Origin of the sequence: Streptomyces sp. TBY4, assembly GCF_024213195.1 — a bacterium.
In the GTDB taxonomy this organism is placed as follows: Bacteria; Actinomycetota; Actinomycetes; order Streptomycetales; family Streptomycetaceae; genus Streptomyces.
Map to the genome: position 1 here is coordinate 676,155 of NZ_JANAVF010000001.1, position 111,477 is coordinate 787,631.

Annotated in this window: 102 protein-coding genes and 1 riboswitch (1 of these 103 cut by a window edge); of the genes, 53 read left to right on the top strand and 49 right to left on the bottom strand. The window is 73.0% G+C overall.

The window, feature by feature from the left end; genetic code table 11:
• Positions 1-28 precede the first annotated feature (28 nt).
• Positions 29-970 (bottom strand): beta-ketoacyl-ACP synthase III, encoded by a 942-nt coding sequence (locus NLX94_RS03165; protein ID WP_254380986.1) that lies wholly within the window; start codon positions 968-970, stop codon positions 29-31.
• Between the two features lie 205 nt (positions 971-1,175).
• Between NLX94_RS03165 and fdhD the strand changes: the two genes are divergently transcribed.
• Positions 1,176-2,009 carry a formate dehydrogenase accessory sulfurtransferase FdhD gene (gene fdhD / locus NLX94_RS03170; RefSeq protein ID WP_254380987.1) on the top strand — a complete coding sequence of 278 codons (834 nt, stop codon included), beginning with the start codon at positions 1,176-1,178 and terminating at the stop codon, positions 2,007-2,009.
• A gap of 85 nt (positions 2,010-2,094) precedes the next feature.
• On the opposite strand, the gene NLX94_RS03175 is transcribed toward fdhD, so the two are convergent.
• From NLX94_RS03175 to NLX94_RS03185, 3 genes are all read right to left on the bottom strand, one after another.
• The gene (locus NLX94_RS03175; RefSeq protein WP_254380988.1) at positions 2,095-2,364 is read right to left on the bottom strand and encodes a hypothetical protein; all 270 of its coding nucleotides are present in this window, start codon (positions 2,362-2,364) and stop codon (positions 2,095-2,097) included.
• A 126-nt stretch (positions 2,365-2,490) separates the two neighbouring features.
• The gene (locus NLX94_RS03180; protein WP_254380989.1) at positions 2,491-2,922 is read right to left on the bottom strand and encodes a (2Fe-2S) ferredoxin domain-containing protein; all 432 of its coding nucleotides are present in this window, start codon (positions 2,920-2,922) and stop codon (positions 2,491-2,493) included.
• Positions 2,923-2,931: 9 nt separating this feature from the next.
• Entirely contained in the window at positions 2,932-4,023 is a 1,092-nt protein-coding gene (locus tag NLX94_RS03185) for a bile acid:sodium symporter family protein (RefSeq protein ID WP_254381222.1), read from the bottom strand.
• Positions 4,024-4,176: 153 nt separating this feature from the next.
• Between NLX94_RS03185 and NLX94_RS03190 the strand changes: the two genes are divergently transcribed.
• The 9 genes from NLX94_RS03190 to NLX94_RS03235 all read left to right on the top strand — a co-directional run bounded on the left by NLX94_RS03190 (position 4,177) and on the right by NLX94_RS03235 (position 15,086).
• Complete coding sequence (locus tag NLX94_RS03190) at positions 4,177-5,028, top strand: LysR substrate-binding domain-containing protein (protein ID WP_254380990.1); 852 nt, start codon at positions 4,177-4,179, stop codon at positions 5,026-5,028.
• Positions 5,029-5,161: 133 nt separating this feature from the next.
• A complete protein-coding gene (locus NLX94_RS03195; RefSeq protein ID WP_254380991.1) occupies positions 5,162-5,797 on the top strand; it encodes a VOC family protein in 636 nt (211 codons plus the stop codon).
• A 48-nt stretch (positions 5,798-5,845) separates the two neighbouring features.
• On the top strand, positions 5,846-6,550 hold the full coding sequence (locus tag NLX94_RS03200; protein ID WP_308402362.1) for an NAD(P)-binding domain-containing protein: 705 nt from the start codon (positions 5,846-5,848) through the stop codon (positions 6,548-6,550).
• A gap of 108 nt (positions 6,551-6,658) precedes the next feature.
• The gene (locus NLX94_RS03205) at positions 6,659-8,482 is read left to right on the top strand and encodes a long-chain fatty acid--CoA ligase (RefSeq protein ID WP_254380993.1); all 1,824 of its coding nucleotides are present in this window, start codon (positions 6,659-6,661) and stop codon (positions 8,480-8,482) included.
• A 144-nt stretch (positions 8,483-8,626) separates the two neighbouring features.
• Positions 8,627-9,889, top strand: coding sequence for an ABC transporter substrate-binding protein (locus tag NLX94_RS03210; protein ID WP_254380994.1), 1,263 nt, complete (start codon positions 8,627-8,629; stop codon positions 9,887-9,889).
• A gap of 16 nt (positions 9,890-9,905) precedes the next feature.
• Positions 9,906-12,866 (top strand): ATP-binding cassette domain-containing protein, encoded by a 2,961-nt coding sequence (locus NLX94_RS03215; RefSeq protein ID WP_302168645.1) that lies wholly within the window; start codon positions 9,906-9,908, stop codon positions 12,864-12,866.
• On the top strand, positions 12,863-13,642 hold the full coding sequence (locus tag NLX94_RS03225) for an ABC transporter ATP-binding protein (protein WP_254380995.1): 780 nt from the start codon (positions 12,863-12,865) through the stop codon (positions 13,640-13,642). The genes NLX94_RS03215 and NLX94_RS03225 overlap by 4 nt, the downstream gene beginning before the upstream one ends.
• A gap of 159 nt (positions 13,643-13,801) precedes the next feature.
• Positions 13,802-14,650: an aldo/keto reductase gene (locus tag NLX94_RS03230; protein WP_308402363.1), complete on the top strand. Its 849-nt coding sequence runs from the start codon at positions 13,802-13,804 to the stop codon at positions 14,648-14,650.
• 7 nt (positions 14,651-14,657) lie between these two features.
• Entirely contained in the window at positions 14,658-15,086 is a 429-nt protein-coding gene (locus tag NLX94_RS03235) for an RICIN domain-containing protein (RefSeq protein ID WP_254380996.1), read from the top strand.
• Between the two features lie 57 nt (positions 15,087-15,143).
• Here the strand turns inward: NLX94_RS03235 and NLX94_RS03240 are convergent, their stop codons facing one another.
• Both NLX94_RS03240 and NLX94_RS03245 read right to left on the bottom strand, forming a co-directional pair.
• The gene (locus NLX94_RS03240) at positions 15,144-15,920 is read right to left on the bottom strand and encodes a class I SAM-dependent methyltransferase (RefSeq protein WP_254380997.1); all 777 of its coding nucleotides are present in this window, start codon (positions 15,918-15,920) and stop codon (positions 15,144-15,146) included.
• The gene (locus NLX94_RS03245) at positions 15,920-16,225 is read right to left on the bottom strand and encodes a 4a-hydroxytetrahydrobiopterin dehydratase (protein ID WP_254380998.1); all 306 of its coding nucleotides are present in this window, start codon (positions 16,223-16,225) and stop codon (positions 15,920-15,922) included. The genes NLX94_RS03240 and NLX94_RS03245 overlap by 1 nt, the downstream gene beginning before the upstream one ends.
• A gap of 227 nt (positions 16,226-16,452) precedes the next feature.
• Here NLX94_RS03245 and NLX94_RS03250 point away from each other — a divergent pair, with 227 nt between their 5' ends.
• Positions 16,453-18,261, top strand: a complete 1,809-nt coding sequence (locus tag NLX94_RS03250) for an FAD-dependent oxidoreductase (RefSeq protein ID WP_254380999.1) — start codon at positions 16,453-16,455, stop codon at positions 18,259-18,261.
• Positions 18,262-18,298: 37 nt separating this feature from the next.
• On the top strand, positions 18,299-19,135 hold the full coding sequence (locus tag NLX94_RS03255) for a helix-turn-helix domain-containing protein (RefSeq protein WP_254381000.1): 837 nt from the start codon (positions 18,299-18,301) through the stop codon (positions 19,133-19,135).
• A gap of 2 nt (positions 19,136-19,137) precedes the next feature.
• Here NLX94_RS03255 and NLX94_RS03260 read toward each other — a convergent pair whose 3' ends face one another.
• Positions 19,138-19,560, bottom strand: a complete 423-nt coding sequence (locus NLX94_RS03260) for a hypothetical protein (RefSeq protein ID WP_254381001.1) — start codon at positions 19,558-19,560, stop codon at positions 19,138-19,140.
• Positions 19,561-19,848: 288 nt separating this feature from the next.
• Between NLX94_RS03260 and NLX94_RS03265 the strand changes: the two genes are divergently transcribed.
• The 4 genes from NLX94_RS03265 (at position 19,849) to NLX94_RS03280 (ending at position 24,241) form a co-directional block, all read left to right on the top strand.
• Positions 19,849-20,907 (top strand): hypothetical protein, encoded by a 1,059-nt coding sequence (locus NLX94_RS03265; protein WP_254381002.1) that lies wholly within the window; start codon positions 19,849-19,851, stop codon positions 20,905-20,907.
• The gene (locus NLX94_RS03270) at positions 20,904-21,467 is read left to right on the top strand and encodes a toxin-antitoxin system, toxin component (RefSeq protein WP_254381003.1); all 564 of its coding nucleotides are present in this window, start codon (positions 20,904-20,906) and stop codon (positions 21,465-21,467) included. The genes NLX94_RS03265 and NLX94_RS03270 overlap by 4 nt, the downstream gene beginning before the upstream one ends.
• A 105-nt stretch (positions 21,468-21,572) precedes the next feature.
• Complete coding sequence (locus tag NLX94_RS03275; RefSeq protein WP_254381004.1) at positions 21,573-23,042, top strand: NAD(P)/FAD-dependent oxidoreductase; 1,470 nt, start codon at positions 21,573-21,575, stop codon at positions 23,040-23,042.
• The gene (locus tag NLX94_RS03280) at positions 23,039-24,241 is read left to right on the top strand and encodes an MAB_1171c family putative transporter (protein ID WP_254381005.1); all 1,203 of its coding nucleotides are present in this window, start codon (positions 23,039-23,041) and stop codon (positions 24,239-24,241) included. Before NLX94_RS03275 ends, NLX94_RS03280 begins: the two co-directional genes overlap by 4 nt.
• Before the next feature lie 25 nt (positions 24,242-24,266).
• Here the strand turns inward: NLX94_RS03280 and NLX94_RS03285 are convergent, their stop codons facing one another.
• Positions 24,267-25,796 (bottom strand): peptide MFS transporter, encoded by a 1,530-nt coding sequence (locus NLX94_RS03285; RefSeq protein WP_254381006.1) that lies wholly within the window; start codon positions 25,794-25,796, stop codon positions 24,267-24,269.
• A gap of 142 nt (positions 25,797-25,938) precedes the next feature.
• Entirely contained in the window at positions 25,939-26,829 is an 891-nt protein-coding gene (locus NLX94_RS03290) for a bifunctional 5,10-methylenetetrahydrofolate dehydrogenase/5,10-methenyltetrahydrofolate cyclohydrolase (protein WP_254381007.1), read from the bottom strand.
• A 28-nt stretch (positions 26,830-26,857) separates the two neighbouring features.
• Positions 26,858-26,957, bottom strand: a riboswitch (ZMP/ZTP riboswitch).
• A 115-nt stretch (positions 26,958-27,072) separates the two neighbouring features.
• Here NLX94_RS03290 and NLX94_RS03295 point away from each other — a divergent pair.
• The gene (locus NLX94_RS03295) at positions 27,073-27,834 is read left to right on the top strand and encodes a methyltransferase domain-containing protein (protein ID WP_254381008.1); all 762 of its coding nucleotides are present in this window, start codon (positions 27,073-27,075) and stop codon (positions 27,832-27,834) included.
• A 213-nt stretch (positions 27,835-28,047) separates the two neighbouring features.
• Positions 28,048-29,622 carry an RNA polymerase sigma factor gene (locus tag NLX94_RS03300; RefSeq protein WP_308402364.1) on the top strand — a complete coding sequence of 525 codons (1,575 nt, stop codon included), beginning with the start codon at positions 28,048-28,050 and terminating at the stop codon, positions 29,620-29,622.
• A gap of 6 nt (positions 29,623-29,628) precedes the next feature.
• Here NLX94_RS03300 and NLX94_RS03305 read toward each other — a convergent pair whose 3' ends face one another.
• The 5 genes from NLX94_RS03305 to NLX94_RS03325 form a co-directional block, all read right to left on the bottom strand.
• Positions 29,629-31,440, bottom strand: a complete 1,812-nt coding sequence (locus tag NLX94_RS03305) for a hypothetical protein (protein ID WP_254381009.1) — start codon at positions 31,438-31,440, stop codon at positions 29,629-29,631.
• Positions 31,437-32,498 (bottom strand): MoxR family ATPase, encoded by a 1,062-nt coding sequence (locus NLX94_RS03310; RefSeq protein ID WP_254381010.1) that lies wholly within the window; start codon positions 32,496-32,498, stop codon positions 31,437-31,439. The genes NLX94_RS03305 and NLX94_RS03310 overlap by 4 nt, the downstream gene beginning before the upstream one ends.
• A 111-nt stretch (positions 32,499-32,609) precedes the next feature.
• Positions 32,610-33,059: an SRPBCC family protein gene (locus NLX94_RS03315; RefSeq protein WP_254381011.1), complete on the bottom strand. Its 450-nt coding sequence runs from the start codon at positions 33,057-33,059 to the stop codon at positions 32,610-32,612.
• Positions 33,060-33,136: 77 nt separating this feature from the next.
• On the bottom strand, positions 33,137-35,251 hold the full coding sequence (locus NLX94_RS03320; RefSeq protein WP_254381012.1) for an alkaline phosphatase family protein: 2,115 nt from the start codon (positions 35,249-35,251) through the stop codon (positions 33,137-33,139).
• 186 nt (positions 35,252-35,437) lie between these two features.
• The gene (locus NLX94_RS03325; RefSeq protein WP_254381013.1) at positions 35,438-35,842 is read right to left on the bottom strand and encodes a hypothetical protein; all 405 of its coding nucleotides are present in this window, start codon (positions 35,840-35,842) and stop codon (positions 35,438-35,440) included.
• Between the two features lie 135 nt (positions 35,843-35,977).
• On the opposite strand from NLX94_RS03325, the gene NLX94_RS03330 reads away from it, so the two are divergent.
• Entirely contained in the window at positions 35,978-36,760 is a 783-nt protein-coding gene (locus tag NLX94_RS03330; protein ID WP_254381014.1) for an MBL fold metallo-hydrolase, read from the top strand.
• Between the two features lie 5 nt (positions 36,761-36,765).
• Positions 36,766-37,389 carry a DedA family protein gene (locus NLX94_RS03335; protein ID WP_254381225.1) on the top strand — a complete coding sequence of 208 codons (624 nt, stop codon included), beginning with the start codon at positions 36,766-36,768 and terminating at the stop codon, positions 37,387-37,389.
• Between the two features lie 143 nt (positions 37,390-37,532).
• Here NLX94_RS03335 and NLX94_RS03340 read toward each other — a convergent pair whose 3' ends face one another.
• The 3 genes from NLX94_RS03340 to NLX94_RS03350 form a co-directional block, all read right to left on the bottom strand.
• Entirely contained in the window at positions 37,533-38,627 is a 1,095-nt protein-coding gene (locus tag NLX94_RS03340; protein WP_254381015.1) for an MBL fold metallo-hydrolase, read from the bottom strand.
• 43 nt (positions 38,628-38,670) lie between these two features.
• Complete coding sequence (locus tag NLX94_RS03345; protein ID WP_254381226.1) at positions 38,671-39,921, bottom strand: aminotransferase class I/II-fold pyridoxal phosphate-dependent enzyme; 1,251 nt, start codon at positions 39,919-39,921, stop codon at positions 38,671-38,673.
• A 134-nt stretch (positions 39,922-40,055) separates the two neighbouring features.
• Positions 40,056-40,628, bottom strand: a complete 573-nt coding sequence (locus tag NLX94_RS03350) for a TIGR03086 family metal-binding protein (RefSeq protein ID WP_254381016.1) — start codon at positions 40,626-40,628, stop codon at positions 40,056-40,058.
• Positions 40,629-40,821: 193 nt separating this feature from the next.
• On the opposite strand from NLX94_RS03350, the gene NLX94_RS03355 reads away from it, so the two are divergent.
• Positions 40,822-41,658: a class I SAM-dependent methyltransferase gene (locus tag NLX94_RS03355; RefSeq protein WP_254381017.1), complete on the top strand. Its 837-nt coding sequence runs from the start codon at positions 40,822-40,824 to the stop codon at positions 41,656-41,658.
• Between the two features lie 18 nt (positions 41,659-41,676).
• Here the strand turns inward: NLX94_RS03355 and NLX94_RS03360 are convergent, their stop codons facing one another.
• On the bottom strand, positions 41,677-42,474 hold the full coding sequence (locus tag NLX94_RS03360; RefSeq protein WP_254381018.1) for an SGNH/GDSL hydrolase family protein: 798 nt from the start codon (positions 42,472-42,474) through the stop codon (positions 41,677-41,679).
• Positions 42,461-43,030, bottom strand: coding sequence for a PadR family transcriptional regulator (locus tag NLX94_RS03365; protein ID WP_254381019.1), 570 nt, complete (start codon positions 43,028-43,030; stop codon positions 42,461-42,463). Before NLX94_RS03365 ends, NLX94_RS03360 begins: the two co-directional genes overlap by 14 nt.
• Positions 43,031-43,144: 114 nt before the next feature.
• Here NLX94_RS03365 and NLX94_RS03370 point away from each other — a divergent pair, with 114 nt between their 5' ends.
• The 3 genes from NLX94_RS03370 to NLX94_RS03380 are packed head-to-tail and all read left to right on the top strand — an operon-like array spanning position 43,145 to position 44,981.
• Positions 43,145-43,591 carry a nuclear transport factor 2 family protein gene (locus NLX94_RS03370; protein WP_254381020.1) on the top strand — a complete coding sequence of 149 codons (447 nt, stop codon included), beginning with the start codon at positions 43,145-43,147 and terminating at the stop codon, positions 43,589-43,591.
• Positions 43,592-43,623: 32 nt separating this feature from the next.
• The gene (locus NLX94_RS03375) at positions 43,624-44,421 is read left to right on the top strand and encodes a thymidylate synthase (protein ID WP_254381021.1); all 798 of its coding nucleotides are present in this window, start codon (positions 43,624-43,626) and stop codon (positions 44,419-44,421) included.
• A gap of 29 nt (positions 44,422-44,450) precedes the next feature.
• A complete protein-coding gene (locus NLX94_RS03380; RefSeq protein WP_254381227.1) occupies positions 44,451-44,981 on the top strand; it encodes a dihydrofolate reductase in 531 nt (176 codons plus the stop codon).
• A gap of 23 nt (positions 44,982-45,004) precedes the next feature.
• Here NLX94_RS03380 and NLX94_RS03385 read toward each other — a convergent pair whose 3' ends face one another.
• The gene (locus tag NLX94_RS03385; protein WP_254381022.1) at positions 45,005-47,008 is read right to left on the bottom strand and encodes a DUF5107 domain-containing protein; all 2,004 of its coding nucleotides are present in this window, start codon (positions 47,006-47,008) and stop codon (positions 45,005-45,007) included.
• A 113-nt stretch (positions 47,009-47,121) separates the two neighbouring features.
• Between NLX94_RS03385 and NLX94_RS03390 the strand changes: the two genes are divergently transcribed.
• A complete protein-coding gene (locus tag NLX94_RS03390; RefSeq protein WP_374683891.1) occupies positions 47,122-47,673 on the top strand; it encodes a DinB family protein in 552 nt (183 codons plus the stop codon).
• A gap of 59 nt (positions 47,674-47,732) precedes the next feature.
• On the opposite strand, the gene NLX94_RS03395 is transcribed toward NLX94_RS03390, so the two are convergent.
• Together NLX94_RS03395 and NLX94_RS03400 are read right to left on the bottom strand one after the other, a co-directional pair.
• Complete coding sequence (locus NLX94_RS03395; RefSeq protein ID WP_254381023.1) at positions 47,733-48,632, bottom strand: arginase family protein; 900 nt, start codon at positions 48,630-48,632, stop codon at positions 47,733-47,735.
• Between the two features lie 4 nt (positions 48,633-48,636).
• Positions 48,637-49,206: a GNAT family N-acetyltransferase gene (locus NLX94_RS03400; protein ID WP_254381024.1), complete on the bottom strand. Its 570-nt coding sequence runs from the start codon at positions 49,204-49,206 to the stop codon at positions 48,637-48,639.
• A gap of 40 nt (positions 49,207-49,246) precedes the next feature.
• On the opposite strand from NLX94_RS03400, the gene NLX94_RS03405 reads away from it, so the two are divergent.
• Positions 49,247-49,948, top strand: a complete 702-nt coding sequence (locus NLX94_RS03405; RefSeq protein WP_374683896.1) for a hypothetical protein — start codon at positions 49,247-49,249, stop codon at positions 49,946-49,948.
• Positions 49,949-49,954: 6 nt separating this feature from the next.
• On the opposite strand, the gene NLX94_RS03410 is transcribed toward NLX94_RS03405, so the two are convergent.
• The 6 genes from NLX94_RS03410 to NLX94_RS03435 all read right to left on the bottom strand — a co-directional run bounded on the left by NLX94_RS03410 (position 49,955) and on the right by NLX94_RS03435 (position 56,740).
• Complete coding sequence (locus NLX94_RS03410; protein WP_254381026.1) at positions 49,955-50,191, bottom strand: LapA family protein; 237 nt, start codon at positions 50,189-50,191, stop codon at positions 49,955-49,957.
• Positions 50,192-50,224: 33 nt separating this feature from the next.
• Positions 50,225-52,240, bottom strand: a complete 2,016-nt coding sequence (locus tag NLX94_RS03415; protein WP_254381027.1) for a prolyl oligopeptidase family serine peptidase — start codon at positions 52,238-52,240, stop codon at positions 50,225-50,227.
• Positions 52,237-53,586 (bottom strand): M20/M25/M40 family metallo-hydrolase, encoded by a 1,350-nt coding sequence (locus NLX94_RS03420; RefSeq protein ID WP_374683897.1) that lies wholly within the window; start codon positions 53,584-53,586, stop codon positions 52,237-52,239. The genes NLX94_RS03415 and NLX94_RS03420 overlap by 4 nt, the downstream gene beginning before the upstream one ends.
• 1 nt (position 53,587) lies before the next feature.
• Positions 53,588-54,421 (bottom strand): M55 family metallopeptidase, encoded by an 834-nt coding sequence (locus tag NLX94_RS03425; RefSeq protein WP_254381029.1) that lies wholly within the window; start codon positions 54,419-54,421, stop codon positions 53,588-53,590.
• Positions 54,422-54,526: 105 nt separating this feature from the next.
• On the bottom strand, positions 54,527-55,060 hold the full coding sequence (locus tag NLX94_RS03430) for a rhodanese-like domain-containing protein (protein WP_254381030.1): 534 nt from the start codon (positions 55,058-55,060) through the stop codon (positions 54,527-54,529).
• Positions 55,061-55,114: 54 nt separating this feature from the next.
• Positions 55,115-56,740, bottom strand: a complete 1,626-nt coding sequence (locus NLX94_RS03435) for an FAD-dependent oxidoreductase (RefSeq protein WP_254381031.1) — start codon at positions 56,738-56,740, stop codon at positions 55,115-55,117.
• Positions 56,741-56,945: 205 nt separating this feature from the next.
• Here NLX94_RS03435 and NLX94_RS03440 point away from each other — a divergent pair, with 205 nt between their 5' ends.
• Positions 56,946-57,215 (top strand): metal-sensitive transcriptional regulator, encoded by a 270-nt coding sequence (locus NLX94_RS03440; protein ID WP_254381032.1) that lies wholly within the window; start codon positions 56,946-56,948, stop codon positions 57,213-57,215.
• A gap of 113 nt (positions 57,216-57,328) precedes the next feature.
• Here the strand turns inward: NLX94_RS03440 and NLX94_RS03445 are convergent, their stop codons facing one another.
• A complete protein-coding gene (locus tag NLX94_RS03445) occupies positions 57,329-57,772 on the bottom strand; it encodes an SRPBCC family protein (protein WP_254381033.1) in 444 nt (147 codons plus the stop codon).
• A 97-nt stretch (positions 57,773-57,869) separates the two neighbouring features.
• Positions 57,870-58,871 (bottom strand): S41 family peptidase, encoded by a 1,002-nt coding sequence (locus tag NLX94_RS03450; RefSeq protein WP_254381034.1) that lies wholly within the window; start codon positions 58,869-58,871, stop codon positions 57,870-57,872.
• Between the two features lie 139 nt (positions 58,872-59,010).
• Between NLX94_RS03450 and NLX94_RS03455 the strand changes: the two genes are divergently transcribed.
• The 3 genes from NLX94_RS03455 (at position 59,011) to NLX94_RS03465 (ending at position 62,356) form a co-directional block, all read left to right on the top strand.
• Positions 59,011-60,045: an Rv2578c family radical SAM protein gene (locus NLX94_RS03455; protein ID WP_254381035.1), complete on the top strand. Its 1,035-nt coding sequence runs from the start codon at positions 59,011-59,013 to the stop codon at positions 60,043-60,045.
• A 123-nt stretch (positions 60,046-60,168) separates the two neighbouring features.
• A complete protein-coding gene (locus tag NLX94_RS03460; protein ID WP_254381036.1) occupies positions 60,169-61,782 on the top strand; it encodes an alpha/beta hydrolase in 1,614 nt (537 codons plus the stop codon).
• Positions 61,783-61,840: 58 nt separating this feature from the next.
• Positions 61,841-62,356: a RidA family protein gene (locus NLX94_RS03465; protein WP_254381037.1), complete on the top strand. Its 516-nt coding sequence runs from the start codon at positions 61,841-61,843 to the stop codon at positions 62,354-62,356.
• On the opposite strand, the gene NLX94_RS03470 is transcribed toward NLX94_RS03465, so the two are convergent.
• Positions 62,349-62,906, bottom strand: coding sequence for an adenylosuccinate lyase (locus NLX94_RS03470; protein WP_254381038.1), 558 nt, complete (start codon positions 62,904-62,906; stop codon positions 62,349-62,351). The genes NLX94_RS03465 and NLX94_RS03470 overlap by 8 nt on opposite strands.
• Positions 62,907-63,301: 395 nt before the next feature.
• Between NLX94_RS03470 and NLX94_RS03475 the strand changes: the two genes are divergently transcribed.
• From NLX94_RS03475 to NLX94_RS03525, 11 genes are all read left to right on the top strand, one after another.
• Entirely contained in the window at positions 63,302-65,122 is a 1,821-nt protein-coding gene (locus NLX94_RS03475; RefSeq protein ID WP_254381039.1) for a 3-hydroxyacyl-CoA dehydrogenase family protein, read from the top strand.
• A gap of 187 nt (positions 65,123-65,309) precedes the next feature.
• Positions 65,310-66,137: a TetR family transcriptional regulator gene (locus NLX94_RS03480; RefSeq protein ID WP_254381040.1), complete on the top strand. Its 828-nt coding sequence runs from the start codon at positions 65,310-65,312 to the stop codon at positions 66,135-66,137.
• 412 nt (positions 66,138-66,549) lie between these two features.
• Positions 66,550-67,887: a crotonyl-CoA carboxylase/reductase gene (gene ccrA / locus NLX94_RS03485; RefSeq protein ID WP_254381041.1), complete on the top strand. Its 1,338-nt coding sequence runs from the start codon at positions 66,550-66,552 to the stop codon at positions 67,885-67,887.
• Positions 67,888-67,919: 32 nt separating this feature from the next.
• Positions 67,920-70,016, top strand: a complete 2,097-nt coding sequence (locus NLX94_RS03490; protein WP_254381042.1) for a protein meaA — start codon at positions 67,920-67,922, stop codon at positions 70,014-70,016.
• A complete protein-coding gene (locus NLX94_RS03495) occupies positions 70,013-70,987 on the top strand; it encodes a CoA ester lyase (RefSeq protein WP_254381043.1) in 975 nt (324 codons plus the stop codon). The genes NLX94_RS03490 and NLX94_RS03495 overlap by 4 nt, the downstream gene beginning before the upstream one ends.
• Before the next feature lie 4 nt (positions 70,988-70,991).
• Positions 70,992-71,504 carry a MaoC family dehydratase gene (locus NLX94_RS03500; protein ID WP_030010163.1) on the top strand — a complete coding sequence of 171 codons (513 nt, stop codon included), beginning with the start codon at positions 70,992-70,994 and terminating at the stop codon, positions 71,502-71,504.
• A gap of 4 nt (positions 71,505-71,508) precedes the next feature.
• The gene (locus NLX94_RS03505) at positions 71,509-72,714 is read left to right on the top strand and encodes an acyl-CoA dehydrogenase family protein (protein ID WP_254381044.1); all 1,206 of its coding nucleotides are present in this window, start codon (positions 71,509-71,511) and stop codon (positions 72,712-72,714) included.
• Between the two features lie 185 nt (positions 72,715-72,899).
• A complete protein-coding gene (locus NLX94_RS03510) occupies positions 72,900-73,556 on the top strand; it encodes a phosphatidylserine decarboxylase (RefSeq protein ID WP_254381045.1) in 657 nt (218 codons plus the stop codon).
• A 67-nt stretch (positions 73,557-73,623) separates the two neighbouring features.
• Positions 73,624-74,406: a CDP-diacylglycerol--serine O-phosphatidyltransferase gene (gene pssA, locus NLX94_RS03515; RefSeq protein WP_266912559.1), complete on the top strand. Its 783-nt coding sequence runs from the start codon at positions 73,624-73,626 to the stop codon at positions 74,404-74,406.
• 316 nt (positions 74,407-74,722) lie between these two features.
• Entirely contained in the window at positions 74,723-76,216 is a 1,494-nt protein-coding gene (locus NLX94_RS03520) for an AlkA N-terminal domain-containing protein (RefSeq protein WP_254381047.1), read from the top strand.
• A gap of 61 nt (positions 76,217-76,277) precedes the next feature.
• Positions 76,278-76,781, top strand: a complete 504-nt coding sequence (locus tag NLX94_RS03525; protein WP_254381048.1) for a methylated-DNA--[protein]-cysteine S-methyltransferase — start codon at positions 76,278-76,280, stop codon at positions 76,779-76,781.
• A gap of 8 nt (positions 76,782-76,789) precedes the next feature.
• Here NLX94_RS03525 and NLX94_RS03530 read toward each other — a convergent pair whose 3' ends face one another.
• Genes NLX94_RS03530 through NLX94_RS03545 form a run of 4 tightly spaced genes read right to left on the bottom strand, consistent with a single transcriptional unit; the run spans position 76,790 to position 80,018 of the window.
• Positions 76,790-77,233, bottom strand: a complete 444-nt coding sequence (locus tag NLX94_RS03530; RefSeq protein WP_254381049.1) for a GNAT family N-acetyltransferase — start codon at positions 77,231-77,233, stop codon at positions 76,790-76,792.
• 19 nt (positions 77,234-77,252) lie between these two features.
• Complete coding sequence (locus NLX94_RS03535; protein ID WP_254381050.1) at positions 77,253-77,681, bottom strand: hypothetical protein; 429 nt, start codon at positions 77,679-77,681, stop codon at positions 77,253-77,255.
• Positions 77,682-77,733: 52 nt separating this feature from the next.
• Complete coding sequence (locus NLX94_RS03540; RefSeq protein ID WP_254381051.1) at positions 77,734-78,234, bottom strand: NUDIX hydrolase; 501 nt, start codon at positions 78,232-78,234, stop codon at positions 77,734-77,736.
• A gap of 38 nt (positions 78,235-78,272) precedes the next feature.
• Complete coding sequence (locus NLX94_RS03545) at positions 78,273-80,018, bottom strand: BCCT family transporter (protein ID WP_254381052.1); 1,746 nt, start codon at positions 80,016-80,018, stop codon at positions 78,273-78,275.
• Positions 80,019-80,162: 144 nt separating this feature from the next.
• Here NLX94_RS03545 and NLX94_RS03550 point away from each other — a divergent pair, with 144 nt between their 5' ends.
• Entirely contained in the window at positions 80,163-81,311 is a 1,149-nt protein-coding gene (locus NLX94_RS03550; RefSeq protein WP_254381053.1) for a glycerate kinase, read from the top strand.
• 303 nt (positions 81,312-81,614) lie between these two features.
• On the opposite strand, the gene NLX94_RS03555 is transcribed toward NLX94_RS03550, so the two are convergent.
• Positions 81,615-82,232: a cysteine hydrolase family protein gene (locus NLX94_RS03555; protein WP_254381054.1), complete on the bottom strand. Its 618-nt coding sequence runs from the start codon at positions 82,230-82,232 to the stop codon at positions 81,615-81,617.
• A 196-nt stretch (positions 82,233-82,428) separates the two neighbouring features.
• Between NLX94_RS03555 and NLX94_RS03560 the strand changes: the two genes are divergently transcribed.
• The gene (locus NLX94_RS03560) at positions 82,429-83,433 is read left to right on the top strand and encodes a GlxA family transcriptional regulator (RefSeq protein ID WP_254381055.1); all 1,005 of its coding nucleotides are present in this window, start codon (positions 82,429-82,431) and stop codon (positions 83,431-83,433) included.
• Positions 83,430-86,291, top strand: a complete 2,862-nt coding sequence (locus tag NLX94_RS03565) for a SpoIIE family protein phosphatase (protein ID WP_254381056.1) — start codon at positions 83,430-83,432, stop codon at positions 86,289-86,291. The genes NLX94_RS03560 and NLX94_RS03565 overlap by 4 nt, the downstream gene beginning before the upstream one ends.
• A 34-nt stretch (positions 86,292-86,325) precedes the next feature.
• Here the strand turns inward: NLX94_RS03565 and NLX94_RS03570 are convergent, their stop codons facing one another.
• The 3 genes from NLX94_RS03570 to recQ all read right to left on the bottom strand — a co-directional run bounded on the left by NLX94_RS03570 (position 86,326) and on the right by recQ (position 91,221).
• Positions 86,326-86,916, bottom strand: coding sequence for a GNAT family N-acetyltransferase (locus NLX94_RS03570; protein WP_254381057.1), 591 nt, complete (start codon positions 86,914-86,916; stop codon positions 86,326-86,328).
• Positions 86,917-86,973: 57 nt separating this feature from the next.
• On the bottom strand, positions 86,974-89,031 hold the full coding sequence (locus NLX94_RS03575) for a SpoIIE family protein phosphatase (RefSeq protein ID WP_254381058.1): 2,058 nt from the start codon (positions 89,029-89,031) through the stop codon (positions 86,974-86,976).
• A gap of 138 nt (positions 89,032-89,169) precedes the next feature.
• Positions 89,170-91,221, bottom strand: a complete 2,052-nt coding sequence (gene recQ / locus NLX94_RS03580; protein WP_254381059.1) for a DNA helicase RecQ — start codon at positions 91,219-91,221, stop codon at positions 89,170-89,172.
• 215 nt (positions 91,222-91,436) lie between these two features.
• Between recQ and NLX94_RS03585 the strand changes: the two genes are divergently transcribed.
• From NLX94_RS03585 to NLX94_RS03595, 3 genes are all read left to right on the top strand, one after another.
• A complete protein-coding gene (locus NLX94_RS03585; RefSeq protein ID WP_254381060.1) occupies positions 91,437-92,207 on the top strand; it encodes a maleate cis-trans isomerase in 771 nt (256 codons plus the stop codon).
• A 154-nt stretch (positions 92,208-92,361) separates the two neighbouring features.
• Positions 92,362-93,186: a PP2C family protein-serine/threonine phosphatase gene (locus NLX94_RS03590; protein ID WP_254381061.1), complete on the top strand. Its 825-nt coding sequence runs from the start codon at positions 92,362-92,364 to the stop codon at positions 93,184-93,186.
• 88 nt (positions 93,187-93,274) lie between these two features.
• Complete coding sequence (locus NLX94_RS03595; RefSeq protein ID WP_254381229.1) at positions 93,275-94,222, top strand: MASE1 domain-containing protein; 948 nt, start codon at positions 93,275-93,277, stop codon at positions 94,220-94,222.
• A gap of 22 nt (positions 94,223-94,244) precedes the next feature.
• On the opposite strand, the gene NLX94_RS03600 is transcribed toward NLX94_RS03595, so the two are convergent.
• Positions 94,245-95,465: an aromatic amino acid transaminase gene (locus tag NLX94_RS03600; RefSeq protein WP_254381062.1), complete on the bottom strand. Its 1,221-nt coding sequence runs from the start codon at positions 95,463-95,465 to the stop codon at positions 94,245-94,247.
• Positions 95,458-96,435 carry a DMT family transporter gene (locus NLX94_RS03605; RefSeq protein ID WP_254381063.1) on the bottom strand — a complete coding sequence of 326 codons (978 nt, stop codon included), beginning with the start codon at positions 96,433-96,435 and terminating at the stop codon, positions 95,458-95,460. The genes NLX94_RS03600 and NLX94_RS03605 overlap by 8 nt, the downstream gene beginning before the upstream one ends.
• Positions 96,436-96,578: 143 nt before the next feature.
• Here NLX94_RS03605 and NLX94_RS03610 point away from each other — a divergent pair, with 143 nt between their 5' ends.
• The gene (locus tag NLX94_RS03610; RefSeq protein ID WP_254381064.1) at positions 96,579-97,070 is read left to right on the top strand and encodes an Lrp/AsnC family transcriptional regulator; all 492 of its coding nucleotides are present in this window, start codon (positions 96,579-96,581) and stop codon (positions 97,068-97,070) included.
• On the opposite strand, the gene NLX94_RS03615 is transcribed toward NLX94_RS03610, so the two are convergent.
• The 3 genes from NLX94_RS03615 to NLX94_RS03625 form a co-directional block, all read right to left on the bottom strand.
• Entirely contained in the window at positions 97,003-98,700 is a 1,698-nt protein-coding gene (locus NLX94_RS03615; RefSeq protein ID WP_254381065.1) for an alpha/beta fold hydrolase, read from the bottom strand. The genes NLX94_RS03610 and NLX94_RS03615 overlap by 68 nt on opposite strands.
• Before the next feature lie 81 nt (positions 98,701-98,781).
• The gene (locus NLX94_RS03620) at positions 98,782-99,345 is read right to left on the bottom strand and encodes a TetR/AcrR family transcriptional regulator (protein WP_254381066.1); all 564 of its coding nucleotides are present in this window, start codon (positions 99,343-99,345) and stop codon (positions 98,782-98,784) included.
• 32 nt (positions 99,346-99,377) lie between these two features.
• Positions 99,378-100,862 carry a hypothetical protein gene (locus NLX94_RS03625; RefSeq protein WP_254381067.1) on the bottom strand — a complete coding sequence of 495 codons (1,485 nt, stop codon included), beginning with the start codon at positions 100,860-100,862 and terminating at the stop codon, positions 99,378-99,380.
• A gap of 140 nt (positions 100,863-101,002) precedes the next feature.
• Between NLX94_RS03625 and NLX94_RS03630 the strand changes: the two genes are divergently transcribed.
• Positions 101,003-101,221 carry a hypothetical protein gene (locus NLX94_RS03630; protein WP_254381068.1) on the top strand — a complete coding sequence of 73 codons (219 nt, stop codon included), beginning with the start codon at positions 101,003-101,005 and terminating at the stop codon, positions 101,219-101,221.
• Between the two features lie 26 nt (positions 101,222-101,247).
• Here NLX94_RS03630 and NLX94_RS03635 read toward each other — a convergent pair whose 3' ends face one another.
• Positions 101,248-101,886, bottom strand: a complete 639-nt coding sequence (locus tag NLX94_RS03635) for a response regulator transcription factor (protein ID WP_254381069.1) — start codon at positions 101,884-101,886, stop codon at positions 101,248-101,250.
• On the opposite strand from NLX94_RS03635, the gene NLX94_RS03640 reads away from it, so the two are divergent.
• Complete coding sequence (locus NLX94_RS03640) at positions 101,864-103,447, top strand: FtsX-like permease family protein (protein WP_254381070.1); 1,584 nt, start codon at positions 101,864-101,866, stop codon at positions 103,445-103,447. The genes NLX94_RS03635 and NLX94_RS03640 overlap by 23 nt on opposite strands.
• On the opposite strand, the gene NLX94_RS03645 is transcribed toward NLX94_RS03640, so the two are convergent.
• Positions 103,416-104,684 (bottom strand): cation:proton antiporter, encoded by a 1,269-nt coding sequence (locus tag NLX94_RS03645; protein ID WP_254381071.1) that lies wholly within the window; start codon positions 104,682-104,684, stop codon positions 103,416-103,418. The genes NLX94_RS03640 and NLX94_RS03645 overlap by 32 nt on opposite strands.
• A 40-nt stretch (positions 104,685-104,724) precedes the next feature.
• Positions 104,725-106,071: an NAD(P)/FAD-dependent oxidoreductase gene (locus NLX94_RS03650; RefSeq protein ID WP_254381072.1), complete on the bottom strand. Its 1,347-nt coding sequence runs from the start codon at positions 106,069-106,071 to the stop codon at positions 104,725-104,727.
• Positions 106,072-106,524: 453 nt separating this feature from the next.
• On the opposite strand from NLX94_RS03650, the gene NLX94_RS03655 reads away from it, so the two are divergent.
• Positions 106,525-107,652 carry a nitrous oxide reductase family maturation protein NosD gene (locus tag NLX94_RS03655; protein WP_254381073.1) on the top strand — a complete coding sequence of 376 codons (1,128 nt, stop codon included), beginning with the start codon at positions 106,525-106,527 and terminating at the stop codon, positions 107,650-107,652.
• Here the strand turns inward: NLX94_RS03655 and NLX94_RS03660 are convergent.
• Entirely contained in the window at positions 107,624-108,145 is a 522-nt protein-coding gene (locus tag NLX94_RS03660; RefSeq protein WP_254381074.1) for a MarR family winged helix-turn-helix transcriptional regulator, read from the bottom strand. The genes NLX94_RS03655 and NLX94_RS03660 overlap by 29 nt on opposite strands.
• A 10-nt stretch (positions 108,146-108,155) precedes the next feature.
• Positions 108,156-109,610, bottom strand: a complete 1,455-nt coding sequence (locus NLX94_RS03665) for an MFS transporter (protein WP_254381075.1) — start codon at positions 109,608-109,610, stop codon at positions 108,156-108,158.
• Between the two features lie 328 nt (positions 109,611-109,938).
• Here NLX94_RS03665 and NLX94_RS03670 point away from each other — a divergent pair, with 328 nt between their 5' ends.
• A complete protein-coding gene (locus NLX94_RS03670; RefSeq protein ID WP_254381076.1) occupies positions 109,939-111,123 on the top strand; it encodes an inorganic phosphate transporter in 1,185 nt (394 codons plus the stop codon).
• 36 nt (positions 111,124-111,159) lie between these two features.
• Positions 111,160-111,477 carry the 5' portion of an FUSC family protein gene (locus NLX94_RS03675; RefSeq protein ID WP_254381077.1) on the top strand. Its footprint extends 846 nt past the window's final position, so 318 of the gene's 1,164 nt are visible here — the first part of the coding sequence; it begins with the start codon at positions 111,160-111,162; its stop codon lies off the right edge, out of view.

Below are 111,477 nucleotides of genomic sequence, written 5' to 3' on the forward strand. Positions count from 1 at the left end.
TGGCGGCGCGGGCCTCCGGGCCGGGCCGTTACGGGCAGCTGATGACCTGGCCGGCGTAGGAGAGGTTGCCGCCGAAGCCGAAGAGGAGGACGGGCGCCCCGGAGGGGATCTCACCGCGCTCGACCAGCTTGGACAGGGCCATCGGGATGGAGGCGGCCGAGGTGTTGCCGGAGTCGACCACATCGCGGGCGACGACGGCGTTGACCGCGCCGATCTTCGCGGCGAGCGGCTCGATGATCCGCAGGTTCGCCTGGTGGAGGACGACTCCGGCCAGGTCCTCGGGGGTGATCCCGGCCTTCTCGCAGACCTTGCGGGCGAGCGGGGGGAGCTGGCTGGTGGTCCAGCGGTAGACGGACTGGCCCTCCTGGGCGAAGACCGGCGGCGAGCCCTCGATGCGGACCGCATTGCCCATGGCGGGCACCGAGCCCCACAGGACCGGGCCGATGCCGGGCTCCTCGCAGGCCTCCACGACGGCCGCGCCGGCGCCGTCGCCGGTCAGGACGCAGGTGGTGCGGTCGCTCCAGTCGGTGATCTCGGTCATCTTGTCCGCCCCGATGACCAGGGCCCGGGTGGCTGCGCCGGCCCGGATCGCGTGGTCGGCGGTGGCCAGGGCGTGGGTGAAGCCCGAGCAGACGACGTTGATGTCCATCACGGCGGGGCTGGAGCCCATCCCGAGCTTGGCCGCGACGCGCGCGGCCATGTTGGGGGAACGGTCGATCGCGGTGGAGGTGGCGACGAGGACGAGGTCGATGTCGTCCGGGGTCAGACCGGCATTCGCGAGGGCCTTGCCGGCGGCCTGGTAGGCCAGCTCGTCGACCGGCTCGTCGGGTCCGGCCATGTGCCGGGTCTTGATCCCGACGCGCGACCGGATCCACTCGTCGTTGGTGTCCACCATGGTGGCGAGGTCCTCATTGGTGAGCACCTTCGAGGGCTGGTAGTGCCCTAGCGCCACCACGCGTGAACCGGTCATGGGCGGGGTCCCCCCTTGTAAGGCAGTCAGGATGTACCAGCTTTGCCTGCTACCGATGGGTACAGGGGCGCGTGACCCAACAGGATTCAGTGCCCGGAATTTGGAGCTTCCCGAGGGTCTTCAAGCCGGGAAGGGGTCACGAAGCGGATCCGGGACAATGGGTGCTTCAGGGGTACGCCAAAGACAGAACAGGTGGACTGATCACATGGGACGGGTCACCGAACGCCGTCGCGTCGTCCGGGTCCGGAACGGCGTGGCGGGGGCCCGCGCGGACACCCTGGTGGCCGAGGAGCCGCTGGAGATACGGCTCAACGGCAAACCGCTGGCCATCACGATGCGCACTCCGGGCGACGATTTCGCGCTGGCCGTGGGCTTCCTGGCCAGCGAGGGCGTGCTCGGCTCGGCGTCGGACGTCCGGGCGGTGACCTACTGCGAGGGCGCCGCCGAGGACGGAACCAACACCTACAACGTGGTGAACGTACAGCTCGCCGCGGGGGTTCCGGTGCCGGACATCACGCTGGAGCGGAACGTCTACACCACCTCCTCGTGCGGTCTGTGCGGGAAGGCCAGCCTGGACGCGGTGCGCACCGCGACCCGGTTCCCGGGGCTCGCGGACGATCCCGTACGGGTGAGCGCGCGGCTCCTCGGAGAGCTGCCGGACCGGCTGCGCGAGCGGCAGAAGGTCTTCGACCGCACGGGCGCCCTGCACGGCGCCGGGCTGTTCTCCGCGGACGGCGAGCTGATCGACGTACGGGAGGACGTGGGCCGGCACAACGCGGTGGACAAGATCGTCGGGCGGGCGCTGCAGGCCGGGCGGCTGCCGCTGGCGGGCACGGTCCTGCTGGTGTCGGGGCGGGCCTCCTTCGAACTGGCGCAGAAGGCCGTGATGGCGGGCATCCCGGTGCTGGCGGCCGTCTCCGCCCCGTCCTCGCTCGCGGTGGACCTGGCGGTGGAGTCGGGGCTGACGCTGGTCGGGTTCCTGCGGGGCGGGGACATGAACATCTACGCGGGCGAGGAGCGGATCGACCTGACGGCGTGAGCCGCGGGGCGGGGGGCGCGCGGGGCGGCGGGGGCCGTCGTGCGGCCCCCGCCCCTGTCCGGCCCCCGCCCTCGCCCCGGACCGGCTACTTGTCGGCCAGGTGCCCCGCGCCGGTGTGCGCGGTGCCCGCCGGAGCCTCGATGGTCTGGCTGTACGGGTTGTCCTTGGACGCGGGCTCGATCTTCTTCGCGGCCACGTGCGGGGTGCCGGCCGGGGCCTCGACCGTGCGGCTGTGGGCGGAGCCCTGCCGGGCCGTGCCGTTGCCGTTGTCCGCGGCGTGGGCGGCCCCGCCGAGGGCGAGGGTGCCGAGCAGGGCGGCGGCGGAGACGGCGGCGATGCGCTTGTTGAGCTTCATGAGGGGCTCCCTGGTGGTTCGTGGTGCGTGGGTTCTTCGCTGACACCCAGAACCTAGAAGAACCGGACATTTCCTCGCTCTAACGCTTTCCGCCCCCGCGCCCCCTCCGCCCTTACGGCGCCCCGATCAGCGCTTGCGGCGGCCCCGCCGGGAGGCGGGCTCGGCCGGCTTGGGCTCCGGGGGGTCGATGCGGTGGAGGTCGAGGGTCGCCGGGAGCGGGGTGGCGCCGGGGCCGCCAGCTTCGGCCCAGGCGATGATCTCGTCGGTGGCGGTGTCGTCCAGGGCCCAGCCGAACCAGACCGCGCGGGCACCCCGGCGGCGGGCCTCCGTGGTGGGCTGGACCACGATGACGTTGGCCTGCGCGCAGGGGCCGAGGCAGTCGGTCGTACGGACGGCCAGGCGCCCGTCGGAGGCCTCCGCGGCCTCGCGCAGCCGGGCCAGCTGTCCCGCGTGGTCGGTACCGGGGTTCTTGCGGGGGTCACCGCAGCAGCAGCCCCGGCAGACCACCAGGGTGCAGGGGCGCGGGGCGTGGGCGGAGAGCGGGCATATCCAGGTCACTACCGCACGTTAGCGGGCCTGCGGGACCGGGTGTTGGGGGGTGTGCGAGACCTCCGCCACATGCCCGGCGGCGAGTTCGTGCTGTTCCGGGGCGTGCGCGTCCTGCGGGGCCTGCGTGTCCTCCGCGGTGTACGGGTCCCGCGCGCGGCGGCGGGCCAGGACCGCGCAGACCATCAGCTGCATCTGGTGGAAGAGCATGAGCGGCAGCACGGCGAGGCTCGCCTGGGCGCCGAACAGCACGCTGGCCATGGGCAGTCCGGCGGCCAGGCTCTTCTTCGACCCCGCGAACTGGATGGCGATCCGGTCCTCGCGGGTGAACCCGAGGCGCTTGGCCCCGTACCAGGTGACGAGCAGCATCACGGCGAGGAGCAGCGCCTCCACGGCCATCAGCCCGCCGAGGCGCGGGAGGCTGACCTGGCGCCAGATCCCGGCGACCATGCCCGCGCTGAAGGCGGTGTAGACGACGAGCAGGATCGAGCCGCGGTCGACGTAGCCGAGGACCTTCTTGTTGCGGACGAGGAAGCCGCCGATCCAGGGGCGCAGGGCCTGGCCGAGGAGGAAGGGCAGGAGCAGCTGGAGGACGATCTTGAGCAGCGAGTCGAGGGAGAAGCCGCCCGCGCTGCCGCCGAGCAGGCCGGCGGCGAGCAGCGGGGTCAGGAAGATGCCGATGAGGCTGGAGAAGGAGCCCGCGCAGATCGCGGCGGGGACGTTGCCGCGGGCGATCGAGGTGAAGGCGATGGAGGACTGGATGGTGGAGGGGACCAGGCAGAGGAAGAGCAGCCCGCTGTAGAGGGGCGGGGTGAGGACGGCCGGGACCAGGGCGTGCGCGGCGAGGCCCAGGAGGGGGAAGAGCAGGAAGGTGGAGGCGAGCACGGTGAGGTGGAGCCGCCAGTGGCGCATGCCGTCGACGGCCTCGCGGGTGGAGAGCCGGGCGCCGTAGAGGAAGAACAGCAGGGCCACCGCCGCGGTGGAGGCGGCCTCGGCCACGGAGGCGGCCGCGCCGCGGGCGGGCAGCAGGGCGGCGAGGCCGACGGTGGCGAGCAGACCCATGATGAAGGGGTCCACGGGGAGCCGGGCGGGAAGGTGCGGGCGGCGGCGCATGCGGATGCTCACTTGCTGAGGTCGGCGGGAGGGCGGGCGGGCATGGACGGGCAATGGCCCCTCCATCTTCGGCGGCGCGACGGTCATCGGGAAACCCGTACACCGCTCTCACTGTCATCACGGAACATGATGAGCGGGGGTAGGGTGGGCGGTGTGTACGACCCCGTTCAGCTGCGCACCTTCCTCACCGTCGCCCAGACCCTGAGCTTCACCCAGGCCGCCGCCCGGCTCGGCGTCCGCCAGTCCACGGTCAGCCAGCACGTGCGCCGGCTGGAGGAGGCCACGGGCCGGCCGCTCTTCCTGCGCGACACGCACAGCGTGGAACTCACCGAGGACGGCGAGGCGCTGCTCGGATTCGCCCGCTCGATCCTGGAGGCGCACGAGCGCGCGGCGGCCTTCTTCGCGGGGACGCGGATCCGCGGCCGGCTGCGCTTCGGCGCCTCGGAGGACTTCGTGCTGACCCGGCTGCCGGAGATCCTGGAGGCCTTCCGGCACGAGCACCCCGAGGTGGAGCTGGAGCTGTCGGTGGAGCTTTCGGGGACCCTGCACGAGCGGCTGGACGCCGGGCGGCTGGACCTCGTACTCGCCAAGCGGCGCGGGGACGGGGACGAGCGGGGCCGGCTGGTGTGGCGGGACCGGATGGTGTGGATCGGGGCGGAGGGGCTGCGGGTGGACCCGGAGCGGCCGGTGCCGCTGATCGTCTTCCCGCCGCCGGGGATCACGCGGGCGCGGGCGCTGGACGTTCTGCAGGCGGACGGGCGGCCGTGGCGGATCGCCTGTACGAGCGGCAGCCTGAGCGGCCTGATCGCGGCGGCCCGGGCGGGGCTGGGCGTGATGGCCCATACGCGGGGGCTGATCCCGCCGGGGCTGGTCCGGGTGGGCGGCCTGCCGGACCTCGGCACGGTGGAGTTCGCCCTGCTCCGCGGCCCCCGGAGCTCCGCCGCCGCGGAAGCCCTGGCCGCGGCGATCCTGTCGGGGGCGGACCGGCTGACCCGGGCGGCGTGACCGCGCCGGCGGAGCCGCTCCCCCCTCCGCGACTCCCTCCGGCCCGCCGGCTGGGCCGGATCCGCGGCGAACGGGGCCGGGGCGGCGGGCGTGGCGTCGGGACTTGCGCGGGTGGCCGCGTGATGATGGCGCGGTGCGACTTGATCACGTGTCCTATGCGGTGGCCCGCGACAGCTTCGTCTCGACCGTCCAGTGGATCGGATCGGCCCTCGGCGCCGGTTTCGTCGACGGCGGCGTCCACCCGCGGTTCGGGACCCGCAATTTCATCCTCCCACTGAGCGGCGGCACCTACGTCGAGGTCGTCACCACGCTCGACCACCCCGCCGCCGACCGCGCGCCCTTCGGCCAGGCGGTCGCGCGCCGCGCCGCCGAGGGCGGCGGGTGGCTCGGCTGGGTGGTCTCCGTCGACGACATCTCCCCGGTCGAGGCCCGCCTCGGGCGCACCTCGGACGAGGGCCACCGCGTCCGCCCCGACGGGTTCGACCTGAGGTGGAAGCAGATCGGCGTGCGGGAACTGATGGAGGACCCGCAGCTTCCCTACTTCCTCCAGTGGCTGGTCCCCGCCGAGGACCGCCCGAGCGCCGACCCTCGCACCTCCACCACCATCCACGGGGTCTCCCTCGCCGGCGACGCCGCCTCCATCTCCGAGTTCCTCGGCGAACCGGCCGACCACCCCCTCGACCAGATCGACGTCACCTGGGTCGAGGACGAGGAACCGGGCCTGATCTCGGTCGAGTTCGCCACCGCCCACGGCCCGGTCACGATCTGACCTCCGACGACGGCCGGTACTGGGGTTGCCGTACGCCAACCGGTCGCGGTGCGGCGGGAATTCGTACGGAACCAACGGCACGAACGGAACGGGCAGGGGGACGCGGTACTGGGGACCGGTGAGGTCGGGCAGCGGCTGGCGGGGAAGCTGGTCTCGGTGGGGCACGAGGTCGTGATGGGGTCCCGGACGGCGGACAACGCCTCTGCCGCGCGGTGGGCTTCCGAAACGGGCGGAGGCCACGGCACCTTCGCCGATGCCGCCGCGTCCGCCGAGCTCGTCGTCAACGCGACCGGCGGGCTCGTCTCGCTCGCCGCGCTGGAGGCCGCGGGGGCGGACAACCTCCGGGGGAAGACCGTCGTGGACGTCTCCAACGCGCTGGACTTCTCCGAGGGTTTCCCGCCCAGGGTGGTCACCCCGGACGGGCACAGCGTCGCCGAGCAGCTCCAGAAGGCCTTCCCCGAGGCGCGGATCGTCAAGACGCTCAACACCATGAACAACGCGGTGATGGTCGAGCCGGGCCGGGTGCCGGGCCACCACACCGTGTTCGTGAGCGGGGACGACGCCGGAGCCAAGGCCGGGACCACCGCGCTGCTGCGTTCCTTCGGCTGGGCGCCCGCGCAGATCATCGATCTCGGCGACCTGTCGAGCGCCCGCGCCACCGAGGCGCTGATGGCGCTGTGGCTGCGCCTGTACGGGGTGCTCGGCCCGGTGGACTTCAACCTCTCCGTGGTCACGGCCCCGGCCGTGTCCTAGACGGCCCGGCAGCGCCCGCTGGGGAGGTCTTGTGCAGGTCTTCCTTCCGTGATCACTGGTGGGTGGGCGTGGGATAGCGTCGCCGCGCCGTACGGAGAGGAGCGGTCCTTGCACGAGATCACCGTCCCACCGGTCGTCGCGGGCACACCCGTCGGCGGTCTGGCCGACGCCGTCTTCCTGCACGCGCGCGAGGACCCCGGCCGGATCGTGCTGGGCCGCAAGGCGGACGGGGTCTGGGGGGACGTGACCTCCGGCGAGCTAGCCGCCGAGGTGCTCGGGCTCGCCAAGGGGCTGCTGGCGCAGGGCATCCGCTTCGGGGACCGGGTGGCGATCATGTCCCGCACCCGGTACGAGTGGACGCTCTTCGACTTCGCCCTGTGGGCGATCGGCGCCCAGCCGGTGCCGGTCTATCCCTCGTCCTCCGCCGAGCAGGTGCACTGGATCCTGTACGACTCCGAGTGCACGGCCTGTGTGGTGGAGGACGAGGACCAGGCCATGACCGTGGGCTCGGTGATCGACCGGCTGCCGCGGCTGCACCGGCTGTGGCAGCTGGACGCGGGCGCCGTGGACGGGCTCGTCCGGGACGGGGCCCAGGTCGCCGAGGACGTGGTGCACCGGCACCGGGGCGCGGTGACGCCCGACGCGACGGCCACCGTCATCTACACCTCGGGGACCACCGGGCGCCCCAAGGGCTGTGTGCTGACCCACGGCAATTTCATGTTCGAGGCCGACACGATGGTGACCCGCTGGGAGTCGGTGTTCCGGGCCGGGCCCGGTGAGCAGCCGTCCACCCTGCTCTTCCTGCCGCTCGCCCACGTCTTCGGGCGGATGGTGGAGGTGGCGGCCGTGCGCGCCCGGGTGAAGCTCGGTCACCAGCCGGTGCTGGCGGCGGCCGAACTGCTCCCGGATCTCGCCGCGTTCCGGCCCAGCTTCGTGCTCGGGGTGCCGTACGTCTTCGAGAAGGTCTTCGCCGCCGCCCGCCGCAAGGCCGAGACCGAGGGCCGGACGGGGCCCTTCGACCGGGCGGTGGAGACGGCCGTACGGTACGCGGAGGCGCGCGAGCAGAAGGCGTTCGGCTCCGGGCCCGGGCCCTCGGCGAAGCTGCGCGTGGAGCACCAGCTCTTCGAGAAGCTGGTGTACGGGAAGGTCCGCGAGGCGCTGGGCGGCCGGGTGCGGTACGGGATGTCGGGCGGCTCGGCGATGTCGCGCCGGCTGGGGCTGTTCTTCGAGGGCGCCGGGGTCACGGTCTTCGAGGGCTACGGGCTGACGGAGTCCTGCGCGGCGGCCACCGCGAACCCGCCCGGGGCGGTCAAGTACGGCACCGTGGGACCGCCGATCCCCGGCGGTACGGTGCACATCGCCGGCGACGGGGAGATCTGGCTGCACGGGGCCCACGTCTTCTCCGGGTACCTCAACGACCCGCAGGGCACGGAGGCCGTCCTGCGGGACGGCTGGCTGGCGACGGGGGACCTGGGGCGGCTCGACGCGGACGGGTACCTCACGATCACGGGGCGCAAGAAGGAGATCCTGGTGACCTCCAACGGCAAGAGCGTCGCCCCGGCCGCCCTGGAGGAGCGGGTCCGTTCGCATCCGCTCGTCTCCCAGTGCGTCCTGGTGGGCAACGACCGGCCGTACGTGGCGGCCCTGATCACCCTGGACATGGAGGGGGTCGCGCACTGGATGGCGATGCGCGGCCGCCCCCGGCTGCCGGCGGCGGCCCTGGTGCTCGACCCCGATCTGACGGCGGAGGTCCGCCGGTCGGTGGTGGCGGCCAACACCCTGGTCTCCCAGGCCGAGTCGATCCGTACGTTCCGGATCCTGGGCGAGCAGTTCACCGAGGAGCGGGGGCTGCTGACGCCGTCGCTGAAGCTGAAGCGGCGGGCCATAGAGAAGGCCTACGCCCAGGAGGTGGCGGCCCTCTACCAGTCCTGACGGGCGCGGAGCGCGATCACAAGGGCAGTTGTGGCGACGATCCGAACCGTTACCTGACGGGTCGTCACTTCACTTGTCGTTGATATTGACGATGCGTCAGGTCGCGCACAGAATGCGGGGATTCCGACCGGAGGGGATCCACACATGTTGCGACCGATCCGCACCCTGGCCGCCGCGGCGGCGGCGCTCGCGCTCGTCTCCGCCTGCAACTCGGCCTCCAACAGCGCCTCCCCCGACAAGCCGGGAGCCGCCGGCACCTCACGCGGGGTGAGCGCCGACTCGATCAAGGTCGGCGGCATCGTGTCGATGACCAGCGCCAGCGGCTACAGCAAGAAGGACACCGACCTCGGGGCGAAGGCCCGCTACGCGAGAGCCAACGCCGAGGGCGGGATCAACGGCCGCAAGATCGATTACATCGGTGCCGAGGACGACGGGCAGGACCCCGCCAAGAACCTGGCCGCGGCCCGCAAACTCGTCCAGCAGGACAAGGTCTTCGCCGTCTCCCCCATGAGCTCGGTGACCTTCACGGGCGCCGACTTCCTGGAGCAGGAGAAGGTGCCCACCTTCGGCTGGGGCACGCTCCCCTCCTTCTGCGGCCCCAAGTACATCTACGGGTTCAACGGCTGCCTCGTCCCCACCCCCGGCGGCACCATCAACCAGACCTGGCCCGAGGGCATCGGCAAGGTCCTCGGCGGCGCCCAGGGCAAGTCGGTCGCGATCATCGCCAACGACAGCGACGCCGGGAAGTTCGGCGTGCGCACCTTCCAGCAGGGCTTCACCAGTGCCGGGTTCAACGTCTCCTACGCCAAGGCCTCGGTGCCCGGCACCGCCGTGCCGAGCGACTGGTCGGCGTACGTCAAGGAGATCCTCGAGAGCAACGGCGGCAAGGCCCCGGACGCGGTGGTCTCCGTCATGCAGACCCCCAACAACATCGGGCTGTTCACCTCGCTCAAGCGCAGCGGGTACAAGGGGCTGCTCTCCGACCCGACCGACTACGACCCGGGTCTGCTCGCCAAGGACGCCACCAAGCAGGCCCTCGACGGCGTGCACGTGCTGCTGCAGTTCGAGCCGTTCGAGTCGACGAACCCGAAGATGGCCCAGTTCAAGGCCGACATCAAGGCCGCCAACGGCGGGCAGGACATCCCGCTCAACATGCACATGATGACCGGCTACATGTCGGCCGACCTCTTCGTCTCCATCGCGCAGAAGGCCGGCAAGGACCTGACCGTCGAGTCCTTCCAGGCCGCCGCACAGGGCTTCTCCGACACCGGCACCCTCGTCGGCGACCGCGCCGAGCCCAAGGGCCAGAAGGACAGCTTCGGCTGCGGGGCGCTCGTCCAGCTGAAGAACGGCGCGTACGAGGTCTCCGTACCGTTCAAGTGCTACGAGCCCATCCCCTTCAAGTAGGGGTGCGGGAAACGGTATGGGAGATCTGCTCGCCTTCGTACTGAGCGGTCTGGTGTCCGGCGCCCTGTACGCACTGCTCGCCACCGGGCTGGTGCTGTCGTACTCGGCGTCCGGGCTGTTCAACTTCGCGCACGGGGCCACCGCCTACCTGTGCGCGCTCACCTTCTACGAACTGCACTCCGGGCTCGGCTGGCCGGCCGTCCCGGCGGCGCTGCTGGTGGTCCTGGTCCTGGCGCCCGGGCTCGGGTGGGCGCTGGACCGGCTGATGTTCAGGCGGCTCGCGCAGGTGGGCGAGACGGCGCAGATCGTGGCCACCATCGGCCTGCTGGTGGCCCTGCCGGCGGCCGGGCTGTGGACGGTGGAGCTCCTGCACGAGGCGGGAGCACCGCTCAAGCCGGCGGAGAACCAGTTCGGGCTGCCGGGGGTGGGGCCGAGCCCCGCGAAGTCCTGGCAGCTCACCGAGGACGTCGGCATCGACTCCGACCAGCTGATCACCTGGGTGGCTACGGCCGTGGTGGCCGTAGCCCTCTGGGTGCTGATGCGGCACACCCGGCTGGGGCTGCGGCTGCGGGCGGCCGTCGACAACCGCTCGCTCACCGAGCTGCGCGGGATCGACGCCGACCGGCTGTCCTCGGTGGCGTGGATGATCGCCTCCGGGCTGGCCGGTCTGGCGGGCGTACTTGCGACGCCGCTGCTCGGGCTGTCCGCCCACGATTTCACCCTCTTCCTGTTCGTGTCGGCCACCGCGGCCGTCATCGGGCGGTTCGCCTCCGTCCCGCTCGCCTTCGCGGGCGGGCTCGGGCTCGGAGTGCTGCAGAACCTGGTCGTCGGCTACGCGTCCTTCGCCGACTCCATCACCGGCTTCAGGACGGCCGTGCCCTTCCTGATCCTGTTCGGCGGACTGCTGGTGCTCACCCGGCGGGCCCGGGCCGCCGGGACCGCCGCCGTGGACGTGGCCTCGCCGGACCACCTGGCCGGGGCCCCCTGGGCACGGCGGTGGGGGGTCTGGACGGCGGGCGCGGTCCTGCTGTGCACGGCCTTCTACACGGTGACCACCCCCTTCTGGAGCGGGCTCCTCGCCCAGGGGCTCGCGCTGGCCCTGGTGTTCATGTCCTTCACCGTGGTCACCGGACTCGGGGCGATGGTGTCCCTGGCCCAGGGCACCTTCGTCACCGGGGCCGCGCTGGTGGCCGGACTGCTGATGAGCCGCGGGTGGCCGTTCATCGCGGCGCTGGCGGTCGGCACCTGCGTGGCCGCGCTGCTGGGGGCCCTGGTCGCCCTGCCCGCGCTCCGGCTCGGCGGACGCTCCCTCGCCCTGGCGACGCTGGCCCTGGCCTTCCTGGCGGACCAGGTCCTCTTCCAGATGCGGTGGCTGCGCAACGGGGACTCCGGGTGGTCGGTCCCGCGTCCCGTCATCGGACCGGTGGACCTCTCCGACGACCGGGCGCTCGGGGTGGCGCTGGTCCTGCTGGTCGCGGCGGTCTGCGCCGGGCTGAGCGCGCTGCGGAGCTCCCCCTCGGGCCGGGCGATGCTCGCCGTGCGGTCGGCTCCCGCGGCCGCGATGGCCTCCGGGGTGTCGGTGCTGCGCACGAAGCTGCTCCTCTTCACCCTGTCGGCGGGGCTGGCCGGCTTCGGCGGCGTCATGTACGCCTCGTACAACACCCGCATCACCGCTACGGACTTCACGGCGATGACCGGGCTGGTGTGGCTGGCGGTGGTCGTCGCGGCGGGCGTGCGCAGGCCGCAGTACGCGGTGGTGGCGGGGCTGGTCTTCGCCGTCGCTCCGCGGGTGATGGCGGACTACGTGACGGAGTCGGCGCACCTGCCGGTGATCCTGTTCGGCCTGGCGGGGTTGGCCTTGGCCAACGATCCCGATGGGTATTGCGCGGCGGTGCCGGTGCGGTTGGCCCGGCGACGGGCCGGAGCACTGGCCGGGGCCTCGTCCGGGGCCGGAGCCTTGGCTCGCGCCAAAGCCGGAGCCGGGGCCGGAGCCGGAGCCGTGCCCGCGGCTCGGGTCGGTGGCGGAGCCGGGGTGGGCCCTGCGGGGCCTTCCCCCACCCCGCCCCTTCCCGAAACCGGGCTCCGCCCGGACCCGTCGGGGGCTCCGCCCCCGGACCCCCGCGCCTCAAACGCCGGCGAGGCTGGATTTGCCGGGGCCCGGGGCGGAGCCCCGGTTTCGGGAAGGGGCGGGGTGGGGGAAAGCCCCGCAGGGCAACCGGCCGCAGCCGGGCCGGCTCCGGACCGGCCCGCCCGCAGGCAGGTCGCCCAGGCGCCACCGGCGGAGCCACCCGCGCTGGAGCTGCGCAGCGTCACCGCCGGGTACGACGGGGGGCTCGTGCTGCACGGTGTGGACCTCGCCGTGCGGCGCGGCGAGATCCTCGCCGTGCTCGGGCCCAACGGGGCCGGGAAGAGCACCGCCTGCCGGGTGGCGGCCGGAGCACTGGCCGTCGTCGGCGGAACCGTCCACGTGGGCGGCCGGGACGCCACCCGCGAAGGCGCCGTGGGCCGCTCCCGGGCGGGGGTGCTGCTCGCACCCGAGGGGCGCGGGATCTTCCCCTCGCTCAGCATCGAGGAGAACCTCGCCCTCTACCTGAGCAAGGCGGACGAACGGGACGCCGTATACGACCGGTTCCCCCGGTTGCGGGAGCGGCGCACGCTCTCCGCCGGGTCGTTGTCCGGTGGGGAACAGCAAATGCTGGCCCTCGCGCCGCTGTTGCAGCGCCCACCCGAGGTGCTCATCGCGGACGAACCCTCCCTCGGGCTCGCCCCGCGCGTGGTGGACGAGGTGTACGGACTGCTCGTGGAGCTCCGCGCCGCCGGGACCGCGCTGCTGCTGGTGGAGGAGAAGGCGGCCGAGATCCTCGGGATCGCCGACACCGTCGCCTACCTCTCGCAGGGCCGGGTCTCCTGGTGCGGCCCGCGCTCCGAGGTGGAGGCGGACCGGCTGACCGAGGCCTACCTGGGGATGGCGACATGAGCGCGGAGACGGACGGCTATGTGCTGGAAGCGCGCGGCATCAGTGTCCGCTTCGGCGGGGTCAAGGCGCTGACGGGCGTGGACCTCGGGATCCGGGCCGGCGAGGTGTGCGGGCTGATCGGGCCGAACGGGGCCGGGAAGACCACCCTGTTCGACGTCCTGTCGGGGATCCGGCGGCCCGACCAGGGCCGGATGCTGCTCGACGGGGTGGACGTCACCCGGCGCTCCCCCGTGTGGCGGGCCCGGCACGGGATGCGCCGGACCTTCCAGCGCCAGCAGTTGTTCGGGCAGCTCAGCGTGGCCGACAACGTCCTCGTGGCGCAGGAGTGGCGGGGCGGGGGCGGCGGCCTCGCCGCCGATCTGGTCGCCTCGCCCACCCGGCGCCGCCGGGAGCGGGAGCGCCGGGAGCGGGCCGCGCGGGTGCTGGCCGACTGCGGGATCGGCGCGCTCGGGGACGCGTACGCCGGCGGTCTGCCGGTGGGGCGGGCCCGGATGGTCGAGCTGGCCCGCGCCGTGGCCGATCCGCCCCGGGTGCTGCTCCTGGACGAGCCCGCGTCGGGCATGTCCGCGCCCGAACGGGAGCAGCTCGCGGCGGTCGTGCGCCGGCTCGCCGGGGAGGAGGGCTGCGCGGTGCTGCTGGTCGAGCACAACGTCGCCTTCGTGATGGACCTCTGCACCCGGGTGGTCGTCCTGGACCTGGGCACCGTGCTCGCCGAGGGCACGGCCGCGGAGGTCCGGGCCAACGCGCTGGTCCGGGAGGCGTACCTGGGGGCGTAGCCGCGCCGCACGCCCGTTCCCGCCGTACGGGTGAAATCCGTACGGCGGGAATAGGCCATGCCCGGGCCCGGTTGTCGCCGGTCGTACGGACGGCAGCGCCCGTACCCGTACCGGTACTCGCGACGAACGACGCACGACGAACCAGAGGGAACTTACGACGTGAACCAGGTCCCCGGCATCAAGCTCAACAACGGCACGCTCATGCCCCAGCTCGGCTACGGCGTCTGGCAGGTGCCGGACGCGGAGGCGGAACAGGCCGTCCGGACCGCGCTGGAGGCGGGCTACCGCAGCATCGACACGGCCGCCATCTACGGCAACGAGGAGGGCACCGGCAAGGCCATCGCCTCCGCCGGGGTGCCGCGCGAGGAGCTCTTCGTCACCACCAAGCTGTGGAACGGCAAGTCCGAGACCTGGGGCCGGGACAACGTGCTGCGCGAGTTCGACGCCTCGCTCGCCAAGCTGGGCCTCGACGAGATCGACCTGTACCTGATCCACTGGCCGCGCCCGATGCGCGACGACTTCCTCGCCATCTGGAAGACCTTCGAGGAGATCGCGGAGAGCGGCCGCGCCAAGGCCGTCGGCGTGTCCAACTTCCGCCCCGCCGACCTGGAACGGCTCGGCGCCGAGAGCTCCCTGGTCCCGGCCGTGAACCAGATCGAGCTGCACCCGCTGCTCCCCCAGGAGGAACTGCGCGCCCTGCACGCGCGCCTGGGCATCGCCACCGAGGCCTGGTCCCCGCTCGGCCAGGGCAAGGACCTGCTCACCCTGCCCGCCGTGACCGCGATCGCCGCCAAGCACGGCCGCTCGGCCGCGCAGGTGGTGCTGCGCTGGCACCTCCAGCTGGGCAACGTCGTGATCCCCAAGTCGGTGACCCCGGCGCGGATCCGGGAGAACCTCGACGTCTTCGGCTTCGTGCTGGACGCCGGTGACATCGCCGCGCTGGACGCGCTGGGTGCGGGTGGCGCGGGCCGCCGGATCGGTCCCGACCCGGCCGAGTTCGACTACTGAGCCGCGGATGACAGGCACGAGTGCGCCCGAGGGCGTGTACCGGATCCGCAATGCCGCGAGCGGGCTGCTGCTCCAGGTCGAGGGCGGCAACCGGGTCCGCGTCGGACCGGACGGCGAGCCCGCCGCGGCCCGGCAGTGGGAGATCACCGCGGTGCACAGCGGCGGCGGGATCTTCCACGTGGTCAGCGTGGACAACGGCAGGCGGCTCGACGTCGCGAACGCGTCGACCGAGAGCGGCACCCGGGTCCAGGTGTGGAGGGCCAACGCCTTCGGCGCGCAGGAGTGGGTCGTCGAGGAACACCTCGACGACCCCGGCGTGGTCTCGCTGATCGCCGCCATCAGCGGTCTGCCGCTGGAGGCGGACGCCGAGGGCGGGGCCCGGCAGTGCGAGGACACCGACTCCCCCGCGCAGTGGTGGCGCCTGGAGCCCGTCTGAGTCCGCGCCGTCCCCTCGCCCCCTCCGGATGCCCCGCCCCTTCCGGACCCCCGCCCGTCAGGCCCGTACGAAGCCGCGCAGCCGGTACGTGGGCTCCGCGCGCGGGGTGTCCGGCCCCGGCAGGGATTCCAGCCGGTCCGCGAGCTGGCGCGGGGTGATCCCGCGCGGGTGGACGCGGGAGGCGTAGCGCCCGGCGAGCAGGGCGGCGGCGGCCCCGTGCGGGGTGCGGCCCTGGCCGTGGCCGGTGAAGAGGGCTTCGCCGGCGGGGAGCAGGCCCGAGGCGGCCGCGTGGGCGGTGACGGCGTGCGCGGAGTCGGCGGGGTTGAGGGTGAGGTGTTCGGCGAGCACGGCGTCGATGTCGCTGCCTACGTCGTGGGCGGCGTCCTTGTCCACGGTGGTGACGAACATCCCGCCGGGCCGCAGGACGCGCCCGGCCTCGGCGATCACGGCGGCCACCAGCCCCGGTGAGCGCAGCAGGTGCAGCAGCCAGACCGCGCCGACCGCGTCGAGCGAGCCCGTGCGGAAGGGCAGCCGGGTCCCGGAGGCGAGGACCACCGGAACCCCCCGGGAGCGCGCCATGGCCGCCATCCCGTACGAGGTGTCCGCGCCGAGCACGCGCATCCCGGGGCGGGCGGCGGCGAGGCGGGTGGTGACGATGCCCGTGCCGCAGCCGAGGTCGAGCAGGGTGGCGGTGGCCGGCGGGAGCAGGCCGAGGACCGCCGCTGCGGCGGCCTCGGCGCGCGGGGCCCCGCCGCGGGTGGCGTCGTAGGCCTCGGCCTCGGCGTCGTAGTCGAGGAGCGGCCTCGGCGCCGGTGCGGGGGCGACCTCCGGCATCAGGCGGCGCCGTGGGCGGGGGCCAGGGATTCCACGCGTTCGGCGAGGGTGAAGTCCGCGTCGGTGACGGCGTTCCCGGCGTCGTGCGTGTTCACGGCGAGGCGGACGGTGTTGTAGCCGAGGGTGAGGTCGGAGTGGTGGTTCAACTCCTCCTGCACGGAGGCGATGTGGCTGACCAGGGCGCTCGCCGCGAAGTGGCTGCCCAGCCGGTACGTGCGGATGATCCGGTCGTCCTCGAAGGCCCAGCCGGGGAGTTCCCGCAGCCGGTCCTCGATCTCCTTCTGCGAAAGCGGCTCTCTCGACATCCGCAGGCTCCTTCCCCGTTGGCGACGGCCCGATTGACCTGACGTGGAGTCAAGGTTCCCACAGCTCAGAGCTGAGGGAAGGTTTCGCGCCATAGTGCGTGCGGGTACTTCCGTGCCTTCCGTGGCCACCGCGCCGCCCCTATGCTCCTGCGCCGGACGTGACTGTTACCGCCGGTAATGGCGCCCGTCGTGCCGGCGGGTGCAGACGACTTCCAGGGAGCATCACCGTGACGCGCACAGGCAACTCCAGGCGCACGTTCATCGCGGGGGCCGCGGCCACCGCCGGCGCGTTATCGGCGACCGGGAGCCTCGCGGCCCCGGCCGGAGCCGCCACCGGACCCGCCGCGGCGAGCGCCGCGCCCGCCGCCGGGCAGGCGGCGCGCCGCGTGGCCGTCCTCGGCGGCGGGGTCGCCGGCCTCACCGCCGCGCACGAACTCGCCGAACGCGGCTACGCCGTCACCGTGTACGAGCGCCGGGCGCTCGGCGGCAAGGCCCGCAGCATGGACGTCCCCGGCAGCGCCCGGGGCGGGCGCCGGCCGCTCCCCGCCGAGCACGGCTTCCGCTTCATCCCGGGGATCTACCACAACCTGCCGGACACGATGCGGCGCATCCCCTTCCCCGGCAACGCCAACGGGGTCTGGGACAACCTGGTCGCCCCGCCCGAGATGATGTTCGCCCGGGCGGCCGGCCGCGAGGACCTGCGCGCGCCCATCCCCTGGCCCGACCACGCCCCCGCCGAGCTGACCCCGGACGAGCTGCGCCGGGCCCTCACCGGCATCCTCCAGACGCTGGTCCGGCTCCCGCTGCACGAGACGGCGTACTTCGTCGACCGCGCGCTCGTCTTCCTCACCAGCTGCGACGAGCGGCGCGACGGGCAGTGGGAGCGCACCCCGTGGTGGGAGTTCACCCGGGCCGCGCGGATGTCGAGCGAGTACCAGCGCATCCTCGCCATCGGCGTCACCCGCAACATCGTGGCCACCAAGGCCGAGGAGGCCTCCACCCGCACCGTCGGCACGCTCGGCGAGGCCTTCGTCTTCAACCTGCTGGGCCGCGGCGCCGACGGCCCGCCGGACCGGATCCTGAACCTGCCCACCAACGAGGCCTGGATCGACCCCTGGGAGGCCCATCTGCGTTCCCTGGGAGTGGAGTTCAGGATCGGCTGGACGGTGCGCGAGGTCCGGTACGGGGACGGCCGCGTGAGCGGGGTCCTCGTCGAGGACCCGGCCGGGGCCGCGCGCACCATCACGGCCGACCACTACGTCAGCGCCCTGCCCGTCGAACACGCCCGTCGCACCTGGAGCCCCGCCCTGCGCGCGGCCGATCCGATGCTCGGCCGGTGCGACCTCCTGCGGACCGACTGGATGACCGGCATCCAGTTCTACCTCACCGAGCGCGCACCCCTCGTGCACGGCCACCTCAACTGCATCGACTCGCCCTGGTCGCTGACGGCGATCCAGCAGGCCGAGCACTGGCCCGCGCGGGACTTCCCCGCCGACTACGGGGACGGCGCGGCCGTGGACTGCCTGTCGGTGGACATCTCCGAATGGGACAAGCCCGGGATCCTCTACGGGAAGACGGCCAAGCAGTGCACCCGCGAGGAGGTCGCCCGCGAGGTGTGGGCGCAGCTGAAGGCCTCCCTCAACGACACCGGAAGCACCGTGCTGTCGGACGGGAAGCTCCACTCGTGGTTCCTGGACCCGGGGGTGGACGGGCTCGGCACCCCGCACCCGACCAACCAGGACGAGCTGCTGATCCACCCGACCGGAACCTTCCACAACCGGCCGAGCGCGGGCACCCGGATCCCCAACTTCTTCCTCAGCGGGGACTACGTGTCGGTGGACATCGACCTGGCGACGATGGAGGGGGCCAACGCCTCGGCCCGGGCGGCCGTCAACTCGCTGCTGGAACGCGACGGTTCACCGGCGGCCCGGTGCACGGTGCAGAAGCTCTACCGGGCCCCGGAGGTGGAATCCCTGAAGCGGCAGGACCGGTGGCGCTACCGCCTCGGCCTGCGCAACCTCTTCGACCTGGGATGATCCGGCGGCGGGGCCCCGGCTGGGCTAACGTCGCGGTATGACGACTGCCGCGCCCCTGACGGTGGGCGCCCTGCTGCGCACCTGGCGGGAGCGGCGCGGGCTCAGCCAGCTGGAACTGGCAGGCCGCGCCGACTCCTCCTCCCGGCACATCAGCTTCGTGGAGACGGGCCGGTCCCGGCCGAGCGAGGAGATGGTGCTGCGGCTCGCCGACCACCTGGAGATCCCGGTACGGGACCGCAACGCCCTGCTGATGGCGGCGGGTTACGCGCCCCGGTACGCCCACACCCCGCTGGGCGACCCCTCGATGGAGGTGCTGCGCGAGGGGCTGGAGCGGCTGCTGACCGGCTACGAGCCGTATCCGGCCCTCGTGGTGGACGCCGCCTACGACGTGGTGGCCGCCAACCGGGGCATCCTGATGCTGATGGAGGGACTGCCGGAGCACCTGCTGGCCGGCCCCCTCAACGCGATGCGGCTGACCCTGCACCCGGAGGGCCTCGCCCCGCGGATCCGCAATCTGCGCGAGTGGCGCGGGCACCTGCTGGCCCAGATGGAGCGGCAGATCGCGCTGGCCCGCTCGGCGCCGCTGCGCGCGCTGTACGAGGAGGTGGCGGCCTATCCGCTGCCGTCGGAGGCGGACAGGCCCGGCGGGGACCGGCCGTACGAGGACTGGCCGTCCCAGGACGGGCCGGCCGAGGCCGTCGCGTACCTCGCGCTCCCCCTGCGGATCGAGCACGACGGGCACCTGCTCTCCTTCGTGTCCTCCATCTCCACCTTCAACACGCCCATGGACGTGACGGTCGCCGAGCTGGCCATCGAGACCCTCCTGCCTGCCGACCCGGCGACGGTGAAGTATTTGAGGTCACTGGCGCCTTGAGGTCACTGGCGCCCTGAACCGGCGCGCAGCGCGAGCTGCTGGAGGAGGGCGAAGGAGGCCACGGTGAGCGCCTGCGCCGGGATCCACACCGCCCCGGCGGTGGTGGGCGTGAACCAGACGACGAGGCCGACGAGGCTGAGCGCGGCCCAGGCGTAGTTGCCTTCGATGACGAGCCTGACGGGGAAGGCCGGGGGCTGCCGGCGCGAGGCCAGCAGGCCGACGCCCGCCCCGTAGAGCACGAGGAACACCCCGAGCCCCAGCAACAGCCCCTGCCCGAGGCCGAGCAGCCGGCCGAGGGGCGCGGAGAAGGCGGCGTAGGCGAGCCCGTTGCCGGTGGTGACGACGGAGTCGAGGGCGAGGAAGCGGCGCAGCGCGGTCCGGGGGACGTCGGTGCGGGCTACAGCGGTGAACAGGGTCGCGGACATGGCGGATCAGCCTCCGTCGAGGGTCGGTCGTGCCGGTGGGGTGGGGCGTGCGGGGTACGGGAGATCCGGGCCCCGGAGCCGAGTGCGCGGCCCCGGAACCCGATGGCTCCACTGTGCCGCCGGGGCCGGCGCCGGGTCGATTACCTCCGGGGTAATGGGCGGCCTCCGGCCGGCGGGGTCCCCACCTTTTTTGAGGCGGACGGAAAGAAAGGTGGGGGGTACTCCTTTTCGGCCACTTACCGGGGGGATAGGCTTCACGCACAGCAACCACATCGAACTTTCATTCCCTTGACGGAGAAACGCCTGGTGCGAGCCACCGACCGATCCGGCCTGACCGCGGCCTGGGCCCGTGTCGTGGCGTCGGCGGAGCGACACGGCCTGGACCCGGCGGCGGTGCTCGCCGTCGAGCGGCTCAGCCACCTGTCCGGGATCGCGCCGGAGCGCGTACCCGAGGTGCTGACGGGGGCCGCCGCCGAACTGCCGCTCTGCGAGCGGGTGCACCAGCGCTTCCTGCGGCTGCGCGCCACCCGGCGCGACAAGCACGGCAGGGAATGGTCGCTCGCCGCGATAGCCGAGGACTTCGACGCCCCCGGCGCCTCCCTCGGCCCGCTCAACGCGGGCACCGGACTCCCCCGGCTCGGGCACGCGGCCGGAGTGCAGCGGTTCTTCGGGGTCTACCCCGGATTCCTGCTCGCCGACAGCAAGAGCGCGGTGGAACGGGCCCTGGCCGCCACCGGCCCCGGGGGCCGGCCCGAGGGCGCCGCCGAAGACCTCGAACGCCTCTCGTACCTCACGGGCATCACCCCGCAGGAGATCCGGCTCACGCTCGACGGCACACCGCCCCGGCTCCCGCTCAAGGAACAGGTGCGCCGCCGCTTCGAGCACCTGCGCCGCACCCGCCCGCGCGAGGACGGCCAGGCCCACTCCCTCTCCGCCATAGCCGGCTCCTTCGACGCCTCGGGCCAGTCGCTGACCCGCCTCACCCAGGGCGAGGGGCTCCCCAACCTCGCCGCTGCCGCCGGGATCCAGCGCTTCTACGGGGTCGAGAGCGGCTTCCTGCTGGCCGGTGACGCCGAGGCCCTGGCCTCCGCCCTCGCCGGGATCGAACGCGAACTGGAATCCGCGGAACGGCCCGCCGGGAACCCGATGCTCGCCGTGATGCGGGCCCACGACGTCCGCAGCATCGTGACCCGGGCGGGCCGGCTCTCCCCGGACGGCTGGAAGTCACTGGCGGACTACCTGGACGACCTGCTGGCGCGGGAGGGGCAGTTGCGCCGGCCGGCCCCGCCGCGTCCGCCGGGCGGCGCCGACGCCATCGACCGCAGTTCCGAAGGGGGAGCAGGATGAGGACCACACGGGCCATGCGGAAGCTCGGCGACGACCTGCTGGCGGCGGCCCGCCTGACCCCTCCCGTCGGGGCGGCAGAGATCATCGGGAGCCTCTGCACCGCCTACGGACGCGTCCGCGGCGGGCGCCGGGTCGAGTTCCGGTTCGCCCCCTTCCCGCCCGACACCGCCAGCGGGCTGTGGCTCGGGATGGAGGACCGCGACCTCCTCGTCGTCGAGGAGCACACCCGGCCCGCGCACCAGCTCGTCATCGCCTCCCACGAGCTGTGGCACGTGGACGAGGGCACCTGCGGCCGCCACGGTCCCGGCATGGCGGTGGCCGCCCGGCTGGCGGGCCCCCACGGCAACCTGTCCGACCTGTTGGGCACGGACCGGGGGCTGGGCTCGGTCGTCCGGCAGACGGCCGCCCGTGCCGACCGGGAGGATCCGGCGGAGATCCGCGCGGAGACCTTCGGGCTGTACCTCGGCAAGATCCTCCAGGCCTTCCTTCCGCCAACGCGGGAAGAGCAGGTCCCCGAAGCCGTCGAACGGATCAAGAGCTCGTTCGGCTGGGGACGTTGAGCGCGGTCCCGACGAGCACACCCGGCGGCCGACCACCGCCCCCGCCGACGTCCTTCCTCAGCCGATGCGCCTTCGCACGGCCCTGACAGAGAGCACAACCACACGATGACTCACTCCGCCCCGCCCTCCTCCCCGCCGCGCCACGCCGTCATCATCGGCGGCAGCCTGGCAGGTCTGCTCGCCGCCGCCGTCCTCGCCGAGCACGCGACGGTCACGATCATCGAAGCGGACACCCTGCCGGACGGTCCCGAGCCGCGCCGCGGACTCCCCCAGGCCCGCCACACCCACCTGCTGTGGTCGGGCGGCGCACGCGCCATCGAGGAGATCCTGCCGGGCATCACCGACGACTGGACGGCCGCCGGCGCCTTCCGCCGCAGCCTCCCCACCGACCTGGTCTCCAAGACCGCCCAGGGCTGGCTGCCGCGCCACGAAGAGATGCAGTTCAACATCTCCTGCAGCCGCGACCTCCTCGACTCGGTGGTCCGCTCCCGCGTCATCGGGCTGCCCGGGGTCACCACCCTGCAGCAGAGCCGGGTCCGTGCTCTGGAGGGCAGCGCGGCCCGGATCACCGGGGTCCGGGCGGACACCCCCGACGAGGAGGACCGCCTGATCACCGCCGATCTCGTGGTCGACGCGAGCGGCCGCGGCTCCCGGGCCCGCAGCTGGCTGGAGGCGCTCGGCGTGAGCGGCCTCAAGGAAGCCGGAGTGGACTCCGGGCTCGTCTACGCGACCCGCATCTTCGAAGCCCCCGAGGGAGCCCACGCCCTGGGCTTCCCCATCGTCAACGTCCAGTCCGACCCCCGGGTACCCGTACCCGGCCAGACCGCGACGATCGTCCCCATCGAGAACGGCCGCTGGCAGGCCACCCTGTCCGGCACCCGCGGCGGCCAGCCCACCGCCGACCCGGAGTCCTTCATCCCGTTCGCCAAGGGGGTCCGCGACCCCATCGTCGGCGAACTCCTCGAAGGCAAGAAGCCGCTCACCGACGTCTCCGTCACCCAGGGCACCGCCAACCGCCGGATCTTCTTCGAGAAGGCCGACCTCCCCGACGGCTTCTTCGCCGTCGGCGACTCGGTCGCCACCTTCAACCCGCTCTACGGCCAGGGCATGACGGTCGCGGCCCAGGGCCTCCTGGCCGTCCGTACGCTGCTGCGCGCCAAGGGCCTCTCCCACGCGGGCATCGGCCGCGAGGCGCAGCGTGCCATCGCCCCGCAGGTGGCCGTCGCCTGGGACCTCGCCACCTCGCAGGACATCCTGTACCCGGGTGCCACGGGCATGAAGCCGCGGGCCGGTGCGGGGCTGCTCAACGGGTACGTCGAGCGGCTGATGACCGGCGCCACCACCAGGGCCTCGCTCACCGCGGCCCTGCTCCAGGTCATCACCATGAACCGGGCGCCCACCTACTGGATCCGCCCCGCGGTGGTCTGGGAGGTGCTGCGCACATCGGCCCGGGGTGCGCTGAAGGCCGCTCCGCTGACCGCCGCCGAGCGGACGGTGGCGGGTCTGGACCAGGACGGGCCGGCCGGCACCGGCGGCCCCCTCGGACCGGTCGACCCCGCCGGCCAGGCGCGATGACCGAAGGCCTCGTCCTCTACGTTCCGGGCGCGGTGATCGCCGCGGCGCTGCTCGTCAAGGCGCCGACGTTGAGGCGGGGCTGGGAGCAGCCCCTGATGCGCGCCGTGTGCACGCTCCTCGTCGGGGGGTCGCTCGCGGTCATCCTCTCGGCGCCGCCGACGATCGTGGCCGTCAACCGGCTGACCGGCGTCGTCAACTTCTCGGCTCCGCTGGTGTACAGCCTGCTCACCGCCTTCTCGGGCGCCTGTGTCGTGGTGATCCTGCAGTGGAGCGGGACCCGGGCCGCCGTCGTGCGCCGGGCCACCCGGCTGACCGTGGCCGTGTACGGCACGGTGGTGGTGGCGATCGTGACCCTGTTCGCCCTGGGCGAGGCTCCCGTCGAGCGGCTGCGCGACATGGACACGTACTACGCCCACGCGCCGTTCCTGCGCGAGATGATCATCTGCTATCTGACGGCGCACACCGTGGGCAGCACCGCACTCACGGTGCTGTGCCGGAAGTGGCTGCGCCGGCTGTCCCCCTCGGTGCTGTCACTGCGCCCGCTGCGTACGGGGCTTGCCCTGCTGATGCTGGGAGGCGCCTTCGACCTGGCCTTCCTCGCGGCGAAGTGGACGGCGATGGCCGCACGCTGGAGCGGCGGGGACCTGGACCACCTGTCCACCACCGTGGCCCCGCCGCTGGCCGCGGCAGCGGCCCTGTTCGTCGGCGCCGGATTCCTGGTGCCGCTGGTCGGCGGTTCGGCTCCGTGGAAGGACTACTGCCGCTACCGGCGGCTGCGGCCGCTCTGGGCGGCGTTGCGCGGGTTCTCCCCGGGCGGGCTGCGGCCCGTGCCGCTGACCTGGTGGTCACCGATCGGAATCCGGCTGGTCCACCGCGAATCGGTGATCGACGACGGGATCCTGGCGCTCGGTTGCTGGTTCGACCCCGCCGTGCGCGAGGAGGCGTACGGGGCTGCGCTCGCTCAGGGCCGGTCCGAGGAGGAGGCCGCCCTCGTGTCGGACGCGGCCATGCTGGCGGCGGCCTGCCGCCGCCGTGCGGAGGCCGGGCCCGCGGCCGAGGCCCACCCCGTCTTCCCGGGCCCGTACCGGCTGGACTCCCGCCCGCTGACCGAGCTGGCCCACGCCTTCCAGACCTCCCCGGTCGTGGCCGGGGCCCGCAGCCGGGCCACGGGCTCCGGACCGCCGGCCACGCGCTCCTGACCGCGGGCCCCGGGCGCCGGCCCGGTCAGGCCGCGACCGCCACCGCTTCGCGGGCCGCCGCCGCCTCGCCCGTCAGGACCTTGAGCCGCTTGGTGAAGAAGACCATCACCGCGCCGGCCGCGATCACCATGGCGCCCTGCCACAGGAAGTTCCAGCTCTGGCCGATGACCGCGTCGAGCCGGGGCAGCTGGGCCCCGATGGCGTCTCCGGTGGCGGCGGCGAGGAACCAGACGCCCATCATCTGGTTGGTGAAGGCGCGCGGGGCGAGCTTCGTGGTGACCGAGAGGCCCACCGGGCTCAGGCACATCTCGCCCATCACCTGGATCACGTAGACGCCCACCAGCCACATCAGCGAGACCTTGACCCCGCTGGAGGCGATGGCCGCGGCGCCCGACATGACCACGAAGGAGGCGCCGGTCAGCAGCAGGGCGAGGCCGAACTTGAAGGGGGTGCTCATGTGCTTGCCCCGGCGCACCCAGAAGGCGGCGAAGACGGGGGCCAGGATGATCACGAACAGCGAGGGCAGCGACTGGGTCCAGCTGGCCGGGATGTGCCAGCCGAGGAGGGACAGGTCGGTCTTCTGGGCGGCGAACATGTTCAGCTCGTTGCCCATCTGGTCGTAGACCAGCCAGAACAGGGTGGCGGCCAGGAAGAGCCAGACGTAGGCCCGCAGCCGGGTCTTCTCGGTCCGGTCGATCTTGGGGCTGCGGTACATCGAGAGCAGCACGCCCGCCGGGACCACCACGGCGACCACCGTCAGCACGAAGGTGATGTTGTCGATGCTCAGCGCGTGCGAGGCGGCCAGCAGGGTGACCAGTACGGCGGTGAAGACCAGGCCGTACGAGGAGGACTTGCGCACCTTGGCCCGCTCGGCGGGGGTGAGCCGGACCACGGGCTCCGCGCGCAGCTGCTCGGTCAGGCGGCGGCCGCCGAGGACGTACTGGACCAGGCCGAGGGCCATGCCGACGGCGGCGGCGCCGAAGCCGAGGTGCCAGTTGACCTCCTCGCCGAGGTAGCCGACGACGAGCGGGGCGATGACGGCGCCGAGGTTGATGCCCATGTAGAAGATCGAGTAGCCGGCGTCGCGCCGCTGGTCGTCGTCGGCGGCGTACAGCCGGCCGACCAGCGCGGAGATGTTCGGCTTGAGCAGTCCGGTGCCGATGACGATGAGGACCAGGCCGGGCCAGACGAAGACCGGGTTCGGGACGGCCATGAGGACGTGGCCGGCCATGATGACCACACCGCCCCACAGGACGGCCCGGCGGGCTCCGAGGAAGCGGTCGGCGATCCAGCCGCCGGGCAGCGCCAGCAGCGAGATCATGGCCATGTAGACGCCTTCCACGGCCTCGGCGGTGCCCTCGTGGAGGCCCATGCCCCCGTGGCCGCGGGAGGCGGCGAGGAAGTGCACGAGGATGGCGACCATGCCGTAGAGGCTGAAGCGCTCCCACAGCTCGGCGAGGACGAGGGTGGCGAGCCCGCGCGGGTGGCGCTTGCGGCCCGTCGCCGGTCCGTCCGCCCGTCCCGCCGCCGCGTCCGGTCCCGGACTCTTCTGCATATCCATCGAAGGCTTCACATACTCATTGGAGCCCTGCCGCCCGGGACCCGGATCATACTTTCGACCTGTTACCGCGGGAAACGGAACGCCCCGGACCGAAGGGCCCGGGGCGTTCGTCGTACCGGAGGGAGCGGGGTGCAGGTCAGAGGTCCGCGAGCTCCAGGCCGGCCTGGGCGGCGGCGGCCTGGACGGTCTGCTCCAGCAGCACCGCGATGGTCATCGGGCCGACGCCGCCCGGGACCGGGGTGATCAGGGAGGCGCGGGCGGCGGCCGACTCGAAGTGGACGTCGCCGACGTTGCCCTCGTTGTACCCGGCGTCCAGGACCACGGCGCCCGGCTTGATGTCCTCGCCGCGGATGAACTCGGCCTTGCCGACGGCGGCGACCAGCACGTCCGCCTGGCGGACGATGGACGGCAGGTCCACGGTGCGGGAGTGGCAGTAGGTGACGGTCGCGTTCTGCTCCAGCAGCAGCATCCCGGCGGGCTTGCCCAGGATCGCGCTGCGGCCGACGACCACGGCGTGCTTGCCGGTCAGGTCCACGTCGTAGGCCTCCAGCAGCCGCATGATGCCGCCGGGGGTGCAGGAGACGAAGCCCGGCAGGCCGAAGCCCATGGCGGCGAAGGAGTGCATGGTGACCCCGTCGACGTCCTTGCCCGGGGCGATGGCCTCGAAGGCGGCGCGCTCGTCGATGTGGTGCGGGACGGGGTGCTGGAGCAGGATGCCGCTGATCTCCGGGTCCTCGGAGAGCGCGGTCAGGGTGGCGACGAGCTCCTCGGTGGTCGTCGCGGCGGGCAGCTCCACGTGGCGGGAGGTGATCCCGGCCTTGGCGCAGCGGTTCTGCTTCATCCGGACGTAGGTGACGGACGCGGGGTCCTCACCGACGAGCACGGTGGCCAGACAGGGCGCGGTACCGGTGCGCTCGGTGATCTTCGCGGCGTACTCGGCGGTCCGCTCCGAGATGCGGCGGGCGAGGGCGGTGCCGTCCATCAGCGTGGCGGTCCGTGCCTGCTGGGCGGTCGTCTGGGTGGTCATCGGGGCTCCTGAGCGTCGCTGCGGAATCGCGGTTCGCCCAGGCGCGCGGCAGTCGGCGTACGGATACGGGAGTACGCCGGGCCGCTCCCCGGTGGTGATCCACCCGAACGCCAGTCACGGCCCGCCGCAAGTGTAAGCGAACCCCCGTGAAGCCCGGTGTGCGGCCCGGTGCGGAGCCCGGCGCAGGTCCGCGCCCCCGGCAATCCGGTGGATGACCGGCGCCGGACCTGGGACGATCGAGACATGACGCGCACTTTCGACCATCTCGTCGCGGAAGCGGAATCCGTCTCCGTGGACGGCTGGGACTTCTCCTGGCTCGACGGCCGCGCCACCGAGCAGCGCCCCTCCTGGGGCTACCAGCGCCTCCTGGCGCGGCACCTCGGGCAGGCGGGCTCCGCCCTGGACATCCAGACCGGCGGCGGGGAGGTGCTCGCCGGAGCAGGCCCCCTGCCCCGGCTGACGGTGGCCACCGAGTCGTGGCCGCCGAACATCGACAAGGCGACGAGGCTGCTGCACCCGCTCGGGGCCGTGGTGGTCGCGGACTCCGACGAGCCGCCGCTGCCGTTCGGCGACGAGGCCTTCGACTTCGTCTCCAGCCGGCATCCGGTGACGATCTGGTGGGAGGAGATCGCGCGGGTGCTGCGGCCCCGCGGCACGTACCTCTCCCAGCAGGTCGGACCGGCGAGCGTTTTCGAGCTCGTGGAGTACTTCCTCGGCCCGCAGCCGGAGGAGGTCCGGCGGGCCCGGCACCCCGACGACGCGGTCGCCGGGGCCACGAAGGCGGGACTGGAGGTGGTCGACCTGCGCTCCGAGCGGCTGCGGACGGAGTTCCACGACATCGGAGCCGTGATCTACTTTCTGCGTAAGGTGATCTGGATGGTGCCCGGCTTCACGGTCGGGCAGCATCGGGACCGGTTGCGCGAGCTGCACGAACAGATCGAGCGCGAAGGCCCGTTCGTCGCACACACCGCCCGATTTCTCATCGAGGCCCGCAAAACGGGCTGACAAACCGGGCGAACGCGATCACCCCCGACCGGCTCCCCGGTCACAGCGTGGCGCAGGTCACTCAATTCAGCGCGTAACGAATCTACTCGGGCATGCGATGAACCGACAGGTGTCCTCGCGCGGCCCGGAATACAGACCCCCCTCGGGTCTGTTTCCCGAGTTCGCGCGATGATGTCCCGCCACCCCTTATCTGTTCGCAACGAGAGGCTCCTTGTGTCGCTCAGCCCGTCCCGTACGTTCCCCACGGAGATCGCCGAATCCGAGGCCCTGGTCGCGCTTGTCGAGCGCGGCCGCGAGCAGGGTCACATCAACGGTGATGACGTGCGCCAGGCCTTCGAGGCCGGCCGCATCCCGGTGGACCAGTGGAAGCGGGTCCTGCGCAGCCTGAACCAGGTCCTGGACGAGGAGGGCGTCGCGCTGCACGTCAGCGCCGCCCCCGCCACGAAGGCTCCCGTCAAGAAGGCGCGCAAGGCGGCCGCCGCTCCCGCGCGCACCGTCGCCAAGAAGGCTGCCGCCCCGCCGCGCCTCATCGGTGCGCGCAAGACGGCTGCCACCACCCCCGCCGCGGCGATATCCGACCCGTCGGCCTCCGGGACCGAGGAGGAGGTGGCGGCCGAGGCCGCCGCCGCGCCGAAGAAGCGGACGGTCAAGAAGACCGCCGTGAAGAAGACCGCCGTGAAGAAGACGGCCGCCACGAAGAAGACCGCCAAGGACGGCGACGAGGCCGAGGCCGCCGTCGTCGAGGGCGAGGACTGGGCTGCCGAGGACCTGGACGAGGGCGACGAGAAGGACGCGCCCAAGACGGGCGGCAGCGCCGGCTTCGTCCTGTCCGACGACGACGAGGACGACGCACCGGCCCAGACCGTCATGGTCGCCGGCGCCACCGCCGACCCCGTCAAGGACTACCTCAAGCTCATCGGCAAGGTGCCGCTGCTCAACGCCGAGCAGGAGGTGGAGCTCGCCAAGCGCATCGAGGCCGGTCTCTTCTCCGAGTACAAGCTCGAAGAGGAGGAGGACCACAAGCCCGCGTTCAAGCGCGAGCTGGAGATCCTCGTCGAGGACGGCCGCCGGGCCAAGAACCACCTGCTGGAGGCCAACCTCCGTCTCGTGGTCTCCCTCGCCAAGCGCTACACCGGCCGCGGCATGCTCTTCCTGGACCTGATCCAGGAGGGCAACGTCGGCCTGATCCGCGCCGTGGAGAAGTTCGACTACACCAAGGGCTTCAAGTTCTCCACGTACGCCACCTGGTGGATCCGGCAGGCGATCACGCGTGCCATGGCCGACCAGTCGCGCACCATCCGCATCCCCGTCCACATGGTCGAGATCATCAACAAGCTGGCGCGCGTCCAGCGCCAGATGCTCCAGGACCTCGGCCGGGAGCCCACTCCGGAGGAGCTGGGCAAGGAACTCGACATGACCCCCGAGAAGGTCATCGAGGTCCAGAAGTACGGCCGCGAGCCGATCTCCCTGCACACCCCCCTGGGTGAGGAGGGCGACAGCGAGTTCGGTGACCTCATCGAGGACTCCGAGGCGGTCGTACCGGCCGACGCGGTCTCCTTCACCTTCCTCCAGGAGCAGCTCCAGTCCATCCTGGGCACGCTCTCGGAGCGCGAGGCGGGCGTGGTCTCCATGCGCTACGGGCTCAACGACGGCCAGCCGAAGACCCTCGACGAGATCGGCCGCGTGTACGGGGTCACCCGTGAGCGCATCCGCCAGATCGAGTCGAAGACCATGTCGAAGCTCCGTCACCCGTCGCGTTCGCAGGTGCTGCGCGACTACCTCGACTAAAAACGGTCAGGCCAGTCGGAAGACCGGCCCCTTGGGTGTGAACGGCAGGGAGGCACCCTGTGGAACCAGGAAGGCGTGCTCGCGCCGGATCCGCAGGGTGTCGCACTGCCCGTCCGTGATCACCAGGACCGGGGCCCCGGGCGGGAAGTCCTCCGCCCGCTGCAGCAGGTCGATGCCGGGCTGCAGTACGGTCCCGCCCCGGCCGCGCACCTTCACCCGGCCCGCGATTTCGGTCGGGGGCAGATAGCCCGCGTCGTACGGCGCCGCGTCGCAGAACACGACGCGTGCCGCCGGTACGTCGCGGGCTTCCGCGTACGAGGCGATGGCGCCGAGCGCCTTGCCGAGCAGGGCCGCGTTCATGGAGCCCGAGGTGTCGAGCACCACCCCGAAGGTGCAGCGGGCGATCTCCTCGGGCGGGAAGTACCGGCCCGCGCGGGGGATGTCCGGGGTGGACGCCTGGCGGCGCGCCGGGCGCGCGTAGGACCGTACGGGCTCGGGACGCGGCACGTACTCGTCGAACCAGCGGGCCAGCCGCGCGTCCCACGGCACCGGCGGGTGGGCCAGCGCCCGGATCTCCTGGATCAGCCCGGCGGGCAGCAGCCCGCGCTCCCCGTACTCGTGCAGGTCGAAGCCCTGGACCAGGCCGCGCCGGTAGAAGTCGTCCAGGTCCGAGTACGGGACGCTGCCCGGGTGGGCCAGCGGCTCGCCCAGGATGTCCCCGAGGCCCTTGCCGCGCAGGGTCGCGAGCCGGCGCATCCGGCGCAGGTCGGCCGTGATCCTGTCGTAGACCTCCTCGACGGACAGGTCCCGCAGCTCGGGGTCGTACAGCAGCCCTTCGGGCATCTCGCCGACGCCCATCTCGACGAGCCAGCCGTTGACCACGTAGTCGGCGGCCACGTTGTGCAGGTACGGGTCGCGGGCGCCGCAGCGCTCGCCGTGGCGCAGGGCGGCGTGCAGCATCTCGTGGGCCAGGACGAACCGCCACTCCCCGTCGGTGAAGGTGCGCAGCGGGTTGATGTAGATCTCGCCAGCGCTCGCGCTGACGGCGGCGACGGCGATGCCCTCGGCGCGGGCGAGCTCGGCGTCGGCGACGATCCGCAGGCCGCTCGCGAGGCCGCCGAGCAGCGGGTACGAGGAGACGAACCAGTTCAGTGCCCGGTCCCAGGGGTGCTGGCGCACCCGCTCCCCGGTGACCCGGTCGCGCCTCCCGCCGGCCACGTCCATGGCGGCGGAGACGCTGCGGGTCAGGGCGTGCGCGAAGGCGGTCTCCCAGTCGGGGGGCGCCGCGGTCCCCCAGTTGCGCCAGGGCATCAGGACCTGGTCGGGGTGGTCCCCGGCGGTGCCGCAGTTCTCGTACGACGCCGGGATGCCGTCGCGGCGCCAGCGGGCGGCGAGCAGTTCCTCGTCGCCGCCGGGGTACTCGGCGGGGAGGTGGTCCGGGGCCCGGCCGACGGGGAAGGTCAACAGGAAGCGGTTGACGACGGTGCAGCGGGCGGCGAGGTCGAAGCGGTCGGGCTGGGGCCGGTCCTCATTCTTGGCGGCGGGAACGTGGCCGAAGCCGAGGTGGAGCAGGGCGTGCGCGATCGTCCACGCCCACTCCTGCGGATCGGCGCGCTTGGTGGGGTGGACGTGGATCCTGCCGTTGGAGGTCACGGCGGCCAGGCCCCCGGCCGGGGTGGTGTGGCAGTTGGCCTCGCGGCAGACGTCCGCGTTGACGGCGGCGAGGGCCGGGTTCCGCTTGACCAGGGCGAGGCCCTCGGCGAAGGCCTGGGTCGCGGGGTCGGGTTTGGCCTCCTTGCCCCGACCGCCGCGGCTCATCGGCGGGCCTCGACCAGGCGCGGCATGTCGCGGGCGGCCTCGATCAGGAACCAGCCGGGCAGCACCGGCAGTCCGTCGGCGTCGTCGGCGATGACGGTCTGGGCGACCTCGACGGAGATCTCGGCGAGCTGCACGAGCAGCGACTTCGCTCGGTAGGCGGTCTGCCGGACGGCGGGAGACACGTGTTCGCGCTGCGCGGGCAGCTCCTTGATCAGGCGGCCGCGGAAGGCCTCGGCGAGGTAGTACAGCAGGTCGCGGTCGGCGAGCCGGGTGGGCCAGGAGGCGTCGCCCTTGATGATCGCCTCGATGCCGAAGCTGTGGCGGACGATCTTCGCGTACCCGCAGAAGGAGACGGCGTGCGCCGGGGTGAGGGTGCCGTGCGCGACGACCTTCAGGGTCTGCTCGTCCAGGCCCGGCCCGAAGGAGTGCAGGGCGTCGGAGAGCATGTGCCAGGAGCGCGGCGTGGAGAAGGGCTCCTCGGTCTTGGGCGGCTGCGACCAGAGGTGGTCGGGGCGGTCGGTGAGGTAGTCGGTGACCCAGGGGTGGATGCCGTGCTCCCCGGCCCAGACCAGCCAGTCCTGTGCGGAGGCCGTCAGGTGCACGTGGGTGAGGCGGTTGACCAGCGCCGAGGCGATGGGCCGGGCCAGCGCGTTGTCGGTGGCCCGGTTGCCCGCGCCGATGACGATCGAGCCCGCGGGAAGCTCGTAGGAGCCGATCCGGCGGTCGAGGATCAGCGAGTAGAAGGCCTTCTGGACGTCGGGGCTCGCGGCGTTGAGCTCGTCGAGGAACAGGCAGTACGGCTCGTCGCGGGCGATCGCCTCCGGCGGGCAGAAGACGGAACGTCCGTCGCGGATCTGCGGTACGCCGATCAGGTCCTCGGGCGCCAGCTGCGTACCGAGCAGGCTCACGCACTCCAGGCCCAGGGAGTCGGCGAACTTCCGCACGAGCGAGGACTTCCCGATCCCGGGCGCGCCCCACAGGAACACGGGCCGCACGGTGGCGAGGCCGAGGAGCAGTTCGGGGATCTGGGCGGGGGTGACGGTGACGGCAGCCTGCACGGGTGGGGTCGTCCTTGAGTGGTCCGGGTACGGGTGCGCCCAGTGTGAGCGCACCACGTGTCCCGGAGCACCCGGTTTTTCCCGCTCCTGCGGGCCTTGCGGTCCTTGTTCTCAGGCCGCGGAGTGCTCCAGCAGGTGCTTGAGCTTCTCCTCGCTGCGGGGCATCTCCTTGCGGACCATGGGCTTGACCGCGAGGGGGACGAGGGCCCTGCCCATGCCGTGGCTCTCGAAGTCGACGGCGATGGTCACGCGCGAGCGGGTCCCGCCGTCGAGGGGTTCGATGCGGCCCCGCACGTCCGGCCGGACCGGACCGTCGATCCCGTGGAAGTGCCAGCTCCGCGGCGGGTCCAGTTCCATGACCTGCATGGTCGTGGGCATCCTGCGCTTGCCGAGCTGCCGGGTGACGAGCACCTTCGAGCCCACGTGGACGGGAAGGTCGCCCATCGGCACCGCCGAGACGGCACTGTCCTGCCACTCCGGCAGGTGCGTGGGGTCCGTGATGTACGAGTAGACGTCCTCGGGCCTGCGGTCTATGTCGATGCTCTTGCTGATCGCGGACATGGCGACCCCTCGGAGCCCCCCTGATGGACTCTGTCTCCAACGTACGCCCGGCGCGGGACGGCCGCACCGCGCCGGGGTCATGGCGCCGGCGCCGGGTCCGTTCCAGGGCTCAGCGGGATCTCCGGGGAAAGCGGGGGAACCGGGACCTGGGGTCCGTCCGCCTCGGTGAGCCAGCGGCGCAGGACCTCGTGGACCGCCTCCGCCCCCACCAGTTCTCCGTCCGGTCCCGACGCCGAGGGCAGCAGCACCGGCTCGGACAGCTCCACCGGCCACATCAGGAACGGGTGGCCCTGCTCCCCGCCGAGGCCTCCGTGCGAACCGATCTGCTCCTCGAAGGCGTGCACCGCACCGGTCTCCGGGTCGTAGGCCGAGTTCACCATCACGTCCGCCACGTGCGGGAAGGTGTCGGTCCGCCGGACCGCCCGCGCCGCGCCCGGTCCGAAGGGGGCCAGCAGTGCCTCCGCCGCGCCCGGCTCGTCCAGCCGGGCCTCCGCTCCGCCGGCCGCCAGGACGGTCCCGTCGACGAGCAGGAACCCGACCCCGGGGTGGTTCGCCAGGGTGGAGAGCAGCGCCGGGTGGGCACGCTCGATCGCTTCCCGTGACGCCCGCCCGGGCAGGTCCGGGAAGGAGATCAGCCCGAGGTTGCCGGAGGCCAGGACCACCGGGTCCGGGCCCGCCGCGGGGCGCACCTCCTCGTCCGTCTCCTCCACGGGCCGGTGCAGGGCGGCCCGTACGGCGGCCCGCGCCTCGGCGCCGCTGTGGGTGCGGCCGGCCTTCCGGGAGACCGGGAGCCCGCAGCCCGCGCGGACCAGGTCCTTCAGGGTGAGTCCGTAGCGGCCGAGGAAGGTCTCCCCCGGGCTCTGGCCGTGGTCCGAGAGCAGCACGATCCGGTACTCCCGGGGCGCGTGCTCGGCGACCCGGGCGATGAGCGCGAGGCTGCGGTCGAGCCGGGCGAGGACCTGCTCGGTGTCCCGGGAGCGCGGGCCCGAGTGGTGGGCGACCTCGTCGTAGGCGACCAGGTCGGCGTAGACCGCGGCGCGCCCGGCCAGCATGTCGCCGATCACCGCGGCGACCACGACGTCGCGCTCCACCACCGTCGCGAAGGCCCGGATCAGCGGGTAGAGCCCGCCGCGCGCAACCCGCGGCCGCTCCCCGCGCAGGCGGCCGCGCAGCGACTGGGTGATCTCGCGGGCCACCTCGGCGACGAAGGAGAGCGCGGTGCGGACCGCGTTGGCCGGGTCGGAGAAGTACGCGAAGTACCCCGCGCGGGAGCGGTTGTGCGGGCCCCGCCGGGCGGAGACGGACAGGACGAGCGCCAGCTGCCCTGCGCCGCCGCTGAAGAGGTTGCCGCGGCTGGCCCCGTCGAGGGTGAGCAGGCCCCCGTCCCGGGTGCGTTCGACGGCCCGCCGCTGGAGCTCGGCGGCGCTGGTGGGCCGGTTGCAGACGACCACCTCGCCGGTGTCCTTCTCGTACCAGCGGAAGGCCGGGACGTCGAAGTTGGAGCCGTGCAGGATGCCGAGCTGGCTGGCGCCGGTCTGGCTGGACCAGTCGGTGCGCCAGGAGGTGACGCGGTGGGTCCGGTCGAGCCAGTCGGCGACCGTCGGCATCAGGCCGCTGCCGGCCGCCCGGCGCAGCACCTCGTACCCGACCCCGTCGAGCTGCAGGAACACCACGGCGGGGGTGCGTTCGCCGGCCCCGGGCATCCCCTCGCGGTGCTGGCGGCGCCGGCGGCGGTCGGAGAGCCGGTAGAGCCGGCGCCGGTAGGCCTCGTCGTCGCGTACGGCGAGGGCGGTGGAGGTGGCGGACGCGACCGCGGACATCACGGCGGCGACCACCACCGCCGTCTCGGGGTCCGCGGCGCCGCGGCCGGCCGGGATGAGGCTGAGCGCCAGCAGCAGCAGCGAGCCGTTGAGGAAGAAGACGAGCAGGCCGAGCACCAGGGCCGGCACGAGCAGCAGGGCGCGGACCAGAACCGGCCACACCAGCGCGCTCAGCAGACCGAAGGCGCCGGCCCCGATGGCGGCCGTCAGGCCTATCTGCGTGATGCTGTCGCGGTCCTCGCCGGCGCCCGCCTGGAGCCGGAAGTCGGGGAGGATGCCGGCCAGCGCGAGCATGGTGAGAGTGGACACCGCCCAGACCACGACCACGCGCACCAGGGCGCCGCCCGTACTCCGCAACCGGCCTCGCACCACGCCGAACCCGCCTCACCACCGTGGCCCGCACCGCGCCGACGAGCCCCCGTCCCACGATGTCCAGGCTCGCACAGCGGCGCCCGCCCGGCCGGGTGACACGGGCGGCGGATCTGCGTACGGGGGGCGGCTCGAATCCGCGGGCGGCTGCGCGGTGCCGCCCACGTGGTGCCGACTACGTGCTGCGGTCTACGTGCCGTCGTATCCGGCGGTGGGCATGGAGAGCCGGCGGTGCACCTCGGCCTTCATCGCGGAGGTGTAGCGCGGCTCGTCGAGACCGGCGGTTTCCAGCCGTACGCCGCGCCGCTCGCACTCCGCGGTGAACTCCCCCACGGAGCGCAGCGCCCGAGTCAGCACCCGGTGGTTGGCGGTCACGAACAGGTCGACGCGGCCGGCGTCGATGTCGTTCCACAGGCCGCAGTGGTCGGCGCGCAGCCCGTAGACGAACAGCTGGCGGGTCACGACGTATCCCCGGTCGGCCGCCCAGCGGGCGCACATGGCGTGCTGGCTCCGGGTGTCGACGGCGAAGGGATCCGTGTCCAGGTCCTCCAGCGGGGCCAGGCTGGCGATCGCGGCCACGCGCAGCTCATCCATGCCGCCCGACCCTACTCCGATCCGCCGCCGGGGAGGAGGGGGCGTGAAGGCCCGTTTTGCCGGGGGCGGTACCCCGGTTCCGGGCGGTTCGGGCGGGCAGCCTTTAGGCTCGGACGGGACGAGGGAGGGGGGCCGGTGGAGATCACTTGGTGGGGCCACGCCACGTGCACGGTCGAGGACTCCGGCGTCCGGCTGCTCACGGACCCGCTCTTCGCACGCCGGCTCGCCCACCTGCGCCGCCGTCGCGGGGCCGTGCCCCCGCCGGAGGCGGCGGTCGCCGACGCGGTGCTCGTCTCGCACCTGCACGCAGACCACCTGCACCTGCCCTCGCTGGCGCGCCTCGCGCGCGGGACCCGGCTGCTGGTGCCCCGCGGGGCGCCGGGCGCGGTGCCGGGGCTGGCGCGGACGGCCGGGGCGCGGGGGCTGGCGGTCACGGAGGTGGCGCCGGGCGACACGGTCGCCGTGGGGGACGGCGTACGGGGCGGCGTACGGGTCCGGGTGGTCAGCGCGCGGCACGACGGACGGCGGCTGCCGTTCGGACCGCGGCTCGCCCCTGCGCTGGGGTACGTGATCGAGGGCTCCTCGCGGACCTACTTCGCCGGGGACACGGGCCTGTTCGACTCCATGGCCGAGGAGGTCGGGCCTGTGGACGTGGCCCTGCTGCCGGTCGGCGGCTGGGGGCCCAACCTGGGGCCCGGGCACCTGGACGCGGCGGCCGCCGCGCGGGCGCTGGCCCTGCTGGCACCGGCCGCGGCGGTCCCGGTGCACTGGGGCACGTACTGGCCGATCGGGATGGACGCGGTGCGGCCGCACGAGTTCCACGCGCCGGGCGAGGAGTTCGTACGGTGTGCCCGGCGGGAGGCGCCGAAGGTGTCGGTCCGGGTGCCGGCGCACGGCGAGCGGGTGCGGCTGCCGTGAGGGCCCTGTCACAGCTCGCGGAGGCGGCGGCGCAGGTCCCGCCGGAATCCACCCAGCAGGCGGTCGGCCTCCCGACCCTCTTCGTGCTGGTGGCGCTGGGCGCGCTGGTGCCGGTGATCCCCACGGGGGCGCTGGTCAGTTCGGCGGCGGTGGTGGCATTCCACCAGGAGTCCCTGCCCTTCGGGCTGCTGCTGGTGTTCGGGGTGTCCGCGCTGGCCGCGTTCGCCGGGGACATGGCGTTGTACTGGCTGGGCCGGCGCGGGGTGCGCTCGCGGAACGGGTCGCGCTGGCTGGAGGCCCTGCGGCGGCGGGCGACCCCGGAACGGCTGGCCCAGGCGCAGCGCAAGCTCGACGAGAACGGGGTGCTCGTCCTGGTGGTCTCCCGCCTCCTCCCGGGCGGCCGCATCCCCGTGATGCTCGCCTGCCTCCTCGCGGAGCTCCCCCTGCGCCGCTTCGCCCGCGGCGACGGCCCCGCGTGCCTCGCCTGGGCGGCGACCTACGGTCTGATCGGCATCGTGGGCGGCTCCCTCTTCGCGGAACCCTGGAAGGGCGTAGCCCTGGCGGTGGCCCTCACGATCCTCATCAGCGCAGCCCCGACCCTGTGGCGCCGCCTCCACCCGGGCAACTGACCCGGAAATCCAGCCCCTCCGGCGTTTGAGGAGCGGGGTCTGGGGCGGAGCCCCAGAAGGGGTCCGGGCAGAGCCCGGGGAACGGTGGAAGGGCGGGTCGGGGACAGCCCCGCAGGGCCCACGCCCCCGTAGCCGTCCGGCGGCTACAGCGCTCGGGACGCCCCGACCGGCAGGTCCCACAGGTGCTCCCGGGGCAGCCCGGTACGGGCCCACGCGGCCCGCACCCGCTGCAGCGGCTCCATCACCGGCTCCGCCGACAGCACGAAGGTCCCCCAGTGCATGGGAGCCATCCGCCGCGCCCCCAGGTCCAGACAGGCCCGCACCGCCTCCTCCGGATCCGCGTGCACGTCCCGCAGCCACCACCGCGGCGCGTACGCCCCGATCGGGAGCAGCGCGAGATCGATGCCGGGGTGCCGCCGCCCGATCTCCCCGAACCAGTGCCCGTAGCCCGTGTCCCCCGCGAAGTAGACCTTCTTCTCCTCGCTGCCGCCTCCGAGCACACTGAGCATCCAGCCGCCCCACAGCGTCCGGCACGCATCCGTCAGCGATCTCTTCGACCAGTGGTGCGCCGGCACGAACTCGAACCGTACGCCGCCCAGTTCGGCCGCCTCCCACCAGTCGAGTTCGGTGACCGCGGTGAACCCGCGCCGCCGGCACCACCGCGCGAGCCCCGCCGGCACGAAGAGCGGCGTCGCGCGCGGGAGGCGTTTGAGGGTGGGGGCGTCGAGGTGGTCGTAGTGGTTGTGGCTGATCACCACGGCGTCGACGGGCGGGAGGTCCTCCCAGCGCACGCCGACGGGGGTCATCCGGGCCGGGGTGCCGAGGATCCGCCGGGACCAGACCGGGTCGGTCAGTACGGTGAGCCCGCCGATCCGCAGGATCCAGCTGGCGTGCCCGGCCCAGGTGACGGACACCGCCCCGGCGGGCACGGGGGGCAGCGGGGCCGGCGCGTACGGCAGGTCGGGAATGCCGCGCAGTCCTTCGGCGCCGGGCCGGAAGGCACCCTCGCGGGCGAGCCGGGCGAAGGCCCGCACCCCGGGCAGCGGGGTGGTCAGCCGGTCCGCGAACGAGCGCGGCCACAGCCGGTGTTCGCCCAGCGGCCGCGGCCGCGCACGCCGCACGCCGGCACCCGCACCGGTACCGGCACCCGTACCCGCACCGACCCGCACGGCCGCCGCGGGGACGTCCGGGCCCGCCCCGGCCCGGGAGGCCGAGGGGGCGTCCGTCTGATCCCTCATCGAGAAGTCTCCGTTCACCGGCGGCAGTCGGGGGTTTCAGGGGTCAGTCGGACAGCGCGGCCAGCACCGACCGGAGGCGGGCCAGGGAGTCCCGTACGTGGGGCAGGGCGAGGGGGTCGGCCGCAGTGAGGGCCGCGAGCTGTTCCTCCGGGGTGGCGCCCAGCAGCGGTCCGGTCGACAGCCGGACCCGCGGGGCGACGGGCTCGTCGGCGAACCGCTGCCCGCCGGGCGTGGGCGCGCCGAGCCGTCCGCCGAGCCAGTCCTCCAGTTCCATCGCGTCGCCGATGCCCTGCCGGGCGAGCCCGGAGCGCAGCGGGGTCAGATCGGCGTAGAGGTGGCGGCCGGCCTGCGGGGGCCGGGCCAGCGCCCCGGCGGCCAGGAGTTCCCGGTGGGCGGCCCGGGCCACCGCGCCGTGCAGGGCGGCCGCCGCGGCGGCGCGGCCCGCGACGGCGGCGGGCTCGTCGAGGGCGTGCGCGGCGGCCCCGGCGACGGGGCCCGCGACGAGCCCGCCGGTGGCGGTGAGCACGTCCAGGGTCCGGGCGCGCAGCCAGGTGCCGTGCGGGGTGCCGGGGAAGCGGACGACGGCGGCGGGCCAGCCCGCGGGCAGCAGGGCGCCGGAGAGGTCCAGGAGCACCGCGGTGTCGTCCGGCAGCATTTCGGCGGGGCTGAGCACGACGAGCCGGTCGTGCTCGTGGGCGCCGGGGAGCCCCCGGGCCGGCCGGTGGACGGTGTCGCGCCAGGTCTCGTCGCTGACGACGAACAGCCCGGCCGAGGCGGCGGCCTCGCAGGCCTCGCGGAGCAGTTCGGGCGGCGGGACGGTGGCGGTCGGGTCGTCGGCCACGGACAGCAGCAGCACCCGCGGGTCGCCGCCCTCGGCGCGGACCCGGCGCACGGTCTCCAGCAGGGCGTACGGGTCGGGTACGCCACCGCACTCGGCCGGAGTCGGCACGTGGTAGGCCCGCCGTCCCAGCAGCCGGACCTGCGGAGTCCACCAGGCGGGACACGGCCGGGGCAGCATGACGTCGCCGCCGTACGCGCCGAGCAGGGCCAGCAGCAGGGCGGGCGCGCCGGGTCCGGCGGCCACGTGGTCGGGGTCGGTGGCCAGCCCGCGCCTCCCCCAGTGCCGGGCCGCTGCGGCCCGTACGGGCACCCCTCCGCCAGCCGGTTCGGCGGCCGAACGCCAGGCGGCGGCCGCCAGGACGGCCGTGAGCTCGGGCAGCACGGGCAGGCCCGGCTGGGGTGCGGGCGGACCGTAGCGGACCTGGCCCCGGCCCTCGGCCGTCGTGCGCTGGATCCCCGACACCGCGCGCCACCTCTCCCTGCCGTCCCCGCGCTCCCGACCATGCCTTTATACGGTTATTCGTCCGGGATCGCCCGTTATGGACGGCAGGGCCGGGGACCGGCACCGGCACCGGCACCGCAACCTCGTCAGCCGCCCCTTCCCAGCAGCGCGAGCAGCCGGGTCTGGGCGTCCGCCCCGGCCGGCACCTCCAGCAGAGCCGCGTACATGCCGCTCGCGGCCAGGCCGTCGGCGTAGGGCATGACCTCCTGGAGGGAGAACTCCACGAGGTCGTCCGGCAGCCGGTCGTCGGCGCCGATGCCCCGCGCCAGGTCCCAGGTGTGGACCACGCAGTCGGCGGTCAGCTCCGAGCAGTACGCCGACCCGAGCGCGGGCCCGTAGGAGAGCCGGACGGTGCGGTCCAAGGCCCCGGGGACCTCGAACGCGATGTGCGCGGCGGCCGAGGCCTCGTCCCAGGCGGCGGCCGGATCCGTGCCGAGGACGTCTCCGTTGAAGGTGCTGCCGATGTCCTCGACCGTGCGGCCGTCGGTGACCAGGGGCGGTATCCACAGCTGTTCGGCGGTGACGTGGTTGACCAGGTCGCGCACGCTCCATTCGCTGCAGGGCGTCGGCGCGTCCCACTGCGCGTCCGAGACCGCGTGCACGTACTGGCCGAAGAGCCGCAGCGCCTCGGCGTGCCGCTCCAGAAGGAGGTCCGACATGGATCCCACCGCCCTTCGCTCCCCCGGATTCACTGTCCTCGCCCGCTCCTGCACCTGCCACCCGCTCGGCCAACCTCCTTGGTGCACAAGGATCGTGTCCACATGTCAAAACACATATCTCAGATGACGAACTGATCCTTTACGGTGAGATCAACGCTTCGACAGCACTTCGACGACGAAGGAGCCAGGTCCCATGAACACCGCAGACGCCACGGAGCCCGCGCACGAGACCGCGGTCTACACCCACGGACACCACGAGTCGGTGCTGCGCTCGCACCGCTGGCGCACCGCCGAGAACTCCGCCGCGTACCTGATCGGCGCGCTGCGCCCGGGCATGGCCGTCCTGGACGTGGGCTGCGGCCCGGGCACGATCACGGCGGACCTGGCGGAGCTGGTGGGGCCGCAGGGCCGGGTCACGGCGGTGGACGCGGCGCGGGACGTGGTCGACCAGGCCGCCGCGTACGCGAAGGAACGCGGCCTGACCACCATCGAGTTCGCCACGGCCGACGTCCACGCACTGGACTTCCCGGACGACTCCTTCGACGTGGTCCACGCCCACCAGGTGCTGCAGCACGTGGGCGATCCGGTCCAGGCCCTGCGCGAGATGCGCCGGGTCTGCCGGCCGGGCGGGATCGTCGCGGCGCGCGACGCGGACTACGCGGCGATGACCTGGTACCCATCGACTCCGGGGCTGGAGGAATGGCTGGACCTGTACCGGAGGGTGGCCCGCGCCAACGGCGGCGAGCCGGACGCCGGACGCCGCCTGCGCGCGTGGGCGCGGGCGGCCGGCTTCACGGACGTGACCTGTACGGCGACCTCGTGGTGCTACGCGACCGAGGAGGAGGTTGCCTGGTGGTCCACGCTGTGGGCGGACCGTACGACGGCCTCCTCCTACGCCGGGATCGCGACCGGCGGCGGACACGCCACGCAGGCGCAGCTGTCGGCCGCCGCGGAGGCCTGGCACGCCTGGGGTGCGGAGCCGGACGCCTGGTTCTCGGTGCTGCACGGCGAGATCATCTGCCGCCCCTGACCCCGGCGGGTGCGGCCGTCAGGCCGCCAGGCGTACGGGGAGCAGCTCGGGCCGCTTGGCCGTGCGGCCGTCTCCGGAGGAGCGTCCGCGCAGCCGCCGCCCGATCCAGGGCCCGGCGAAGCCCACGGCCCACCGCAGCTCCCCGGCGACGCCCCGCAGGCCCGCCGGGGCGGCGGGCGCCGGGCCGGGCAGCGGGCGGGTCCACGCGTCGTCGCTGCCGGGGAGCCCCAGGGCGTGCGCGACACCGGCGGCGATCATCGCGTGGCCGGACGGCGCGGCGTGCAGCCGGTCCGCGCTCCACATCCGGGGGTCGGTGGAGGCCTCGTGGCGGGCGAAGTCGGCGACGGCCACTCCGTGCCGCCCGGCCGCCCGCCGGATCCGCTCGTTGAGCGCGGTGACGCGCGGGGCGGCCCCCTTGGCGAGCGGGACGAGCTTCGCGATGTCGGGGAAGGTGACGGTGGCGACGCGGGCCCCCTGTGCGGTGAGCGCGGCGAACATCGCCTCCAGGTGCCCGGCGACCTCGTCGGCGTCGAACCGGGGCCGCAGCACGTCGTTGACCCCGGCGACCACGGTGGCCAGGTCGGGCCGGAGGGCGAGGGCCGGCTCGAGCTGCCCCTCGCGGACCCCTGCCGCGAGGCGGCCCCGCACGGCCAGGTTGGCGTAGAGCACCTCGGGCTGGTGCACCGCTATCAGCTCGGCGAGCCGGTCGGCGCACCCGCGCAGCCCGGTGCGGTCGTCCCCGTCGCCCACGCCCTCGCTCTGGCTGTCGCCGAGCGCCACGTACCGGGTCGGCCACCGCCGCTCACTGCTCTCCACGGGATGCCCGCCTTTCGTTCAGAATGATCGTCGTGCGCTCGTACCAGGCCCGGTTGGCCCGCTCGAACTCCAGGCCGCGCAGGCAGGTGAGGTAGGGGCCGATCCGTGCGCCGTGGAGCAGGAACTCCTCCTCCGTGCGCTCGCCGCGCATCGACCGCAGCAGCTTCTCGAAGAGCTCCGCCTTGGCCGTCGCGAAGGCGGTCCGCTCCGCGAGCTGCGCGATCAGCCCCTCGGTGTCGACGTACTCGGCCGCCTGGACCTTCACGAGCAGGTCGTCGCGGATGACGCAGGGCTTGGTCTCGGCGGCGGTGAAGCGCTCCAGCTCGGCCAGTCCGGCGTCGGTGACCCGGAACAGCCGCTTGTTCGGCCGGGTGTCCTGGACCACCTCGCGGCCCGCGAGCAAGCCCTCCCGTTCCAGCCGGGCCAGCTCGGTGTAGAGCTGCTGGGGCAGGGCGTGCCAGAAGTTGGCCACGCCCGTGCCGAAGGCCTTGGCCAGCTGGTAGCCGCTCAGCTCCTCGTCGAGCAGCGCCGCCAGTACGGCGTGGCGCAGAGCCATCCTCCGGTCTCCTCTCCCTCTTCCTCTTCGTCGCCCTCTTCCTCTTCCTCAGGGCGCCGGGCCATGATAGTCAAGAAAGTGAGTAATCACATCGGTGACTATCGAGGAGTCCTCATGAGTACCGCCACCAGCACGGCCGACCGCTTCCGCGCCGCCGTCGCAGGCCAGGACCTCGCCGCCCTGGAGGCCCTGTTCACCGAGGACGTCCGGCTCAACAGCCCGGTGAAGTCGAAGCCCTTCGAGGGCAGGCCCGCCGTACTGGCCCTCTTCCGCGTCCTGCTGCGCACCTTCGAGGGCTTCCACTACGTCGGCCACTTCGACGGCAGCGTCCAGTCCGCCGGGGTCCCGTTCGGGGCGGAGGGAGCCGAGGCACCGGCGACCGTGCTGCCGTTCCGGACCACCGTGGGCGACCGGCAGGTGCACGGCATCGACATGCTGCACCTCACGCCCGAGGGCCTGATCGATGAGATCACCGTGATGATCCGCCCCCAGACGGCGGTCGTGGCCGTCGGCGAGGCGGTCCTGGCCGGGCTGATCGCCGACGGCCTGGTCACCGGCTGAACGCCCCGCCCGGCCCAGTAGACTCGGTGCCCGTGGCGGATACCCAGTACGAAGACCTGTTGAAGCTGGTGCTCACCTCGGGGACGGCGAAGGCCGACCGGACGGGCACCGGCACCCGGAGTGTCTTCGGGCACCAACTGCGTTACGACCTCTCGCAGGGGTTTCCCCTGGTCACCACCAAGAAGGTGCACCTCAAGTCGATCGTGTACGAGCTGCTGTGGTTCCTGCGCGGCGAGTCCAACGTCGGCTGGCTGCGGGAGCACGGCGTCACGATCTGGGACGAGTGGGCCGACGAGAACGGCGACCTCGGCCCGGTCTACGGCGCGCAGTGGCGCTCCTGGCCCACCCCGGACGGGCAGCACATCGACCAGATCACCGAGGTCCTGGACACGCTGCGCCGCGATCCGGACTCCCGCCGGATGATCGTGTCGGCCTGGAACGTCTCCGAGCTGTCCAAAATGGCGCTCGCCCCGTGCCACGCCTTCTTCCAGTTCTACGTGGCCGACGGGAAGCTCTCCTGCCAGCTGTACCAGCGCAGCGCGGACCTGTTCCTCGGCGTGCCGTTCAACATCGCCAGCTACGCCCTGCTCACCCACATGGTGGCCCAGCAGGCCGGCCTGGAGCCGGGCGACTTCATCTGGACGGGCGGTGACTGCCACATCTACGACAACCACGTCGAGCAGGTGACCGAGCAGATCTCGCGCACCCCGTTCGAGTTCCCCGAGCTGAAGCTGCACCGGGCCGACTCGCTCTTCGACTACGCCTACTCCGACGTGAAGGTGGCCGGCTACCACCACCACCCGGCCATCAAGGCCCCGGTCGCGGTATGAGCACGGACACGGCCTCCGAGGGCACGGCCATGGACGTCGGGCTGATCTGGGCGCAGAGTTCCGACGGCGTGATCGGCGCGGACAACGGGATCCCCTGGCGGCTGCCCGAGGACATGGCCCACTTCAAGGCCACCACCCTCGGCCATCCGGTGGTGATGGGCCGCAAGACCTGGGATTCGCTGCCGGCGCGGTTCCGCCCGCTGGCCGGGCGCCGCAACATCGTGGTGACCCGTGATCCCGCATGGGCCGCGGAGGGCGCGGAGCGCGCCGGGTCCATCGACGAGGCCCTGGACATCGCGGCGGCGGGGCCGGCCGGGCAGCAGCCCGAGTCGCCCGCCCCCGCCCCCTCCCCCGCCGCGTGCTGGGTGATCGGCGGCGGAGAGGTCTACCGGGCCGCGCTGGCCCACGCCGTCATGCTCTCGGTGACCGAGGTCGACACGAAGGTGGTCGGTGACACCCACGCCCCGGAGCTGGACCCGGCGTGGACCGTCGCCGAGGACGGCGGCTGGCAGTCCTCGGTGACCGGCCTGCGCTACCGCATCCGCACCTACAGCAGGTAGCCGGCCCGGGCCGGCCAGGCCCTCTAGGAGCGCCCGCCGACCGGGGAGCCGGCCGGCAGGTCCGCGGGCGGGCGCATCCGGAAGTTGTACGGGGCCGGCAGCGGGCAGTCCGTCAGGGCGGCCCAGACCTCTGAGAGGGTCTCCTCGCCCTCGCGGAGGTCGGGCAGTTCGAAGCCCTCCTCGAAGACCCGCCGGGCCGCGCGCACATGGCCCTCCGCCGCGAGCAGCCGGGCCGCCGACAGCCGGAAGCGGCCCTCCTCGCGCAGGGCGGGGCGCAGCCGTTCCCACACCGAGCGGGCCTGCGGCAGGAGCCCGGCCGCCAGCAGGGACGCCAGTGCCTCCCGGCCGAGCGCCGATTCGGCGGCCAGCCAGCCCGCGCCGCCCCGGCTCTCCTGGGCCAGGTCCTCGAAGGCCTCGGCGTACCAGCGGGCCGCCCGGGCCGGGTCGCCGGCCAGGTCGTCGGCGACCGCCAGGCATCTCAGCAGCGGCCATCGCGAGGGGGCCAGCGCCAGCCCGCGCTCCCAGCTGCGCACCGCCTGGGCGATGTCCCCGGCGTGCCACTGGGCAACCCCGAGGTGGTACTCGGTCAGCGGGTCCGCCGGGGCCGTCTCCAGCATGTCCCGCCAGTGCGGGGCGACCAGGCTCGGGCCGGGCGGGGCCGCCCTGCGCGGGGCGGGGAAGACCCCGGTGCGCCACAGCTCCAGCCAGGGGGCCTGCTCCTCTTCGAGGGTGTCCTCGGTGAAGGGGGTGCCGGGCAGTTCGTGGCCCCCGCACAGCACCTCCAGGGCGCCCCAGCCGGAGCCGGCCGCCAGCCGCTCCCCCGGCTCGGTGTCGGCGCACCCGCGCCACGCCTCGTAGGCCGCGTCCACGTCCGGGGCGGGCAGCGCGGACTCCAGTGCCGTCCCCGCCGCGGCGCGGGCCGCCGCCCAGTCCTCGCCGTGCACGGCGACCGGGTCGGCGGACAGGGCCCCGTAGGCCTCCAGCCAGCTGAACTCCGCCCCGGCCTCCAGCCGTACGTGCTCCAGCTGGGTCCGGGCGAGCCCGGCCTGGATCTCCGCGTACCCGCCGGTGCCGGGCTCGGTCAGCCACTCCTGCCAGCGCCGGCCGCCCTCGCCCGCACCCCAGACGAAGAGCTTGCGGCCGCGCAGCCGGGCCGTCGAGGTCTGGACGAGTCCGCGCCCGTCGGCGTCGAGGGAGGCGATCCAGGGCCGGGTGCCGTCCTCGACCTGGTAGAAGAAGTCGGCGGGGTACGTGCTGCGCAGCGGGTAGGTGCGGTCCACGCCCTCCCATCCGGGGACGGGGACGCGGCGCAGGGAGCGCTCGTACCCGAAGTGCCAGGCCTCGTCGGCCGGGGCCAGGACCCGGGTGCCCGCGTCCTCGGGAACGGCGATGTTGGACCACCAGTAGACGGGTGCGGGCCGCTCGTGCGGATTGCGCACGCGGACGCCGACGTAGAGGAACTCCGAGTCCTCCGGCAGCCACAGGTCCACCTGGAAGGGCAGGTCGCGCAGCCGCTCCCACTCCCAGAGCCGCACCATGACTCCCCCGTCGGGCGCCGGGACGAGCGCGGCGTGCAAGGGGGCGCAGGAGAGGGCTGTGTGGCCGGTGGCGCCGAGGTTCCACTCGATGCCGCCGGAGAACCAGGCGCCGTTCAGCGCGAAGTTCGCGGGCTGGAACACCGGGTTGCGGTAGAGCAGTTCGCGTCCGCTGGGGAGGTGGACGAGCGAATGGATCCGGCCACCGAGTCCGGGCAGGACGGTGGCGCGCAGATGCGCGTTCTCGATCACGATCGTCTCGAAGTCCCGCTCGGTGCGGCGGCGTTGATAGCCGTCCCGGATCCGGACGGGCAGCAGCGAGCGCAGCGGCTCGTACCCGATCTGGCGTGCCATGTCGCGCGGCAGGCCCTCGCGGGAGCGCTCGTCCAGCGTGTGCACCCCGCCGGAGTCGCGGAGGGCGGGCAGCGGGTTCTCGGGACCCAACGGGGCCGCGGGCAGGGTCAGTACGGAGCGGCGGACGGTGGTGGCCATGAGGGAAATGGAACACGCCAGGGCGGCCGGTGCACAGGGATTCGGCGGATCGCCACCGGTCAGGATTACGCAAAGCCTGGCGGGGCGTGGGCCGGTGATCGACAATGAGGGCCATGAGCGTACGGAGCAGACGGGGACAGCTGTTCGGCGGGGACGCGACGGAGAGCCGGATCACCGCACATGTGAACGCCGGCGAACGGGACATGCTCACGGGGATGCTGGCCGCGCAGCGCGCGACGCTGGAGCTCAAATGCTCTGGTTTGGGCGTGGAGTTGGCCGAGCGTTCGGTGGAGCCGTCCACGCTGTCGCTCCTCGGACTGGTGCGTCACCTCGCGGACGTGGAGCGCCGCTGGTTCCGGCGGGTGCTGGCCGCGCAGGACGCCCCGGCCCTGTTCTCCTCGGCGGACGATCCCGACGGCGACTTCGACGGGGCGGTGTCGGATCCCGCGGTGGCCGAGCGGGCGTGGGAGGCGTGGCGGGCGGAGGTGGCCTTCGCCGAGCGGTTCACGGAGTCGGCGCCCGACCTGGAGGTGTCCGGGAAGGACGGGTGGCTGGGCGAGGTCCCGCTGCGCTGGGTCCTGGTCCACATGATCGAGGAGTACGCGCGCCACAACGGCCACGCGGACCTGCTGCGTGAGCGCATCGACGGCGCGATCGGGGTCTGACGCCGATCGCGACCGCCGGTCCGCCGGGCATGGCCGCCGGTCCGGGCCGCCGGTCCGGCCTACGCGAAGGCTCCCGCCACCAGGTCCGCGAGCAGGGCTCCGGCCCGCCCGTCCGGGTCCAGGTCCGGGTCGTAGATGGTGACGTTGAGTCCGACGCAGCGCGGGGAGCTGATCAGCACGCCGAGCAGTTCGGCGAGTTCGTCGGGGATCAGGCCGCCGGGGTCCGGGCTGTCGACGGCCGGCATCACGGACGGGTCCAGTACGTCGGCGTCCAGGTGGACCCAGAACCCGGCGGTGGCGGGCGGCTGGAGTCCCGTGAGGGCGGTACGGGCCACCGGTCCGGCGCCGCGGTCGCGGATCGCCCCCACGGTGGCGGCGAAGATCCCTGCGGCGCGCAGTTCGGGCAGGTCGGGGTCCCCGTCGCGCAGCCCGAAGAGCCGGACGTCCTCGTCGCGCACGTAGGGCCCGAGGCCCTCCAGGTCCGCGAGGTCCGCCTGGCCGCGGCCGGTGGCGAGCGCCAGTTCCTCCCCGCCGGCCGCGCCGACGGGCCCGTTGACGGCCTCGTTGCCGGGGTGGCGGAAGTCGGCGGAGCCGTCGATCGCGGCGATGCCGTACCGCCCGAGGCGCCGCATGGCCAGGGAGGCGCCCAGCTGGATGGAGCAGTCGCCGCCGAGCACGACGGGGAACTCCCCGGAGCGCAGGTGGTCCTCGATCCGGTCGGCCAGGGCGACGGTGTACGCGGCGAGGGGCCCGGCGTGGAACACCCCGTCGCCCTCCTTCCAGTCGCCGCGGTCGTAGCGCGGCGGGACGACGACCCCGCCCTCGCGGGCGCCGAGGCGGGCCAGCAGGCCCTGTTCGCGCAGGGCCCCGGCCAGTTTGTACACGCCGGGCACGGCCCCCGGGGCGGGTGGCCGCAGCCCGAGGTTGGACGGTGCGTCGAGGAGCACGAGGGTTCGCATGGACTCATCCTGTGCGATGCGGGGCCCCGGTACGAGGCATTTCGGCCGTGACGGCCCAGCGTTCGTGGTCCCGCCAGGCGCCGTCGACGTGGAGGAACTCCGGCGAGAGTCCCTCCAGCCGGAAGCCGAGCCCCCTGACGAGGGCGATCGAGGCGGTGTTGCCCGGCTGGACATTGGCTTCCAGGCGGTGCAGTGCGAGCCCGCCGGCCGCGAAGGCGTGCCCGAGGACCAGCTCGAGCGCCTCCCGCATGAGCCCCCGGCCCGCCGCGTGCGCGAAGGCCCCGTACCCGAGCGCGCCGCAGCGGAAGGCGCCCCGCACGATGTTGTTGACGTTCACGAACCCGGCGACGGCCCCGGTCCCGCGCTCGCACACGAGGAACCCGGCGCGGTCCTCGCCCGCGGCGAGGCGGGCCGCCCAGGGCTCGTACTCCTCCAAGGTGGCGGGCGGGAACAGCCACGGGCGGTGGAGCCCCCGGCTCTCCCGTGCCCGTGCGGTGAACTCGGGCCCGTCCGCGGGACGGTAGGGCCGGAGTCCTACCCGGGCGCCCTGCGCAAGGTACGGAAAATACTGCATCGCCCCAGGCTAGGACCTATGGCACGATCCCGGTGTGATCATCACCCCGAACACCGAAGAGCTGCTCCGCGCGGCCGCGTACAACAACGCCGCGTGGTGCGCCGCGGTCAGCCGCGACGGCGGCTTCACCGACGGGGCCTGGAGCAGCCCGCGCCGGACCCCGCTCTACTACCCGGACGCCGTGACCCTCACCCGGGACACGGACACGGCCGCCCTGCTCGCCGGGATCGACACCGGCGCGCCGCACGCCTCCGTCAAGGACAGCTTCGCCGTGCTCGACCTGGCTCCGGCCGGTTTCGAGGTCCTCTTCGGCGCCGAGTGGATCCACCGCCCGGCCTCCGCGCCCGGCGCCGCCGCCCCGGCCCTGGAATGGAGCCGGGTCTCCGGCCCCGCGGAGCTGGAGGCATGGGAGACGGCCTGGGACGGCGAGGAGAGCACCGGCCTGTTCCACCCGGAGCTGCTCACCGAGGAGATCGCCTTCCTCGCGGGGCGCGACCCCGGGGGACGCATCCTCGCCGGAGCCGCCGCCAACCGCACCGGCGGGGTGGTCGGCATCTCCAACGTGTTCAGCGCCGACGGCACCCCGGAGGACGAGGCCTGGGCGGGCGCCCTCGCCCTGACCGCCTCGCTCTGGCCCGGCCTGGCCCTCGTCGGCTACGAGTCGGGGGACGACCTCGCCGCGGCGCTGCGCCACGGCTTCACGGCCATCGGGCCGCTCCGCGTCTGGCTCCACCAGGGCTGACGGGCGTCACCTGCGCCGTCGGGCGGCGAAGTAGGCACCGCATAGTCCGCCCAGCACCGCCGCGATCAGCAGGGCGACGTAGAGCGGCATCGTCACCTGCGGGATCAGCAGCCGGATCTTGGTGGGGCGGGTGTTCTCGAAGATGAACACCAGGGTGAGCACCGCGAGCGCGGCGATGCCCGCGCGCCCCGGGGTGATCTGCGGACGGCCCTTGCCGCGGCCCTTGGACGTGTGGGAGCTCATGGTCCCATCGTCCGGCCGCGGCGGCCCCGGGGCTCAGTCGGACAGGGCCAGACGGGGGACGTCCTCCCGCTCGAACCCGAACACCTGCGCGTACAGCGACAGCTCCGCCTCCAGGGCCCGGACCATCGTGTCCGCGCGCCGGAAGCCGTGCCCCTCGCCCTCGAACGCGACGTACGCGTGCGGCACGGACCGCCCGCGCATCGCGGCCAGCAGCCGCTCCGCCTGCGCGGGCGGGCAGACCGGGTCGTCCAGGCCCTGGAGCAGCACGAACGGGGCGGTGATCCGGTCGGCGCGGGCCACCGGGGAGCGCTCGCGGCTGCGCAGGGCGAGGGTCTGCGGGGGGCCGGCGAGGCCGTCGATGTAGCGGGACTCCAGGTCGTGGGTCTCGGCGGCGAAGCCGGCCAGGTCCAGGACCGGGTAGATGATCGCCGCGCACGCGTACAGGTCGGTGGAGGCCAGCGAGGCCGCGGCCGTCCAGCCGCCCGCGCTGCCGCCCCGGATCGCGAGCCGGTCCGGGTCGGCGGTGCCCTCGGCGGCCAGGGCCCGCGCCACGGCAGCGCAGTCCTCGACGTCGACGACGCCCCACTGTTCGCGCAGCCGCTCCCGGTAGGCGCGCCCGTAGCCGGTGGATCCGCCGTAGTTGACCTCGACGACGCCGATGCCGCGGGAGGTGAAGTAGGCGATGTGCAGGTCGAGTACGGGGGGCACGTGGTCGGTGGGTCCGCCGTGCGCCCACACCACGTACGGGGGCAGCTCCTCGGCCCGGGCCCGCAGCAAGGGGTGGTGTGGCGGGTAGACGTGGGCGTGGATCTCCCGGCCGCCGCGGCCGGAGAAGGTCCTGCTCTGCGGCTCGGGGTAGTAGGCGGGATCCGCCTCCTCCTCCCCGGCTTCCCCCTGGGAGCCGCGGCCCCCCACCACCCGGGCGTGCCCGGTGGCCGTGTCCAGCTCCACCACCTCGTACGCGCTGCGCGGGCTGGCCGCGACGCCGTAGACCCGGCTGCCGCTGACGGCGAGCGTGGGCTGCCAGGCCGTCCACGGGCCGGCCGCGTCGACCAGGTCCCCGCTCTCCGGGTCGAGCACGCCGAGCACCGAGGAGCCCCGGCCGTGCAGGACGGCGACGAGGCCGTCGGGGAGCGCCGCGATCCAGCGCAGCCCGGGCTTCCACAGCGGCCCGCCGAACTCCTCTTCCCTGGGGCAGAGGTTGACCGGCTCGCCCGTCTCCCGGTCCACCCGGTACGGGTTCCACCAGCCGCCCCGGTCGCTCACCGCGAGGAGGCTTCCGCCGGTGCTCCACTCGACCTGCGCGACGGCCTCGCCGGGTCCGCCGAGCACGGTACGGGGCTCCGCGAGCCGGCCGTCCGGGGTGACCTCGGCGAGCCGCAGCTCGGTGCCGTCCCACGGCATCCGGGGGTGGTCCCACACCAGCCAGGCGGCCTGCCCGCCGTCCGGGGAAATTCGGGGCCCGGTGCTGAACCGGTACCGGTCGTCGGTCAACTCCCGTACCAGGGACCGGTTTTCCACCGCCGACCCGTCCAGCGGTACGGCGGCCAGTACGCGGCGCACATCGGTCGGCGCGGTTCCGGTGAACTCCTCGAGCACGCACCAGACTTCACCGTCCCGCAGCACCGGGTCGGCCCAGCGCAGCCCGCCGCCGACCGCCGAGACGGGGGTCAGCGCCCGCGGCGCAGGGCTGCCGGGCGCGTCGGGCTCGTACGCGTAGAGCCGCTGGTCGGCGAAGTGGACGAAGACCACCAGCGGTCCGCCCAGGGGGCGTTCGCGGCCCGCCCAGGGCAGGCCGCCGTACTCGGTGACCCTGCTGCGCACGTTCCACGGCGCGGGCAGCGCGCAGACCGCGGGCCCGCCGTCCGCGGGCCGCCGGACCAGGGCGCGGCGGCCGCCTTCGGCCGGCCGGGGCACCGTCCACCACACCTCGGCGCCGACCGCGCCGACGTACTCGGGCCTCCCGTCGAGGGAGGCGGCGAGCGCGGCGCCGATCGGCGAGGGCCAGCTGCCGTAGGGGGCGGTGCCGTCGCCGCGCGGGGTCTTCACAGGGTGCGCAGGGCGCGGTCGAGGACGCGGACCCCGAAGTGCAGGGCGTCGACGGGCACCCGCTCGTCGACTCCGTGAAAGAGGGACCAGTAGTCGAAGCCGGGGGGCAGCTTGAGCGGGGAGAAGCCGTAGCCGGTGATGCCGAGCCGGGAGAACTGCTTGGCGTCGGTGCCGCCCGCCATGCAGAAGGGCACCACGCGCCCCTCGGGGTCGAAGGTCTCCACGGACTCGCGCAGGATCCCGTAGGTCCGCCCGTCCACGGGGGCTTCGAGGGCCACCTCCCGGTGGTGGAACTCCCAGTGCACGTCGGGGCCGGTGAGCTCGTCGAGGGTGGCGGTGAACTCGGCCTCGCCGCCGGGCAGCATCCGGCCGTCCACGTACGCGGTGGCGCTGCCCGGGATGACGTTGAGCTTGTAACCGGCGCTGAGCATGGTCGGGTTGGCGCTGTTGCGGACGGTCGCCTCGACGAGGGCGGCGGCCGGGCCGAGCTTGTGCAGGACCGCGTCCAGGTCGAAGCCGGGGGCGCGCGGGTTGACCGACATCCCCTGGAGCGCGGCGAGTTCGGTGATGCAGGCGGTCACGGTGTCGGTCAGCCGGACCGGCCATTCGTGCTCGCCGATGCGGGCGACGGCGGCGGCGAGCCGGCTCACCGCGTTGGCCCGGTTGGGCTTGGAGCCGTGTCCCGCGGTGCCGGTCGCGGTCAGCTTCAGCCAGGCGGTGCCGCGTTCGCCGGCGGCGATCGGGTAGAGGGCCTGTCCGGGGGCGGCGTGCACGGTGAAGGCCCCGGATTCGCTGATGCCCTCGGTGCAGCCCTCGAAGAGCTCCGGGTGGTGGTCGGCGAGGAAGCCCGAGCCGTCGATCGCGCTGTCCTCCTCGTCGGCGGTGTAGGCGATCACGATGTCCCGCCGCGGTTGGACGCCCGCCCGCGCCCAGGCCCGTACGACGGCCAGCACCATCGCGTCCATGTTCTTCATGTCGACGGCGCCGCGCCCCCAGACCACGCCGTCCCGGACCTCCCCGGAGAAGGGGTCCACGCTCCAGTCGGCGGCCTCGGCCGGGACCACGTCGAGGTGGCCGTGGACCAGGAGGGCGGGGGCGGTGGGGTCGGTGCCGGGGATCCGGGCCACCACGTTGGTGCGGCCCGGGGTGCGCTCCAGCAGCGCGGGCTGCAGACCGATGTCCGCCAGCCGCTCTGCGACGTACTCGGCGGCCGGGCGCTCCCGGCAGTCCCCGCCGCCGCGGTTGGTGGTGTCGATGCGGATCAGGCCGGAGGTGAACTCGACGGCCTCGTCGAGCGCCACCCGGTCCACGGGGGTGACGGGGGCGTTCCCGCCCGGCTCGGTCATGTCAGCCATACTGCTCCTCCACCGCTGCCGAGACGATCGTGGTGACCGCCTTGAAGGTCCGGATCCCCTCGTACATCGTCCCGCTCGTGTACCCGACCCTACGCTCACCCACCCGCTCGACCCCGGGCACGACGGTGGCCGCCATCGCCAGGTGCTCGGCGTCGAACTCCACCTCCACCGCGAACGGTCCCCCGCGCACCGGCTCGTGGCGTACGGCGAGGGCCGCGGCCTCCTTGGCGGCGGCCCGGATGTCGGCGGCCGTACGGGCCGGGGTGCGGCAGACGGCGGCGTAGCGCGAGACGTGGTCCTTGACGGCGACCGTCACCGCCTCCGGGGCGTAGCCGGCGGCGTCGGCGCAGGTCAGGTCGTCTCCGGTGACGAGGACGACCGGGACCCCGTACTCGGCGACCACGTGCGCGTTGAGCACGCCCTCGCTGGCGCGGCTCCCGTTGAGCCAGACCCCGGTGATGGAGTTGGCGAGGTAGGTGTGGGCGAGCACGCCCTCGGCGCCCGCGCCCGTGTGGTAGCCGACGAAGGCGATGCCGTCGACGTCCCCGTGCTGGACGCCCTCGACCATGGACAGGGACTTGTGACGGCCGGTGAGCATCTCCACGCGGGCGTCGAGCCGCTCCAGCAGCAGGTTGCGCATGGTCGAGTGGGCCTCGTTGACGAGGACCTGGTCGGCGCCGGCGTCGTAGAAGCCGAGGACGGCGGCGTTCACGTCGGAGGTGAACAGGGTCCGGCAGCGTTCCCACTGCGGTGTCCCGGGCAGCACGTCGGCGGGCCAGGTGACGCCGGTGGCGCCTTCCATGTCGGCGGAGATGAGGATCTTCATCGGGCCCCCCGGCGGTAGGTAGCGCTCAGGGCCCCACCCTAACCCTCCGGCCCCTCCCGGACCCCGGGGCCGGATCCGGGCGCGCCGCACGGGTCACCGGACGGTTCAGCGCCTGTTGTACGGCAGCCGGGCCAGCAGTGAGCCCATGGCACAGGTGTCCGAGAGCGCGGAGAACACCAGCCCGGCCGCCACCCCGGCGGACAGCAGCAGGGCGGCCGGGTGCAGGAGCCCGCCGGCCAGCCCCGCCAGGACCAGGGCGCCCGCGGCCAGCCGGACCTGACGGTCCATGGCCCAGGGGGCGGTGCCCCGGCCGGCCCCCTCGGGCCTTTCCAGTGCGCCGCCCGCCCGCTGCCAGGCCGAGGTCCCCCCGGACAGCGAGTGCGCGGTCAGGCCGTGCCCGGCCAGCGCCCGGCACGCCCGGGCCGACCGGGCGCCGGAGGCGCAGACGACGAGCAGCACGGCCTGCCCGGTCCGCAGTTGCTCCAGTGCGGAGGGCATCCGATCCAGCGGGATGTTGCGGGCGCCGGGCAGGTGCCCGCCCGCGAACTCCGCCGGGGTGCGCACGTCGATGACGGTGAACTCGGAGAGCCGGGCGCGGGCTTCGGCGGGGGCGATCTCGACGGCGGGTACGGATGCCATGGGGGTTCCTTCGAGGGAGGGGGAAGCGGATCGGGCGACGGTGGGCCGGGCGTGTCAGGCGGCGGCCGCGGCGGTGCCGGCGGACCAGGTGAGCCACCCGCCGTCGAGGTTCGCGGCGTCCAGGCCGAGGTTGCGCAGCAGCCGGACCGCGGTGTGCGCGCGCTGCCCGCCCTGGCAGTAGACGGTGAGCGGCCGGTCCGCGGGCAGCTCGCCGACGCGGTCGCGCAGCTCGTCCAGCGGGATGTTCACCGAGCCGGGCAGGTGCCCGCGCTCGTGCTCGGCCTTGGTCCGTACGTCGACCGGGAGGCCGTGGCCGCCGTCGCCCGCGTCCCACTGGACCGTCGGGGTGGTGCCGGTCAGGAGGTTGTCGGCGAGGTAGCCCAGCAGGTTGACGGGATCCTTGGCGGAGCCGTACGGGGGCGCGTAGGCCAGTTCGAGGTCCGCGAGCGCGGTCACGGGGAGCCCGGCGGCCATCGCCGTGGCCAGTACGTCGATCCGCTTGTCGACTCCGTCGGAGCCGACGGCCTGGGCGCCGAGGATCCGCAGGCTCTGCGGATCGAAGAGGAGCTTCAGGGACAGCGGCGCGGCGCCGGGGTAGTACCCGGCGTGCGATCCGCCGTGCAGGTGCAGGGCGCGGTACGGACGGCCCTCGCGCCGGAGCTCCTTCTCGGCCCGGCCGGTCGCGGCCGCCGTCAGTCCGAAGACCTGCACGATGGCGGTGCCCTGCGCGGGCACGGCCGTGACGGTCCGCCCGGCGAGGGTGTCGGCGGCGATCCGGCCGTGCCGGTTGGCGAGGTTCGCGAGCGGGATCAGCCGGGTCCCGCCGCCGGGCGCGTACGCCTTCTCGGCCGCGTCGCCCACGGCCAGGATGCGGGGATCGCTGGTGCGCAGCGCCCCGTCCACCCGTATCCCGCCGTGCGGGCCCAGCTCCAGCCCGGCCGTCACGGCGAGTGCCGTCTCGGGGCGGACGCCGACGGCGAGCAGCACCAGGTCGGCCGGGACCCGGTCGCCGTCGGCGAGCTCCACCTCCCGCGGCAGCACCCGCACGGCGCTGCCGCCCAGCCGCAGGTCCACGCCGTGGGCCCGCAGTTCGGCGGCGGCCGGCTGGGCCATCTCCGGGTCGAGCGGGGGCAGGACCTGCGGGGCGGCCTCGACCAGGGTGGTGGCCAGGCCCCGGTGGCGCAGGTTCTCGGCGGCCTCGATGCCGATGAACCCGCCCCCGATCACCACGGCGGTCCGGGCGCCGCCCGCCAGGGCGGCCAGGATGCCGTCGAGATCCGCGATGTCGCGCAGGGTGTGGGCCCGCTCGATGCCCGGCACCGGGGGCACCACCGGGCGGGCGCCGGGGGCCAGGACCAACCGGTCCCAGCTCTCTTCGTAGAGGCGTCCGTCGGCGAGGTCGCGCACCCGCACCAGCTGTGCTTCGCGGTCGACGGAGAGGACCTCGCTGCGCACGCGGACATCGAGGGCGAAGCGGCGGGCGAGGGTGTCGGGGGTGTGCAGCAGCAGGTCCTCGCGCTCCTCGATGACCCCGCCGAGGTGATAGGGCAGACCGCAGTTGGCGAAGCTCACGTACCCGCCGCGCTCCAGTACGACGATCTCCGCCTCCTCGTCCAGGCGGCGGAGCCTCGCCGCGGCCGACATGCCCGCCGCGACCCCTCCGATGACGACGACCTTCATGGGATCACCCTTGCCTCTCGCTCGGACCTGATACCCCCGGGAGTATCCGGGCGATGAGGTCGACGATACCCAGGGGGGTATCGAAATTGCAAAAGCGAACCCCTGCCCGCCCTCTGCCCACCCCTCGACGGATACCCGTGCGGGTATCGTGGAGGGCGTACGCGATCGCGGACTCGCGGGACGGACACGAGAGAAGGCGGGCACCGTGAAGGTGGAAGAGGAAGCGTCGACCGCGGTGCTGAACCGGCTGCGCCGGGCGCAGGGTCAGCTCTCCGGGGTGATCGCGATGATCGAGAGCGGCCGGGACTGCAAGGACGTGATCACCCAGCTGGCAGCGGTCTCCAGGGCCCTGGACCGGGCCGGGTTCAAGATCATCGCCTCGGGCATGCGCCAGTGCCGGCAGGACGGCGAGGGCGGCCAGGAAGCACCCCTCACGGAGGAGGAGCTGGAGAAGCTGTTCCTCTCCCTGGCCTGACAGCACGAACCGGCCTGACAGCACGAAAGCCCGGCGACCCTCGGGCCGCCGGGCCGCTCAGTTCACTCGATCCGGTGAGGCCCGATCTTCGGCCTCACCGGCAACGGTCGTACTCAGCCCTTGACTTCGGCCGCCAGGTTGTCGAGGAGGGTGTCGTAGATGCGGGCCAGGCCCTTGGGCGCGAAGGTGCGCTCGAAGAAGCCGCCGATGCCGCCCGCGCCGTCCCACACGGTGGTGACGACGGCCTTGGACTTGCCCTCGCCCGCGGGGGTGACGGTCCAGGTGGTGACCATGGAGGAGTTGCGGTCCTTCTCCACGAGCTGGCCGTCGGTGGGCTCGGTGACCTCCAGCAGGCAGTCGCGGACCCGCTTGCTCGTGGCCTGCAGCTTCCAGTGGACGAGGGTGCCCTCGCCGTCGCCGCCCTCGCGCACCTCGTACTCGCTGAAGTGCTCGGGCAGCACCTTGCCGCGGGTCCCGGTGTAGTCGGCCAGCGCGTCGAACACGGTCTCCGCGTCCGCCCCGATGATGCGTTCCGTGGTGGCCTCGACCTGCGCCATGGCTTTCCTCCAGCAGTTGTGTTCGCTCGTCACCGCGAAGCCAACCACCTCCGGGGCGGGCGCCCAAATCCGGGTCGGATCCGGTCCCGGTGACCTGTCACTGCGTACCCATCCAGCGGATCGCGGCTTCCAGGGTGCCGTCCTGGCCGTTGCCGGGGTTGCGCGCATCGTCCGGGAGCTCTTCGTCGGGCGGGATCGGGCCCTCATGGATCCTCCCGGTCCGGTCCGCCTCCCTGGCCCGGGTGAGGACGATCAGCGCGCCGTCGGTGAGCCGGTGGGCCTCGTTGGCCGTGGGAACACCGCGGGTGGGCTGGCCGAAGCTCCGCGTACGGGGCTGTCCGCGGAAGGCGATCGTCACGGCCTCGGCCGCGCTGGCGGTGCGCTTGCCGGTGAGCACGGCGACCGGCGGATCGGGATGCGCCAGCGGTTCGGAGGGGCCCCAGGTTTCGAGGTAGGCCTTCGGTGTTCCGTCCTGGAGGGTCCACGCGGTCCGCTTGCCGTCGGCCTCCACGAACGCGCCGACGTCACCGTCGCCCAGGAGGCGTCCGACGGAGGCCAGCGGTCCCCACATGTCGCCGCCCGCATTGCTGCGCAGGTCGACGATCCAGCCGCGGGCCCCCCGCCCGTCCAGGTCCCGTACGACGGTCCGGGCCTGGCGGACGTAGGCCGCGGCGGCCGTGTCGGACGCGACCGGGGGCAGCAGGAGGTAACCGATTCCTCCGGGCAGCAGCCGGCCTTCGGGCAGTACGGAGTTCTCCGGTGAAGGGCTCAGCGCCGCCCCGGCCTCCTCCGGGGTCATGAACCGGCTGTGCCCGTCGCCCAGATCCCGCAGCGCTGCGCGAACGGCCCCGTAGGTCTCGGCCGGTGTGCGCGCCTTCGCGCTGAGGGCGAAGGCGTTCTCGCGTATCTCCGGCCAGTCGAGTTCACGCTTGTGCAGCGAGTTCTTCTCCATGACGTCCAGCGCGGCGGTGAGGTAGGCGCGGGCCTCGGGCGACATCGCGGATCCCGGCGCCGAAGGCCCGGCGGTACAGCCGGTGGCGATCACGAGCGCCGCCAGGGCCGCGATCACGTGGCGCCGCGCCGGCATCCCCTTCGACATCTCCCGCATCGCGCCCCTGCACTTCCTCTTGCCCGGCGAGGGGCCGCTCGGCCCCTCGCTGACCAGCGACTTTACCGGGCCGCACGATCATGGGAACGTTTGTTCTATTCTCGGGGCGAGCTACCGAGGGAGGCGCACCATGCGCTGGGACAACCTGACCGCGGGCCCCACGGGCCCGGCCGCGCTCTTCGGCGCCGGATCCGTCGTCACCCGTACCGTCGACACCCCCGAATTCCGCGGGATCACCTTCCACGAGGTCCGGGCCCGGTCGATCGTCAACCGGGTCCCCGGCGCCTCGCGCATGCCGTTCGAGTGGACCGTGAACCCGTACCGGGGATGCAGTCACGCCTGCGTGTACTGCTTCGCCCGCAAGACGCACAGCTATCTCGACCTCGACACCGGCATCGGCTTCGACTCCCAGATCGTCGTCAAGACCAACGCCCCCGAGCTGCTGCGCCGCGAGCTCGCCGCGCCCGGCTGGAGCGGCGCGCACATCGCGGTGGGCACCAACGTGGACTGCTACCAGCGCGCCGAGGGCCGCTACCGGCTCATGCCCGGGATCATCGAGGCGCTGCGCGACCGCGCCAACCCCTTCTCGATCCTCACCAAGGGCACGCTGATCCTGCGCGACCTGCCCCTCCTCCAGGAGGCGGCGGCCGTCGCCGATGTCGGGATCTCGGTCTCCGTCGGCTTCACCGACACCTCCCTGTGGCGCACGGTCGAGCCCGGCACCCCCTCCCCCGCCGCCCGGCTGCAGGCCGTCCGCACCCTGACCGACGCCGGCATCGAGTGCGGGGTGCTGATGGCGCCGGTGATCCCCTTCCTCGGCGACTCCCCGGAGCAACTGCGGGCCACCGTCCGGGCCGTCGCGGAGTCGGGCGCGACCTCCGTGACACCCCTGGTACTCCATCTGCGCCCCGGCGCACGCGAGTGGTTCACGGCCTGGCTGGGCGAGCACCACCCCCACCTGGTCGAGCGGTACGAGCGGATGTACGCGGGCGGCTCGTACGCGCCCACCTGGTACCAGCGGATGATCACCCGCCAAGTCCACGAGCTCGCCGCGGAATTCGGCATCGGCCCCGGCGGCCGCGGACCCGCCCGGCGGATCGTCGTACCGGAGCGGCCGGACGGGCCCGCGCCCGCGCCCGGGCCGACCCAGCTCAGCCTGCTCTGAGCACCCGTACGACCGTACGACCGACTGAAGGGTCATCACATCGGGCCAATCGGGGCCCCAATCCCCCCATCCGGAAGCAGCTTCCGGGACGATTCCGCCCAGAACCCTCGGCTGGGAGGCCCCATGCTGCACCCGACGCTGCGCCCGATCCCGCACCCGACGAAGGAGGGCAAGTCCGGTCCCGCCCTGCGGCGCGCCGCCGTCCTGCTCGCGGTGTCCACCCTCGCCGCCGCCCTGGCGAGCCCGGTCACGGCCGCGGCCCCGGCGGCGCCCGCGCCGGGCGCGGAAGCACTGAAGTGGTCCAACTGCGCGACCTCCCGCTACCCGACGCTCCAGTGCGCCTCCCTCCCCGTCCCCCTCGACCACGCGAATCCGACGGGCCGGCAGATCTCCCTCGCCCTGACCCGGGTCCCCCACACGGCCGCCCGCTCGCAGGGCCCGCTGCTGGTCAACCCCGGCGGACCGGGCGGCAGCGGCCGCACCCTGGCCGGGTTCGTCGCCTCCGCGCTGCCCAAGGAGGTGGCGGCCCAGTACGACGTGATCGGCTTCGACCCCCGCGGCGTCGGCAAGAGCGAGCCCGCCCTGGACTGCGGCACGGGGCACTTCACCCCCGTACGGCCCGACTCCGTACCGCTGGACGAGGAGACCGAGCGGGCCAACCTGGAGCGGGTGAAGGCCTTCGCCGAGTCCTGCCAGACCAAGCACGCGGACGTCCTCCCGTACATCGGCACCGTGTCGGCGGCCCGTGACCTCGAAGTGCTGCGCACCGCCCTGCGCGCGGACCGGCTGAGCTACTTCGGCTACTCCTACGGCACCTACCTGGGCGCGGTGTACGCCAAGCTCCACCCCGACCGCGTGCACCGGCTGGTCCTGGACTCGGTCGTCGACCCGGCCGGGGTCTGGTACGAGGACAACCTCGCCCAGGACCAGGCCTTCGACTCCCGCCACAAGGCCTTCCTGGCCTGGGTGGCCCGCTACGACTCCACCTACCACCTCGGCACCGACCCGGCCGAGGTGGAGGCCCGCTGGTACGCGATGCGGACCGCGCTGCGCACGGCCCCGGCCGGCGCCAAGGTGGGCCCGGCGGAGCTGGAGGACACCTTCATGCCGGGCGGCTACTTCAACGGCTACTGGCCCCACCTGGCGACGGCCTTCGCCGCGTACGCGGTGGAGGGCGACCCGAAGCCGCTGGTCGCCGCGTACGAGAAGTTCGGCGCGGTGGAGCCCTCGGCCGGCAACAGCTACAGCGTCTACACGGCCGTGCAGTGCCGGGACTCCGCCTGGCCCAGGAACTGGAACCAGTGGCGGGCCGACATGTGGCGCACGCACGTCAAGGCGCCCTTCATGACCTGGAACAACGCCTGGTACAACGCCCCGTGCGCGTTCTGGCCGGCCGAACCGCTCGTGGCACCGGACGTGACGAACGCGGCGCTCCCGCAGGCGCTCCTCTTCCAGGCGACCGAGGACGCGGCGACCCCGTACGAGGGCGCGGTGAGCATGCGGCGCAAGCTGGCGGGTTCGGCGCTGGTGGTCGAGGAGGGCGGCGGCAACCACGGCATCGCGCTGAGCGGCAACAAGTGCCTGGACGAGAAGCTCGCCTCCTACCTGCTGACGGGGAAGGCGGCGGACGCCGTCTGCCCCGCCCAGCCGGCCCCCACCCCGATCCCGGCGACCCGCGCGGTCCCGCCGTCGGCGGGCGGCGCGGCGCTCCACGGTCTGCTCGGCTTCCGGGGCTGATCCGCTTCCGGGGCCGATCGGCTTCCGGGGCCGGTCCGCACCGGGCAGGATCGTGCCCATGGCTACTTCACAGAACGACCATCTCACCCGCATCTCCGCGCCGGAGGGCGTCGCCCCCGGCACCGGCTACCACCACGTCGTCTGGGGCACCGGGCGGTTCGTCGCCGTGTCCGGGCAGTGCGCCTTCGACGAGAAGGGCGAGCTGGTCGGCGAGGGCGACGCCGCCGCCCAGGCCCGGCAGGTGTTCGCGAACCTGCGGCGGTGCCTGGCGGCGGCCGGGGCCGGCTTTGAGGACGTGGTGAAGCTGACGTACTTCGTCACCGACATCGCCGACCTCCCGGCGGTACGGGAGGCCCGCGACCTGGTGTTCGCCCCGGACCGGCTCCCGGCCTCCTCGGCGGTCCAGGTGTCGGCCCTGTTCCGGCCCGAACTGCTCCTGGAGATCGAGGCCTTCGCGATCGTCCCCGAGCCGGCCGGTTCCGGACCGGGATCCGCCGACGAGTCCGAGACCGGTTTCCGGACCGGGTCCGGGGCCGGTTTCGGCACCGGGTTCAAGACCGGCTTCGCTAGCTGAGCTGCAGCCCGCGCAGGGCCTCCGTCGCCGCCACCGCGAGCCGGGGGTGGGACTGGGCCCGGGTCAGGACCTCACGGGCGCGCTGGTCCGCCAGCGCGCCCAGCCCCTCCACGCAGGCCAGGGCGACCCGCCAGTACGGGTCGTTCGGCGCGAGCAGCCGCGTCAGCGTGCGGATGAGCGCCGGGGCGGACTCCGGGGCGCGCAAGGCCGCGAGCAGCCGGACCGGGTGCAGGGCGTAGGCCGTGCGCAGTTCGTTCGTGGCGAGCGCCGCCGCGGCGCGGGCGGTGCGCGGGTCCCCGAGGACGGCCAGCGCCTGCGCGGCCGCCTCGCAGCGCGGCGGGTCGCGGTGGTTGAGCAGCAGGACCAGGGACTCGAAGGCGCGCCGGTCGCCGGCCAGCCCCAGCCGGTACGCGGCCAGTTCGCGGGCCCACAGCGGCAGCCCGGCGGAGGTCAGGGAGGCGGCCAGCGCGTCCTCGTCCGCGGCGAGCAGCGCCTCGTACTCCGGTGCCTGCGCGGCTTCGGCCCGCAGGCGCTCCAACACGTCGTTCACCCGGCCACCCTAGGGGGCCGCGGCGGCCGCCGCGCCGGGTTCCCGACAGCCGGTTGATCGATGATCGATGATCGGTACATTTGGGCGGTACAGGTCACATCTCCGCGCTCTGGCGGACCAGTTACCAACGGGTTACTGTCCCTACAACACGTACGAGGGCGGCCTGGTGACGCAGCCACCTCGTACCAGTCGGTTCTGCACGACCACACCGTTCACGGCGTGACCCCGGGACAGGGCTCCGCCGTCTCCGCCCTCAGGGCTGCTTCCCGCAGTGCCGCCCCCGGGCTTCTCCGCACGGCTTCTCCGTACGGCATCCGCGCGCGACATGTGCTCCGCGTGCGCTGTGTGCTCCGCGCGCCCCCTCAGTCGTCACCCTCTTCCACTGGAGTCCCGCGATGGACCTTCCGTCCACGTCCAGTCAGTCGTCCCCCTCCCGTCCCGCCCTGCAGACCATCGCCGTCGTCGGTCTCGGCACGATGGGCTCCGGCATCGCCGAGGTCCTCGCCCGGGCCGGCCGCGAGGTCATCGGCATCGACATCAGCGAAGCCGCCGCCCGCCGGGCCACCGCGGCCCTCGCGGCGGCCACCGCCCGCTCCGTCACCAGGGAGCAGCTCAGCGAGCAGGAGCGCGAGGCGGTGCTCGCCCGCTTCCGGACCTTCTCCGAGCTGGAAGCCGCCGCCGACGCCGACCTCGTCATCGAGGTGGTCCCCGAGTCCTACGAGCTCAAGCAGCGGATCTTCCGCGAGCTCGACGCGATCGTCCGCCCCACCGCGATCCTGGCCACCGGCACCAACGCCCTGTCGGTGACGCGGATGGCCGCCGAGTCCCAGCGCCCGGAGCGCGTGGTCGGCCTGCACTTCTTCAACCCGGTCGGGGCGATGAAGCTGGTCGAGGTCGTCTCCAGCGTGCTGACGGCCCCGCCGGCCGTGGAGGCGGTCACCACCCTGGCCCGCGAGCTCGGCAAGGAGCCCGTCGCGGTCGGCGACCGTCCGGGCTTCGTCGCCGACGGGCTGCTCTTCGGCTACCTGAACCAGGCCGCCGCCATGTACGAGGCGCGGTACGCCTCCCGCGAGGACATCGACGCGGCGATGAAGCTGGGCTGCGGCCTGCCGATGGGCCCGCTCGCGCTGCTCGACCTGATCGGGGTGGACACCGCCCGCACCGTCCTGGAGGCCATGTACGCGTCCTCGGGCGACCGGCTGCACGCCCCGGCCCCGATCCTCGGCCACCTCGCCGAGGCGGGCCTGACCGGGCAGAAGTCCGGGCGCGGCTTCTACACGTACGAGGCTCCGGGCAGCCAGGTCGTCGTCCGTGACCTGCAGACCCCGCCGGACGGGGAGCTGGTCCGGGCGAGCCGCCCGGTGCACTCGGTCGGCGTGGCCGGTTCGGGCACGATGGCGAGCGGGATCGCGCAGGTCTTCGCGCAGGCCGGCTTCCCCGTGGTGCTGGCGGCCCGCAGCCAGGAGAAGGCGGACGCGGCGAAGGCCGCGATCGGCAAGTCGCTGGCCCGCGCGGTGGACCGGGGCCGGCTGACGGCCGAGGCCGCCACCGCCACCGTGGACCGGATCACGGCGGCGGGCTCGCTGGACGCCTTCGCCGACGTGGACCTGGCCGTGGAGGCCGTCGCCGAGGACCTGGAGGTGAAGCAGGAGCTGTTCCGGGCGCTGGACAAGGCCTGCAAGCCCGGTGCGGTGCTCGCGACCACGACCTCCTCGCTCCCGGTGATCGCGATCGCCCGCGCGACCTCGCGGCCCGAGGACGTGATCGGCATGCACTTCTTCAACCCGGCCCCGGCGATGAAGCTCGTCGAGGTGGTCCGGACCGTCCTGACCGCCGACGACGTGCACGCCACCGTCCGCGGGATCTGCGGGCAGGTGCGCAAGCACGCGGTGGACTGCGGGGACCGGGCCGGCTTCATCGTGAACGCGCTGCTGTTCCCGTACCTCAACAACGCGATCAAGATGGTCGAGCAGCACTACGCCGGCATCGACGACATCGACGCGGCGATGAAGCTGGGCGGCGGCTACCCGATGGGGCCCTTCGAGCTCCTCGACGTGGTCGGCCTGGACGTGTCGCTGGCCATCGAGAAGGTCCTGCACAAGGAGTTCCGCGACCCGGGCCTGGCCCCGTCCCCGCTGCTGGAGCACCTGGTCGCGGCGGGCTGCCTGGGCCGGAAGACCGGCCGCGGATTCCGTGAGTACGCCCCCCGCCGGTAACCCGCGGCAGGCTCAGGAGCCCCACGAACCGGATGCGTGGGGAGGGCTGCTCGGGTCCGTCGGACCCTCACGGCGGACGAACCCTCCCGAGGAGCACTGTGTGCCCAGTGCCGGCCCTCCCCCGCGTCCCCTCCCGTCCCACCCCCCTCGGGAGCGCTCTCCCGCTCGAATGAAGTACTTTCGCTCTATGTCCCAGCCCGCCAAGACCTCACCCCGCGCCTCCGCGGTCTCCGATGCCCCGGAGACCCCGGCCGGCACCAAGGCGGCCGCGCAGCGGCTCAAAATGCGCCGCGAGCTCGCAGCGGCCGCCATGGAGCTCTTCGCGAACAAGGGGTACGAGGCCACCACGGTCGACGAGATCGCCTCGGTGGCGGGGGTCGCGCGCCGGACCTTCTTCCGGCACTTCCGGTCCAAGGAAGAGGCGATCTTCCCGGACCACGACGACACCCTGACCCGCGCCGAGGCCGTCCTCGACGTGGCCCCGGCGCACGAGCACCCGCTCGACACGGTGTGCCGGGGGATCAAGGAAGTCATGAAGATGTACGCCGCCTCGCCCGCGGTGTCGGTGGAGCGCTACCGGCTCACCCGTGAGGTGCCGGCGCTGCGGGAGCGGGAGATCGCCTCGGTCGCCCGCTACGAGCGGCTGTTCACCCGCTACCTGCTGGCTCACTTCGACGAGACCGACCACCACGACGGCAACGACGACCCGCTGCTGGCGGAGGTCGCCGCGTCGGCGGTGGTCACGGCCCACAACCACGTGCTGCGGCGCTGGCTGCGGGCGGGCGGGCAGGGCGACGTGGAGGCACAGCTCGACCACGCCTTCTCGATCGTGCGCAAGACCTTCGGGTCGGGGATCGGCGCGGGGCGCACGCTGAGCACGGCTCCGGCGCCGGAGCCCGCCGCCGCGCCGGCCTCGGTGCGTACGCAGGGCGAGGTGCTGGTGGCGGTGGCCCGTACGGACGCCCCGCTGGACGAGGTCATGCGGACCATCGAAGAGGCGCTCAGAAACAAGTAGGCGACACCACTCACGCGACGCTCGTCACAGCGGCCGCTCCCGTTCCGGGGGCGGCCGCTTTCGTTTGTCCGAGTTGCCCCTACTCGCGGGTAACTCTGATCGATCATCGCTCATCCGTGCAGGTCAATCGGCAAATGAGAGAAAGTTTTGGCACGCGGTGCCTTGCTGAGTGACACGGGGTGCCATACGTTGAATCTCGTCCGGATGTCCCCGCGGTCCAGCCCACTCGGTACGGAACGCGCCCCGGATGCCTGCGTCACCAGGCCTCCCGCACCGCCCCACCACAGGCACCGCGCAGCAGCACCCCAGCCGAATCGACGGCGCCCCACCCTCATCGCTCCACCGCATCGCAGCTCACCGCACCCCGTTTCCCTCAGCGCACCCTCATCAGCGCACGGCCGGAGGCAACACCGTGAAGGACATCCTGGACGCGATCCAGTCGCAGGCCGCGACGGCCGCCGACTTCGCTGCCCTGCCGCTCCCCGACTCGTACCGCGCGATCACCGTGCACAAGGACGAGGCGGAGATGTTCGCCGGGCTCACCACCCGCGAGAAGGACCCCCGCAAGTCCCTGCACCTCGACGAGGTCCCGCTCCCCGAGCTGGGCCCGGGCGAGGCCCTGGTCGCCGTCATGGCCTCCTCGGTCAACTACAACTCGGTGTGGACCTCGATCTTCGAGCCGGTCTCCACCTTCAGCTTCCTGGAGCGCTACGGGCGCCTCTCGGAGCTCACCAAGCGCCACGACCTGCCGTACCACGTCATCGGCTCCGACCTCGCGGGCGTCGTGCTGCGCACCGGCCCCGGCGTCAACGCCTGGAAGCCGGGCGACGAGGTCGTCGCGCACTGCCTGTCGGTGGAGCTGGAGTCCTCGGACGGCCACAACGACACGATGCTCGACCCCGAGCAGCGCATCTGGGGCTTCGAGACCAACTTCGGCGGCCTGGCGGAGATCGCCCTGGTCAAGTCGAACCAGCTGATGCCGAAGCCCGACCACCTCAGCTGGGAGGAGGCCGCCTCCCCCGGCCTGGTCAACTCCACCGCGTACCGCCAGCTGGTCTCCCGCAACGGCGCCGGCATGAAGCAGGGCGACAACGTCCTGATCTGGGGCGCGAGCGGCGGCCTCGGCTCGTACGCCACCCAGTTCGCGCTGGCCGGCGGCGCCAACCCGATCTGCGTGGTCTCCAGCCCCGAGAAGGCGGACATCTGCCGGGCGATGGGCGCGACCGCGGTCATCGACCGCAACGCCGAGGGCTACAAGTTCTGGAAGGACGAGCACACCCAGGACCCGAAGGAGTGGAAGCGCTTCGGCAAGCGCATCCGCGAGCTGACCGGCGGCGAGGACATCGACATCGTCTTCGAGCACCCGGGCCGCGAGACCTTCGGCGCGAGCGTCTACGTCACCCGCAAGGGCGGCACCATCACCACCTGCGCCTCGACCTCCGGCTACATGCACGAGTACGACAACCGCTACCTGTGGATGTCCCTCAAGCGGATCATCGGCTCGCACTTCGCGAACTACCGCGAGGCCTGGGAGGCCAACCGCCTGATCTCGAAGGGCAAGATCCACCCCACCCTGTCGAAGGTCTACTCCCTGGAGGAGACCGGCCAGGCCGCCTACGACGTCCACCGCAACCTCCACCAGGGCAAGGTCGGCGTGCTCTGCCTGGCCCCCGAGGAGGGCCTCGGCGTCCGGGACCACGAACTGCGCGCCACGCACCTCGACGCCATCAACCGCTTCCGGAACATCTGAGACAGCCTCAAAGGCCTAAGGGACAGCCTGAGATGACAGAGCGCCAGAAGGACCGTCCGTGGCTCATGCGGACGTACGCCGGCCACTCCACGGCCGAGGCGTCCAACGAGCTGTACCGCCGCAACCTCGCCAAGGGCCAGACCGGCCTGTCGGTCGCGTTCGACCTGCCGACGCAGACCGGCTACGACCCCGACCACATCCTCGCCCGCGGCGAGGTCGGCCGGGTCGGGGTCCCGGTCTCCCATCTGGGCGACATGCGGCGGCTGTTCCAGGACATCCCCCTGGAACAGATGAACACCTCGATGACGATCAACGCCACCGCCATGTGGCTGCTGGCGCTCTACCAGGTGGCCGCCGAGGAGCAGGGCGCGGACATCGCCCTGCTCCAGGGCACCACCCAGAACGACATCGTCAAGGAGTACCTCTCGCGCGGGACGCACGTCTTCCCGCCCGGGCCCTCGCTCCGCCTGACGACGGACATGATCGCGTACACGGTCAACCACATCCCGAAGTGGAACCCGATCAACATCTGCAGCTACCACCTGCAGGAGGCCGGGGCCACCCCCGTCCAGGAGATCTCCTACGCGATGGCCACGGCCATCGCCGTCCTGGACTCGGTGCGCGACTCGGGCCAGGTCCCGCCGGAGCGGTTCGGCGAGGTCGTCGCCCGGATCTCCTTCTTCGTGAACGCGGGCGTCCGCTTCATCGAGGAGATGTGCAAGATGCGCGCCTTCGGCCGCATCTGGGACCAGGTCACCCGCGAGCGCTACGGCATCGAGAACGAGAAGCAGCGCCGCTTCCGGTACGGCGTCCAGGTCAACTCCCTGGGCCTGACCGAGGCGCAGCCGGAGAACAACGTCCAGCGGATCGTGCTGGAGATGCTCGCGGTCACCCTGTCCAAGGACGCCCGCGCCCGCGCCGTGCAGCTGCCGGCCTGGAACGAGGCGCTGGGCCTGCCCCGGCCCTGGGACCAGCAGTGGTCGCTGCGCATCCAGCAGGTCCTGGCGCACGAGAGCGACCTGCTGGAGTACGAGGACATCTTCGCCGGCTCGCACGTGATCGAGGCCAAGGTCGAGTCCCTGGTCGCCGAGTGCCTGGCCGAGATCGACCGGATCCAGGAGATGGGCGGCGCGATGGCGGCCGTCGAGTCCGGGTACCTCAAGGGCGAGCTGGTCTCCTCGCACGCCGAGCGGCGGGCCCGGATCGAGGCCGGCCAGGACAAGATCGTCGGCGTCAACTGCTTCGAGCAGACCGAGGAGAACCCGCTCACCGCCGACCTGGACGGCGCCATCATGACGGTGGACGGGGCCCTGGAGGCGCAGACCGTCGAGCGCATCGGCCGCTGGAAGGCCGAGCGCCAGGAGTCCTCGGACCGGCAGGGCGGCGGCGACCCGTTCGTCTTCCCCACGGTCATGCAGGCCCTGGACCGCCTGAAGGAGGCCGCCGCCGGGGACGAGAACCTGATGGAGGCCACCCTGGAGTGCGCCCGCGCCGGTGTCACCACCGGCGAGTGGGCCGGCGCGCTGCGCGAGGTGTTCGGCGAGTTCCGGGCGCCGACCGGGGTCTCCTCGGCCCCGGTGGCCGTGACCGCCGAGGAGGGGACCCCCATGGCCCTCGTCCGCGCGAAGGTCTCCCGTACCGCCGACGAGCTGGGCTCCGGCCGGCTGCGGCTGCTGGTCGGCAAGCCCGGCCTGGACGGGCACTCCAACGGCGCCGAGCAGATCGCCGTACGGGCCCGCGACGCCGGCTTCGAGGTGGTCTACCAGGGCATCCGGCTGACCCCCGAGGAGATCTCCTCGGCGGCCCTGGCCGAGGACGTGCACTGCGTGGGACTGTCCATCCTGTCCGGCTCGCACAGCGCGCTCGTCCCGGACGTGCTGGAACGCCTGCGCGCGGCGGGGGCGGGTGACATCCCCGTCGTGCTCGGCGGCATCATTCCGAATGCCGACGCCGTGGCGCTCAAGGAGGCCGGAGTGGCCGCGGTCTTCACCCCGAAGGACTTCGGCATCACGGAGATCATCGGCAAAATCGTCGACGAGATCCGCAAGGCGAACAAGCTCCACCCGCTCGGCGACGCCGATATCACCGACATCACAGACATCACCGCAAGCACGGAGGTCCCCGCATGACCACGCCCTCTTCCCCGGTCAACCGGCTGCGGCCGCGCCGCTCCTGCCTCGCGGTGCCGGGTTCCAACCCCCGGTTCCTGGAGAAGGCCCAGGGCCTGCCGGCCGACCAGGTCTTCCTGGACCTGGAGGACGCCTGCGCCCCGCTCGCCAAGGAGGGCGCCCGCCACACGATCGTGGACGCGCTGAACAACGGCGACTGGACGGGCAAGACCCGCGTGGTGCGCGTCAACGACTGGACCACGCACTGGACGTACCGCGACGTGATCACGGTCGTCGAGGGCGCCGGCCAGAACCTCGACTGCATCATGCTGCCGAAGGTCCAGGACGCCCAGCAGGTCGTGGCCCTCGACCTCCTGCTCACGCAGATCGAGAAGACGATGGGCTTCGAGGTCGGCAAGATCGGCATCGAGGCGCAGATCGAGAACGCCAAGGGCCTGGTCAACGTCGACGCGATCGCCGGCGCCTCGCCGCGGCTGGAGACCATCATCTTCGGGCCGGCCGACTTCATGGCCTCCATCAACATGAAGTCCCTGGTCGTGGGCATGCAGCCGCCCGGCTACGGCGCGGACGCCTACCACTACATCCTGATGCGGATCCTGATGGCGGCCCGCATGCACGACCTCCAGGCGATCGACGGCCCCTTCCTCCAGATCAAGAACGTGGACGGCTACCGCGAGGTCGCCGGGCGCGCGGCGGCCCTGGGCTTCGACGGCAAGTGGGTGCTGCACCCCGGCCAGGTCGACGCGGCCAACGAGGTCTTCTCCCCCTCCCAGGAGGACTACGACCACGCCGAACTGATCCTCGACGCGTACGACTGGTGCACCTCGGAGGCCGGCGGCAAGAAGGGCTCCGCGATGCTCGGCGACGAGATGATCGACGAGGCCAGCCGCAAGATGGCCCTGGTCATCTCGGGCAAGGGCCGCGCCGCCGGCATGCAGCGCACCACCAAGTTCGAGATCCCGGAGGCGTAGCACCATGCAGTTCGGACGCACCTACGAAGAGTTCGAGGTCGGCGCGGTCTACAAGCACTGGCCCGGAAAGACGGTCACCGAGTACGACGACCACCTCTTCTGCCTGCTGACCATGAACCACCACCCGCTCCACATGGACAGCAACTACGCCGAGAACACGACCGACTTCGGCAAGAACGTGGTCGTGGGCAACTACATCTACTCGCTGCTGCTCGGCATGTCGGTGCCGGACGTCTCCGGCAAGGCCATCGCCAACCTGGAGATCGAGTCGCTGCGGCACGTCGCCCCGACCTTCCACGGGGACACGATCTACGGCGAGACCACGGTCCTCGACAAGACCCCGTCGAAGTCGAAGAACGACCGCGGCATCGTCTACGTGGAGACCAAGGGCTACAAGCAGGACGGCACCCTCGTCTGCGTCTTCCGGCGCAAGGTGATGGTCCCGACCGAGACGTACATCAAGGAGCGCGGCGGCGAGCAGCCCGGCCGCCCCACGCTGAAGGAACAGGGGAAGTAGAACCATGAGCCGACTTGCCCAGACCGCCGGCCTGACGGACGACCAGAGGGACATCCTCAAGACCGTCCGGGAGTTCGTCGACAAGGAGATCATCCCGGTCGCGACCGAGCTGGAGCACCGGGACGAGTACCCGCAGCAGATCGTCGACGGCCTCAAGGAACTCGGCCTCTTCGGCCTGATGATCCCGGAGGAGTACGGCGGCCTGGGTGAGTCGCTCCTCACCTACGCCCTGTGCGTGGAGGAGATCGCGCGCGGCTGGATGTCCGTCTCGGGCATCATCAACACCCACTTCATCGTCGCGTACATGCTCAAGCAGCACGGCACCCAGGAGCAGAAGGAGTACTTCCTCCCGCGGATGGCGCTGGGCGAGGTGCGCGGAGCGTTCTCGATGTCCGAGCCGGGCCTCGGCTCCGATGTGTCGGCCATCACCTCGAAGGCGGTGAAGGACGGCGACGAGTACGTCCTGAACGGCCAGAAGATGTGGCTGACGAACGGCGGCACGTCCACGCTGGTGGCCGTTCTGGTCCGCAGTGACGAAGGACACCCCGAGGGCACCGCGCCCCACAAGTCGATGACGACCTTCCTGGTGGAGAAGGAGGCCGGCTTCGGTGAGGTCCGGCCCGGCCTGACCATCCCCGGCAAGATCGACAAGATGGGCTACAAGGGCGTCGACACGACCGAGCTCATCATGGACGGACTGCGCATTCCGGCCAATCGGGTCCTCGGCGGCCAGACCGGCCGAGGGTTTTACCAAATGATGGACGGGGTCGAGGTCGGCCGCGTCAACGTGGCGGCCCGTGGCTGCGGCGTCGCGCAGCGTGCGTTCGAGCTGGGTGTCTCGTATGCCCAGCAGCGTCATACTTTCGGCAAAGCCATCGCCGAGCACCAGGCGATCCAGTTCAAGCTGGCCGAGATGGCTACCAAGGTCGAAGCCGCCCATGCGATGATGGTCAATGCAGCACGCAAAAAGGACTCCGGGGAACGAAACGACCTCGAAGCAGGGATGGCGAAGTACCTCGCCTCCGAGTACTGCAAGGAGGTGGTGGAGGACGCGTTCCGCATCCACGGTGGCTACGGCTTCTCGAAGGAGTACGAAATCGAGCGTCTCTACCGGGAGGCACCCATGCTGCTCATCGGTGAAGGTACCGCCGAGATCCAGAAAATGATCATCGGGCGACGCCTGCTCGAGGAGTACCGGCTCCAGGGCTGAAAGTCCCTTTTGCGGTAAATCGTCCACCGGTTTACCGCAAAAGAGTCACTAGCAGTCACTGGCTCCCGGCCATCGACTCGGCTTCTGGCTTGCCCAGTTGTTGCGCGCAACCGATAGCATTCCAGTAAAGCCGCCGTCCCGTCCCCCCGTTTGCGGCGCGGCATCACCCGCTACGAAGGTCATCCATGCCCCACAGCCAAACCTCTGCACCTCGCGTCGGCCTCCTCGGTGGACGCCTCGCGCGCGGAGCATCGCCGTGGCTTCTGCCGACCGTCGCCACCGCCGCCGTCAGCCTCGTCCGGGCCCGCAAGTCCGGACGCTGGGCGGCAGTGGCCGTGCCCACCACCGCGCTCGCGGCGGGCATGCTGTGGTTCTTCCGCGACCCCGAGCGTGAGATCACGCAGGGCCGGGTCATCTCCCCCGCCGACGGTGTGGTGCAGAGCATCATGCCGTGGAAGGACGGGCGGACCCGCGTCGCGATCTTCATGAGCCCCCTGAACGTCCACGTCAACCGCGCGCCCCTCGCGGGCACGGTGACGTCCGTGGAGCACATCCCCGGCGGATTCGTTCCGGCGTTCAACAAGGAGAGCGAGAACAACGAGCGCGTCGTCTGGCACTTCGACACCGAACTCGGCGACATCGAGATGGTGCAGATCGCCGGCGCCGTCGCCCGTCGCATCGTCCCGTACCTGCCGGCCGGTACCAAGGTGGAGCAGGGCGAACGCATCGGTCTGATCCGCTTCGGCTCCCGCGTCGACATCTACCTCCCCGAGGGCGTCGAGGTCGCGGTCGAGGTCGGACAGGCCACCACCGCGGGGGTGACCCGAATTGACCGTGACTGAACCTGAAACCCCGGCCGCCGGCTGGGTGCCCGAGGCTGCTCCCGAGGAGGAGTCCACCGAGGACGACATGCCGCTGTCACTGCGGCTGTCGATAGCGGACACCCTCACCCTCGGCAACGCCACGTGCGGATTCATGGCGGTGTACTTCACCACCACCGGGATCCTCATCCCGCACCTCACCGGCAGCGGTGAGTCGGGCATGGCCCGCAGCAGCGCGGCCACGGCCGTGATACTGATGCTGCTCGCCGCGGTCTTCGACCTCTTCGACGGCATCGTGGCCCGCAAGCTGCGCAGCTCGCCGATGGGCGCGGAGCTGGACAACCTGTCCGACCTGATCAGCTTCGGCCTGGCTCCGGCGTACTTCGTCCTCGTCTACGGCATGGTCGCCGACGACGCGGTGCAGAAGATGTCGGCGCTGGCGGCGATCGTGGTGCTGCTGGCCGTCGTCCTGCGCCTCGCGAGATTCAGCTGCGTGGCGATGAAGGACGGCATGTTCCAGGGCATGCCGAGCCCCTTCGGCGCGCTGACGGTCGTCTCGATCGTGCTGCTGGAGCTGCCGTTCATCCCGACCCTGCTGGCGATCGTCGGCGTGGCCTGGCTGATGGTGAGCCGGGTCGAGTACCCCAAGCCGCGGGGTGTCCTCGCGGTGGCGATGCTCAGCTGGATCGTCGCGGCGATGGGGCTGCTGGCCGCGTGGGCGTTCGACGCGCCGGGCGGCGGGCTGCTGCTCCAGACCGGCTGCGCGCTGCAGATCGCTCTGGCGGCGACCATCCCGCTGTTCGCGACGACCCGTCGCGCGAACACGTTCCGCCACAACCGCCGCGAGGCCCGGGCCACCCAGGCCCCGTAGCCCCGCCGCACGCGCACGCAAGGGCCCCCGACCGCCACCAGGCAGCCGGGGGCCCTTCCGCATCCCCGGGGGCCGCCCTACGCCGCTGCGCGGAGCCTGGCCGCCCCGCGGGCCCGCCTGTGCCGCTGCGCGGGGCGGAGTTCCCCTACCCGCCCTTCGCCCGTTCCCCGGGCTGCGCCCGGACCCCCTCTGGGGCTCCGCCCCAGACCCCGCGCCTCAAACGCCGGCGAGGCTGGATATGCCGCGCAGCGGCGCGCTTAGGCTTGGTGTCGGAAAACCGCCAGCCTCAGGCGTGTGCGGTCGGGAGGATGGAGCCATGTACACCGATACGGAGCGTTGCGTTCGGGCCGTCCAGTCGAAGGACGCGCGGTTCGACGGGTGGTTCTTCACCGCCGTGCGGACCACCGGGATCTACTGCCGGCCCAGCTGCCCCGCCGTACCGCCCAAGGTCGAGAACATGACCTTCCTGCCCAGCGCCGCCGCCTGCCAGCAGAACGGGTACCGGGCCTGCAAGCGGTGCCGGCCCGACACCTCCCCCGGCTCCCCCGAGTGGAACGCCCGTGCCGACGCCGTCGCCCGCGCCATGCGCCTCATCCAGGACGGGGTGGTCGACCGGGAGGGGGTCCCGGGGCTGGCCTCCCGGCTCGGGTACTCCGCCCGCCAGGTGGAGCGCCAGCTCGGTGCCGAGCTCGGCGCCGGGCCGCTCGCCCTCGCCCGGGCCCAGCGCGCGCAGACCGCCCGGCTGCTGATCGAGACCTCCGGGCTCCCGATGGGCGACATCGCCTTCGCCGCCGGGTTCTCCTCGATCCGGACCTTCAACGACACCGTCCGCGAGGTCTTCGCGCTGGCCCCGAGCGAGCTCCGGGCGCGGGCCGCCGGCCGGGGGGCCGTCCCGGGCCCCGGACCCGCACAGGTGCCCGGCACCATCAGCCTGCGGCTCCCCTTCCGGGCCCCGCTCACCCCGGACAACCTCTTCGGCCACCTCGCCGCGACCGCCGTGCCCGGGGTCGAGGAGTGGCGGGCCGGCGCCTACCGCCGCACGCTGCGGCTCCCGTACGGCACCGGCGTCGTCGCCCTGACCCCGCGGCCCGACCACATCGGCTGCCGGCTCGCCCTCACCGACCTGCGCGACCTCACCATCGCCATCAGCCGCTGCCGCCGGCTGCTGGACCTCGACGCGGACCCGGAGGCCGTCGACGAGCAGCTGAGCTCCGACCCGCTGCTGGCGCCCCTCGTGGCCAAGGCTCCGGGCCGCCGGGTGCCGCGTACGGTCGACGCGGAGGAGTTCGCCGTACGGGCCGTGCTCGGCCAGCAGGTGTCCACCGCGGCGGCGCGCACGCACGCGGCCCGCCTCGTACGGGCCCTCGGCGAGCCGGTGACCGACCCCGACCCCGAGGGCGGGCTGACGCACCTGTTCCCCACCTCGCAGGCGCTCGCGGGGATGGACCCCGAGGCGCTGGCCCTGCCGCGCAGCCGGCGGACCACCTTCACCACGCTCGTCTCCGCCCTCGCCGACGGCTCGCTCCCGCTCGGCATCGACAGCGACTGGGAGGCGGCCCGCGCGAGGCTGGGCGCGCTGCCCGGCTTCGGGCCGTGGACCACCGAGATCATCGCGATGCGGGCCCTGGGGGACCCGGACGCCTTCATTCCGGCCGACCTGGGGATCCGGCGGGCCGCGACCTCGCTCGGGCTGCCGTCCACGCCCGCGGCGCTGACGGCCCGCGCGGCGCACTGGCGGCCCTGGCGCGCGTACGCCGTGCAGTACCTGTGGGCCACCGAGGACCATCCGATCAACGTCCTGCCCGCCTGACCCCGCCGACAGCGACACCGACAGCGACACCCACACCGACTTCCGAGGAGCACGAGCCGTCATGAGCAGCAGCACCAGGCAGCACACCGTCGTGGACAGCCCCTACGGGCCGCTCACCCTCGTCGCCGACGGCGGGGTCCTCTGCGGCCTCTACATGACCGGGCAGCGCCACCGTCCCGCCGAGGAGTCCTTCGGGGAGCGGGTCGCCGCCGGCGAGGCCCCCTTCCCTGAGGTGGTGCGGCAGCTGACCGCGTACTTCGCCGGGGAGCTCACCACCTTCGACCTTCCGGTCCGGCTGGAGGGCACCGAGTTCCAGCGCAGCGTGTGGGAGCAGCTCGTACGGATCCCCTACGGGCAGACCTGGTCCTACGGGGAGCTGGCCGCGAAGCTCGGCAAGCCGAACGCCTCGCGCGCGGTGGGGCTGGCCAACGGGAAGAACCCGGTCGGCATCATCGTGCCCTGCCACCGCGTCATCGGGGCGTCCGGCTCCATGACCGGCTACGGCGGCGGCATCGACCGCAAGGTCCGCCTCCTGGCCTTCGAATCGGGCGCCGGGCAGCTCTAGGGCACGACCTACGGCTCGGTGAGCTGCTTGAGGAGGTGCACGTCCGCGTGCACCCCGTGGATCCCCGGGATCCGGGCGGCTTCCACATAGCCATGGCGTTCGTAGAAGCCGGGCGCCTGGAAGGTGTAGGAGGAGACGGCAACACGATCGCAGCCGCGTCGTCGCGCCTCCGTCTCCGCTGCCCGCAGGATCCTGCCGCCCCAGCCGTCCTTGCGGCTGTCGTCGCGCACCCAGAGCAGGTCGATGCCGCACAGAGCGCCCCAGGTCCACGCGGACAGTCCGCCGACCAGTTCGCCCGCCTCATCGGTGACCTTGACCGAGAACGTGCCGCGGTCGGACACGCCGGTGGCGGCCGTGTTGAAGGCGATGAGTTCCCCGGTCAGCCGGTCGTCGAGCTCGGTGTCGCCCTCGCCCGTGGTCAACGTCGGGCCGGAGCCGTGGTCAGTCGTCACGGCGCGGAGTATGTCAGCACTAGATGACCACCAGCGGGACCAGCAGGGCGAAGGCGGCGCCGGCCTCGACCGCGTAGCCGTACAGGGACGGGTGCTGGACGGGGGCCGCCAGCAGGACCACGCTCTGCTGGGTGGCGGCCGCTCCCACCCAGTCGGCGTCGGCGCCGAGGCCGCCCTGGTACCAGCCTTCGCAGGAGCCGGGGCCGGTGACGGCGAGGACGTCGTCCTCGCGGCGGTAGAAGGCCTGCCAGCCCTCGGCCGGCACGGACCAGGCCTCGAAGTCGGTGAACTGCGCCCAGCCGCCGTCCCGGATCGCGGTGTCGAACATCCAGACCGGCACCCCCTCCGGGGTGACCTCGCCGCTCTCCTGCTGGTCGGTGGTGAAGTGGACCATGGGCAGGGCGTCGGGCCCGTCCGCGGTACTGGGCCAGGCGTACATCGTGATCATCTGCTGAATTCTGTCCTGCTCGGTGTAGGCACGGAATAACAAGCGGCAGGGGCTACGAGGCCTGCGGCCTGCGGCCGTTCTCCAGCTCGGCGGTGCCCTCGCCGGTCCGCAGGATCCGGCACGCCTCCACCGTGCGCGGACCCAGGGAGCCGAGCAGATGGTCCGTCAACTCGGCCTCGTCCACCAGCTTCCACGAGAGCAGCTCCTCCTCCTGGAGCTTGATGGAGGCGAGCTGCGCGGCGTCGAGCACGCCGCCGTCGTAGAGGTACGCGACGAGCGGGGGCCGGCCCTCGCCGGTGGACCAGTCGACGGCGAGCAGCCGGCCGAGCGGTACGTCGATGCCGATCTCCTCGGCGCTCTCCCGGCGGGCGGCCGTGCGCGGGGACTCCCCCGAGTCCGACTCGATGGTGCCGCCCGGCAGGGCCCAGCCCTCCCGGTAGTTGGGCTCGACGAGGAGCACCCGGCCCCCGGCGTCCCGGAAGAGGGCGGCGGCTCCGGCCAGTACCCGGGGCAGGCTCGCGATGTAGGTGGCGTAGTCATCCGTGGTGGTCACCCGCGCCACCCTACCCAGCCGCCCCGGGCCCGTGGGGATCAGGCGTCCGGGGTGGAACCGCCCCCGGAGCCGGTGCCGTCCTCGCGGTCGCGGTTCCTCGACTCCGCCACGCGGCGCAGGCGCGGGTGGCGGGCGGGGCCCTGTTCGGTGATGGCGTCGCCGACCATGGCCTTGACGGCGTCCCGGAGTCCGTGGAGGGCGTGGTGGCGGACGGGGCCCGCGCCCGGGTCCTCCCGCAGCTCCTTCACCAGGGCCCAGCAGAGGATCAGCATCACCACCACGAAGGGCAGTGCGACCAGGATGGTGGCCGTCTGGAGGGACTTCAGGCCGCCCGCGACGAGGAGCACGGCGGCCACCGCCGCCATCAGCACGCCCCAGGTGACGACGAGCCAGGTCGGCGGGTGCAGGGAGCCGCGGCTGGTGAGGGAGCCCATGACGAGGGAGGCGGAGTCGGCGCTGGTGACGAAGTACGTCATCACCAGGAGCATCGCGATCCACGAGGTGACCGTGCCGAGCGGGAGCGCGTCGAGCATCGCGAAGAGCGTGGCCTCGGTGCCCTCCTTGGCCTTGGCGGCCATGTCGGCGACGCCGGTGGAGTCGAGGCGGATCGCGGTGCCGCCCATGACGCAGAACCAGACGACGGTGGCGCCGCTGGGCACCAGGAGCACGCCGATGAGGAACTCGCGGATGGTGCGGCCGCGCGAGATGCGGGCGATGAAGGTGCCGACGAAGGGGGCCCAGGAGAGCCACCAGGCCCAGTAGAAGATCGTCCACGCGCCGAGCCACTCGCTGTCGGTGAAGGCGCCGGTGCGGGTGGCCATCGGGAGCAGTTCGTGCAGGTAGCTGCCGATGCTCGCCGGGATCACGTCGAGGACGTAGACGGTCGGGCCGAGGACGAACACGAAGGCCATCAGGGCCGCGGCGAGCACGATGTTGATCGTGCTGAGCCATTTGACGCCCTTGTGCAGGCCGGAGAAGGCGGAGAGCACGAAGGCGGCGGAGAGGGAGACGATGATGATCAGCTCGACGGTGGTCGAGTCCTCGATGCCGGTGGTGATGTTGAGGCCCTTGGACACCTGGAGGGCGCCGAGGCCGAGGCTGGTGGCGGTGCCGAAGACGGTCGCGAAGACGGCGAGCAGGTCGATGGCCTTGCCGGGCCAGCCGTTGGCCCGCTCCTCGCCCATGAGGGGGACGAAGGCGGAGCTGAGGCGGTTGCCGCGGCCCTTGCGGAAGGTCGCGTAGGCGAGCGCGAGGCCGGCGATGCCGTAGATCGCCCAGGGGGTGAGGGTCCAGTGGAAGAAGGAGTAGTCGAGCGCGGCGCGGGCGGAGTCTCCGGTGCCGGGGGCCGCGCCGGAGGCCGGGGGCGGATTCAGGTAGTGGGTGAGCGGCTCGCCCACCCCGTAGAACATGAGCCCGATCCCCATGCCGGCGCTGAACATCATCGCGATCCACGCGAGGTTCGTGAACTCGGGATCCGAATCGTCCTTGCCGAGGCGGATCCGGCCGAAGCGGCTGATCGCGAGCACGACGCACATGACGAGGAACACATCGGCGGCGATCACGAAGAGCCACGCGAAGTTGCTCAGCACCCAGGCCAGGGCGCTGCTCGACGCCGAGTCGAAGGAACTCTTGCCGAGGGCCGCCCAGGCGACCACGGCCAGGACGGAGATCACTCCGATGGTGACGACGGCGTGGTCGGGAGTGCCGTCAGGGCCCTCGACGGGGCCCGCGGACCCGCCACCTGGGGAATCCGGACGTGGCTGTTCCAGTGAATCCGTGCTCATGCGGCCACACTATGCAGGCGTATATCCCTATTTAGGGGTATGCCGCGCCGCATGTGGCCCAGGCCACCCATGGGCATAGGAGGATCCTCCGGATAGGCTCATGGGTGGCGCGACTGCACTGTTCGATAGCAAGGGATTAGCAAGGTGACGGACGGAGCAGTAACTGAGACCGCGCGCGTGCTCATCGCCGCGGACAAATTCAAGGGCTCGCTCACGGCCGTTCAGGTCGCGGAGCGGGTGACGGCCGGCCTTCGCAAGGCCGTACCGGGCGTGGAGATCGAGACCCTCCCCGTCGCGGACGGCGGCGACGGTACGGTCGCGGCCGCCGTGGCGGCCGGTTTCGAACGCCGGGAGGTACGGGTCACCGGACCGCTCGGTGACCAGGTCACGGCCGCTTTCGCCCTGCGCGAGGGCACCGCGGTGGTCGAGATGGCGGAGGCCTCCGGGCTCCAGCTGCTGCCGGCGGGTGTCTTCGCCCCGCTGACGGCGACCACCTACGGCTCCGGCGAACTGCTGAAGGCCGCACTCGACGCGGGAGCACGCTCGATCGTCTTCGGTGTGGGCGGCAGCGCCACCACCGACGGCGGTGCGGGCATGCTGGCCGCGCTGGGCGCGGTGTTCCTGGATGCGAACGGTGAACCCGTCGGTCCGGGCGGCGGCGCGCTGGCCGGGCTGGCCTCGGCCGACCTGTCGGGCATCGACCCCCGCATCAAGGAGATCGACTTCGTCCTGGCGAGCGACGTGGACAACCCTCTGACGGGTCCGAAGGGCTGCGCAGCGGTCTACGGTCCGCAGAAGGGGGCGTCGCCCGAGGACGTGGCGACGCTGGACGCGGCGCTGGCGCACTTCGCGGTGGTCCTGGAGAAGTCGATCGGCTCCCTGGCCGCCGAGGCGGCCGTGTCGCCCGGCGCGGGCGGGGCGGGCGGCATCGGCTACGGGGCCCTGCTGCTCGGTGCCTCGTTCCGTCCCGGCATCGAACTGATGCTGGAAGTGCTCGGCTTCGCGCCGGCGCTGGAGCGGGCCACGCTGGTCATCACCGGTGAGGGTTCGCTGGACGAGCAGACCCTCCACGGCAAGGCTCCGGCCGGTGTCGCGGCGGCGGCTCGCGCGGCCGGCAAGCCGGTCGTCGCGGTCTGCGGCCGCCTGCTGCTCACGCAGGAGGCGCTGTCGGCGGCCGGGATCCAGCGGGCCTACCCGCTCACGGATCTGGAGCCGGACCCGGCGGTGAGCATCCCGAATGCGGGGCCGCTGCTGGAGCGGGTGGCGGAGAACATCGCGGCCGACGTCCTCTGAGGACGGCGTCCGCCCCTTCCGGCGGCCCGGACCCCCTGACGGGGGGTCCGGGCCGCCGGCGTTCCCGGGGCGGGTCGGGCCCATGCGGCCCTGCGGGGCATGTCCCCTACCCGCCCTTCGCCCGTTCCCCGGGGCTCCGCCCCGGACCCCGTGCCCTCAAACGCCGGGCGGGCTGGATTTATCCAGCCCGCCCGGCGGTTGAGGGCACGGGCGCGAAGCGCACGTACGGGTCCGGGCGCAGCCCGGGGAACGGTGGAAGGGCGGGTAGGGGACTTCGCCCCGCAGGGCTCGCCCGCCGTCGGGTCAGGGCCGGGCCAGGGACGGCGCGGCGGTGCGGGCCGCGGTGACGAGCTCCTCGGTCGTGACGATCCGGGCGAAGTCGCCGCCCTGGAGGTTGACCGCCGTGGCGGTGGCGAGCTGGTCGGCCGTCAGGCGGGGTGCGTCCGGGCCCGGTCCGGCAGCCAGGTCGAAGGTGTGGGTGGCATCGAGCGGCACGAGGACCTCGTAGCCCAGGTTCCCGGCCATCCGGGCCGTGGTCTCCACGCACATGTTCGTCTGGATCCCGGTGATGACGAGCTGTCCGACGCCCTGCGCAGTGAGCCAGTCGGCGAGGTCCGGGGTGCCGTAGAAGGAGGAGTTGACGGACTTGGTGACGTGCAGGGCGGCCCGGCCGGCCCGCTCGGCGACGAAGTCCTTGAGGGCGTACCCCGGCCGGTCCGGCGCGAGGACGGAGCCGGGGGTCCGGGAGGCGTGCTGCACGAGCACGATCGGGCGGCCGGTCTCCTGCCAGGCGTCCATCAGCGCGGCGATGTTGGCCTCGGCGGCCGGGTTGTTGCGCGGTCCCCAGAACGCGGGGTCGTCGAAGCCCTGCTGGACATCGATGACCAGCAGGGCACTGTTGGCGGCGATCTCGTTCGTCATGCCCTCATCCTGGGCGGCCCCACCCCCTCGGACCAGTACCGCCCGGGCTCCGAACCGATGGGATCCTGCCACCGTGGCAGTCCGGGCCCAGGAAGACCCATGGGTGGGCTCCGCCCCAGCTCGGGGGCCTCGCGGCGGCATCCGCAGGGGGCTCGGCCCTCCCCCTCGGCCGGGTCCCCGTGGCAGACTCACGGCCATGCACCGCGTCGCGATCGTGGCCCAGCCCGGCATTCGCGCTTTCGACCTGGCCGTCATCACCGAGGTCTGGGGGCACGACCGCGGCCACCGCGGGGTACCGCCCTTCGAGCTGCGCCGGTGCGCCCTCGACCCCGGCCCGATCCCGCTCCCCGGCGGACTGTCCCTGATGCCGGACCGCGGGCTCGACTGGCTCGCCCGCGCCGACCTCGTCGTGGTCCCCGCGCTGGACCGGCCCTGTGACCCGACGCCCGAGCCGGTCCTCGCCGCCCTGCGGGACGCGCACGCGCGGGGCATCCCGGTGGCCGCCCTGTGCGCCGGCGCCTTCATCCTCGCCGAGGCCGGGCTGCTGGCCGGCCGCAGGGCCGTGACCCACTGGTCCCTGGCCCCGGCGCTGGCCGGCCGGTACCCCGCCGTGCGCGTCGAGGAGGCCCCGCTCTACGTCGGGGACGACGGGCTGTGGACCTCCGCCGGGGTCGCCTCCGGCATCGACCTCTGCCTGCACCTGGTCCGGGAGGCGCACGGCTCCGAGGCGGCCGCCGCGATCGCCCGCTCGATGGTGACGGGCCCCTTCCGCACGGGCGGGCACGCCCAGTACCTGGACCGCCCGACCCCGCTCGCCGACCGGACCGCCGAGGCGCTGGCCCTCGTACGGGAGCGGGCGCTCGGGCGGCTGCACGAGGCGCTGGACGTGGCGACCCTGGCCCGGTGGGCCGGGATGTCGCCGCGGTCCTTCGCCCGGCACTTCGCCGCGGCGACCGGCACCACCCCGCACAAGTGGCTCCTGGGCCACCGTCTGGACGAGGCGCGCAAACTGCTGGAGCGCACCGACCATCCGGTCACCGAGGTGGCCCGGCGGGCCGGATTCGCCAGCGAGGTCACCTTCCGGCAGCACTTCACCTCGTACGTCGGCACGAGTCCCCGTGCGTACCGTGCGGCCGCTGCCGCACCAGGAGCCCCGGGGCCTCCCCCAAACCACGCCGACAGTGTTAGAAAGGGCTCATGACCGGACGTTTTGGCCTAGCCAGGGGCTCCGACGGAGCGCCCGAGGACAGGCCCCCGCCCGAGGACGGGTCCCCACCCGGAAGCGGGCCCGGACACGGACCGGGAACCGGCGAAGGACCGGGAACCGGCCACGGATTCTTCGCGCACCTCTCGCTCGGTGCCCGCAGCGTCGCCGGCCAGGTGTTCGCCCTGCAGGCCGTCCTCGTGCTGGTGCTGATCACCGCCGCCGCCACGGCCCTGTTCTTCCAGGCCCGGTACGACAGCCAGCGCGACGCCCGCAACCGCTCCCTCGCCGCCGCCGAGGCCTTCGCGCACGCTCCCGGCCTGCCGGCGGCCCTGGAGTCCGCCGACCCCACCGCCGTGCTCCAGCCGCTGGCCGAGGGCGCCCGCAAGGCTTCGGGGGTCGATTTCATCGCCGTCATGACCACCGACGGGATCCGGTACACCGACTCCCGCCCCGAGCTGATCGGCCGCCGCGCCACCGGCGACCTCTCCCGGGCCGCGGCCGGACAGGCCTTCACGGAGACCTTCCAGGGCAAGCCCAGCGACGTGGTCCGCGCCGTGGTGCCCGTACGGGACTCCGCGGGCACGGTGGTCGGCCTCGTCGCCACCGGCATCGAGGTCGGGAACGTCGGCGAGGTGGTCGAGGGACAGCTGCCCCTGCTCCTCGGCGCGGCCACCGGCGCCCTGCTCCTCGGCACCGGCGGCGCGGCCCTCGTCAGCCGCCGGCTGCGGCGCCAGACCCGGGGCCTCGGCGAGGCCGAGATGACCCGGATGAACGAACACCACGAAGCGGTTCTGCACGCCGTCCGCGAGGGCGTCCTGATCATCGACGCCGACGGCCGGCTGCTGCTCGCCAACGACGAGGCCCGCCGCCTCCTGGACCTGCCCGCCGACGCCGAGCGGCGGCACGTGGGCGAGCTCGGCCTCGATCCGGCCACGGCCGCGCTGCTGGCCTCGGGGCGGGTCGCCACCGACGAGGTCCACCGGGCGGGCGACCGACTGCTCGCCGTGAACGTCCGGCCCACCAAGCCCTACGGGGGCCGCCCGACCGGCACCGTGACCACCCTGCGCGACTCGACCGAGCTCGCCGCGCTCTCCGGCCGGGCCGCGGTCGCCCGGGACCGCCTCCAGCTGCTCTACGACGCCGGTGTGCGCATCGGGACCACCCTGGACGTGGTGCGCACCGCCGAGGAGCTCTCCGAGGTCGCGGTGCCCCGGTTCGCGGACTTCGTCACCGTCGAGCTGCTGGAGCCGGTGCTGCGCGGCGAGGAGCCCGGGGGCGGTGCGCACACCGAGATGCGCCGGGCCGCCATCAGCGGGATCCGCGTCGACTCCCCGCTCCAGCCGGTGGGCGACGTCATCCGCTTCGTGGTGCCGACCGCGCCGATGGCGACGGCCCTGGACGCCGGACGGGCGGTGCTCGCGGCCGATCTGACCGCCGCCTTCGGCTGGCGGGCCCAGGACCACGACGGCACCCGGGTGGCCCTGGACTACGGGCTGCACTCGCTGATCTCCGTACCGCTGCAGGCCCGCGGGGTGGTCCTCGGCATGGCCAACTTCTGGCGGGCCGACACCCCCGAGCCCTTCGACGAGGAGGACCTGTCCTTCGCCGAGGAGCTGGCGGCGCGGGCCGCGGTCTCCATCGACAACGCCCGCCGCTTCACGCGCGAGCACGCGGTCGCGGTGACCCTGCAGCGCAGCCTGCTGCCGCGGGTGCTGCCCGATCTGAGCGCCGTGGACGTGGCCTTCCGGTACCTGCCGGCGAAGGCCGGGGTCGGCGGGGACTGGTTCGACGTGATCCCGCTCGCCGGGGCCCGGGTCGCGCTGGTCGTCGGCGACGTGGTGGGGCACGGGGTGCACGCGGCCGCCACGATGGGCCGGCTGCGGACGGCCGTGCACAACTTCTCCACCCTGGACCTGCCGCCCGACGAGCTGCTGGGCCACCTCGACGAGCTGATCGACCGGATCGACCAGGACGAGTCCTCGGGGGACGGGGGCTGCGGGGAGGGCGGCGAGTCCTCGGGCGTCACCGGCGCCACCTGCCTCTACGCGGTGTACGACCCGGTGTCCGGGCACTGCGCCATGGCCAGCGCCGGCCATCCCGGCCCGGCCCTGGTCATGCCCGACGGGCGGGTGGAGTACCCCGAGCTGCCGATCGGGCTGCCGCTGGGCGTCGGCGGGATGCCCTTCGAGGCCGTGGAGCTGCGGCTGCCCGAGGCGACCCGGCTCGTGCTGTTCACCGACGGGCTGCTGGAGGACCGCGACCGGGACTTCGACACCGGCCTGGGCATGCTGACCGAGGCCCTGTCCCGGCCGGACCGCAGCCCCGACCAGGCCTGCGCCGACGTACTGGCCTCCCTGCTGTTCCCGTCGCCGAGCGATGACATCGCCCTGCTCATCGCCGACGCCCGGCGGCTCCCGGCCGACCGGATCGCGGAGTGGGAGGTGCTCCCGGACCCCTCGGACGTGTCCCGGGTCCGCCGGGCGGGCTCCGCGCAGCTCACCGACTGGGGGCTGGGGGACGTCACCTTCACCGCCGAGCTCATCCTCAGCGAGCTGATCACCAATGCCATCCGGTACGGGACCCCGCCGATCCGGGTCCGGCTGCTCCGCGACCGCACCCTGATCTGCGAGATCTCCGACGGCAGCAGCACCTCGCCGCACCTGCGCTACGCGGCCACGACCGACGAGGGCGGGCGCGGCCTGTTCCTCGTCGCCCAGTACGCGGAGCGCTGGGGCACCCGCTACACGGACCGCGGCAAGGTGATCTGGGCGGAGCTCCCCCTGACGGGCGCGGCCGAGCCGACGCCCCCGTCCGTCGTGGACCTGGAGGCCCTGGAGGACCTGGCCTGGTAGGCGGACGGCCGCTCGGAGCAGGGCGGACGGCCGCTCAGAGCCGGGCGGCCAGCCGGTCCTTCGCCTGCGGCCATTCGTCCGCCAGCAGGGAGAAGTACACGGTGTCGCGCCAGGTGCCGTCCTGGCGGCGGCGGTGGCGGCGCAGGACGCCTTCGCGCTGTGCGCCGAGGCGGGCGATCGCGGCCTGGGAGCGGGTGTTGAGGTGGTCCGTCTTGAGCTGGACCCGGCCCATGCCCAGGTCCTCGAAGGCGTGGGTGAGCAGGAGCAGTTTGGACTCGGTGTTGACGGCGCTGCGCCAGTGGGCGCGCCCGTACCAGGTCCAGCCGATCTCCAGGCGTTCGTTCTCCGCGTCGATGTCCATGTACGTGGTCCAGCCGACGGCCCGGCCGCTGTCGAGGTGGACGACGGCGAAGGGGACGTACGCGCCGCGCTCCGCGTCGGCCAGCAGGGCGTCGAGGGTGGCGCCCAGCTCCTCCGGGGTCCGCGGCGTGCCGCCCACCCACCGCCAGACCTCCTCGTCGCCGCCGCCGGCCGCGTACAGGTCGGGGAGGTGGCTCCGGGTCAGCGGCTCCAGGCGGACGTGGCGGCCGGTGAGGGTGATGGGGGACGGCGCTTTGGCAGACATGGGAGAGAAGATAGACCACCTCTGCACTAGACACAAAACATTATTGCACTAGTGCATTCATTCCTTCACGGTCCGGGCCAGCAGCACCGCCACGTCGTCCTGCGGGGCCTCCGGGAGGAGGCGTTCCAGGATCGCGTCGCACAGCGCCTCCAGCGGCTCCCCCGCACCCCTCAGGGCGCCCGCCAGCCCGGCCATCCCCTCGTCCAGGTCCCGTTCCCGGGACTCGATGAGGCCGTCCGTGTAGAGCACGAGGAGGCTGCCCGGGCCGAGCCGGACCTCCTCCGTGCGGAACTCCCGTCCGCCCGTGCCGAGCGGGGTCCCCGGCGGGCCGTCCAGGAAGGTCACGGCCCCGTCGGCCGCGACCACCGCCGGCGGCGGGTGGCCGGCCCGGGCGATGACGCAGGCGCCCGTCACCGGGTCGTGGACGGCGTAGACGCACGTGGCCATCTCGTCCTCGCCGAGGTCGGCCACCACCGCGTCCAGCGAGCGGAGCATCTGCTCCGGGGTCACCTGCTGCCGCGCCAGGGTCCGTACCGCGGTGCGCAGTTGGCCCATGACCGCGGCCGCGTGGATGCCGTGGCCCATCACGTCGCCGATGACCAGACCGGTCCGGCCGTCCGGCAGCTCGATCACGTCGAACCAGTCGCCGCCGACGTCGTGGTCACTGGCCGGCAGGTAGCGGCCGGTCAGCTCCAGTCCGGCGACCTCGGGCAGCGCGTTGTTGCTCAGACTGCGCTGCAGGGTAAGCGCGGCCGCGCGCTGGGTGGTGTACATCCGGGCGTTGTCGATGTTCAGGGCCGCCCGGGCCACCACCTCGTCGATGAGCTCGAAGTCCTCGTGGTCGAAGGGGTCGCGCCCGCGCACCCGGGTCACCACCACCACCCCGAGCACCTGCCCGCGGGCCACCAGCGGGACCATCCGGGCGCAGCCGAGGGTGGCCAGGTAGGCGCGGAGCGCGGCCGCGCGCGGATCCTTGATCAGGGCCGGGATGTCGGCCGTGAACAGGTTCATGGGCTGGCCCTCGGTGATGACCTGCTCGTAGGCGGTGTGCGCCGGGATCTGGAAGGTCTGCCCGGCGACCAGCTTGGAGGTGGGGGCGCCCGGGTCGGGGAAGAGGGCGGCCAGCCGGCGCAGGACGCCCCGGGTGGACGCGCCGGCCTCGTCCGGATCCAGCACGGCTTCCAGGAGCTGCACGTCGGCCGAGTCCGCGAGCCGCGGTACCAGCACCTCCACGATCTCCTGGGCCGTCTGCCCCAGGTCCAGCGTGGTGCCGATGCGGGTACCGGCCTCGGCGAGGAGGGCGAACCTGCTGCGCGCCCGCTCCGCCTCCGCCTGGGCGCGCTGCCCGTCGGTGATGTCGATGAGGGAGGCGATCAGGCCGAGCCGCCGCCCGGAGCCGTCCAGCAGCGGGGCGTAGGAGCAGGACCAGGTCCGGTCGTGGTCGGGGTCGGCGGGGGTGCGGCCGGTGCGGCGGACGTCCACGACGGCGGAGCCGCATTCCAGCACTTTGCCCATGAGCCGTTCGAGGTCGAGGGCGTTGACCCCGGGCACGACCTCGGTGAGCCGTTTGCCGACGTGCTCGGCGGCGGACACCCCGTTCATCCGGGCGAGGGCGTCGTTGACGCGCAGGAAGCGCAGGTCGGGGCCGAGGGTGCCGAGCCCGATCGGCGACTGGGTGAACAGGCTCTGCAGGGCGGCGAGCGAATCGCGCATCAGCAGGACCTCGGAGGTCTCCACGGCGATGAGCAGGGACCCGGTGCGCCCCTGCGGATCGGGGGCGGGCAGGATCCACATCTCCATCGGGACCTGGTGGCCGTCGCGGTGGCGCACCGGCAGCGTGCCGACGACCGTCTCCCCGGCCTGGACCCGGCAGGTCAGCTGGTCGGCGAGCTCGTGGTTGGCGTCGGGGACGAGCACGTCGGAGCCCGGCCGGCCGAGGATGTCCTCGGGGCGGTGGCCCAGCAGGTCCTGGGCCGCCAGCGACCACTCGACGACGATCCCGTCGGCGTCCTCCCGCCACAGGGCGATCGGCAGCAGCTCGCTCAGCACGCCCGCGTACCCGACAGCAGCCACCGGCTGGTCCGGTACCTCGCTCGTCTCCTGGTAGGTGTCCACTGCGCCGACCTCACCCCGGGGGGCCCTGTTCCTTCCGATTCACCCTAGCCGAGCCTTCGCCGACCGGCGCTGTGTCGGGCGGGTGTCCGGCTTCGGGTGGGCCCGGGGACCCGGACCGGGCCCCCGCGGCCGGTCCCCCTACTCCCAGTCGTCCCACGGCGGGTCGATGTCCTCGTCCTCCGGGCCGAAGAGCGACTCCCCCGTTCGCGGGGCAGCCGGCTGCGCCTGGGCGGGAACGGCGGCCCGGGCGGGGGCCGGGGCCGGGGCCGGGGTGGCCTCCGCCTGGGCCGGCGGGGACTCTGCGGCCGGGTCCCCCGCGGCCGGCTCGGGCCGGGCGCCGCCCAGGGTCTGCAGGATGCCCTCGGCGTACTTGGCGAGCTTCGCCTCGCCGACCCCGTTGACCGTGCCCAGCTCCGCGACCGTCCCGGGCAGCCGCGTCGCGATCTCCCGCAGCGTCGCGTCGTGGAAGACGACGTACGCGGGCACGCCCTGCTCCCGCGCGGTCTCGGCGCGCCACGCGCGGAGGGACTCGAACACGGGCACGGCGGCCGCCGGCAGGTCGACCGGTACCCGGCCGCCCTTCCCGGAGCGCGATCCGCCGGACTCCTTGCGGGACGAGCCGGCCGCCGGCGCCGTCTCCTTGCGCATCGGCACGCTCCGGCGGCCGCCCAGCACCTCGCCGCTGGCCTCGGTCAGCACCAGCGTGCCGTAGTCGCCCTCCACCGCCAGCAGTCCGAGCGCCAGCAGCTGCCGCACGACCCCGCGCCATTCGTTCGTGCCCAGGTCCGTGCCGATGCCGAAGACCGAGAGCCCGTCGTGGTCGAACTGGATGACCTTGGCCGTCTTCTTGCCCTGCAGGATGTCGATGATCTGTCCGGCGCCGAACTTCTGCCGGCGCTCCTTGGCCAGCCGCCACACCGTGGACAGCAGCTTCTGCGCCGCGACCGTCCCGTCCCAGGACTCGGCGGGCGTCAGGCAGGTGTCGCAGTTCCCGCAGTCCGGCGCACCGGTCTGCCCGAAGTAGGCCAGCAGCCGCGACCGGCGGCAGCCGACCGTCTCGCACAGCGCGAGCATCGACTCCAGGTGCCGGGCCAGCGCGCGGCGGTGCGCCTCGTCGCCCTCGGAGCCCTCGATCATCTTGCGCTGCTGCACCACGTCCTGGAGCCCGTACGCCAGCCAGGCCGTGGCCGGCTCCCCGTCGCGGCCGGCACGGCCGGTCTCCTGGTAGTAGCCCTCGACCGACTTGGGCAGGTCCAGGTGGGCCACGAAGCGCACGTCCGGCTTGTCGATGCCCATGCCGAACGCGATCGTGGCCACCACCACGACCCCGTCCTCCCGCAGGAACTTCGACTGGTTCGCCGCGCGCGTCCGGGAGTCCATGCCCGCGTGGTAGGGCACGGCGTCGATGCCCTGTTCGACCAGGGCGGCCGCCGTCTTCTCCACGGATGCCCGCGAGAGGCAGTACACGACCCCGGCGTCCCCGGGGTGCTCGGTGCGGATCAGCTCCAGCAGCTGCTTGACCGGGTTGTTCTTCGCCACGATCCGGTACTGGATGTTCGGCCGGTCGAAGCCGGCCACGAAGTGGCGGGCGTCCTCCAGGCCCAGGCGCGCCGCGATCTCGGCGTGCGTGGCCTCGGTGGCCGTCGCGGTCAGCGCGATCCGGGGCACCTTCGGCCACCGCTCGTGCAGCATGGACAGCGCGAGGTAGTCGGGCCGGAAGTCGTGGCCCCACTGGGCGACGCAGTGCGCCTCGTCGATGGCGAAGAGCGAGACGGTGCCCCGGTCCAGCAGCCGCTGCGTCCCCTCGGTGCGCAGCCGCTCGGGTGCCAGGTAGAGCAGGTCGAGCTCGCCGTCGAGGAAGGCCTGCTCGACCGCGCGCCGGTCGTCGGACAGCTGCGTCGAATTGAGGAAGCCGGCCCGGACCCCGAGCGCGTTGAGGGCGTCCACCTGGTCCTGCATCAGGGCGATCAGCGGGGAGATCACCACTCCGGTGCCCGCTCTGACCAGGGCCGGGATCTGGTAGCAGAGCGATTTGCCGCCGCCGGTCGGCATCAGCACCAGAGCGTCGCCGCCGCCGGCGACGTGCTCGATGATCTGCTGCTGCTCGCCGCGGAACGAGTCGTACCCGAAGACGCGGTGGAGCACCTGCTGTGCGTCGGGGATCTCGACGGCTGCTTCCGAAGGGGTCATCCCAGAAGCCTAGCGACCTCCTCGGACAGATCCGTCCGGATCCTCCGGGCCTGTGGACAACCCGGTCGTACGCAGCGGACGCCGCGGGCCCCGTGCGCGACGGCGCGGCCGGGCGCCCCGGCGGCCCGACCGGTGACACAGTAGGAGGCCTCCCGTATCCACGTAATCCACGTATCTCTGTCTCCCGGTCTCCCGGTCTCCGAGAGGAACACGCGATGTGGCAGCCCGACGGGTGGGACGTGCGCGTCCGCCTCGGCATCCTCACCCCGCACGCCGATGTCGGCCCCGAGTCGGAGCTGCGCGCCATGGCTCCGGCCGACGTGGGCCTGCACGCCGCCCGGGTGCCGTTCCACGCGATGGGGCACGGCGGCGCGATGGACCCCACCATTCCGCTCGCTCCCGTGCGCGCCTTCGCCGAGCCCCCGCACGTGGACGAGGCCGCCGGGCTGCTGGCGGCCGCCCCGGTGTCGGTGATCGCCTACGCCTTCACCAGCTCCGCCTACGTCATCGGCCCGCGCGGGGAGGGGTACATGCTGGACCGGCTGCGCGAGCGCACGCACGGGCTGCCCGTGGTCGCCACCTGCGCCGCCACCGTGGAGGCGCTGCGGGCGCTGGGGGCGGGCCGGCCCGCCCTCGTGGACCCGCCGTGGTTCGACGAGACGCTGAACGACCTGGGGCGGGGCTACTACGAGGACGCCGGGTTCGAGGTCCCGTACGCCGCCCCCTGCGGCCTCCCCAGCGGGCAGACCCTGATCGGGCCGCGGGCCCTGCACGACTGGGTGGCCGCGCACGTGCCCGACACGGCGGACGCGGTCGTGATCGGCGGCAACGGCTTCCGCGCGGTCGGGACGATCGCGGCCCTGGAGGCCACCCTGGGCCGCCCGGTCCTGACCGCGAACCAGGCCCTCCTGTGGGCGGCCCTGCGCGCGGCCGCCACGCCGACCACCCCCATCACGGAGTACGGCCGGCTGTTCGCGGCGCCCTGAAGGGCTCCGGGGCCTTCCCGGGCCCTCCCCCGACCTCCCGGCGGACCTCCCGGCGCCCTCCCGCCCGGGCGCCGGGAGCCGAGCCGAAATATGATGGGCCCCGGTCTTTCGCCCAGCGGAAGCAGAGGCACATGGGCATACCCCGGAGCGGTCAGTGACCCCGCGCCGCCCGGCCCGGCCCGCCAGCGCGGACCTGCTGAGCATGCTGGGCCGGCTCACCGCGCAGGCGCGGGAGGGCGCGGAGCTGCAGCAGGCCCGGGTGGAGCTGGCCGAGGCGCTGCAGCGCGAACTGCTCCCCGCTTCCCTGCCCGTGGCACCGGGGCTGAGGACCGCGGCCCGGTACGCGCCCGCCCGCCAGGGTCTGGAGATCGGCGGTGACTGGTACGACGGCTTCGAGGTGCCCGGAGGGGCCTTCGCCTTCTCCCTGGGCGACGTACAGGGGCACGACGTGGCGGCCACCGCCTTCATGGGGCAGGTCCGGGTCTGTCTGCGCGCCGTGGCGGCCGTCGTCCTCGATCCCGGCGAGGTGCTGAGCCGGGCGAACGAGGTGCTGCTCTCGATGGACAGCGAGCTGTTCGCGACCTGCAGCCTGCTCCGCTTCGACCCGCGGACGCGGGAGCTCCAGGCCGCCCGGGCCGGCCACGTCCCCACCGTGTGGGGCACCGTCGACGGCCGGTACGGCGTCACCGAGGACGCCGGCGGTCCGCCGCTGGGCACGGTCCCGGGGGCCCGGTACCCGGTCACCCGCCGCGTGCTGACGGAGGCGGGCTCCATCGTCCTGGTCACCGACGGGGTGGTGGAGGGACCGTCGTTCCCGATCGACGAGGGACTGGAGCACGTGGCCCGGATCGTCGGGAAGTCGGCGGGGGGCGACCCCGACGAGCTGGCGGCCGAGGTGATGAAGGTGGCCGATTTCACCGGCCACGCCGACGACGCCGCCGTGCTCGTCCTCAGCCACGACGGGGCCCGGCCCCGCTGACCTCCCCCCAGCGGCTCTCCCCCGGCAACCGGCAACCGGCCCACGCGTGTCACGCCCCGCCGGGACGCCCGGGCCGTTGTCTGATGCAGTGGTGCGCACCGTGGAATGGCGACGTCCGACCGGAGCCCTGCTCCGGATCCTCGGGGTGGCCGTCGCCTACTACGCGACCGGCCGGCTGGGGCTGCTGTGGCAGGTGACCGTCGAGGGGAGCACCGTCACGCCCCTGTGGCCGCCCACCGGCATCGCTCTCGCCTGCCTGCTCTGGTTCGGGCCCCGGATCTGGCCGGGCATCACGCTCGGGACCTACCTCGCCATCGAGGGGCTCGGCGCGGTCAGCCTCCACGGACTCGGAATCATCGCGGGCAACACCCTCGCCCCGCTGTGCGCCTACGCGCTGCTGCGCCGCGCCGGCTTCCGCCCCGAAGTGGACCGGCTGCGGGACGGACTGGCACTGGTGTTCCTGGGCGGCCTGGTGCCGATGCTGATCAGCGCCACCGCCGGGACCTGGACGCTGATGCTCACCGGCGACCTGATGCCGGGGAACTTCTGGCCGGTGTGGTCGGCCTGGTGGGCCGGCGACACGATGGGCGTGCTCCTGGTGACCCCGCTGCTGCTGGTCCTGCCCCGGGCCCGGCTGACCCGGGACCCCTTCCGGGCGGCCGAGGCGGCGGCCCTGGCGGTCGCGGTCGCCGCCGTGACCCTCACCTTCACCCGCAGCTCCCTGTCCCTGCTCTTCCTCGTCTTCCCGCTGCTCATCTGGGCCGCGGTGCGCTTCCGGCTCCCCGGCAGCGCACCGTGCGCCCTGCTCGTGTCCGTCCTGGCGATCACAGCGGCGACGGACCGCGCCGGCCCCTTCGCCGGCCGCACCCTCCTCGAGGTCATGGTCAACCTCCAGGCGCTCAACGGGGCGTCCGCCCTGACCGCGCTGCTGCTGGCGGCCCTCGTCACCGAGCAGGACAACGTCCGCCTGAAGATCGAGGAGGTCTGCGAGGACCTGGCCGAGGTGGTGGCCCGTCTGGCCCCGCCGAAGGACTGATCGCAGGAACAGACGAGACGGCCTAGACCGGCAGGACCGCCCGGGGCCTGTCCGTCGGGTCGAGGACCGCCGCGATGCTCCGGGCGAGGCCGGGGATGCGGTGCGCCGGGATGCCCGCGATGTTGATCCGCCCCGAGGTGGTGCCGTAGACGGCGTACTGCCGGCGCAGCCGGAGCATCTGGTGCGGCGTGAGCGGCAGCATCGAGAACATCCCCTTCTGCCGTGCCAGCGACCGCGCCTGCTCCGCGCGGCCCAGCGCGCTCAAGTGGGCGGCCAGGTCGGCCCGGTTGGCCGTGATCCGGCCCCGCATGACGTCCAGTTCCGCCCGCCAGGCGGCCCGTAGGCCCTCGTCCTCCAGGATCGTGGTCACGACGGCCGCGCCGTGCTCGGGGGGCATGGAGTACAGCGTCCGGGCCGCGTTCTGCAGGGTGGTCTCGGCGTGCCGCACGGCCCGGTCCGAGGCGCCGAGGACGATCGCGCAGCCGACGCGGTCGCTGTAGAGGCCGAAGTTCTTCGAGCAGCTGACGGCGATCAGCATTTCCGGTACGCGCTCCGCCAGCATCCGGGTGGCCAGGAGGTCGGCCTCCAGGCCGTCGCCGAGCCCGTGGTAGGCGAGGTCGACGAAGGGCACCCAGCCGCCCCGTACGGCCGACTCGGCCAGTGCCTCCCAGTCCTCGGGGAGGGGGTCCACGCCCGTGGGGTTGTGGCAGCAGCCCTGGAGCAGGACGACGTCGTCCCGCCGGGCCTCGCGCAGCTCCCGCAGCACGCCGGCGGAGTCGAAGCCGCCCGCGGCGTCGCGCCAGCCGTAGGGGCGGACCTTCAGCCCGGCGGCCTCCAGGATGGGCCGGTGGTTGACGTAGGCCGGGTCGCTGACCCACACCGTGGTGCCGGGGCGGGTCCGGCAGATCAGGTCGGCCAGCAGCCGCAGGGCGCCGGAGCCCGCCACGGTCTGCACGGCCGCGGCCCTCCCGGACGGTCCGTCCGGTCCGGGGCCCAGGACCAGGTCCAGCAGGGCGCGGTTGAAGGCGGCGTTGCCGGAGAGCCCGCGGTACTCCTTGGACTCCGAGCGCTGTGCCAGGCGTATCTCGGCCTCGCGCACGGCGGCCATGACGGGCGTGGTTCCCGTCTCGTCGCGGTAGACGCCGAGGACGAGGTTCAGGCGTTCGGGCCGCTCGTCGGCGCCGAACTCGTAGGTCAGGTCCCACAGCGGGTCGGTGGGCGGCGGCGGAAGGAGCTCAAGCATCTGCGGGAACCTCGGGTCGTGGACGGCGGTTGGCGAGGACCACACCGGCGGTGATGAGGGGTACGCCGATGAGCACGGCGGGGGTCGGGGACTCGCCGAGGAGGGGGACGGCCAGCAGGACGACGGCGACGGGGCTGAGGCTGCCGACGACGGAGCTGCGCCCGGCGCCCAGCCTGCGGATGGCGAAGGCGTACAGCAGGCCGGCGCACAGCCCGACCCCCAGCCCCTGCACCACGAGGAACAGCAGGATGTCGCCGCCCGCGGCGTGCGCGAGGCCGGTGGGGAGCACCCCGGTCAGGACCAGGATCCCGATCACCGCGAAGGAGGGCAGGCACAGCAGTCCGATCGATCCGACGGGATCGAGGTCCACCTCGCGCAGGCCCACCGTGTACAGGGCCCAGAGCCCGCTGGCCACCAGGAGCGTGCCGGTGCCCTCGAGGACGTCCGCGTCCACGGGTACGACGTAGCGCCAGACGAGGGCGGCCACTCCGGCCGCGATCAGCGCGAGCCCGGCCGCCTGCGTCCCCCGGGGCATTCCGTGCCCCCGGCGGACCATGATCGCGGAGACGAACAGCGGGACCATGCCGGGGACGATCGAGCCGACGAAGGCCGCCGAGGTCAGGGCGCCGCCGTGCATCGCCGCCAGGAAGAAGGGCACCCCGGCACCGCAGATGATCTTCAGCGCGACGCCCGGCCGCACCGCGGCGATGCGGCGACGGCGCCGCCACAGGGCCGGGAGCAGGACGAGGAGGGGGACGCCGAAGCGCAGCAGGGCGGCGTCGGCGGGCAGGAGCGAGGAGGCGCTCAGGGCGCGGGCGCTGAGCGCGAAGGCCGCCCAGATGGCCACGGTCAGCACGAGGGCCAGCAGGCCCTCGGCCTGCTGGGAGAGCCCGAAGCGGCCGGGGTGTCCGGCCTTCGGGCCCGCCGCGTCGGGAGGCGCGGTCGCCGGGGTGGTGTTCGTCGCGACCAAGGAAATTGCTCCAGCCTCTGAGAGCGGACCGGTCCGGCCCGTTCCAGGGCAACGCTAGGCCTTCGGGCGGGGCAGCCGATTGCCAGTTCTGCCGCCCGGACATACGTTTGGGGCAGGATCTGCCAATAAACCGGGGAGTAACCGTGGACGCAGTCGATCTGCAGATCATCAGGGAACTGCAGGCCGACGGGCGCCTGTCCAACCAGGACCTCGCCGACCGCGTCCGGCTCTCCCCGTCCCCCTGCCTGCGCCGGGTGCGGCGCCTGGAGGAAGCGGGCCTCATCCGCGGTTACACCGCCATGGTCGACCAGGTGGCCTTCGGGCTCCCGGTCACCGTGTTCGTCCGGATCCGCCTCGAACGCCACACGGCGGAAGCGGTGCGGCTGTTCGAGGAGCACGTCGCGGTCATCGAGCACATCCAGGACTGCTATCTGATGGCGGGCAGCAGCGACTACCTGCTCCGGGTCGTCATCGAGGACCTGGAGGCCTACGAGGCCCTGGTGCGCCACCGGATCCACGCCATCCCCGGGATCGCCTCCATCGAGTCGAGCTTCGCCTTCGGCAGCGTCAAGCAGTCGAGGACGTACCCGGCTCCCAGCTCCGGCACGTCGAGGCGACCTGCTGCGGGTGGGTGAGCTGCGGGTAGTGCCCGGCCCCCTCGATCCCGGTCACCGGGTGGCCGACGGCCTCGGCCAGCGGGTCGGCCGACCCCACGACGATCCGGACCGGGACCTTCACCCGGTCCAGCAGCTCCCGCGAGCGGCGGCGCCCGGCGGCGTCGGCCCGCAGGGCGGCGACCACGCGGCGCGCCACTCCGCGACGGCCCAGGTCGGCCGCGGCGCTCTCCACCTCCGCCCCCTCGGGGACGCCGAGCCTCCGGGCCAGCCGGGCGGCGGACATGCGGCGCAGCACCGGCGCGGCCAGGGCCGAGCGGGCGAGCCGGGGGGCGGGCGCCTGCAGGAAGGCCGGGGAGACGAGCACGAGGCCGCTGACGCGGTCCGGGTGGTCGACGGCGTAGCGCAGCGCGGGTCCGCAGGCCAGGGAGTGCGCGACCAGTACGGGGCGGGTCCGCACCGGGCCCATCAGGTCGGCCAGCCACGCGTCCACCGGCCCGGCCGCGGCGGCCGAGCGGCCCAGGCCCGGCAGGTCGGGGGCGAGCACCGGGCCGGGGAGGTGGGCGGCCAGGGGCGCCCAGAGGTCCGCGTTCATCGGCAGTCCGTGCAGCAGGACGTGGCCGGGGGCGTGCCGTTCTCCGCTGACCCAGGTACGGCTTCCCGCCACGTCGGAGAAGCCGTACGGCTTCAGCCGGGGTGACGCGGCGCCGAACCGGGCGGCCACCAGCTCGTCGGCCCACCGGTGCAGGGCGTCGGCCACCGGGGGCATCTCCAGCCCGGCACCGGCCGCGAAGGCCCGGGCCGGGGCCGTCGGGTAGCGGTCGGTGGACAGGAAGGCCAGCGTCTCGGGATCGGCGCCGGTCAGCCTGCGCGGCAGGCGCCGCAGCAGAGCGGTGGGAATGCTCCGCCGGGGTGCCCGTACGCCGGTGTGGTCGGCGATCGCAGCGATCAGCGCGGGCAGGAGCGGGGTGTCGTCGTCGAGCACCCAGTAGTGCTCACCCGCGGGCGCCGCGGGGACCTCCGCGAGGAACCGTACGAAGTAGTCGACGGTGGTGACCGGCAGAAAGGTGTCGGGGCCTCCGGGCAGGGCGGGGAGCCGGCCGTTCCACAGGTCCTCGACGAGGGCGGCCAGGCCGATGTACTGGCCCGGTCCGATCACGGTGCTGGGGTTCACGATGGTCAGCGGTACGTCCAGCTCGCCCGCCCGGGCGCGCACCGCGAGGTCGCCCTCGTGCTTGGACGCCTCGTACGCTCCCAGCCCGGCGTAGTCGGGGGTGCCCCCGTCCCCGCTCACCCGGTATCCGCTGATGTGCACCAGCCGCCGCAGCGCGGGCAGTTCGGCGGCCCATTCGAGCACGTTGAGCGCCCCCGTGACGTTGGTCGCGCGCGCCTCGCGCACGCCGAGGCCGAAGGCGAAGCGGCCGGCGGCGTTGTAGACGTCGCGCACTTCGGGCAGGCCCGCGAGCGGTCTCGTGATGTCGGCGGCGACGATGCGCAGCCGGCCGGTGTCCACGCCCTGGGCGGCCAGCCAGGGGGTGAGGGTGTCGTTGCGTACGGCTGCCGCCACCCGCTGCCCCCGGGTGAGCAGTTCGGCGACGAGCGAGCGGCCGATGAAGCCGGTGGCGCCGAAGACGATCGCGTCTGCGTCCATGCGAACGAACTCCTAAAATAGATCGGTCTACATATTTTGAGGTCAAAAAGAAGCCCGCCTGTCGCGGCGGGCCGTGTCGGGTCAGCTCACGCCCAGCAGGGCGCCGACCTGACGGGAGACGCTCTCCAGCGGCCCCCTGCTGCGGTGCGCCCGGGCCAGCAGCAGCGCCCCCTCCACCAGGGCCAGGATGGTGACGGCCAGGTCGTCGGCGTCCGGACGGCCCGCCAGTCGGGCGCGCAGGGCCTCCTGCCACGAGGCGTAGACCTCCGAACACGCCTTCTGCAGCGGGTCGCTGGTGGCGGCCATCTCCAGTGCCACGGTGGCCACCGGGCACCCCTTGCGCCAGCCCGACTCCTCCAGCCGGTCACCCAGGTGCCGCAGCACCCCGTCGACGAACTCCGCCACGGACGGGCTGGACTCTGCCAGACCCCCCAGGGCGTCACCGATCATCCCTCCGGCCCGCCGGACGGACTCCCCCACCAACTGGTCCTTGCCGCCGGGGAAGTGGAAGTAGAGCGAGCCGCGGGGCGCCCCGCTGGCCGCGATCACCTGGTTGAGCCCTGCGCCGAAGTACCCGCCGGCCTCAACCAGTTCCTGCGTCGCATCCAGCAGCCGGTCGCGCGTCTCGACACCCTTCTGTCCCATGGGAGCCACACTAGACCGGTCTACATATTCGTTCAACCCTTGGCCTGGTCCGCCGCCGGCTTCTGGCCGGAGCGTGCCTTCTCCAGCAGCTCGGCGTACGGCGTCTGCGCGGTGTCGCCGCGCACTGCCGAGAGACCGTAACGGGTCTTGGCCTTTTCGTTCGCCAAGGGATTCTGGGGGTCGAACTCAATCCGATCGGCGGGCGGCGATACGATCACAACGACGCGCGGCCAATCGTCACTTGCCACCCTGAACACCGATATGCGCTGCCGGCCGCGAGTCACATTGAGGATTTCACTGCTGTTCGAGATCTCGGATTGATACATGTATTCGGAATTTTTGGGAATCTTCCCGTCCTTGACCACCCTCCACAGATCCCTTTCCGGCGTCCCGGACCGCTCATATTCAGGCGGAATCTTCATTCGATCCTTCCTGACCACGTACACCTCGGTCTGAGCCCTGAGGGCTTCATATTTCAGACCCTTCGAATCGCCCTTCGGGGCCTTGGGATCGCCCTTCTTCCGGCCCTCGGGATCGCTGATCTCAACGACCGTGTCCTGCACGACCTGCTCCCCCGGATTCAGCGCGCGGCCCACCGGTACGACGAATTCACCATGGTAGACAAGATCATCCTTGACCCCCTTGACCCCCTTGACGTCCTCTTCGTTGTTTGCGCGCACGCCATGAATCCAGTACTTGCTGTCGAGGATGTAGACGGGAACCTCACCCCCGTTCTTGACGAACATGCGAACCGTCACGTACAGCGGCCCGTCCTTCTTCCCCTCCTTCTCCAGACTCGACTCCCTGAATTCCGCTCCGCTCAGCACCAGCGGGGTCTTCACATACGGGAGGTAGATCTGCGAATACGCCAGATTGGCGCCGGCGAGCAGGCTGGAGACGATCGCCCCGATCGCGATCGTCTTCGGGTTGCGCAGGCCCTTCCACGCCCGGGATCTGATGAGTACGGCCAGGGCGGCCGAAGACCCGATGGTCAGGGCGATGCCGATCACGGTGTAACCGGTGAACCGCTCGCCGATCTGCAGCAGGAGGACCGCGATGCCGCAGAGGAGGGCGATCACGACTCCGGCCAGAACGACCACTCCCGAGTACCGCCACCGCCGCTTCCCCCAGTAGTCGACACAGAGCAGCGCGGCGAAAACCTCCAGCAGGGACACGACCAGGATGGTCACCCCCGCCACGCGTCCCCCGTAGGTCAGGGCGTCCCCACTGTCCGAAATCCCGATCCGGAACAGCGGACACGCGGTCGCCATCAGGCCGAGGAACATGAAGAAGCCGATGCCCCGCCGCTGCCATCCCCCTTTGTCCGGCCAGTCGGTGCTGCCCTTGCCGCCCCAATGGATGCTGTCGGGATCGAATACCAAGTGAGCACGTTTCAGAAGCATCCTTTCGACTTCCCAGGAGGACCAGGCCTTCCCGACGGCAATGCCGTCGACCTCGACCTTCCGCAAGCCGATGTCATCAGGCGCCCCCACGGTGACCACACGCGTGTTCGCCATGACACCAGCCTGCCCCTCCAGGCCTGACGTCGCCTCCGGAGCACAAGCGTGCGATCCGCACCCGCCGGGGTGCACGCGGCACGGAGCGGGGTGAACCTGGTGGTGACGTGTTGGTGCAGCTCGCCCCCGGAGGAGCCCCCATGCGCAGACGAATCCTCGGCTTCACCGCCGCCCTGGCCTTGGCCGTTCTCGGTACCTCGGCCCCGGGCGCGCAAGCTGCCGTCCCCGTTGTCACCGGACCGGAATGCGTACGGGAAACAGTGGATTACGGCAAGGGATCGGTGGAGTACGACTCGTCCACCGGCCTGTGGACCTGCATAGGCGGCAGGTACGACGGCGAACCCATCACCACGAGCTGAAGGCCGCCAGGCCTCGGCGGTGTTCCTCAGGCCCGCAGGAAGGCGAGGACCGCCAGGACCCGGCGGTGACCCTCGGTGTCCACCGGCAGGTCCAGCTTGCTGAAGATGTTGCCGATGTGCTTGTTCACGGCCGCTTCGCTGATGAACAGGTGTGCCGCGAGGCCTGCGTTGGTACGGCCCTCCGCGATCAGGCCGAGCACTTCGCGCTCCCGGGGGCTGAGCCGCTCCAAGGGGTCCTGGCGCAGCCGTACGAGCTGCTGGATCACCTCCGGGTCCACCACCGTCCCGCCGGCGGCGACCCGTTCGATCGCGGCCGTGAAGTCCGCCACCGCGCTCACCCGCTCCTTGAGGAGGTAGCCCACGCCGGCTCCGCCGCCCGAGTCCAACAGGCCCAGCGCGTACGAGCGTTCCACGTACTGACTGAGGACGAGCACGGGCAGGCCGGGGAACTCCTCGCGCAGCCCCACCGCCGCCCGCAGGCCGTCGTCGCCCATCGACGGCGGCATCCGCACATCGGTGACGATCAGGTCGGGCCGGTCGGCGCGTACGGCCGCGACGAGGGCGTCGGCGTCACCCACCGCCGCAACCACCTCGTGGCCGACCCGCCTGGGCCTGTTCACCACGGCCTTCGTCGTCGCCTCCATGCTGGTTCTGGCCACCGGCATGCGCCGCCGGGAGATCGGCCTGCTGCGCACCATCGGCGCCGGACCCGGGCAGATCCGCCGCATGATCCTCGGCGAGGCCGCCGTGGTCGGCGTACTCGGCTCGCTCGCCGGCTGCGCGGCCGGGATCGCCGCCGCCCCGCTGCTGCGCGGCATCCTCGACGGCCTGGACGTGGCCCCGCCGGACTCGGGCATCACGGTCTCCGCCTGGCCGCTGCTCACGGCCTGCGCGGTCGGTGTGGGCGTCAGCGTCATCGCAGCCTGGGCCGCCGGCCGCAAGGCCGCACGGGTGGCCCCGATCGAGGCCCTGCTCGACAGCCGGTCCGCCAACCAAGCGATGGGGCGCGGGCGTTGGATCGCCGGCCTGGTGGCCCTCGCCCTCGGTGCCGTGCTCGCCGCCGGGACCGCCCTCACCGGCGCCGACGACCGGATCAACCTGGCGCTCCTCGCCACCATGACCCTCATCGTGGCCGCCGCCCTGCTGACCCCCGTCCTCGTGGGCCCCGTAGGCCGCGCGCTGACCGCGCCGTTCCAGCGGTTCGGGTCGGCCGGGCCCGTCCTGATCCGGGCCGAGCTCGTCGCGGGCTCCCGCCGCGCCGCCTCCCTGGTGGCCCCCGTGATCGCCGCCGTCGGCTTCGCGGTCCTGCTCAGCGGGATCGTGGAGACGATGCGGGTGGCCTACCCGGCGGGCGAGGCCCTCAAGGTGGCGGGCCAGACGATCGTCACCCCGGCCGGCACCCCCGGCAACACCGACGAGGTCGCCGCGGCCAACCCGGTGGGCAAGGCCGCGCTGCCGACCCGCGCCTTCGTCGGGACGAGCTCCGGCAGGCCGACCGTCCTGGACGTCCTGGGCACCCGCGACCCGCGGTGGAACAGGCCGGGCGAGGCGGTGCTCGGCGAGCGGACCGCGAGGGAACTGGGCCTGGAGCGGGGCCGGGACGTCCCGGTACGGTTCGCCGACGGGGCGACCGTCACCCTGCGGATCGCCGAGGTCCTGCCCGACGACCCCGCCCGCGGCGATTTCGTGGTCCCCCGCGACCTGGTCCGTGCCCACGACCCGGCCGCGCTCACCGACGACATCTTCGTCCCGGCCGACGCCGAGGCCTCCGATGCGGTCCCCGGCACCGCCCTGCACGACGCGGCCGCGTACGCCCTCGCGGACTACGAAACCGACTCCGAGCTCACCGACAGCCTGGCCACCATGCTCATCGTCATCGCCGTCGGCTACAGCGTGATCGCCGTCGCCAACAGCATGGCCACGGCCGCCCACGGGCGGCGCCGCGATGTCGCGGTGATGAGGTCCGTCGGCGGCACCGTCCCCCAGCTGCTCCTCCTCTCGGTCGGCGAGACCGCGGTGGTGGTCGTCGTCGGCGCCGCCCTCGGCATCCTGGTGACCCTGCCCCCGCTGGCGGGCATGGCCTCCGGGCTCTCGCAGGCCACCTCGGCCGACGTGGGCCTGCACCTCGACACCGGAGCCGTCGCCGCGGCGGTCGCCGGCACACTGCTGGCGGCGGTCACGGCCGGGGTCGCGGTCACCTGGCGGACGCTGCGCGGGACGCCCTAGGCGCGGCGAGGGCGGCCGCGTCCTTCGTGGCGGGGAGGATGCGGCTCAGCAGCGGACCGGTGAGGGCGGTGGTCGTGACGGCCATGACCACCATCAGCGAGTACAGCTCGGCGTCGAGCACGCCGAGCTCCAACCCCACGCCGAGGACGACCAGTTCGGTGAGCCCGCGGGTGTTCAGCAGGGCGCCGAGCGCGGCCGCCCTGCGCCCGTCCAGCCCTCCGATGCGGGCGCCGGCGTAGGCGCCGAGGAACTTCCCGGTCACGGCCACGGTCAGGATGGCGGCCAGCTGCCCCAGGTCCGAGGCGCTCAGGCCGGAGAGGTCCACCTTCAGGCCGGACAGGACGAAGTACACGGGCAGCAGGAGCAGTCCGCAGAGCGGTTCGACCCGTTCCAGCACTCCGTCCCGGAGCTTTCCGTCCGTTCCCCGCGGCAGTACGGCACCGAACAGGAACGCGCCGAAGATGTAGTGCAGCCCGAGCCATTCGGTGAAGGCGGCCGAGACGAGGAGCCCGCCGAGCACGAGGGCGAGGAAGTTCCGGTTCCCGGCCCGGCCGCCCGGCCCGTCCCCCGGGACCCGGCGGGCCGCCCGGCGGAGCAGGGGCCGGACCGCGGTGACCATCAGCACCGCGTACGGCACCAGCAGCGTCAGCCACCAGTCGAAGCGCTCCCCCGTGGCGATCGCGACCACCACGGCGAGCAGCGTCCAGGCCAGCAGGTCGGTGATGGCGGCGCAGGCCAGGGCGGTGGCGCCGATCCGGGTGTGGGCCAGTCTGCGGTCGGCGATGATCCGCGCCAGGACGGGGAACGCCGTCACCGACATCGCGACCGCGAAGAACAGGACGAAGCCGGCGGAGGAGCCCTCGTGGTGCGGGGACAGCAGCGTCGCCGCCAGTACGGCGCCCAGCACCAGCGGCAGCACGGTCGAGCAGAGGGACGTCCACAGGGTGGCCCGTCCCCCGCCCCGCAGGATGCCGAGGTCGAGTTCGCTGCCGACGACGAACATGAAGAGCGCGACGCCCACTCCGGCCAGGGCGTTCAGCAGGGGCCGCACCTCGGCGGGGAAGATGAAGCCGGAGAGCCCGCTGCCGAACAGGGTGGGGCCCAGGAGCACGCCGGTGAGGATCTCACCGATCACCGCCGGCTGACCGAATCTGCGCGCCAGCGCTCCCATCGCCCGCGCCAGCCCCAGGATCACGGCGAGACCCAGGAAGAGGTGGACGGCCTGGGACTCGGTCACCGCCGGCCTCCGGACGGCGGGGGGACCGGAAAACCGATCATCACGAGGGCTCCGAGGCGCGGATGGTGCCCAGGAAGGGGCGCCAGGCGTGCTTCGGGTCGTTCTCCACCTCGTTGATGACCGCGCGCATGGCGGCCAGGGCCTTGGGGTGCTCCTCGTACATGTCGCCCTGGAGGAGCTGCAGTACGTCCAGGCGGTACTTCGGGTCCTGCACGAAGACGCCGAAGAGCAGGTTCAGCCGGTAGTAGATCGAGATGAACTCGTACCAGTTCCTGGTTCCGATCTTCTGCAGGCGGGCGTACTCGGCGAACTGGGCTGCGTCGTAGCGGTCGGCCTTGAACGCCGCGACGATGTCCTCGCACGCCAGCCGGGCCGTGTTCATGGCGATGCCCACGCCGCTGGAGAAGATGGGGTCGACGAACCGGGCCGCGTCCCCGACCATGACGTACCGGTCCCCGGTCACCCGGTCCATGGAGTAGCTGTAGTCGCCCTCGGCCTTGAACGGCCTTACCCGTTCGGACTTCTTCAGCTCTTCCGCGAGGTCCGGCCGGGTGCGGACGAACTCCCAGAAGAACTCCTCCCGGTCCTTGTTGAGTTCGCCGAAGTTCTTCTTCTGCGTCACCACCCCGATGCTCGTGATGGTGTCCGTGATCGGTATCTGCCAGACCCAGGTGTCGCTGATCGGAAGGAAGTGGACGTGGATGTTGTCGATTTCCTTGGGCGACTTGGCCAGCGCCTTCCGGTCGAGGCCCTCGAACCAGGTGTGGATGGCGTACTGGTTGAAGTGCTCGTCCGGCACCTTCAGCTTCTGCTGCCGGCCGAGGAACGTGTGGCGACCCGATGCGTCGACCACGACCCGTGAGGTGAAGTCCAGGGAGCGCGGCCCCATGCGGACGGTCACGGTCGCCCGGTCCGGGTCGTCGAAGTCGACCTTCTGCACCCGGACGTTCTGGAAGATCTTTGCGCCCGAAGACTCGGCGTTCTTGAGCAGGATGAGGTCGAACTTCCCGCGGTCGACGTGGTAGGTGAAGACCCGGTCGACCCCCTCCTGCGCACGCTCGCCGAAGGCGACCTCGGCATGGCCGTCGAAGTCCAGGCCGTCGAAGTCGAGCACCATGGTGGCCGCGCTGATCTCCTTGTACATCTGCGGGGTCGTCCACGAGGCGCCGTACTTCTTGGGGAAGCCGGCCGCCTCGATCTCCGGCATCGCCCCGGTCTCCAGCAGCACGCGCGTGGTGGCGGGGACCAGCGACTCACCGACGTGCGGCCGGGGGAAGATCTCGCTCTCGAACACCGCGACCGAGAGCCCCGCCTTGGCGAGGTAGGAAGCGGTGGTGGAGCCTGCCGGACCGCCCCCCACTACGATCACATCAAAATCCACGGTCATCCCTGACTCCTCTTCAACTGCTGTGGCCGAATACGCCACGGTCCGTCCTCGCTTTTGGCTCGAACGTGGCATCGCTCGTCAGTCAATCCACCGAACAGCAAGCAGCGCAAGGCTCTTAGTCGAAGGTGGTAGCGGCACTCGCCGGAAGTGTCACTGACTTCCCGTCAGGGTGGAATTTATATCGGGAATTGACGGCGCTTTGATGCGCCCCGGATATGAATGGGGTCCGGGGAACTCGCACCTGCGCCCCTGCACGGCCGGACGGCCCGGGCGGCCGGCCGGCCGTCCCCCGTGATGGGCCGGAGGGGGGAACGCGGGCCGTGTCGGACGGCCGGGAGCAGGTGGTGATCGCGGCCGTCCCTAGGTTGGCAGCCGCGGCCGGGGGCATCCGGCCGACGGGTCCCGGGGACCCCCGGACCCACGGTGCGCACACCCCGCGGGAGCGAAATCACCATGGCAATCCCCCTGATCAGGACGGCCGCCCGGCTAGGAATCTGCCTCGTCACGGCCCTCGCCGTCTGTCCACTGGTGCCGGCATCCGCCACGGCGGGGGCCCCGGCCGACGGCTCTCCGGACATCGTGGTCCCCAGGGACCATCCGACGATCCAGGCAGCCGTCGACGCCGCCTCCCCCGGTGACCGGATCAGCGTCCGGGCGGGCGTCTACCGCGAGCAGGTGGTGATCGGCAAGAACCTGTCGATCACCGGGGCCGGCGACGGGAAGACGACGATCCAGGCCCCGTCGACGCTGACCCCCGGCGAGGACGGCGGCAACGCGATCGTCGAGATCCACGAGGGCGCGTCCGTCTCGCTGTCGAAGCTCGCCGTCAGCGGGCCGGGCTCGGGCACCTGCGACAGCGGTGCGCTCGACACCGGCATCCGCGTCCTCGGGGGTGCGCGCCTCGACCTCGGCCACGCCTCCGTCACCCACATCACCGACACCCCGGCCGCGCCCTGCTTCCACAGCGGGGACGCCATCCTCATCGGTGACCTGCCGGTCGGCACCGGTTCGGCCACCATCCACGACACCCGGATCACCGGCTACCAGGGCGTGGGCGTGGTCGTCCTCAACGAGGGGTCCAGCGCCACCATCGAGCGCAGCACCGTCACCGGGCACCCGACCCTGTCGACCGACGGCATCGAGTTCGTGGGGGGCGCGGTCGGCCGCGTCACCCACAGCACCATCAGCGAGAACGAGTGCCGGGAGCCCGACACGGCATGCGGCCCCGACGTCTTCAACGAGTTCCAGCACGCCGGGATCGTCGGCGACGCCCCGGGCACCGTCCTGGAGCACAACCGCATCACCGGCAACCAGGTGGGCATCTACGTCGCCGGCACGGGGCTCACCATCGGCAACAACGACCTGCGGCGGAACTCGTACATCGGAATCGCCCTCCAGGACGGTTCGTTCACGCTCCGGAAGGACCGGATCACGGGCGGGACGCACGGTGTCGCGGTCATCGCGGCGACGACCGACACGGACGCGGTGCTCGACGGGGTGAAGATCACGCAGACCTCGGGCACGCCGGTACGGACCTTCGAGTGCTGCGGCTTCACCGCGACGGCGACCGTGAATCCGTAGCGGCTTCCCCGTCCTCCAGGCGGGCGGCGAGGCGGGTGAGGGCCGGCAGGGCCGTGCGGAGCGCCGCGCGGTCGGCGTCGGGCAGGGCCGCGAGCGCGTGCTCCAGGCGGCGTTCGTGGGCGCGGGTCCAGGCGGCCAGCCGCAGCCGGCCGGCGTCGGTGGCGCTGACGGCCGCGGCGCGCCGGTCCTCGCCGTCCACCTCGCGGCGGACCAGCCCGTTGCCGGCCATCGTCGCGACGAGTCCGCTCACCGTGGACTGGGCCAGACGCGTGCGGGCGGCGAGTTCGCTGACGCGGACCGGGGAGCGTTCGACACAGGCCTGGAGCAGTTCCACCTGGGCCATGGGGAGCTGCTCCCAGGGGTACTCCGTACGGATCGACGCGCGCAGGGCGCGGCGCAGCCGGGTGACGGCCGCCGTCAGCTCACGGGCTTCGGACGAGCCCCCGCCCGGCGGTGCCTGCGGGTCGTCCGGCACGCGCGGCGTGGGTGACATGCCGACCACGCTACTCGCGCTCCGCGCCGGGCGCGGTGGCTGCCGCGCCCCTCCCGGCCCCCGCGCCCCTCCGGGCTCCCGTGGCGGCCGTGACGGCCATGACGGCGGACGCGGCCAGCAGGATCAGCACCGCGAGGCGCCCGCCCCCGCCGCCCGTGTGCAGGGCCAGGGTGACGAGGGCGACGCCGATCGCGGTGCCGAGCCCGCGGGCGGTGTTGATCAGGCCGCCGCCGGTGCCGGGAGCGTCCTGCGGGACCGCCCGCATCACGAGGGCGTTGTTGGCGGGGGCGAACAGGCCCAGGCCGACGCCCAGCACGCCGAGCGCACAGGCGAGCGGTACGGGCGCGGGCGCCACGAGGAGCAGGCCGGCCAGGGCGCACCCGGACAGCGCCGCTCCGTACAGGCAGCGCGCCCGGTCGGTGACGGCGGCGGGCAGGGCCCGGTCGCCGCCCACCGCGCCGAGCGCGAACCCGGCGGGGAGGGCGGTCAGGGCCGTTCCGGCGACGAGCACACCGTGCCCGGACCCGAGGAGGAGTACGGGTACCAGCACCAGCGGACCGAACAGCACCAGGTATCCGCACAGCGCCGCCACGAGCCCGCCCCGGATCCCGGGAGTCTTCAGCAGCGCGGGGTCGAGCAGGGGTGCGGGGGCCCGCCGCTCCTGCCGGACGAGTGCGGCAGTGGCTGCGAGGGCGACCGCGCCGGCGGCCGGCCCGGTCCAGCCCGGCACGTGCAGCCCCGACAGGGAGCTGAGCGCGACCAGCAGGGCGGCGGTGGCGGTGGCCAGCCAGAGGACTCCGGCCCGGTCGAAGCGGCGCCGGGGGGCCCGGTCCCGGGTGCGCGGGAGCAGGTAGTGCCCGGCGGCCAGGGCGATCAGCCCGACGGGCACGTTGATCCAGTACGTCCAGCGCCAGCCGGGCCCGGCCACCAGGGCGGCCCCGACGGTGGGGCCGAGCGCGAGCCCGACGGCCTGGGCGGCGGCCTGGACGCCGAGTGCGGTGCGCAGCCGGGCGGGCGGCGTGCTGGTCTTCACCAGGGCCACGCTGTTGGCCTGGAGCATGGCCGCGCCCACCGCCTGCACCACCCGGAACCCGATGAGGGCGAGGAGGGTCGGGGCGAGGCCGCAGGCCGCCGAGGCGGCGGTGAAGAGCGCGAAGCCGTAGAGGTAGGAGAGTTTGCGGCCGTGGACGTCGGAGAGCCGGCCCACGGGCACCAGCAGGGCCACGAGCGTGAGCAGGTAGGCCAGCGAGACCCATTCGACGCCCGCGAGGGGAACCCCGAACTCGGCCCGGACCCCGGGATAGGTCATCGTCACGATGCTGGCGTCGAGCTGCCCCATGAAGGCGCCGAAGCACACGGTGGCCACGGCCGGCCGCCAGGCGCCGGTGCGCGAGCGCACCCAGGCGGGCCGGGCCCGTTCCCGTACGAGAAGGGCGGGCAGGGCGGACGCGGACGGGAACACCATGCGGGGGCTCCTTCCGTGCCCGGCGGCCCCCGTGTTCCGAGATTACATCGGACACCGAATTATCCGCCCGGAAGGAACCCGGAAAGAAAAGGAGGAAAGGCCCGGCCGGCGCGGGACGAAAGACCGGAACCCCTCTCCCGACAGGGCCGGCCGGGGAATCCCGAGCGGAATCCTTTACCGACTTTCCCGGGATTTTTATCTCCCTGTACTTAGCGCCGCCTTATTCGTTTTCCGTTTACCGGGGAGGCCGGTCCGGCCCGTCCTGCGAGCCTATGGTTCTGACGTACGCGCCCACTCCGCTCGCAGAGAATCGCAGAGACACGCCCTCATGGACTCCTCCACGACGCTCATCGCGATCACGATCGCGGTGGCCCTGCTCTTCGACTTCACCAACGGGTTCCACGACACGGCGAACGCCGTGGCCACCGCCATCGCCACCGGAGCGCTGCGCCCCAGAATCGCCGTGGCCATGTCCGCGGTCTGCAATCTCGCGGGTGCGTTCGTTTCGGTGGCGGTCGCCCGGACGATCTCGGGGGGCATCATCGACGAGCACGCCGGAATACGTCCGCACGTCATCCTCGCGGCCCTGGCGGGTGCCGTCCTGTGGAACCTGACGACCTGGCTGCTCGGCATTCCCAGCAGTTCCTCGCACGCCCTCGTCGGCGGACTGATCGGCGCCACCGTCGCCTCGGTGGGCCTCCAGGGGGTCGTGGCGACGGCCGTGATCGGCAAGATCCTCGTCCCGGCCGCGCTGTCGCCGCTGATCGGCGGCGCGGTGGCGTACGCGGCGACGCGGGCGGCCGGCCGGCTGCGCGGCCCGGAACGCGGCGGGAACGGCGGGAACGGCGCGGGAGCCGGTACGAAGAAGGGCGGCGGGCGCGGGGCGCGCGCCGGGCAGGTGGCCGCGGCGGCCCTGGTGTCCCTGGCGCACGGCACCGGCGACGGCCAGAAGACCATGGGCGTGATCACGCTGACGCTCATCACGGCGGGCTCCCTGCCCGCCGGGTCGGCGCCCCCGCTGTGGGTCATCGTGGCGGCGGGGCTCACGATGGCCCTGGGCACCTTCACGGGCGGCTGGCGCATCATCCGCACGCTCGGCACGGGTCTGACCCGGCTCGGCCCGCGCGAAGGCTGCCTGGCCCAGACGAGCGCGGCGGCCGTCCTGCTGACCACCTCCCACCTCGGCTTCGCGGTGTCCACCACGCACGCCGTCACCGGCAGCGTCGCGGGGGCCGGGCTCGCCGCTCCCGGCGGGGTGCTGAACCGCAGGACGGTGCGGTCCATGCTCACGTCCTGGGTCCTGACGCTGCCCGCCGCCGGGCTCGTCGCCGCGCTGGCCGTCCTCCTCACGGAGCAGGGGGCCTGGGGGCAGGACACCACGGCCGGTCTGCTGCTGTGCGCCACCGTCGCCTTCTGGGCCCGCTCCCGGCGCACGGCCGTCACCGCGCGCAGCGTCGCGCCGGTGCCGGCACCGGCGCCGACACCGGCCGCCGGCGTCGGCGCGAGCGCCTGAGCCCCGCTCCGCGACTCCTCACGTAAGGTCCCCAAAGTGAAGGTATCGGGCAGCTCGGTGGCAGCGCAGGGCCTGCGGTCCCGGATGACCGCCGGCTTCGGCGACGGAAGCATGGTCGTGCGCGCCGCGATCTCCGCGGGACTCGCCTGGTGGATCGCCTCCGTGCTGCTGCACTCCGACTCGGCCTCGCTCGCCCCCGCCGGCGCCATCCTGGCCACGCAGACCACGCCCTTCGCCACCGCGCGCAAGAGCCTCCAGCGGGCGGCGGGCATCCTGTTCGGCTTCCTGCTCGGCGTGGCGGCCACCGCGTCGATGGGGACGAACACGGTGAGCATCCTCCTCGTGGTCCTGGTC

What these genes read in the sequence shown, in the direction of transcription:
- NLX94_RS03165 (WP_254380986.1), bottom strand. Translation starts at nt 970, where the DNA reads ATGACCGGTTCACGCGTGGTGGCGCTAGGGCACTACCAGCCCTCGAAG.
- fdhD (WP_254380987.1), top strand. Translation starts at nt 1,176, where the DNA reads ATGGGACGGGTCACCGAACGCCGTCGCGTCGTCCGGGTCCGGAACGGC.
- NLX94_RS03175 (WP_254380988.1), bottom strand. Translation starts at nt 2,364, where the DNA reads ATGAAGCTCAACAAGCGCATCGCCGCCGTCTCCGCCGCCGCCCTGCTC.
- NLX94_RS03185 (WP_254381222.1), bottom strand. Translation starts at nt 4,023, where the DNA reads ATGCGCCGCCGCCCGCACCTTCCCGCCCGGCTCCCCGTGGACCCCTTC.
- NLX94_RS03210 (WP_254380994.1), top strand. Translation starts at nt 8,627, where the DNA reads ATGTTGCGACCGATCCGCACCCTGGCCGCCGCGGCGGCGGCGCTCGCG.
- NLX94_RS03215 (WP_302168645.1), top strand. Translation starts at nt 9,906, where the DNA reads ATGGGAGATCTGCTCGCCTTCGTACTGAGCGGTCTGGTGTCCGGCGCC.
- NLX94_RS03225 (WP_254380995.1), top strand. Translation starts at nt 12,863, where the DNA reads ATGAGCGCGGAGACGGACGGCTATGTGCTGGAAGCGCGCGGCATCAGT.
- NLX94_RS03235 (WP_254380996.1), top strand. Translation starts at nt 14,658, where the DNA reads ATGACAGGCACGAGTGCGCCCGAGGGCGTGTACCGGATCCGCAATGCC.
- NLX94_RS03240 (WP_254380997.1), bottom strand. Translation starts at nt 15,920, where the DNA reads ATGCCGGAGGTCGCCCCCGCACCGGCGCCGAGGCCGCTCCTCGACTAC.
- NLX94_RS03245 (WP_254380998.1), bottom strand. Translation starts at nt 16,225, where the DNA reads ATGTCGAGAGAGCCGCTTTCGCAGAAGGAGATCGAGGACCGGCTGCGG.
- NLX94_RS03255 (WP_254381000.1), top strand. Translation starts at nt 18,299, where the DNA reads ATGACGACTGCCGCGCCCCTGACGGTGGGCGCCCTGCTGCGCACCTGG.
- NLX94_RS03260 (WP_254381001.1), bottom strand. Translation starts at nt 19,560, where the DNA reads ATGTCCGCGACCCTGTTCACCGCTGTAGCCCGCACCGACGTCCCCCGG.
- NLX94_RS03270 (WP_254381003.1), top strand. Translation starts at nt 20,904, where the DNA reads ATGAGGACCACACGGGCCATGCGGAAGCTCGGCGACGACCTGCTGGCG.
- NLX94_RS03275 (WP_254381004.1), top strand. Translation starts at nt 21,573, where the DNA reads ATGACTCACTCCGCCCCGCCCTCCTCCCCGCCGCGCCACGCCGTCATC.
- NLX94_RS03280 (WP_254381005.1), top strand. Translation starts at nt 23,039, where the DNA reads ATGACCGAAGGCCTCGTCCTCTACGTTCCGGGCGCGGTGATCGCCGCG.
- NLX94_RS03285 (WP_254381006.1), bottom strand. Translation starts at nt 25,796, where the DNA reads ATGCAGAAGAGTCCGGGACCGGACGCGGCGGCGGGACGGGCGGACGGA.
- NLX94_RS03290 (WP_254381007.1), bottom strand. Translation starts at nt 26,829, where the DNA reads ATGACCACCCAGACGACCGCCCAGCAGGCACGGACCGCCACGCTGATG.
- NLX94_RS03295 (WP_254381008.1), top strand. Translation starts at nt 27,073, where the DNA reads ATGACGCGCACTTTCGACCATCTCGTCGCGGAAGCGGAATCCGTCTCC.
- NLX94_RS03305 (WP_254381009.1), bottom strand. Translation starts at nt 31,440, where the DNA reads ATGAGCCGCGGCGGTCGGGGCAAGGAGGCCAAACCCGACCCCGCGACC.
- NLX94_RS03315 (WP_254381011.1), bottom strand. Translation starts at nt 33,059, where the DNA reads ATGTCCGCGATCAGCAAGAGCATCGACATAGACCGCAGGCCCGAGGAC.
- NLX94_RS03325 (WP_254381013.1), bottom strand. Translation starts at nt 35,842, where the DNA reads ATGGATGAGCTGCGCGTGGCCGCGATCGCCAGCCTGGCCCCGCTGGAG.
- NLX94_RS03340 (WP_254381015.1), bottom strand. Translation starts at nt 38,627, where the DNA reads ATGAGGGATCAGACGGACGCCCCCTCGGCCTCCCGGGCCGGGGCGGGC.
- NLX94_RS03350 (WP_254381016.1), bottom strand. Translation starts at nt 40,628, where the DNA reads ATGTCGGACCTCCTTCTGGAGCGGCACGCCGAGGCGCTGCGGCTCTTC.
- NLX94_RS03355 (WP_254381017.1), top strand. Translation starts at nt 40,822, where the DNA reads ATGAACACCGCAGACGCCACGGAGCCCGCGCACGAGACCGCGGTCTAC.
- NLX94_RS03365 (WP_254381019.1), bottom strand. Translation starts at nt 43,030, where the DNA reads ATGGCTCTGCGCCACGCCGTACTGGCGGCGCTGCTCGACGAGGAGCTG.
- NLX94_RS03370 (WP_254381020.1), top strand. Translation starts at nt 43,145, where the DNA reads ATGAGTACCGCCACCAGCACGGCCGACCGCTTCCGCGCCGCCGTCGCA.
- NLX94_RS03380 (WP_254381227.1), top strand. Translation starts at nt 44,451, where the DNA reads ATGGACGTCGGGCTGATCTGGGCGCAGAGTTCCGACGGCGTGATCGGC.
- NLX94_RS03385 (WP_254381022.1), bottom strand. Translation starts at nt 47,008, where the DNA reads ATGGCCACCACCGTCCGCCGCTCCGTACTGACCCTGCCCGCGGCCCCG.
- NLX94_RS03390 (WP_374683891.1), top strand. Translation starts at nt 47,122, where the DNA reads ATGAGCGTACGGAGCAGACGGGGACAGCTGTTCGGCGGGGACGCGACG.
- NLX94_RS03395 (WP_254381023.1), bottom strand. Translation starts at nt 48,632, where the DNA reads ATGCGAACCCTCGTGCTCCTCGACGCACCGTCCAACCTCGGGCTGCGG.
- NLX94_RS03400 (WP_254381024.1), bottom strand. Translation starts at nt 49,206, where the DNA reads ATGCAGTATTTTCCGTACCTTGCGCAGGGCGCCCGGGTAGGACTCCGG.
- NLX94_RS03410 (WP_254381026.1), bottom strand. Translation starts at nt 50,191, where the DNA reads ATGAGCTCCCACACGTCCAAGGGCCGCGGCAAGGGCCGTCCGCAGATC.
- NLX94_RS03420 (WP_374683897.1), bottom strand. Translation starts at nt 53,586, where the DNA reads ATGACCGAGCCGGGCGGGAACGCCCCCGTCACCCCCGTGGACCGGGTG.
- NLX94_RS03425 (WP_254381029.1), bottom strand. Translation starts at nt 54,421, where the DNA reads ATGAAGATCCTCATCTCCGCCGACATGGAAGGCGCCACCGGCGTCACC.
- NLX94_RS03430 (WP_254381030.1), bottom strand. Translation starts at nt 55,060, where the DNA reads ATGGCATCCGTACCCGCCGTCGAGATCGCCCCCGCCGAAGCCCGCGCC.
- NLX94_RS03435 (WP_254381031.1), bottom strand. Translation starts at nt 56,740, where the DNA reads ATGAAGGTCGTCGTCATCGGAGGGGTCGCGGCGGGCATGTCGGCCGCG.
- NLX94_RS03445 (WP_254381033.1), bottom strand. Translation starts at nt 57,772, where the DNA reads ATGGCGCAGGTCGAGGCCACCACGGAACGCATCATCGGGGCGGACGCG.
- NLX94_RS03450 (WP_254381034.1), bottom strand. Translation starts at nt 58,871, where the DNA reads ATGTCGAAGGGGATGCCGGCGCGGCGCCACGTGATCGCGGCCCTGGCG.
- NLX94_RS03455 (WP_254381035.1), top strand. Translation starts at nt 59,011, where the DNA reads ATGCGCTGGGACAACCTGACCGCGGGCCCCACGGGCCCGGCCGCGCTC.
- NLX94_RS03460 (WP_254381036.1), top strand. Translation starts at nt 60,169, where the DNA reads ATGCTGCACCCGACGCTGCGCCCGATCCCGCACCCGACGAAGGAGGGC.
- NLX94_RS03465 (WP_254381037.1), top strand. Translation starts at nt 61,841, where the DNA reads ATGGCTACTTCACAGAACGACCATCTCACCCGCATCTCCGCGCCGGAG.
- NLX94_RS03475 (WP_254381039.1), top strand. Translation starts at nt 63,302, where the DNA reads ATGGACCTTCCGTCCACGTCCAGTCAGTCGTCCCCCTCCCGTCCCGCC.
- NLX94_RS03480 (WP_254381040.1), top strand. Translation starts at nt 65,310, where the DNA reads ATGTCCCAGCCCGCCAAGACCTCACCCCGCGCCTCCGCGGTCTCCGAT.
- NLX94_RS03490 (WP_254381042.1), top strand. Translation starts at nt 67,920, where the DNA reads ATGACAGAGCGCCAGAAGGACCGTCCGTGGCTCATGCGGACGTACGCC.
- NLX94_RS03495 (WP_254381043.1), top strand. Translation starts at nt 70,013, where the DNA reads ATGACCACGCCCTCTTCCCCGGTCAACCGGCTGCGGCCGCGCCGCTCC.
- NLX94_RS03500 (WP_030010163.1), top strand. Translation starts at nt 70,992, where the DNA reads ATGCAGTTCGGACGCACCTACGAAGAGTTCGAGGTCGGCGCGGTCTAC.
- NLX94_RS03505 (WP_254381044.1), top strand. Translation starts at nt 71,509, where the DNA reads ATGAGCCGACTTGCCCAGACCGCCGGCCTGACGGACGACCAGAGGGAC.
- NLX94_RS03510 (WP_254381045.1), top strand. Translation starts at nt 72,900, where the DNA reads ATGCCCCACAGCCAAACCTCTGCACCTCGCGTCGGCCTCCTCGGTGGA.
- pssA (WP_266912559.1), top strand. Translation starts at nt 73,624, where the DNA reads ATGCCGCTGTCACTGCGGCTGTCGATAGCGGACACCCTCACCCTCGGC.
- NLX94_RS03520 (WP_254381047.1), top strand. Translation starts at nt 74,723, where the DNA reads ATGTACACCGATACGGAGCGTTGCGTTCGGGCCGTCCAGTCGAAGGAC.
- NLX94_RS03525 (WP_254381048.1), top strand. Translation starts at nt 76,278, where the DNA reads ATGAGCAGCAGCACCAGGCAGCACACCGTCGTGGACAGCCCCTACGGG.
- NLX94_RS03535 (WP_254381050.1), bottom strand. Translation starts at nt 77,681, where the DNA reads ATGATCACGATGTACGCCTGGCCCAGTACCGCGGACGGGCCCGACGCC.
- NLX94_RS03545 (WP_254381052.1), bottom strand. Translation starts at nt 80,018, where the DNA reads ATGAGCACGGATTCACTGGAACAGCCACGTCCGGATTCCCCAGGTGGC.
- NLX94_RS03555 (WP_254381054.1), bottom strand. Translation starts at nt 82,232, where the DNA reads ATGACGAACGAGATCGCCGCCAACAGTGCCCTGCTGGTCATCGATGTC.
- NLX94_RS03560 (WP_254381055.1), top strand. Translation starts at nt 82,429, where the DNA reads ATGCACCGCGTCGCGATCGTGGCCCAGCCCGGCATTCGCGCTTTCGAC.
- NLX94_RS03565 (WP_254381056.1), top strand. Translation starts at nt 83,430, where the DNA reads ATGACCGGACGTTTTGGCCTAGCCAGGGGCTCCGACGGAGCGCCCGAG.
- NLX94_RS03570 (WP_254381057.1), bottom strand. Translation starts at nt 86,916, where the DNA reads ATGTCTGCCAAAGCGCCGTCCCCCATCACCCTCACCGGCCGCCACGTC.
- recQ (WP_254381059.1), bottom strand. Translation starts at nt 91,221, where the DNA reads ATGACCCCTTCGGAAGCAGCCGTCGAGATCCCCGACGCACAGCAGGTG.
- NLX94_RS03585 (WP_254381060.1), top strand. Translation starts at nt 91,437, where the DNA reads ATGTGGCAGCCCGACGGGTGGGACGTGCGCGTCCGCCTCGGCATCCTC.
- NLX94_RS03600 (WP_254381062.1), bottom strand. Translation starts at nt 95,465, where the DNA reads ATGCTTGAGCTCCTTCCGCCGCCGCCCACCGACCCGCTGTGGGACCTG.
- NLX94_RS03615 (WP_254381065.1), bottom strand. Translation starts at nt 98,700, where the DNA reads ATGGACGCAGACGCGATCGTCTTCGGCGCCACCGGCTTCATCGGCCGC.
- NLX94_RS03620 (WP_254381066.1), bottom strand. Translation starts at nt 99,345, where the DNA reads ATGGGACAGAAGGGTGTCGAGACGCGCGACCGGCTGCTGGATGCGACG.
- NLX94_RS03625 (WP_254381067.1), bottom strand. Translation starts at nt 100,862, where the DNA reads ATGGCGAACACGCGTGTGGTCACCGTGGGGGCGCCTGATGACATCGGC.
- NLX94_RS03630 (WP_254381068.1), top strand. Translation starts at nt 101,003, where the DNA reads ATGCGCAGACGAATCCTCGGCTTCACCGCCGCCCTGGCCTTGGCCGTT.
- NLX94_RS03640 (WP_254381070.1), top strand. Translation starts at nt 101,864, where the DNA reads ATGCTGGTTCTGGCCACCGGCATGCGCCGCCGGGAGATCGGCCTGCTG.
- NLX94_RS03635 (WP_254381069.1), bottom strand. Translation starts at nt 101,886, where the DNA reads ATGCCGGTGGCCAGAACCAGCATGGAGGCGACGACGAAGGCCGTGGTG.
- NLX94_RS03650 (WP_254381072.1), bottom strand. Translation starts at nt 106,071, where the DNA reads ATGACCGTGGATTTTGATGTGATCGTAGTGGGGGGCGGTCCGGCAGGC.
- NLX94_RS03655 (WP_254381073.1), top strand. Translation starts at nt 106,525, where the DNA reads ATGGCAATCCCCCTGATCAGGACGGCCGCCCGGCTAGGAATCTGCCTC.
- NLX94_RS03660 (WP_254381074.1), bottom strand. Translation starts at nt 108,145, where the DNA reads ATGTCACCCACGCCGCGCGTGCCGGACGACCCGCAGGCACCGCCGGGC.
- NLX94_RS03665 (WP_254381075.1), bottom strand. Translation starts at nt 109,610, where the DNA reads ATGGTGTTCCCGTCCGCGTCCGCCCTGCCCGCCCTTCTCGTACGGGAA.
- NLX94_RS03670 (WP_254381076.1), top strand. Translation starts at nt 109,939, where the DNA reads ATGGACTCCTCCACGACGCTCATCGCGATCACGATCGCGGTGGCCCTG.